This window comes from Ruegeria sp. BI12, assembly GCF_056537985.1.
On record NZ_JBQFSL010000001.1, the window covers coordinates 335868 to 445359 of the forward strand.

At 56.3% G+C, this 109492-nt stretch carries 128 protein-coding genes and 1 tRNA gene (2 of these 129 only partly in view); 69 read left to right on the forward strand and 60 right to left on the reverse strand.

The genetic code is table 11. From position 1 onward, the window contains the following. The 16 genes from ACR0AK_RS01735 to ACR0AK_RS01810 all read left to right on the forward strand — a co-directional run. On the forward strand, window positions 1-135 hold the 3' end of the coding sequence (locus ACR0AK_RS01735) for an ABC transporter substrate-binding protein (RefSeq protein ID WP_170561324.1). 1077 nt of this gene lie to the left of the window's left edge; 135 of the gene's 1212 nt are visible here — the last part of the coding sequence; the start codon falls outside the window, past its left edge; it ends in the stop codon at window positions 133-135. 66 nt (window positions 136-201) lie between these two features. Then, on the forward strand, window positions 202-1224 hold the full coding sequence (locus tag ACR0AK_RS01740; protein WP_480792162.1) for a carbohydrate ABC transporter permease: 1023 nt from the start codon (window positions 202-204) through the stop codon (window positions 1222-1224). 1 nt (window position 1225) lies between these two features. Beyond that, window positions 1226-2380 carry a carbohydrate ABC transporter permease gene (locus tag ACR0AK_RS01745; RefSeq protein ID WP_170561322.1) on the forward strand — a complete coding sequence of 385 codons (1155 nt, stop codon included), beginning with the start codon at window positions 1226-1228 and terminating at the stop codon, window positions 2378-2380. A 127-nt stretch (window positions 2381-2507) separates the two neighbouring features. Continuing rightward, window positions 2508-3038, forward strand: coding sequence for an ester cyclase (locus ACR0AK_RS01750; RefSeq protein ID WP_170561321.1), 531 nt, complete (start codon window positions 2508-2510; stop codon window positions 3036-3038). A gap of 11 nt (window positions 3039-3049) precedes the next feature. Continuing rightward, window positions 3050-4381: a histidinol dehydrogenase gene (gene hisD / locus ACR0AK_RS01755; RefSeq protein ID WP_170561320.1), complete on the forward strand. Its 1332-nt coding sequence runs from the start codon at window positions 3050-3052 to the stop codon at window positions 4379-4381. Further along, window positions 4378-5430: an ester cyclase gene (locus ACR0AK_RS01760; protein ID WP_480792163.1), complete on the forward strand. Its 1053-nt coding sequence runs from the start codon at window positions 4378-4380 to the stop codon at window positions 5428-5430. The genes hisD and ACR0AK_RS01760 overlap by 4 nt, the downstream gene beginning before the upstream one ends. Beyond that, a complete protein-coding gene (locus ACR0AK_RS01765) occupies window positions 5430-6194 on the forward strand; it encodes an SDR family NAD(P)-dependent oxidoreductase (protein ID WP_480792164.1) in 765 nt (254 codons plus the stop codon). Before ACR0AK_RS01760 ends, ACR0AK_RS01765 begins: the two co-directional genes overlap by 1 nt. After that, window positions 6194-7237, forward strand: coding sequence for a LacI family DNA-binding transcriptional regulator (locus ACR0AK_RS01770; RefSeq protein ID WP_480792165.1), 1044 nt, complete (start codon window positions 6194-6196; stop codon window positions 7235-7237). Before ACR0AK_RS01765 ends, ACR0AK_RS01770 begins: the two co-directional genes overlap by 1 nt. Continuing rightward, entirely contained in the window at window positions 7234-8223 is a 990-nt protein-coding gene (locus tag ACR0AK_RS01775; protein WP_480792166.1) for a nuclear transport factor 2 family protein, read from the forward strand. Before ACR0AK_RS01770 ends, ACR0AK_RS01775 begins: the two co-directional genes overlap by 4 nt. Continuing rightward, a complete protein-coding gene (locus ACR0AK_RS01780) occupies window positions 8223-8351 on the forward strand; it encodes a hypothetical protein (protein ID WP_480792167.1) in 129 nt (42 codons plus the stop codon). Before ACR0AK_RS01775 ends, ACR0AK_RS01780 begins: the two co-directional genes overlap by 1 nt. A 63-nt stretch (window positions 8352-8414) precedes the next feature. Then, window positions 8415-9380: a cupin domain-containing protein gene (locus ACR0AK_RS01785; protein WP_480792168.1), complete on the forward strand. Its 966-nt coding sequence runs from the start codon at window positions 8415-8417 to the stop codon at window positions 9378-9380. Next, on the forward strand, window positions 9377-9979 hold the full coding sequence (locus ACR0AK_RS01790) for a class I SAM-dependent DNA methyltransferase (protein ID WP_480792169.1): 603 nt from the start codon (window positions 9377-9379) through the stop codon (window positions 9977-9979). Before ACR0AK_RS01785 ends, ACR0AK_RS01790 begins: the two co-directional genes overlap by 4 nt. 10 nt (window positions 9980-9989) lie before the next feature. Further along, window positions 9990-11114, forward strand: a complete 1125-nt coding sequence (locus tag ACR0AK_RS01795) for a cobalamin-independent methionine synthase II family protein (protein ID WP_480792170.1) — start codon at window positions 9990-9992, stop codon at window positions 11112-11114. Next, window positions 11111-11806 (forward strand): alpha/beta fold hydrolase, encoded by a 696-nt coding sequence (locus ACR0AK_RS01800; protein ID WP_480792171.1) that lies wholly within the window; start codon window positions 11111-11113, stop codon window positions 11804-11806. Before ACR0AK_RS01795 ends, ACR0AK_RS01800 begins: the two co-directional genes overlap by 4 nt. Next, entirely contained in the window at window positions 11803-12498 is a 696-nt protein-coding gene (locus ACR0AK_RS01805; RefSeq protein ID WP_480792172.1) for an RraA family protein, read from the forward strand. Before ACR0AK_RS01800 ends, ACR0AK_RS01805 begins: the two co-directional genes overlap by 4 nt. A gap of 90 nt (window positions 12499-12588) precedes the next feature. Then, window positions 12589-12786: a hypothetical protein gene (locus ACR0AK_RS01810; RefSeq protein WP_480792173.1), complete on the forward strand. Its 198-nt coding sequence runs from the start codon at window positions 12589-12591 to the stop codon at window positions 12784-12786. A 7-nt stretch (window positions 12787-12793) separates the two neighbouring features. Here the strand turns inward: ACR0AK_RS01810 and ACR0AK_RS01815 are convergent, their stop codons facing one another. The 3 genes from ACR0AK_RS01815 to ACR0AK_RS01825 all read right to left on the reverse strand — a co-directional run bounded on the left by ACR0AK_RS01815 (window position 12794) and on the right by ACR0AK_RS01825 (window position 15506). Further along, window positions 12794-13966, reverse strand: a complete 1173-nt coding sequence (locus tag ACR0AK_RS01815; RefSeq protein ID WP_480792174.1) for an adenylate/guanylate cyclase domain-containing protein — start codon at window positions 13964-13966, stop codon at window positions 12794-12796. A 304-nt stretch (window positions 13967-14270) separates the two neighbouring features. Next, a complete protein-coding gene (locus ACR0AK_RS01820) occupies window positions 14271-14537 on the reverse strand; it encodes a hypothetical protein (RefSeq protein ID WP_480792175.1) in 267 nt (88 codons plus the stop codon). A gap of 99 nt (window positions 14538-14636) precedes the next feature. Then, window positions 14637-15506: a LysR family transcriptional regulator gene (locus ACR0AK_RS01825; protein WP_480792176.1), complete on the reverse strand. Its 870-nt coding sequence runs from the start codon at window positions 15504-15506 to the stop codon at window positions 14637-14639. Between the two features lie 118 nt (window positions 15507-15624). Between ACR0AK_RS01825 and ACR0AK_RS01830 the strand changes: the two genes are divergently transcribed. The 4 genes from ACR0AK_RS01830 to ACR0AK_RS01845 are packed head-to-tail and all read left to right on the forward strand — an operon-like array spanning window position 15625 to window position 17743. Beyond that, window positions 15625-16491: a HalD/BesD family halogenase gene (locus ACR0AK_RS01830; RefSeq protein ID WP_480792177.1), complete on the forward strand. Its 867-nt coding sequence runs from the start codon at window positions 15625-15627 to the stop codon at window positions 16489-16491. Window positions 16492-16502: 11 nt separating this feature from the next. Next, window positions 16503-17051: an isochorismatase family protein gene (locus tag ACR0AK_RS01835; RefSeq protein ID WP_480792178.1), complete on the forward strand. Its 549-nt coding sequence runs from the start codon at window positions 16503-16505 to the stop codon at window positions 17049-17051. Window positions 17052-17081: 30 nt separating this feature from the next. Further along, window positions 17082-17279 carry an NAD(P)-binding domain-containing protein gene (locus tag ACR0AK_RS01840; protein WP_480792179.1) on the forward strand — a complete coding sequence of 66 codons (198 nt, stop codon included), beginning with the start codon at window positions 17082-17084 and terminating at the stop codon, window positions 17277-17279. A 38-nt stretch (window positions 17280-17317) separates the two neighbouring features. Further along, a complete protein-coding gene (locus ACR0AK_RS01845; protein WP_480793627.1) occupies window positions 17318-17743 on the forward strand; it encodes an NAD(P)-binding domain-containing protein in 426 nt (141 codons plus the stop codon). Here ACR0AK_RS01845 and ACR0AK_RS01850 read toward each other — a convergent pair. Continuing rightward, entirely contained in the window at window positions 17646-18104 is a 459-nt protein-coding gene (locus tag ACR0AK_RS01850; protein ID WP_480792180.1) for an Lrp/AsnC family transcriptional regulator, read from the reverse strand. The genes ACR0AK_RS01845 and ACR0AK_RS01850 overlap by 98 nt on opposite strands. Window positions 18105-18190: 86 nt before the next feature. Between ACR0AK_RS01850 and ACR0AK_RS01855 the strand changes: the two genes are divergently transcribed. From ACR0AK_RS01855 to ACR0AK_RS01870, 4 genes are all read left to right on the forward strand, one after another. Continuing rightward, entirely contained in the window at window positions 18191-19201 is a 1011-nt protein-coding gene (locus ACR0AK_RS01855; RefSeq protein WP_480792181.1) for a pyridoxal-phosphate dependent enzyme, read from the forward strand. Continuing rightward, window positions 19194-20318, forward strand: a complete 1125-nt coding sequence (locus ACR0AK_RS01860; protein ID WP_480792182.1) for a M20 aminoacylase family protein — start codon at window positions 19194-19196, stop codon at window positions 20316-20318. Before ACR0AK_RS01855 ends, ACR0AK_RS01860 begins: the two co-directional genes overlap by 8 nt. Before the next feature lie 386 nt (window positions 20319-20704). Then, a complete protein-coding gene (locus tag ACR0AK_RS01865; RefSeq protein ID WP_170561301.1) occupies window positions 20705-21181 on the forward strand; it encodes a hypothetical protein in 477 nt (158 codons plus the stop codon). Then, window positions 21178-22113, forward strand: a complete 936-nt coding sequence (locus ACR0AK_RS01870) for a polyprenyl synthetase family protein (protein ID WP_480792183.1) — start codon at window positions 21178-21180, stop codon at window positions 22111-22113. Before ACR0AK_RS01865 ends, ACR0AK_RS01870 begins: the two co-directional genes overlap by 4 nt. On the opposite strand, the gene ACR0AK_RS01875 is transcribed toward ACR0AK_RS01870, so the two are convergent. The 3 genes from ACR0AK_RS01875 to ACR0AK_RS01885 form a co-directional block, all read right to left on the reverse strand. Next, window positions 22114-25395 (reverse strand): adenylate/guanylate cyclase domain-containing protein, encoded by a 3282-nt coding sequence (locus ACR0AK_RS01875; protein ID WP_480792184.1) that lies wholly within the window; start codon window positions 25393-25395, stop codon window positions 22114-22116. 34 nt (window positions 25396-25429) lie between these two features. Then, window positions 25430-27217: an FAD-dependent oxidoreductase gene (locus tag ACR0AK_RS01880; protein WP_480792185.1), complete on the reverse strand. Its 1788-nt coding sequence runs from the start codon at window positions 27215-27217 to the stop codon at window positions 25430-25432. A 984-nt stretch (window positions 27218-28201) separates the two neighbouring features. Next, complete coding sequence (locus tag ACR0AK_RS01885) at window positions 28202-28594, reverse strand: hypothetical protein (protein ID WP_480792186.1); 393 nt, start codon at window positions 28592-28594, stop codon at window positions 28202-28204. A gap of 321 nt (window positions 28595-28915) precedes the next feature. On the opposite strand from ACR0AK_RS01885, the gene ACR0AK_RS01890 reads away from it, so the two are divergent. Continuing rightward, entirely contained in the window at window positions 28916-29971 is a 1056-nt protein-coding gene (locus ACR0AK_RS01890) for a tetratricopeptide repeat protein (protein ID WP_480792187.1), read from the forward strand. Window positions 29972-29979: 8 nt separating this feature from the next. Next, the gene (locus ACR0AK_RS01895; RefSeq protein WP_480575083.1) at window positions 29980-30429 is read left to right on the forward strand and encodes a hypothetical protein; all 450 of its coding nucleotides are present in this window, start codon (window positions 29980-29982) and stop codon (window positions 30427-30429) included. A gap of 192 nt (window positions 30430-30621) precedes the next feature. Here the strand turns inward: ACR0AK_RS01895 and ACR0AK_RS01900 are convergent, their stop codons facing one another. Genes ACR0AK_RS01900 through ACR0AK_RS01910 form a run of 3 tightly spaced genes read right to left on the reverse strand, consistent with a single transcriptional unit; the run spans window position 30622 to window position 33100 of the window. Next, entirely contained in the window at window positions 30622-31017 is a 396-nt protein-coding gene (locus ACR0AK_RS01900; RefSeq protein WP_170647186.1) for a thermonuclease family protein, read from the reverse strand. 23 nt (window positions 31018-31040) lie between these two features. Then, on the reverse strand, window positions 31041-31820 hold the full coding sequence (locus ACR0AK_RS01905) for a COG3904 family protein (RefSeq protein ID WP_480575080.1): 780 nt from the start codon (window positions 31818-31820) through the stop codon (window positions 31041-31043). Beyond that, on the reverse strand, window positions 31820-33100 hold the full coding sequence (locus tag ACR0AK_RS01910) for a hypothetical protein (RefSeq protein ID WP_152457318.1): 1281 nt from the start codon (window positions 33098-33100) through the stop codon (window positions 31820-31822). The genes ACR0AK_RS01905 and ACR0AK_RS01910 overlap by 1 nt, the downstream gene beginning before the upstream one ends. Window positions 33101-33615: 515 nt before the next feature. On the opposite strand from ACR0AK_RS01910, the gene ACR0AK_RS01915 reads away from it, so the two are divergent. Further along, window positions 33616-34113, forward strand: a complete 498-nt coding sequence (locus ACR0AK_RS01915) for a thermonuclease family protein (RefSeq protein ID WP_480575077.1) — start codon at window positions 33616-33618, stop codon at window positions 34111-34113. 105 nt (window positions 34114-34218) lie between these two features. Here the strand turns inward: ACR0AK_RS01915 and ACR0AK_RS01920 are convergent, their stop codons facing one another. Beyond that, a complete protein-coding gene (locus ACR0AK_RS01920) occupies window positions 34219-34500 on the reverse strand; it encodes a hypothetical protein (protein WP_353391544.1) in 282 nt (93 codons plus the stop codon). A 29-nt stretch (window positions 34501-34529) separates the two neighbouring features. Next, window positions 34530-34943 carry a hypothetical protein gene (locus ACR0AK_RS01925; RefSeq protein ID WP_353391546.1) on the reverse strand — a complete coding sequence of 138 codons (414 nt, stop codon included), beginning with the start codon at window positions 34941-34943 and terminating at the stop codon, window positions 34530-34532. A gap of 149 nt (window positions 34944-35092) precedes the next feature. On the opposite strand from ACR0AK_RS01925, the gene ACR0AK_RS01930 reads away from it, so the two are divergent. Next, window positions 35093-35536 carry a hypothetical protein gene (locus tag ACR0AK_RS01930; RefSeq protein ID WP_480792188.1) on the forward strand — a complete coding sequence of 148 codons (444 nt, stop codon included), beginning with the start codon at window positions 35093-35095 and terminating at the stop codon, window positions 35534-35536. On the opposite strand, the gene ACR0AK_RS01935 is transcribed toward ACR0AK_RS01930, so the two are convergent. The 5 genes from ACR0AK_RS01935 to ACR0AK_RS01955 all read right to left on the reverse strand — a co-directional run bounded on the left by ACR0AK_RS01935 (window position 35505) and on the right by ACR0AK_RS01955 (window position 39766). Next, the gene (locus ACR0AK_RS01935; RefSeq protein WP_353391549.1) at window positions 35505-35819 is read right to left on the reverse strand and encodes a hypothetical protein; all 315 of its coding nucleotides are present in this window, start codon (window positions 35817-35819) and stop codon (window positions 35505-35507) included. The genes ACR0AK_RS01930 and ACR0AK_RS01935 overlap by 32 nt on opposite strands. Before the next feature lie 29 nt (window positions 35820-35848). Next, window positions 35849-36613, reverse strand: coding sequence for a hypothetical protein (locus ACR0AK_RS01940; protein ID WP_353391551.1), 765 nt, complete (start codon window positions 36611-36613; stop codon window positions 35849-35851). A gap of 28 nt (window positions 36614-36641) precedes the next feature. Further along, on the reverse strand, window positions 36642-37274 hold the full coding sequence (locus ACR0AK_RS01945; protein WP_480578980.1) for a hypothetical protein: 633 nt from the start codon (window positions 37272-37274) through the stop codon (window positions 36642-36644). Window positions 37275-37334: 60 nt separating this feature from the next. Then, window positions 37335-38138 carry a hypothetical protein gene (locus tag ACR0AK_RS01950; protein ID WP_353391554.1) on the reverse strand — a complete coding sequence of 268 codons (804 nt, stop codon included), beginning with the start codon at window positions 38136-38138 and terminating at the stop codon, window positions 37335-37337. Between the two features lie 962 nt (window positions 38139-39100). Next, window positions 39101-39766 (reverse strand): recombinase family protein, encoded by a 666-nt coding sequence (locus tag ACR0AK_RS01955; RefSeq protein ID WP_480575069.1) that lies wholly within the window; start codon window positions 39764-39766, stop codon window positions 39101-39103. Between the two features lie 371 nt (window positions 39767-40137). Here ACR0AK_RS01955 and ACR0AK_RS01960 point away from each other — a divergent pair, with 371 nt between their 5' ends. Beyond that, window positions 40138-41409 (forward strand): hypothetical protein, encoded by a 1272-nt coding sequence (locus ACR0AK_RS01960; RefSeq protein WP_480792189.1) that lies wholly within the window; start codon window positions 40138-40140, stop codon window positions 41407-41409. A 43-nt stretch (window positions 41410-41452) separates the two neighbouring features. Here the strand turns inward: ACR0AK_RS01960 and ACR0AK_RS01965 are convergent, their stop codons facing one another. The 3 genes from ACR0AK_RS01965 to ACR0AK_RS01975 all read right to left on the reverse strand — a co-directional run bounded on the left by ACR0AK_RS01965 (window position 41453) and on the right by ACR0AK_RS01975 (window position 43840). Further along, entirely contained in the window at window positions 41453-43195 is a 1743-nt protein-coding gene (locus ACR0AK_RS01965; RefSeq protein WP_480575063.1) for a DUF6538 domain-containing protein, read from the reverse strand. Window positions 43196-43295: 100 nt separating this feature from the next. Further along, window positions 43296-43371 (reverse strand) — tRNA-Ala (locus ACR0AK_RS01970). 142 nt (window positions 43372-43513) lie between these two features. Beyond that, the gene (locus ACR0AK_RS01975) at window positions 43514-43840 is read right to left on the reverse strand and encodes a TIGR02300 family protein (protein WP_170561297.1); all 327 of its coding nucleotides are present in this window, start codon (window positions 43838-43840) and stop codon (window positions 43514-43516) included. A gap of 100 nt (window positions 43841-43940) precedes the next feature. Between ACR0AK_RS01975 and ACR0AK_RS01980 the strand changes: the two genes are divergently transcribed. The 3 genes from ACR0AK_RS01980 (at window position 43941) to ACR0AK_RS01990 (ending at window position 46553) form a co-directional block, all read left to right on the forward strand. After that, complete coding sequence (locus tag ACR0AK_RS01980) at window positions 43941-44636, forward strand: M48 family metallopeptidase (RefSeq protein WP_480792190.1); 696 nt, start codon at window positions 43941-43943, stop codon at window positions 44634-44636. A gap of 30 nt (window positions 44637-44666) precedes the next feature. Further along, entirely contained in the window at window positions 44667-45314 is a 648-nt protein-coding gene (locus tag ACR0AK_RS01985; RefSeq protein WP_058279022.1) for a GntR family transcriptional regulator, read from the forward strand. Window positions 45315-45425: 111 nt separating this feature from the next. Further along, window positions 45426-46553, forward strand: a complete 1128-nt coding sequence (locus ACR0AK_RS01990; protein WP_480792191.1) for a lytic murein transglycosylase — start codon at window positions 45426-45428, stop codon at window positions 46551-46553. A 4-nt stretch (window positions 46554-46557) separates the two neighbouring features. On the opposite strand, the gene ACR0AK_RS01995 is transcribed toward ACR0AK_RS01990, so the two are convergent. Both ACR0AK_RS01995 and ACR0AK_RS02000 read right to left on the reverse strand, forming a co-directional pair. Then, window positions 46558-47520, reverse strand: a complete 963-nt coding sequence (locus ACR0AK_RS01995; RefSeq protein WP_170561294.1) for an acetyl-CoA carboxylase carboxyltransferase subunit alpha — start codon at window positions 47518-47520, stop codon at window positions 46558-46560. 101 nt (window positions 47521-47621) lie between these two features. Further along, window positions 47622-48305 carry a hypothetical protein gene (locus ACR0AK_RS02000; protein ID WP_480792192.1) on the reverse strand — a complete coding sequence of 228 codons (684 nt, stop codon included), beginning with the start codon at window positions 48303-48305 and terminating at the stop codon, window positions 47622-47624. Window positions 48306-48458: 153 nt separating this feature from the next. Between ACR0AK_RS02000 and ACR0AK_RS02005 the strand changes: the two genes are divergently transcribed. Beyond that, on the forward strand, window positions 48459-49292 hold the full coding sequence (locus tag ACR0AK_RS02005; protein ID WP_480792193.1) for an AraC family transcriptional regulator: 834 nt from the start codon (window positions 48459-48461) through the stop codon (window positions 49290-49292). A 1-nt stretch (window position 49293) separates the two neighbouring features. Here the strand turns inward: ACR0AK_RS02005 and ACR0AK_RS02010 are convergent, their stop codons facing one another. Further along, window positions 49294-49890: a LysE family translocator gene (locus tag ACR0AK_RS02010; protein WP_480792194.1), complete on the reverse strand. Its 597-nt coding sequence runs from the start codon at window positions 49888-49890 to the stop codon at window positions 49294-49296. Between the two features lie 73 nt (window positions 49891-49963). Between ACR0AK_RS02010 and ACR0AK_RS02015 the strand changes: the two genes are divergently transcribed. Together ACR0AK_RS02015 and ACR0AK_RS02020 are read left to right on the forward strand one after the other, a co-directional pair. Continuing rightward, the gene (locus ACR0AK_RS02015) at window positions 49964-50416 is read left to right on the forward strand and encodes an Lrp/AsnC family transcriptional regulator (protein WP_170561291.1); all 453 of its coding nucleotides are present in this window, start codon (window positions 49964-49966) and stop codon (window positions 50414-50416) included. Between the two features lie 115 nt (window positions 50417-50531). Then, complete coding sequence (locus ACR0AK_RS02020) at window positions 50532-51107, forward strand: PA14 domain-containing protein (RefSeq protein WP_170561290.1); 576 nt, start codon at window positions 50532-50534, stop codon at window positions 51105-51107. A gap of 43 nt (window positions 51108-51150) precedes the next feature. Here ACR0AK_RS02020 and ACR0AK_RS02025 read toward each other — a convergent pair whose 3' ends face one another. Beyond that, complete coding sequence (locus ACR0AK_RS02025; RefSeq protein ID WP_480792195.1) at window positions 51151-52110, reverse strand: L-malyl-CoA/beta-methylmalyl-CoA lyase; 960 nt, start codon at window positions 52108-52110, stop codon at window positions 51151-51153. 295 nt (window positions 52111-52405) lie between these two features. Between ACR0AK_RS02025 and dgcN the strand changes: the two genes are divergently transcribed. The 3 genes from dgcN (at window position 52406) to ACR0AK_RS02040 (ending at window position 55319) form a co-directional block, all read left to right on the forward strand. Then, window positions 52406-53407, forward strand: a complete 1002-nt coding sequence (gene dgcN / locus ACR0AK_RS02030) for an N-acetyltransferase DgcN (RefSeq protein WP_170561288.1) — start codon at window positions 52406-52408, stop codon at window positions 53405-53407. A 74-nt stretch (window positions 53408-53481) separates the two neighbouring features. Continuing rightward, the gene (gene dgcA / locus ACR0AK_RS02035; RefSeq protein WP_480792196.1) at window positions 53482-54447 is read left to right on the forward strand and encodes an N-acetyl-D-Glu racemase DgcA; all 966 of its coding nucleotides are present in this window, start codon (window positions 53482-53484) and stop codon (window positions 54445-54447) included. A gap of 11 nt (window positions 54448-54458) precedes the next feature. Then, on the forward strand, window positions 54459-55319 hold the full coding sequence (locus ACR0AK_RS02040) for a D-amino-acid transaminase (RefSeq protein ID WP_480792197.1): 861 nt from the start codon (window positions 54459-54461) through the stop codon (window positions 55317-55319). A 43-nt stretch (window positions 55320-55362) separates the two neighbouring features. On the opposite strand, the gene ACR0AK_RS02045 is transcribed toward ACR0AK_RS02040, so the two are convergent. The 3 genes from ACR0AK_RS02045 to ACR0AK_RS02055 all read right to left on the reverse strand — a co-directional run bounded on the left by ACR0AK_RS02045 (window position 55363) and on the right by ACR0AK_RS02055 (window position 56798). Beyond that, entirely contained in the window at window positions 55363-55677 is a 315-nt protein-coding gene (locus ACR0AK_RS02045; protein WP_170561285.1) for a DUF1244 domain-containing protein, read from the reverse strand. Window positions 55678-55754: 77 nt separating this feature from the next. Next, complete coding sequence (locus tag ACR0AK_RS02050; RefSeq protein WP_108861343.1) at window positions 55755-55994, reverse strand: DUF6868 family protein; 240 nt, start codon at window positions 55992-55994, stop codon at window positions 55755-55757. Window positions 55995-56060: 66 nt separating this feature from the next. Continuing rightward, on the reverse strand, window positions 56061-56798 hold the full coding sequence (locus ACR0AK_RS02055) for an N-formylglutamate amidohydrolase (RefSeq protein WP_480792198.1): 738 nt from the start codon (window positions 56796-56798) through the stop codon (window positions 56061-56063). Window positions 56799-56930: 132 nt separating this feature from the next. Here ACR0AK_RS02055 and pyk point away from each other — a divergent pair, with 132 nt between their 5' ends. The 5 genes from pyk (at window position 56931) to rplT (ending at window position 61385) form a co-directional block, all read left to right on the forward strand. Next, window positions 56931-58376 (forward strand): pyruvate kinase, encoded by a 1446-nt coding sequence (pyk, locus tag ACR0AK_RS02060; RefSeq protein WP_480792199.1) that lies wholly within the window; start codon window positions 56931-56933, stop codon window positions 58374-58376. Between the two features lie 244 nt (window positions 58377-58620). After that, entirely contained in the window at window positions 58621-59058 is a 438-nt protein-coding gene (locus ACR0AK_RS02065; RefSeq protein ID WP_170419137.1) for a universal stress protein, read from the forward strand. A gap of 14 nt (window positions 59059-59072) precedes the next feature. Continuing rightward, entirely contained in the window at window positions 59073-60623 is a 1551-nt protein-coding gene (locus ACR0AK_RS02070; RefSeq protein WP_480792200.1) for an alanine/glycine:cation symporter family protein, read from the forward strand. A 181-nt stretch (window positions 60624-60804) separates the two neighbouring features. Beyond that, window positions 60805-61005, forward strand: a complete 201-nt coding sequence (gene rpmI, locus ACR0AK_RS02075; protein WP_010443552.1) for a 50S ribosomal protein L35 — start codon at window positions 60805-60807, stop codon at window positions 61003-61005. A gap of 14 nt (window positions 61006-61019) precedes the next feature. Then, window positions 61020-61385 carry a 50S ribosomal protein L20 gene (gene rplT / locus ACR0AK_RS02080; RefSeq protein ID WP_170561280.1) on the forward strand — a complete coding sequence of 122 codons (366 nt, stop codon included), beginning with the start codon at window positions 61020-61022 and terminating at the stop codon, window positions 61383-61385. A gap of 116 nt (window positions 61386-61501) precedes the next feature. Here the strand turns inward: rplT and ACR0AK_RS02085 are convergent, their stop codons facing one another. From ACR0AK_RS02085 to ACR0AK_RS02095, 3 genes are all read right to left on the reverse strand, one after another. Then, window positions 61502-62320 (reverse strand): DUF2189 domain-containing protein, encoded by an 819-nt coding sequence (locus ACR0AK_RS02085; protein ID WP_480792201.1) that lies wholly within the window; start codon window positions 62318-62320, stop codon window positions 61502-61504. Between the two features lie 174 nt (window positions 62321-62494). Then, complete coding sequence (locus ACR0AK_RS02090) at window positions 62495-62956, reverse strand: hypothetical protein (RefSeq protein WP_480792202.1); 462 nt, start codon at window positions 62954-62956, stop codon at window positions 62495-62497. Between the two features lie 160 nt (window positions 62957-63116). Next, the gene (locus ACR0AK_RS02095) at window positions 63117-64514 is read right to left on the reverse strand and encodes an aminotransferase family protein (protein WP_480792203.1); all 1398 of its coding nucleotides are present in this window, start codon (window positions 64512-64514) and stop codon (window positions 63117-63119) included. A gap of 3 nt (window positions 64515-64517) precedes the next feature. Here ACR0AK_RS02095 and ACR0AK_RS02100 point away from each other — a divergent pair, with 3 nt between their 5' ends. Both ACR0AK_RS02100 and ACR0AK_RS02105 read left to right on the forward strand, forming a co-directional pair. After that, entirely contained in the window at window positions 64518-64640 is a 123-nt protein-coding gene (locus ACR0AK_RS02100; RefSeq protein ID WP_267885466.1) for a hypothetical protein, read from the forward strand. Between the two features lie 92 nt (window positions 64641-64732). Then, entirely contained in the window at window positions 64733-66361 is a 1629-nt protein-coding gene (locus tag ACR0AK_RS02105) for an acyl-CoA synthetase (protein WP_480792204.1), read from the forward strand. Here the strand turns inward: ACR0AK_RS02105 and ACR0AK_RS02110 are convergent. From ACR0AK_RS02110 to hmgA, 7 genes are all read right to left on the reverse strand, one after another. After that, window positions 66358-66699 (reverse strand): DOPA 4,5-dioxygenase family protein, encoded by a 342-nt coding sequence (locus tag ACR0AK_RS02110; RefSeq protein WP_480792205.1) that lies wholly within the window; start codon window positions 66697-66699, stop codon window positions 66358-66360. The genes ACR0AK_RS02105 and ACR0AK_RS02110 overlap by 4 nt on opposite strands. An 87-nt stretch (window positions 66700-66786) precedes the next feature. Beyond that, entirely contained in the window at window positions 66787-67425 is a 639-nt protein-coding gene (maiA, locus tag ACR0AK_RS02115; protein WP_480792206.1) for a maleylacetoacetate isomerase, read from the reverse strand. 18 nt (window positions 67426-67443) lie between these two features. Next, window positions 67444-67641, reverse strand: a complete 198-nt coding sequence (locus tag ACR0AK_RS02120; RefSeq protein ID WP_480792207.1) for a DUF2783 domain-containing protein — start codon at window positions 67639-67641, stop codon at window positions 67444-67446. A 5-nt stretch (window positions 67642-67646) separates the two neighbouring features. Next, window positions 67647-69257, reverse strand: a complete 1611-nt coding sequence (locus ACR0AK_RS02125; protein ID WP_480792208.1) for an FAD-dependent oxidoreductase — start codon at window positions 69255-69257, stop codon at window positions 67647-67649. A gap of 137 nt (window positions 69258-69394) precedes the next feature. Then, on the reverse strand, window positions 69395-70345 hold the full coding sequence (locus ACR0AK_RS02130; protein WP_480792209.1) for an MBL fold metallo-hydrolase: 951 nt from the start codon (window positions 70343-70345) through the stop codon (window positions 69395-69397). A 10-nt stretch (window positions 70346-70355) separates the two neighbouring features. Further along, window positions 70356-71612: a fumarylacetoacetase gene (fahA, locus tag ACR0AK_RS02135; RefSeq protein WP_480792210.1), complete on the reverse strand. Its 1257-nt coding sequence runs from the start codon at window positions 71610-71612 to the stop codon at window positions 70356-70358. Window positions 71613-71634: 22 nt separating this feature from the next. Then, window positions 71635-72990, reverse strand: coding sequence for a homogentisate 1,2-dioxygenase (gene hmgA / locus ACR0AK_RS02140; RefSeq protein ID WP_480792211.1), 1356 nt, complete (start codon window positions 72988-72990; stop codon window positions 71635-71637). 57 nt (window positions 72991-73047) lie between these two features. Here hmgA and ACR0AK_RS02145 point away from each other — a divergent pair, with 57 nt between their 5' ends. The 3 genes from ACR0AK_RS02145 (at window position 73048) to ACR0AK_RS02155 (ending at window position 75735) form a co-directional block, all read left to right on the forward strand. Beyond that, on the forward strand, window positions 73048-73500 hold the full coding sequence (locus ACR0AK_RS02145; protein WP_480792212.1) for a MarR family winged helix-turn-helix transcriptional regulator: 453 nt from the start codon (window positions 73048-73050) through the stop codon (window positions 73498-73500). A gap of 60 nt (window positions 73501-73560) precedes the next feature. Then, window positions 73561-74820: an adenylate/guanylate cyclase domain-containing protein gene (locus ACR0AK_RS02150; protein WP_480792213.1), complete on the forward strand. Its 1260-nt coding sequence runs from the start codon at window positions 73561-73563 to the stop codon at window positions 74818-74820. Window positions 74821-74883: 63 nt separating this feature from the next. Next, window positions 74884-75735 (forward strand): M15 family metallopeptidase, encoded by an 852-nt coding sequence (locus ACR0AK_RS02155; protein ID WP_480792214.1) that lies wholly within the window; start codon window positions 74884-74886, stop codon window positions 75733-75735. A gap of 92 nt (window positions 75736-75827) precedes the next feature. Here the strand turns inward: ACR0AK_RS02155 and ACR0AK_RS02160 are convergent, their stop codons facing one another. After that, complete coding sequence (locus ACR0AK_RS02160) at window positions 75828-76637, reverse strand: division plane positioning ATPase MipZ (RefSeq protein ID WP_170561265.1); 810 nt, start codon at window positions 76635-76637, stop codon at window positions 75828-75830. 217 nt (window positions 76638-76854) lie between these two features. Here ACR0AK_RS02160 and ACR0AK_RS02165 point away from each other — a divergent pair, with 217 nt between their 5' ends. The 3 genes from ACR0AK_RS02165 (at window position 76855) to ACR0AK_RS02175 (ending at window position 79953) form a co-directional block, all read left to right on the forward strand. Beyond that, window positions 76855-77742, forward strand: coding sequence for an AEC family transporter (locus ACR0AK_RS02165; protein WP_480792215.1), 888 nt, complete (start codon window positions 76855-76857; stop codon window positions 77740-77742). A gap of 80 nt (window positions 77743-77822) precedes the next feature. Further along, entirely contained in the window at window positions 77823-79418 is a 1596-nt protein-coding gene (locus ACR0AK_RS02170) for an MFS transporter (protein WP_480792216.1), read from the forward strand. A 70-nt stretch (window positions 79419-79488) separates the two neighbouring features. Next, entirely contained in the window at window positions 79489-79953 is a 465-nt protein-coding gene (locus ACR0AK_RS02175; protein ID WP_480792217.1) for a GNAT family N-acetyltransferase, read from the forward strand. A gap of 78 nt (window positions 79954-80031) precedes the next feature. Here ACR0AK_RS02175 and rpmE read toward each other — a convergent pair whose 3' ends face one another. Both rpmE and rplS read right to left on the reverse strand, forming a co-directional pair. Then, a complete protein-coding gene (rpmE, locus tag ACR0AK_RS02180) occupies window positions 80032-80253 on the reverse strand; it encodes a 50S ribosomal protein L31 (RefSeq protein WP_010437577.1) in 222 nt (73 codons plus the stop codon). A gap of 11 nt (window positions 80254-80264) precedes the next feature. After that, window positions 80265-80648 (reverse strand): 50S ribosomal protein L19, encoded by a 384-nt coding sequence (gene rplS / locus ACR0AK_RS02185; protein WP_142639138.1) that lies wholly within the window; start codon window positions 80646-80648, stop codon window positions 80265-80267. Between the two features lie 378 nt (window positions 80649-81026). Here rplS and ACR0AK_RS02190 point away from each other — a divergent pair, with 378 nt between their 5' ends. Beyond that, window positions 81027-81830, forward strand: a complete 804-nt coding sequence (locus tag ACR0AK_RS02190) for a glycoside hydrolase family 25 protein (RefSeq protein WP_480792218.1) — start codon at window positions 81027-81029, stop codon at window positions 81828-81830. Here ACR0AK_RS02190 and ACR0AK_RS02195 read toward each other — a convergent pair. The 13 genes from ACR0AK_RS02195 to ACR0AK_RS02255 form a co-directional block, all read right to left on the reverse strand. Continuing rightward, window positions 81827-82189 carry a hypothetical protein gene (locus ACR0AK_RS02195; protein WP_480792219.1) on the reverse strand — a complete coding sequence of 121 codons (363 nt, stop codon included), beginning with the start codon at window positions 82187-82189 and terminating at the stop codon, window positions 81827-81829. The genes ACR0AK_RS02190 and ACR0AK_RS02195 overlap by 4 nt on opposite strands. 197 nt (window positions 82190-82386) lie before the next feature. Next, window positions 82387-83196: a tRNA (guanosine(37)-N1)-methyltransferase TrmD gene (gene trmD, locus ACR0AK_RS02200; RefSeq protein ID WP_480792220.1), complete on the reverse strand. Its 810-nt coding sequence runs from the start codon at window positions 83194-83196 to the stop codon at window positions 82387-82389. Then, the gene (locus ACR0AK_RS02205) at window positions 83193-84008 is read right to left on the reverse strand and encodes a hypothetical protein (protein WP_480792221.1); all 816 of its coding nucleotides are present in this window, start codon (window positions 84006-84008) and stop codon (window positions 83193-83195) included. The genes trmD and ACR0AK_RS02205 overlap by 4 nt, the downstream gene beginning before the upstream one ends. Then, window positions 84008-84511 carry a ribosome maturation factor RimM gene (rimM, locus tag ACR0AK_RS02210; RefSeq protein WP_170561257.1) on the reverse strand — a complete coding sequence of 168 codons (504 nt, stop codon included), beginning with the start codon at window positions 84509-84511 and terminating at the stop codon, window positions 84008-84010. The genes ACR0AK_RS02205 and rimM overlap by 1 nt, the downstream gene beginning before the upstream one ends. Continuing rightward, the gene (locus ACR0AK_RS02215; protein ID WP_170561256.1) at window positions 84504-84653 is read right to left on the reverse strand and encodes a hypothetical protein; all 150 of its coding nucleotides are present in this window, start codon (window positions 84651-84653) and stop codon (window positions 84504-84506) included. The genes rimM and ACR0AK_RS02215 overlap by 8 nt, the downstream gene beginning before the upstream one ends. 6 nt (window positions 84654-84659) lie before the next feature. Continuing rightward, on the reverse strand, window positions 84660-85295 hold the full coding sequence (bluB, locus tag ACR0AK_RS02220; protein ID WP_170561255.1) for a 5,6-dimethylbenzimidazole synthase: 636 nt from the start codon (window positions 85293-85295) through the stop codon (window positions 84660-84662). 12 nt (window positions 85296-85307) lie between these two features. Further along, a complete protein-coding gene (gene rpsP / locus ACR0AK_RS02225) occupies window positions 85308-85697 on the reverse strand; it encodes a 30S ribosomal protein S16 (protein WP_170561254.1) in 390 nt (129 codons plus the stop codon). Between the two features lie 42 nt (window positions 85698-85739). Continuing rightward, window positions 85740-86036: a chorismate mutase gene (locus tag ACR0AK_RS02230; RefSeq protein WP_170561253.1), complete on the reverse strand. Its 297-nt coding sequence runs from the start codon at window positions 86034-86036 to the stop codon at window positions 85740-85742. Next, complete coding sequence (locus ACR0AK_RS02235; protein ID WP_480792222.1) at window positions 86033-86584, reverse strand: GNAT family N-acetyltransferase; 552 nt, start codon at window positions 86582-86584, stop codon at window positions 86033-86035. Before ACR0AK_RS02235 ends, ACR0AK_RS02230 begins: the two co-directional genes overlap by 4 nt. Further along, window positions 86581-87132, reverse strand: coding sequence for a GNAT family N-acetyltransferase (locus ACR0AK_RS02240; RefSeq protein ID WP_480792223.1), 552 nt, complete (start codon window positions 87130-87132; stop codon window positions 86581-86583). Before ACR0AK_RS02240 ends, ACR0AK_RS02235 begins: the two co-directional genes overlap by 4 nt. Then, window positions 87129-87686 carry a GNAT family N-acetyltransferase gene (locus tag ACR0AK_RS02245; protein WP_480792224.1) on the reverse strand — a complete coding sequence of 186 codons (558 nt, stop codon included), beginning with the start codon at window positions 87684-87686 and terminating at the stop codon, window positions 87129-87131. The genes ACR0AK_RS02240 and ACR0AK_RS02245 overlap by 4 nt, the downstream gene beginning before the upstream one ends. Further along, complete coding sequence (gene ffh, locus ACR0AK_RS02250) at window positions 87683-89188, reverse strand: signal recognition particle protein (protein WP_480792225.1); 1506 nt, start codon at window positions 89186-89188, stop codon at window positions 87683-87685. The genes ACR0AK_RS02245 and ffh overlap by 4 nt, the downstream gene beginning before the upstream one ends. 161 nt (window positions 89189-89349) lie before the next feature. Continuing rightward, on the reverse strand, window positions 89350-89868 hold the full coding sequence (locus ACR0AK_RS02255) for a hypothetical protein (protein ID WP_480792226.1): 519 nt from the start codon (window positions 89866-89868) through the stop codon (window positions 89350-89352). 88 nt (window positions 89869-89956) lie between these two features. Between ACR0AK_RS02255 and ACR0AK_RS02260 the strand changes: the two genes are divergently transcribed. Next, window positions 89957-90487 carry a prolyl-tRNA synthetase associated domain-containing protein gene (locus ACR0AK_RS02260; RefSeq protein WP_480792227.1) on the forward strand — a complete coding sequence of 177 codons (531 nt, stop codon included), beginning with the start codon at window positions 89957-89959 and terminating at the stop codon, window positions 90485-90487. On the opposite strand, the gene ACR0AK_RS02265 is transcribed toward ACR0AK_RS02260, so the two are convergent. Together ACR0AK_RS02265 and ACR0AK_RS02270 are read right to left on the reverse strand one after the other, a co-directional pair. Then, entirely contained in the window at window positions 90488-91228 is a 741-nt protein-coding gene (locus ACR0AK_RS02265; protein WP_480792228.1) for an aspartate/glutamate racemase family protein, read from the reverse strand. A 72-nt stretch (window positions 91229-91300) separates the two neighbouring features. Further along, on the reverse strand, window positions 91301-91882 hold the full coding sequence (locus tag ACR0AK_RS02270) for an FMN-dependent NADH-azoreductase (RefSeq protein WP_170561245.1): 582 nt from the start codon (window positions 91880-91882) through the stop codon (window positions 91301-91303). A 119-nt stretch (window positions 91883-92001) separates the two neighbouring features. Between ACR0AK_RS02270 and ACR0AK_RS02275 the strand changes: the two genes are divergently transcribed. The 4 genes from ACR0AK_RS02275 (at window position 92002) to ACR0AK_RS02290 (ending at window position 94635) form a co-directional block, all read left to right on the forward strand. Further along, window positions 92002-92880: a LysR family transcriptional regulator gene (locus tag ACR0AK_RS02275; RefSeq protein WP_170561244.1), complete on the forward strand. Its 879-nt coding sequence runs from the start codon at window positions 92002-92004 to the stop codon at window positions 92878-92880. Beyond that, a complete protein-coding gene (locus ACR0AK_RS02280) occupies window positions 92877-93791 on the forward strand; it encodes a DMT family transporter (protein ID WP_480792229.1) in 915 nt (304 codons plus the stop codon). Before ACR0AK_RS02275 ends, ACR0AK_RS02280 begins: the two co-directional genes overlap by 4 nt. 63 nt (window positions 93792-93854) lie before the next feature. Continuing rightward, a complete protein-coding gene (locus ACR0AK_RS02285; RefSeq protein WP_170561242.1) occupies window positions 93855-94133 on the forward strand; it encodes a hypothetical protein in 279 nt (92 codons plus the stop codon). 88 nt (window positions 94134-94221) lie between these two features. After that, window positions 94222-94635 (forward strand): universal stress protein, encoded by a 414-nt coding sequence (locus tag ACR0AK_RS02290; protein ID WP_170561241.1) that lies wholly within the window; start codon window positions 94222-94224, stop codon window positions 94633-94635. Window positions 94636-94638: 3 nt separating this feature from the next. On the opposite strand, the gene ACR0AK_RS02295 is transcribed toward ACR0AK_RS02290, so the two are convergent. Together ACR0AK_RS02295 and ACR0AK_RS02300 are read right to left on the reverse strand one after the other, a co-directional pair. Beyond that, a complete protein-coding gene (locus ACR0AK_RS02295; RefSeq protein ID WP_480792230.1) occupies window positions 94639-94974 on the reverse strand; it encodes an ArsR/SmtB family transcription factor in 336 nt (111 codons plus the stop codon). A gap of 10 nt (window positions 94975-94984) precedes the next feature. Next, entirely contained in the window at window positions 94985-95635 is a 651-nt protein-coding gene (locus ACR0AK_RS02300) for a hypothetical protein (protein ID WP_480792231.1), read from the reverse strand. Window positions 95636-95996: 361 nt separating this feature from the next. On the opposite strand from ACR0AK_RS02300, the gene ACR0AK_RS02305 reads away from it, so the two are divergent. The 7 genes from ACR0AK_RS02305 to ACR0AK_RS02335 all read left to right on the forward strand — a co-directional run bounded on the left by ACR0AK_RS02305 (window position 95997) and on the right by ACR0AK_RS02335 (window position 100481). After that, complete coding sequence (locus ACR0AK_RS02305; protein WP_170561238.1) at window positions 95997-96329, forward strand: AtpZ/AtpI family protein; 333 nt, start codon at window positions 95997-95999, stop codon at window positions 96327-96329. A 2-nt stretch (window positions 96330-96331) separates the two neighbouring features. Continuing rightward, entirely contained in the window at window positions 96332-97090 is a 759-nt protein-coding gene (locus tag ACR0AK_RS02310; RefSeq protein WP_480792232.1) for a F0F1 ATP synthase subunit A, read from the forward strand. A 48-nt stretch (window positions 97091-97138) separates the two neighbouring features. Then, window positions 97139-97363, forward strand: a complete 225-nt coding sequence (locus ACR0AK_RS02315) for a F0F1 ATP synthase subunit C (RefSeq protein ID WP_005981269.1) — start codon at window positions 97139-97141, stop codon at window positions 97361-97363. Between the two features lie 86 nt (window positions 97364-97449). Next, a complete protein-coding gene (locus ACR0AK_RS02320; RefSeq protein WP_170561236.1) occupies window positions 97450-98001 on the forward strand; it encodes a F0F1 ATP synthase subunit B' in 552 nt (183 codons plus the stop codon). 5 nt (window positions 98002-98006) lie between these two features. Beyond that, window positions 98007-98567 carry a F0F1 ATP synthase subunit B gene (locus ACR0AK_RS02325; RefSeq protein WP_170561235.1) on the forward strand — a complete coding sequence of 187 codons (561 nt, stop codon included), beginning with the start codon at window positions 98007-98009 and terminating at the stop codon, window positions 98565-98567. A gap of 261 nt (window positions 98568-98828) precedes the next feature. After that, on the forward strand, window positions 98829-99695 hold the full coding sequence (locus ACR0AK_RS02330) for a hypothetical protein (RefSeq protein WP_480792233.1): 867 nt from the start codon (window positions 98829-98831) through the stop codon (window positions 99693-99695). 36 nt (window positions 99696-99731) lie between these two features. Continuing rightward, complete coding sequence (locus tag ACR0AK_RS02335; protein ID WP_480792234.1) at window positions 99732-100481, forward strand: class I SAM-dependent methyltransferase; 750 nt, start codon at window positions 99732-99734, stop codon at window positions 100479-100481. A 3-nt stretch (window positions 100482-100484) separates the two neighbouring features. On the opposite strand, the gene ACR0AK_RS02340 is transcribed toward ACR0AK_RS02335, so the two are convergent. After that, on the reverse strand, window positions 100485-101255 hold the full coding sequence (locus ACR0AK_RS02340; RefSeq protein ID WP_170561549.1) for an FCD domain-containing protein: 771 nt from the start codon (window positions 101253-101255) through the stop codon (window positions 100485-100487). A gap of 153 nt (window positions 101256-101408) precedes the next feature. Between ACR0AK_RS02340 and ACR0AK_RS02345 the strand changes: the two genes are divergently transcribed. From ACR0AK_RS02345 to ACR0AK_RS02365, 5 genes are all read left to right on the forward strand, one after another. Next, window positions 101409-102608, forward strand: coding sequence for an aminotransferase-like domain-containing protein (locus tag ACR0AK_RS02345; RefSeq protein ID WP_480792235.1), 1200 nt, complete (start codon window positions 101409-101411; stop codon window positions 102606-102608). Window positions 102609-102653: 45 nt separating this feature from the next. After that, window positions 102654-103049: a hypothetical protein gene (locus tag ACR0AK_RS02350; RefSeq protein WP_480792236.1), complete on the forward strand. Its 396-nt coding sequence runs from the start codon at window positions 102654-102656 to the stop codon at window positions 103047-103049. A gap of 139 nt (window positions 103050-103188) precedes the next feature. Further along, window positions 103189-106644, forward strand: coding sequence for a chromosome segregation SMC family protein (locus ACR0AK_RS02355; protein WP_480792237.1), 3456 nt, complete (start codon window positions 103189-103191; stop codon window positions 106642-106644). A gap of 57 nt (window positions 106645-106701) precedes the next feature. Continuing rightward, window positions 106702-107049, forward strand: a complete 348-nt coding sequence (locus ACR0AK_RS02360; protein WP_480792238.1) for a hypothetical protein — start codon at window positions 106702-106704, stop codon at window positions 107047-107049. A 134-nt stretch (window positions 107050-107183) separates the two neighbouring features. After that, window positions 107184-107981 (forward strand): class II glutamine amidotransferase, encoded by a 798-nt coding sequence (locus tag ACR0AK_RS02365; protein ID WP_480792239.1) that lies wholly within the window; start codon window positions 107184-107186, stop codon window positions 107979-107981. A gap of 12 nt (window positions 107982-107993) precedes the next feature. Here ACR0AK_RS02365 and ACR0AK_RS02370 read toward each other — a convergent pair whose 3' ends face one another. Together ACR0AK_RS02370 and cbiB are read right to left on the reverse strand one after the other, a co-directional pair. Further along, window positions 107994-109157, reverse strand: coding sequence for a lytic murein transglycosylase (locus ACR0AK_RS02370; RefSeq protein ID WP_480792240.1), 1164 nt, complete (start codon window positions 109155-109157; stop codon window positions 107994-107996). Between the two features lie 11 nt (window positions 109158-109168). Next, window positions 109169-109492, reverse strand: the 3' end of a protein-coding gene (gene cbiB, locus ACR0AK_RS02375; protein ID WP_480792241.1) for an adenosylcobinamide-phosphate synthase CbiB. 597 nt of this gene lie beyond the right edge of the window; the window shows 324 of its 921 coding nt (coding positions 598-921); its start codon lies off the right edge, out of view — the gene reads right to left on this strand; it ends in the stop codon at window positions 109169-109171.

A 109492-nucleotide genomic window follows, 5' to 3' on the forward strand; every position in this document is an offset into this window, starting at 1 on the left:
GGCATCATGCACACCTCTTTGGGTAACGGACTGGCCGACTACCTGACCGGTGCCAAAGACGCGCAGACGACTCTGGCCGATATCGAGGCAGACTACGTCACTGCCGCGAAAGAAGCGGGTCTGATCAGCAACTGATCCTCCCTTGGGAGGGCTATGGCCCTCCCGTCCCTTTACCTCGAGAACCATTAGAAAGGCAGAGCCATGAATTTCCGGACATTTGCCGCTTTTGTCGGTCCCTCTGTCTTTATGATGCTTCTCTTCATCGCGTTCCCGCTGGTCAGCGTGTTCAAGCAGAGCTTCTATGTCACCCAGCCGATCTATGAGACGGTTGAAAAAGAAACCTGCACCCCCGGTTTTCTGACCCAGACCTGTGTGACCGAAAACGTGTCGCAACCAAAGCTGGATGAGCATGGTGAGATCATTACGCAAACCCAGTACGTGGGGTTGCAAAGTTATCGCAATGTTCTGGAACCTGACCGCGCATGGCGCGCCATAAGTGACGGCAGCTGGCATGTGCTGTCGACGATCAATTTCTGGAAGGCCCTGCGGTTCACGCTGACGTTTACTTTGATCACTCTGCCGCTGGTGGTCGGTTGCGGGCTTGGGATTGCCATTCTGATAAACAATGCCGCGCGTTCTATCCGCGGCCCGGTGATATTCGTCTCTCTGCTGCCTTTTATCATCACTCCGGTGATCGGAGTTCTGTCAATCAATTGGCTGTTCCGTGGAGACGGTATCCTGACCGCGATGATGGAGTGGTGGCTAAACCGCGATATCGCTCTGTTTGCCCAGGCCTGGACTATCGAAATTCTGATGATGATCTACCGTGTCTGGCATGTGGCTCCGTTCGCGGCCATAATCTTTTACGCCGGTCTGCAAACGGTTAATCAAGACAGTTTGGAAAGCGCGGTTATTGACGGCGCGACCCGCTGGCAGCGGCTGAAATACATCGTCATTCCGCATTTGATGCCGCTTATCATATTTGTATCGATGATCCACCTGATGGACAGCTACCGCGTGTTCGAAGAAATCGTTGGCTTCTCAAGCCAAGGCTATGTGATCTCGCTACAGTGGTTGACGTTTGACTACCTGACGCCGGATCAGGCGGGTAACCGGTCGATCAGCCGTGCCTCGGCCAACTCGATGCTGACCATGATTGGCGTTGTCATCCTTCTTATCCTTCCGCTGCGCCGCACATGGCGCGACCATAAAGGAGGTCACTGATATGTCCTCGCGTGCGCTTCGCCAGCCTTTTGGCCTGCGGCTGACTTCAAACATCTTCCTTGCGCTGTGGTGCCTGATCGCGGCCTTCCCGATCTTCTGGATCGTGGTGATGAGCTTCAAGTCGCCAGTAGATGCCTTCGATAGCAACGCGTTGAACGTGATCTTCGGTCCGGCCACTCTTGGCGTTGGCAAGGGTCTGTCGCTGCTGGATATCATTCTGGGAATCGCGGTGATTTGGGCGACGATTGTGATTTCCACAAAAACACTCCCGTCGATGGTGAAGTCTTACACGAAGCCCGAGCAAGAATGGTTTGGCTGGGTGATCGGTGTGCTGGTTGTTCTTGTTGGCTTTCTGCTTGCGTTCTTTGTCGTCCTGCCTGCCGTTCTAAACGTGCTGAACCCGTGGTTCGGGCCCTTGGGTCGGGACGTACTTGGTCTGACCACCGAACACTACAAGACCGTCTGGATTGACCGGGGCTTTTCAAACAACTTCAAGAACTCCCTGATCGTGACAACTGGTGTGGTGACCGTGTCGCTGACCGTCGGAACGTTGGCGGGATATGGTCTGGCGCGGTCTGGGTCGACTTTGGCTTTCTGGATCCTGATCGTCGCTTTGGTGTTCCGGGCCCTGCCGCATTCGGTGCTGGTTGCCGGTTATTTGCCGGTGTTCATCAACTCGGCCGAATGGCTAGCCCCGATCCTGGGTGAAAATGCACCGACACTTTACGGCAAGCCATTTGCGGTGATTGCTGTTCTTGTTGCGATTAATCAGCCATTCACGATCTGGATGCTGCGTTCGTTCTTTCAGAATATCCCGGCAGAGCTGGATGAGGCCGCCCGCGTTGATGGTTGCAGCCATTTTCAGGCCTTCCGCCGTGTGATCATGCCGGTAATGTGGCCTGGGGTGATCACCACAGGTCTGTTCAGCTTCCTGCTGGCTTATAACGACTTTCTAGTCACTGCACTGCTGCTGGATGCGCAGAACCAGACCATGGTTCCCGCCATTGTCGGCATGTTCAATCGTGAAACGACTACAACCGACCAAGTGGTCGCGGTTGCCGCCGCCGTGTCAATCACTGCGCCGCTGATCTTCCTTGTTCTGATCTTCCAGCGCCAGATCGTCAGCGGTCTGACAGCCGGAGCGGTCAAAGGCTGATGAGCAGCAACTCGCGCCATAACGCCATGTCGCGCCATCCGGCGCTGAACAGGATGCCAAGGGACTTTCTGAGCATTGGGGCTGCACCCACCAAGCTCTCCCTCTGGCAACCTGAAAGGATAAAGACATGAAAGGCTCCCGTCCCGAACAAGCGGTTCTGACCCGCGATACGGACCTTAGCAAAACTGATGACACGCGCCGCGTGATCGAAACCATGGTGGATGGTCTGAACGACCACCGCATTGATGATATCGGAGAGTTCTTCACTGAAGGCTTCCGCTGGATGGGCAATCAAGGCTGCGGAACCAAGACTGGCCTGAAAGAGTTTCAGGACAATTGGCAGCGCCCGTTTCAAGCGGCGTTTTCGGATAAGACCTGCATCGATGAGGCCCGCCTTTACATGGGCGAGTGGGCGGCAGCCTTTGGCCGTCAGGAAGCCACGCATTCCGGTGAGTTTCTGGGCATCGCCCCCACCGGCAAGCGCGTCGAAATCCGCTACATGGACTTCTGGAAAGTGGTCGACGGTAAGATTGTCGATAACTGGGTGAATGTCGATTTTGCCCACGTTGCGGCCCAACTGGGCGTGGACCTGTTCAACGGCGAAGGCTGGGAAGCATTTGACCGGGGTGACAAACTTCCGCCCCGACCCGAAAATTGAGGATTGGAAACATGGCAATCGAGTATCTTAAACGCGGCAAATCCGATGCGGACCGGGCAGAAGATGATGCCAAGACCCGCGCCGTTGTTGAGGCGACGCTGAAAGACATCGAAACCCGTGGTGATGCCGCTGTTCGTGAGTTGAGCGAGAAGTTCGACAACTACTCTCCAGCCTCGTTCCGCCTAAGCCAACAGGAAATCGATGAATTGATCGGGCAATTGTCTGATCGCGAATTGGCCGACATAAAATTCGCACAGGAACAGGTGCGCAATTTTGCGCAAGCTCAGCGGGATTCAATGCTGGACATTGAGGTCGAAACGCTGCCGGGCGTTATCCTTGGCCATAAGAATATTCCTGTGCAATCGGTCGGATGCTACGTCCCCGGTGGCAAGTTCCCAATGGTGGCTTCGGCCCACATGTCCGTGGCCACGGCTTCGGTCGCGGGTGTACCTCGGATCATTGCCTGCACGCCTCCGTTCAAAGGCAAGCCGAACCCAGCAGTGATTGCGGCCATGCATTTGGGTGGCGCGCATGAGATCTACGTTATGGGTGGCATACAGGCCATTGGTGCGATGGCTTTGGGGACCGAGACGATTGATCCCGTCCACATGCTGGTTGGCCCCGGCAACGCCTTTGTTGCCGAAGCCAAGCGCCAGTTGTTCGGGCGCGTCGGCATTGATCTGTTTGCAGGTCCCACCGAAACCATGGTGATCGCGGACGAGACCGCGGCAGATGCCGAGCTATGCGCAACCGATCTGCTGGGACAGGCCGAACACGGATATAACAGCCCCTGCGTGTTGCTGACGAACTCCGAAAAGCTTGCCAATGAGACGCTGTCCGAGGTGGACCGCCTGTTGGGCATCCTGCCGACCGCCGACACTGCGAAAGTGTCCTGGGAGGAATATGGCGAGGTGATTGTCTGCGACACGTATGACGAGATGCTGCAGGTTGCCGATGATATCGCCTCGGAACATGTGCAGGTGATGACGGATCGTGACGACTGGTTCCTTGAGAATATGACCTGCTATGGCGCGTTGTTCCTTGGTCCGCGCACCAACGTGTCAAACGGGGACAAGGTGATTGGTACGAACCACACGCTGCCAACGAAGAAGGCGGGGCGCTATACCGGTGGGCTTTGGGTTGGGAAATACCTGAAAACGCACAGTTATCAGAAAGTTCTGACCAACGAGGCGGCGACACTAATTGGCGAATACGGCTCGCGTCTGTGCATGTTGGAAGGTTTTGTAGGCCACGCAGAACAGTGCAACGTCCGCGTGCGTCGCTATGGCGGCATCAATGTGCCCTATGGCGAACCCGCGCCTTATCGGGATGCCGCTGAATGAGTGATAGACATACTCAGCATAAGGCCCTGATCGCTCCGCTCAGGGCCGCGATGTATGATTTTTCCGAGGACAGTGTTCGCACGGCACTGGCGGATGTATCGGCCACGGACGCCGTTTTCCACCTGTGTCATCCCCTTGGTGATAGCATCGGTAGCAACGCCTTTTTTGACTGTGCCTACAAGGATCTGTTGGCGGCTTGGCCCGATCTGGAACGCCGCGACTACATTGTCATGGCCGGCCCGGATGAACATGGTTCGGACTGGGTCGGGTGCGGCGGCTACTACACGGGCACATTCACCGGTCCATGGCTGGACATCCCACCGACTGGTCATCAGGTTACTATGCGGTTCCACGAATTTTACCGTTTCGAAAACGGCAAAATCGCGGAAATACAGGCCCTTTGGGATATCCCCGAGGTGATGATGCAGGCAAATGCCTGGCCGATGGCACCCAGCCTTGGACGCGAATGGCATGTGCCGGGCCCGGCCACGCAGGACGGGTTCGTTCCCGGTCCGTATGATGAGGCAAAGGGCAAAGAGACCTGTCAGCACATCATCGATATGTTGGAGCATCTTAAAAAACACCCCAAACAGGGTGGCCCCGACGTGATGGAGATGGAACGGTTCTGGCATCCGCGCATGAACTGGTATGGGCCGTCGGGCATTGGCACCGGGCGTGGCTATGCGGGCTTTCGCAATTGGCACCAAATTCCGTTCCTGAGCGGAATGCCGGATCGTGGGCAGTTCGTGGACGACATCACCTACCACTTCTTCGGCGATGGCGAATACGCGGCCGTGACCGGCTGGCCCAATATGATCCAGACTGTCACCCATGATGGATGGTTGGGCATCGCGCCCTCGGGCAGGAAGATCACCATGCGCAGCCTCGATTTCTGGCGGCTTGAGAACGGGCGTATTCGTGAAAACTGGGTATTGGTCGATCTTCTGGATGCGTATCGCCAACTAGGCGTTGACGTCTTCGCCCGTCTACGGGAATTCAACAAAGCCCGAAACATAGGGCGCATTGAAATACCGGATGGAATGAGCTGATGACTGAACTGCCACGCACCCCTTCGTTTTCCCTGAGCGGAAAAACCGCTCTTGTGACCGGAGCCTCTTCGGGCATCGGGCAGGGTTGTGCCGTGGCTTTGGCCGAAGCAGGCGCGCACGTCGTCTGCGCCGCCAGAGGCGAGGACCGGTTGAATGATACGGTGGCTGCTCTGCAAGGGCAGGGCTGGTCAGCTGAAGCGCTTGTGCTGGACCAGGGCGATCTGGGAAAGCTGAAACAGCTTTTCGAAACGCGAAACTTCGAGGCCGTGGTGAATTCGGCCGGGATCGCACGTCATAGCCCCGCAATTGAAACGACACCCGAAGACTTCGATGTCGTTACCGGCATCAACTTGCGTTCCGCCTACTTCCTTTCCGCCTACGCTGCGCGTGCCTTGATGGATGCTGGCAAGTCAGGGTCCATAATTCATATCTCCAGTCAAATGGGCCATGTGGGCGGCGTCGACAGGGCGCTTTACTGTGCAACCAAGCATGGGCTCGAAGGTATGGTCAAATCCATGGCCATCGAATGGGGTAAACAGGGCATTCGGATCAACACGGTCTGCCCGACCTTCATTCGAACGCCGTTGACCCAGTCCACATTCGACAACCCCGAACGCTCTGCGTGGATCATGGAGAAGATCAAGTTGGATCGCGTAGGTGAGGTCGAGGACATCATGGGTGCGGTACGCTATCTCGCTTCGGACGCCGCTGCTCTGGTCACGGGCACCGCGATGTTGATTGATGGAGGTTGGACGGCGGATTGATGGCCGAGAAAGTAACATCACTCCAGGTCGCGCAACTTGCTGGTGTCAGCCAATCCGCGGTCAGTCGCGTCTTCACGCCCGGTGCATCGGTCAGCAAGAAAACGGAAGAGAAAGTACGCAAGGCCGCAACCGAGCTTGGCTATCGCCCCAATGTGTTGGCGCGCGCGATGGTATCGGGCAAAAGCCGTATCATCGGTTTGGTGGTCGGCTATCTAGACAACTATTTCTATCCCGAAGCGCTGGAAAAACTGTCTAACGCGCTGCAGGAACAAGGCTATCACGTGCTGATCTTCATGGCGTCCCGTTCGGCCGGGAACATTGACGATGTGATGGATGAAATTCTTGATTATCAAGTGGATGGGGTCATCCTAGCATCTGTCCCGATGTCATCAGATATCGCGATGCGCTGTCAGCAGGCCGGTGTACCGGTGGTACTATTTAACCGCAGTCAGGATATCGAAGGCATTACGACGGTCACATCTGACAACTATGTGGGCGGTCGCAAGGTCGCTGAGTTTCTGGTCGCTGGCGGGCATGAGCGGATTGCTTATATTGCAGGCTGGCAAGGCGCATCGACCCAACGCGACCGAGAGGCTGGATTCAGGGCTGCACTAGGCGAATCCGGGCAAACGTTGTTTGGCTACGAAGTCGGGCAATTTCACACCGAAGATGCGCGCGCCGCCGCGCGCCGGATGTTCGATGTCGCACCAGAAGACCGACCCGACGCGGTCTTTGTTGCCAATGATCACATGGCGTTCGCTGTTATGGATGTGGTCCGCTTTGAACTTGGTCTGCGCATACCCGAAGATATCTCGGTCGTTGGGTACGACGACGTACCGCCCGCAGGATGGCCCGCCTATAATCTGACGACGATCCGGCAACGAGCCAACCTTATGGTGGCCGAAACAGTTGCCGCACTTTTTGAACATATCGACACCCCAAACTCCGCTGCGCCTCGTAAGGTAGCGATTGATGGACCACTTATAGTGCGTACATCTGCAAGGTTACCCAAAGGGTGGAAGCCGCAAAGGACAAATACATGAAAGGTTTTGATCCCAAATTCAGGGATTTCCCCGACTATATCATCGGTATCACCAAAGAGATTTGGGAAGACCGGGGCATCGCGACGCTGCACGACTATTACAGCGAAGACATCGTCGTTCGCTCACCCGGTTCGGTGGTTCTGGGAAATCAGAATGTGATCGGTGCGACTATGGCGACACTGGCCGAGTTTCCGGATCGGCAATTGCTGGGCGAGGATGTGATCTGGTCTGGTACACCGGAAGAGGGCATGCTCAGCTCTCACCGCATCCTGTCTACTGCCACGCATCTGGCCGAAGGCGTTTACGGCAAGCCGACCGGCAAAAAACTGTGCTATCGGATTTTGGCCGACTGTCACGCCATTGATAACCAAATCAACGACGAATGGCTCATTCGAGATCAAGGTGCCATCGTGCGACAGATGGGGTGGGATCCAAAGGAATATGCCGCCGATCTGATTGCGCGGGAAGGTGGAAAGGAAAATTGCGTCAAACCTCTGACCCCCGAGATTGATCAGCCCGGCCCCTACAAGGGTCGTGGCAACGACAATGAATGGGGACAGCGATACGCTGACATCCTTACCCGGATTATGAACGCCGATATGGGCGCAATCGAGGCGGAGTATGACCGTGCGGTGCAGTCGGAATACGTGGGCGGCGTGACCGGCCATGGTTGGGACCCGGTTGATCGCTTCTGGATGGGGTTACGTGCAAGTTTTCCGAATGCTGAATTCAAGGTTGAGCACCAGATCGGGCGCGACGACCCGGCGATGCCTCCGCGTGCGGCAATTCGCTGGAGCCTTTGGGGCAAACATGACGGGTGGGGTGCGTTCGGGGCACCAACTGGCGCGCAGGTCTATGTCATTGGGATCAGCCACGCGGAGTTTGGCGCATTGGTCACAGGCCAACCGCAATTGCGTCGCGAATATACTCTGTTCGACGAAACCTCGGTCTGGAAACAAATCTTGTTGCAGGATGGAGAGGTATAGTGGCACGCCCGGTCGCATATCGCATCCTTTCGGGTGGTCTGCATGAGACCGGAGCCAGTCGGCGTTTTCACATGTTCCGGCAAAGCCTGCGTGCGCAGCGTTTGAACCTGCGCCCGCCCGGGAAATGACTGGGTGTGCCGTTCTGGCACACGAACTTTCATTTCTGAAAACACAAAAACGGAACATATGTCATGACCAAATCAGCCATCACTGCCCGCATTGTCCGCTACGGTGAGCTTCAACCCTGCAAAACCGCCTTTATCGACGCTCACACACCGGGCAGCGATCAGAAAGAAAACTTCACAATCATCGGCGGTGGCGTCTCGGAATCCCCGGACCAGCACGTGCACATCACGGATAAGATCGGCTTCAACATCGGTGCTGCCGGTCAGCCGCCGAAATGTCGGAACTCATTGCACAGCCACACAACGGCAGAGGTCTTCTTCGTTGCCAAAGGTCGCTGGCGCTTTTTCTGGGGGCGTTACGGCACGGCGGGTGAGTTCATTGCCGAGGAGGGTGATATCTTCAACATCCCGACCGGTATCTTCCGCGGTTTCGAAAATGTCGGTCAGGACTACGGCATGATCATGTCGATCCTGGGCGGTGACGATGCAGGCGGTGGCGTGACCTGGGCTCCACAAGTGATCGAAGATGCGCAGGCGCATGGTCTGATGTTGGGCGACAATGGCGTTCTTTATGACAGCAAGAAGGGCCAGGAACTGCCCCACAATGTCCACCCGATGCCCTTGCTGACTGAAGAGCAGTTGAAGGATTATCCGGAAGTTCCGGTTGAAGATGTGGTCGGAAAATACGTCGCGCGCTATTGGGATCTGATGGCTTTATCGGCCAACAAACCTGCAGTGGTGATCGGTGAGAATGGCTTGATTAAGGATAGACCCGGCTTCGAGGTCGATTTTCTTGGACGAGGGTCCGCTGTGACCAAGCCAGTCGTGGCAGAAAAACCTGTAGTTCTGATGCCGGCCAGTGGTCATTGGCATATTTCGATCGACGATCATGCAGCCACTTTGTCCAACGGCGACACGGCTCTGGTGCTGCCCGGCGAATCCTATAGCGTCGTGCCATCTATGACCGGACAGGCAGGCCTGTACCGGATCACTGCAACTGATGACCCGGCAGGAGCGACCTGGACAGGATGAACGTAGACCCAAACGACACTCAAGCCGTTTATGAGCGGCAGGCGACGGAATACGATAAGCGCCGCTCAAAGGCTCTGTTCGAAGCGCGCTGGTTGGCGCGCTTCACGGCCAGCCTAAAGCCGGGTGATCATGTGCTGGACTTGGGATGTGGTACAGGCGATCCCATCGCGCGCTGGTTCATGGCCGAAGGGTTTGATGTCACCGGTGTTGATTTTTCCGAGGCCATGCTAGCCATCGCCTTGGAACGCTGGCCCGACGGGGATTGGCGGCACGCCGATATGCGTGATTTTGAGCTGGACCGGACATTTAATGGTATCATTGCCTGGAACAGCTTTTTCCACCTGACGGCGGATGAGCAAAAGGCCTGTATCACCCGCATGGCACGCCATTTAAACACCGGCGGAATGCTGATGTTGACCGTAGGTCCCGGCGCCGGTGAGGTCAGCGGAACCGTGGGATCAGAGCTTGTCTATCACGCCTCATTGTCCCCGGCCGACTATGCCGTTTGCCTTGAAAAAAACGGGCTGCAACTGACTGGGTTTCTGGCCGAAGACCCCGAAACGCAAAGCCATACAGTGCTGATGGCACGAAAACTGTAAGGAGGCGCTTATGACCGTCAAAACCTCACATGTTGGGTCTCTGCCCCGAACGCAGGACGTTGTGGATTTCATATTCGCCCGAGAAAACGGTGAGCCTTACGAAGCGGATGCGTTTGATGCCTGCATGGCTGATGCGGTGTCTGAAACTGTGCGCAAGCAGGTCGAAGCCGGGGTTGATATTGTCAGCGATGGCGAGACGTCCAAGATCTCGTACGCTACATACGTCAAGGATCGATACACCGGTTTTTCCGGCGACAGTCCGCGCAATGCACCTGCAGATCTGAAGATGTTTCCAAGTTTTCTGCAACGCCTGGCGAATGATGGTGGCACGCCCCAATACGCACGACCGATGTGTACCGGCGAAGTGCGCTCAAAAGGGCAGGGGGAATTGGAAAAGGATATCGCCAACCTCAAGGCGGCTATGGCGAAGCATGGTGCCGAACGCGGCTTTATGAATGCTGCCTCGCCGGGTGTGATTTCTCTGTTTTTGCAAAACGATTACTACCCTAAGCGCGAGGCATATCTGGCGGCGCTGGCCGACGCCATGAAAGAGGAATACGAAACCATCGTGGCGGCTGGCTTGGATCTGCAACTGGATTGCCCCGATCTGGCCTTGTCGCGCCATATGCTGTTCACCGACCTCTCGGATGACGAGTTCGTCAAGATTGCCAACATGCATGTCGAAGCCCTGAACCATGCACTTCAAAATGTTCCACAGGATCGCGTGCGGGTGCACATCTGCTGGGGCAACTACGAAGGTCCGCATTGTTGCGATATCGCTATGGACAAGGTGTTCAGCACCCTGATGGCAACCAAGTCGCGCTATGTCTTGTTCGAGACGTCTAACCCGCGCCATGCCCATGAATGGACCGTGTTCCGCGACCGCAAACCTGAGATCCCCGATGATAAGGTGTTGGTCCCCGGCGTAGTCGATACAACCACCAATTTCGTCGAGCATCCCGAACTCGTGGCCCAAAGGATCGAGCGTTTTACAGGGATTGTCGGCGCGGACCGGGTGATCGCGGGCAGCGATTGCGGCTTTGGCACCTTTGCGGGCTTTGGGGCGGTTGATCCTCAGATCGCCTATGCCAAGTTGGCGGCGCTGTCCGAAGGGGCAAAGCTGGCCTCGGAATGACACCCTTGATCTTGTTACCGGGCATGATGTGCGATGCCCGCCTCTTTGGCCCGCAGATTAACGCACTGTCAGGTCGGTTGCCGGTGATGACTTTCCCGTTGTCCCAACATGACAGCGTGCAAGCCATGGCGGATGACATTCTGCAGAATGCGCCGCCTGAATTCGCCCTGGCCGGGTTGTCGATGGGGGGTATCGTGGCGATGGAAGTATTGCGACGGGACCCTGAACGCGTCTCGCGTCTGGCTTTGATCGACACAAACCCACTGGCTGAAAAGCCAGAGGTTAAAGCCCGTCGTATACCCCAGATGGCTGCCGTTCGCGACGGCAGGTTGAGGTCGGTGATGCGGGACGAGATGAAGCCCAGCTATCTGGCAGACGGGCCTAATCAAGGGGCTATCCTGGATCTGTGCATGGCAATGGCCACCGATTTGGGCCCAGATGTTTTCTTGCGCCAATCGCAGGCGCTGATGGACCGTCCAGACCAGACCATGACCCTGAAAGCATATACCGGAAAGGCTCTGGTTCTGTGTGGGCAAGAAGACAGGCTGTGCCCCGTGGAACGTCACCAGATGATGCATGAACTACTGTCGTACAGCGCGCTTGAGATCGTAGAGGGCGCTGGGCATCTGCCCACATTGGAACAACCCCGGAAAACCACAGCGGCGTTGACCCGCTGGTTGGAGGACACATGACGCCATCCCTCTTAGCCTTGCTTCGCAAGGTCGACACCCCAACCGTCTGCAATGCCATCGAAGTGGCGCAGGGCAAGCGCGGGTTTGACGAATTTACGCGCGGCACCATGATGTGTTCCGCGCCGGAAGAACCCGCTATCGTCGGTTACGCCCGCACGGCAAAGATCGCGGCAGTCAACCCACCGACCGAACCGCCCGACGTCATCAAAACCCGGCGTATGGCCTATTACAAATATATGGCCGAAGCGCCCAATCCTTGCGTCGCAGTGATCGAGGATGTGGACTATCCTGATTGCATCGGAGCCTATTGGGGAGAGATCAATACCTCGGTCCACAAGGGGTTCGGCATTTCCGGTGTCGTAACCAATGGTGTGATGCGCGATCTCGGGGACTTACCCGAAGGGTTCCCGGTTGTTGCGGGATCCGTCGGGCCAAGCCACGGTTTTGTCCATGTCCGCGAGATTGATACACCGGTTTCAGTTTTTGGCCTGACGGTCAATCCAGGCGAATTGGTTCACGCCGACCGCCATGGTGCGCTGGTCGTGCCGGGGGATGTCGTCAGCCAGTTGGAATCCGCGATCCAAAAGCTTTTGGTGACAGAGCGCATCGTCCTAGATGCCGCCCGCCAGCCAGAATTTGATTTTCAAGCTTTCGAAACCGCTTGGGCGGCTTTTGAAAAAGCCAGGGTCTGACAATAGGGGGCAGACGTTCCGCATACCGGTTGGGCAGGCAAAAAACTCTTAAACCATTGCTGGTTTCTGCTGAGAAGTAGTCCGGTTTTCTTGCCGCGCACTAATTCGCCCGGTTGCCAACTCATCTCGGAAGAAGGCGAGCGTCAGCATGGCGACACCCTGACCGGCTATCGCGGCGTTGGCTTCCAGAACCTGAGGGCCGAAATGCTGCCGGGTTTCACCTGTCTGGTCGACCAATTGTGTTTGTTCAAACGTGTTCAGACCGATGCGTTCAAAGTGCTGGTTTGACTGCGCCTCATGCCGACTGCTCGACAAGAGAGAACAGCTCAATTGGATGGGCAATGCCACGAACTTCGTAGTTCCCGCAAGGAGAGAACAGATCAGCTGAAGCGCCAGCAACGGCCGACGTCGCCAGCACCCTGCGGCCAATCGATTTGGTCAGACCCTCAATGCGGCTAGCGACGTTCACCGCGCCACCGAGAACAGTGAAATCCAGCCTGCCGGGGCTGCCGATGTTGCCATAGCTTACTTGCCCCACGTTAATTCCGATGCCAACATCCAGAGCTGGCTTCTGGGCGTCTTCGCGACGTTGGTTTAGTGCCGACAGACCGGTCATAACACTTTGCGCGGCATACGCAGCTTTCCGACACCGATCGTCGCGATCCGCCTGAGTGGGGATGGTGAAGATCGATAGAATACCGTCTCCCATGAATTTTAGAACATCACCTCCGTTTTCTTCCACTGACTGAACAACGAGATCGAAATATCCACTCAGCGCGTCAAAAACGTCCTCTTCCGGTGCGCTGTCTGACAACGCCGTAAAGCCACGCAAATCCGAGAACATAACCACGGCCTCAAGGGTGGTGCGTTCCCCTCGTTTGATGCGCCCATTCCAAACAGCGTCCGAGGGTCCGTCACCAAGGTACGTCCGCAGAAGGCCTTTCGACGATTTGCGCATCGTGACAGGTTCCAAAGCCGAAGACAGAGCGGGCAGAGCACGCTCGATCAATTCCAGATGCTTAGGCGAGAAACCTTCTGGCGTTTGCGTAACAAAGGTGCAACCGTGCAGTGAACCGTCACCGTAGTAAAGCAGAGTGGCATAATAGTCGGTACCGCCCAATTCGGCGAACTCCAGGTATGAAGAATGTTCCGTCTTTGGGTTTAGTTGCTGAAGACTTTTGTGAAGCGGCCTTCTGTGTTCCAGAATATACTCAAATGAGCTTCCGACGTAGCCGTCGGTCAACATCGTCTCATGTGTGACGTCGTAGCTTTCGGTTCCGTCTGGTGTCCAAACCACACCCCAGGCGATGAGTAGTGGATTGGCAAAACGCTGACCGATATTGACCCTCCAAAGCGGGACGCCGGCTTCAATCAAAGACGAGCAGAAATGTGACACCGTTTTCACTGGATCACCTGATCGGCGGCCTTCGGTAATCAACCAGTTTGTCAGTTCGGCTATGGAATCCATCGCTTTAAACTAGTCGCTTAGACGCGTAGGGCAAAGGGCCTTGCGTTTGTATTGAGCCAAGTTGAATCGATCGCCCGCCTGCTCGAATTTAGCGAGAGTTGTATCGGCACAAGAAGTCCGGCATCCAAGCGGGCGAAGAAGATTAAATGCCTGCAAAACTTGCATTCGCACTGCCCGGAGAATCCGGGCCGTTGTAGCGGAGCTGCCACCTTGATGGCTCTGCCGTTGGGGTTTGCTGTACCGTTCCGAAGGAATTGGCTGACGGAACATGGAACATGCTAGCGTCGGCTGTCCGTCCTGATCATCAGCGCAAACGGGGGGGACTGAATTGGTGCTGGCCGCAGTGCAGTACCTTGAAGGCAAAGATCAGCGGATACTGACCGTTGATATATCTGTTACGGATGGCTTTGTGCTGACGCGGAAGTTTTGCGTCCAAAACGGTAATGACGAAGAGGGGCAGATCCCCGGCTTCTGGGCCGCTCGGGATGCCAATGTGATCTTCCGCAAGGCTCTTTAGCGGACGCAGGCCCTTCATCATATGCGTGGCGAGTGGGCCTTTGACGATATTCATTCAAAACGAAAAAAAGATCGCTTCCAAGTGCGAATGATCAAACTCCTAAATGACCGCGTCGCACTTATTGCCCGCTTTCTTGGGACTGTAAGGCGGCCTTCAAAACCGGGTTTGCAGCCACTCACAAAAGGCGGTTGAGACATAGGACCCTGCCGGTCCCGTTTTGTGTTGCATGACATAGTGGGCTTGGCCTGTATCGACCGGGGTGCCAACAATTCTAATCTGGCGGCCGGTCTCAATGGCCTGCTGGGCGAAACGGTTGATCATGATCGCGCAGCCGCTTTCTGCAGCCACCAATTCGCAAGCGGCAACCGAGGTGTCGACGACAAGGTGTGGGGATATGTCGCCGTAGGGCAGATCATGGGCTGACAGATATCTTGCCCAATGGTCGTCGAACCCAAGGACGTGGATGGCCGCACGGGTTGTCAGATCAGCAGGTGTATTGACCTCAGACGCGGTGCGCGCACCACAAACCGGAACGATGAATTCGTCGGCAAGCTTGACCATGCGCGCGTCGGATTGGGCTTGCGGCGCCAGCAGGATGTCAACATCTACAGGATGCCCCTCCCGACCGCTTTGCCACAGCGAGGTGACAAGTTTGATCCCGATACCGGTATGGGTCTTTTGAAAGGACGCCACTTGCGGTGCCAACCATATGATCATAGCCGCCGATGCCCGCACAACGATCGTCGAATCTAATGCGGGTCCAAATAGCCCGTTGGTGGAGAAAGCGATGTGTTCCAATGAATCCCGAACCGAAATCAAATAGGCTCGACCGATTTCCGTCAGTTGCAGGCTCTTGGCCCGGCGAATGAACAGTTTCTGCCCCAGCTGACCTTCCAGCGCCTTCATGTGCTGGCTGACAGCTGTTTGCGTCAGCCCCAGCTCTCGGCTGGCGGCAGTAAAGCTTAAATGGCGTGCGGCAGCCTCGAAGGAGCGAAGCCAGTTCAGGTTGAGATTGCTCTTCATTGCCTATCCATAAATTTTTTATGTGCATGAAAGCAAATTCTTTCATTTTTCTTCGTTTCAGAGGGCCGCTAGACAGATTCAGGTCACGATAAAAACGACCAGAAAAAAAGGAGCGCCCATGCCCGAGATCAATCGAGATGCAGCCACCGATATGGTTTTGAGCCTTGTGGATCTGGAGCGCTTTCCGATCGCAGATCTGGAAGCTGCCGAAGGTGCTGCCTTTCTAAAGGACTGCCAGGACCAGATGGAGGAACACGGCTGGTGCAATCTGGATGGGTTTATCCGCCCCGAAGGGCTGGCGGCTCTGGCCGATGAATCCAACGCCTTGTTGCCTACCGCAGACGTGCTGACCATCAGACGCAACATCTACCAGGGCGCAATTGACCCTTCGCTGCCCGAAGATGATCCGCGTCGCAAGGAATACACGCATGTGGCAACGCAATTGGCCGACGACCAATTGCCGAATGAAACGCTACTTCAACGGCTATATCAATCTCCGCTGCTGACGGATTTTGTGCGCCGCGTTCAAAAGAAAGACGTGCTGTACCGGTGCGCCGATGAGTTTCAGGCGCTGAACGTCGTTGCCCTGCATCCGGGCAGTTGGCACGCCTGGCACTATGATACGACCGAATGCACGGTAACACTGTTGTTACAAGCCGCTGAAACCGGTGGTGATTTTGCCTTCCTGCCGAACTCGCGCACCGACGAGGCCGAAGATCGCGAGGCGGTGGATCGTTTGCTTGCCGGCGATCTGTCCCACGCCCGGACGTTCGACCGCGGCGCCGGTACGTTTACGCTATTTCGGGGCGGCTATTCTTTGCACGGGGTGACAGAGGTCGAAGGCTCGATCCCCCGTGTCACTGCGATCATGACCTATGACGAACAGGAAGGCCGTGTGATCAGCGACGACATCAACATTCGGATATACGGTGATCGCGTCAAAAAAATCCTCGCGGACCGCGCAGCCTCCAGTATCAACGCATAAAGGAACAAGCCATGAAAACTGCTCTACTCGTCATTGATGTGCAAATGGCGTTGGCCCATGAGGATGCCGCCGGCGCCGCGCGGTCGTGCCCTGAGGCTGGCGACAATATCCGCAGGCTGCTCAGCCAGTTCCGCGAGCGCGGTTACAAGATCGTCCATGTGCATCACCACGGGCTTGACCCGGATGATCCGTTCCACGCGGATGCGCCCGGTGCTGCCGTTCAACCCTTTGCAGCACCGCAAGGGGACGAGCCGGTGATCATCAAAAACGTCTCCAGCGCCTTTGCCGGAACCTCGCTTGAGGCTGATCTGCGTGCAGAAAACATTGAACGCGTGGTCATCTGCGGGGCAACGGCAAATCACTGCGCCGAGTCCGCCGCGCGCTCGGCAAGCAGCCTGGGGTTTGATATGGTCTATGCCTCAGATGCCGTCTGGGCCTATGACGCAACCGGGCCGGACGGCGTGACCCACAGCGCCGAGCAGGTACATTCGGTCACGCTCGCCAACCTGCAGGGCGAGTTCGGTGAGGTGCGTTCGACTGATGCCATCCTGAACGCGTAAACAGGAAAACTAACCCTGAGGGCGGCGAACATGCGAATTGGCTTTATCGGACTTGGCGCCATGGGCGGACCGGCGGCCTTGAATCGGGTAAAAGGTGGGCACGATCTTTCTGTCTGCGATCTTGATAAGACGCGGGCAGAGGAGCATCTGGCGCTGGGCGTGACTTGGGCAGAGACCCCTGCGGCAGCCGCGCAAGCGGCGGATATCGTGTTCACGATGGTATTTTGACCAAAGCAAATTGAGCAAATGGTAGGGGTGACGATGGACTGCGGTCAGTCCAGACCGCCGGGCAGGTTTGGGTGGATATGATGACCAACAAACCTGCCTATGTGCGAGAGCTTGCTGCCATTTTCGCTGAGATTGGAGTGCAGTTAATTGATGCGCCAGTCACGGGTGCCGTCGATGGTGCACGTACCTGCAATATGCCTCAATTCGCAGGCGGGGATGGGGCAACGGTCGCGCGATTTCGCCCCGCGATGGAACTGATGGGGTCGTTTCAGGGCAATTCGCGCGTGAACAGTACAAACCATGGTGCAGTTAGCGCGACGAACAACTTTGTTGGGCGTCTCATTTGTCGATCCAGGGCCCAAAGCCCTACACAGGAACGCCCAAGCCGACTTTCTTTCTGCCCATTACAACAGATGTACGAAAGCGTCGGACATTTGAGTTGTCAAAGAACAGTCGTTTCGTGAGTTCCTGAAAATCGTCCATGTCTTTTGCCGTGCAAACGAGGCAGAAATCCGCGTCCCCAGTGATGTAATAGCACTGCTGCACCATGGGCTCAGATTGCGCCTGACGTGAGAATGCATCGATCTGATCCTGTCGCTCGCGCTCCAATTCGACCATCACAATGAAGCTCATCGCAACACCCAGCTTTTTCGGATCGACGATGGCGACTTCCGAAACGATGGCGCCCGAGGTTCTGAGCGCCTTCAACCGGCGCTGAACTGATGCCGCGGACAAGCCCGTCTCGGATGCGAGAGCTTCGAGGCCCATCTTCGCATCAGCTTGCATCAAGTGAAGAAGACTTCGGTCGAACTGATCGAATTTCATGTGAATTCCATCTTAAGTGAGAAAAATTCCCAATATTGGGAGGAAATTGATGATAATACCTCACTGATCGCGTGTACAACTTTTGTATGAAAAATCCAACCATACTCGATGTTGCAAAGCCACTGTCACTGCTGGCGGCCTGCCCAACCTATAAGCCAAGTCCATTGGAAACGTGTAGTTTTCAGGGCCGTTCCATACTGATCAAAGACGAAACAAACAGGATGGGCCTGGGTGCGTTCAAGGCGCTCGGGGGTGTTTACGCCGTTGCCAAGTTGATTGAGGAGCGCGTTGGTTATCCTCTGGAGGCAGGCACTTTTCTGGAAGATTCCGTGAAGGCGATTGCGCAGAAGATGACTTTTGTCTGTGCCAGCGCAGGCAACCATGGCATGGCCGTGGCCGCTGGTGCGCGGCTCTTTGGTGCCAAAGCCCGCATTCACCTTGCCGAAACGGTGCCCGAGGACTTTGCAATTCGCCTGCAGGACAAAGGCGCAGAGGTTGTTCGGTCCGGTGACGATTACGAGGCGAGTGTCGCGGCAGCCATAGCCGATGCAGAGGCAACCGGCGCAATTCACCTCGCCGACGGATCCTGGCCCGGATACACCGAACCACCGCGGTTGGTGATGGAGGGCTACACTGTCATTGCCGAAGAAATGCGCATGGAACTAGAGCGTTCCGGGAACTGGCCCAGCCACGTTTACTTGCAGGCTGGCGTTGGTGGGCTGGCTGCGGGGATCGCTTACATGATCCGATCCAATTGGGCGGTTCAACCAAAGATAATCGTGGTTGAACCGGATGCGGCCCCTTGCCTTGCGGAAAGCGCCCGCGCGGGCCAGATCCTGACAGTCGAAGGACCCGTTTCCAACATGGGGCGTCTGGACTGTAAAACGCCTTCTATGTTGGCTTTGGGCATTCTGGAACGATGCGCCGACGATTGGGTTTTGATTAGTGACCCACAGGCTTTAGGAGCTGTAGAGCATGCGCTCGATATGGGCTTCTCTACTACGCCCTCTGGCGCCGCCGGGCTTGCCGCCTCGTTGCTGGACAAAGCCGAATTGCCGTTAGTCGTTCTGTCCGAGGGGAGCGTTCCCGATGCTTGATCTCGTTGCATTTCGTCACGATTTGCACGCGCACCCCGAAACTGGCTTTGATCTTGGCCGGACCTCAGGTCTAATTGCGGCTGAGTTGGAGCGAGCTGGGCTTGAAGTCACCCGTGGAGTGGGACGCACAGGCATTGTGGCCACCTTGCGCCGTGGCCCAGACGAAACCGCAATCGGCTTTCGCGCCGATATGGATGCTTTGCCAATACACGAGACCACCAACTTGCCGTATCGCTCGCAAACGGAAGGCAAGTTTCATGGGTGTGGGCATGACGGCCACAGCGCCATGCTGCTGGGGACCGCGCTGGAGCTTGCGGCGGATCCGTCTTTAAACCGCACCATCCACTTTATCTTTCAGCCGGACGAAGAAAACGGAAACGGGGCAGCCGCGATGATCGCGGATGGACTGTTTGAACGCTTTCCAATGGATGCAATCTTTGGCCTTCACAACATGCCGGGCATGGAACTTGGCCACTTTGCCACGCAAGTGGGATCATTCTGCGCATTTGAGGATAATTTCGAGATACGTGTTCGCGGCCAGGGCGGGCACGCGTCCATGCCGGAAAAAGGCATTGATCCGATTGTGACCGGGGCGGCAATAGTGCAGCAGTTACAGACGATTGTCTCTCGCTCGCTTTCACCAAGCAAACATGGCGTCGTTTCCATCACTGAATTCGTAACGGATGGTGCGCGAAACATCTTACCCAGCAATGTAACCCTGCGCGGGGATTGCCGGGGTTTTTCCGGGGATGTGTCCGAAAGTATCGAGCAAAGAATGCGCGCCATTGTCGCGGGCGTTTGTGCGGCACAAGGAGCTGAGGCGGAGGTAGATTACTCGACTTCATTCCGGCCTTTGGTGAACGATGTCAGAGCTACTAACATGATTGCCGGCGCTGCCCGCGATGTCGGCAGCCTGGATGCGGATTACGGGCGCGTGGGTTTTTCGGAAGACTTTGCTGAGTTTCTTGCGCATCGTCCCGGGGCCTTTATCCTGATGGGCAACGGGGTCGAGGGGAACCACGCCATGCCGCTTCATAACCCGTCATATGATTTCAACGACGAAGCGATCAGGCATGGTATTGCCTTCTGGACCAGCCTTGCACGGCAAGAGTTTTGAGGGCTGACGAGCGCTGGATTAAACTTCAGTATCGGGCAGCATTGTTAGCTACGCTGTCCTATTCTGTTCTTCGGCCAACCCGCTGCGGCGACTGTCTCCCGTGCTGAATCGCGTCATCTGGTGACGGCGCAGCAGAAATCATCAGCAACGCCGTACTTAAACACCAATGCATCGCGTGGAAGGCGTCATTTTCGCCAGTCTGTGGCCGTTGCCTAACGTTATTAGATAGTTGATATATCTCGGTACTTGATTGGGCGGCGATCTTCTTGTTTTACTAAAAGTCAAATCAACCCATGCCCCAGCGCGGTGTGAATAAACAGTGAAAATCAGTGCCAAAATTCTGAATCCACAGAACTTTATGACTAAGGGGGCAATGGAGTAGCAAGATGGATCAAGACGACGGATCATCACGCAATGAGTTTGGGAACCCCGGCTCGATCGACGACATGGTAGCAATGTATCTGGAGGCGCTGGAAGGAGTTCTCGGCTCGTTACGCGAGCACGGAGAAAAGGGTGCACGGTTTGAACCGGACGTGATGTTTTTGCTTGCACAGGCACAGGCCCGGTGGCTCAGCTCAGCTTTACGGTACTGGCGGCAGATTGCGACCATCGTCTCAACACAAGGAACGGACGCGATCGAGGCAAGCATGCCTAGCGCGGATGGACCTTCACTAGAAGCCAGACAGCTGATCGTGCTGGACAAGGCGCGGGCTGTGCTGCGCGAGATATCGGATCTGTCACTGAGTGAGGCAAAACTGTTGCAACGTGATCTCATGGAAATCGAGGCAGAGCTTCGCAAATCGGTCGGCCCTGTGGATGACGACCTGGAAGGTCCTCATCGCTATGCAAAATCCAAACCATGAATAACGAAGGTGCCCGCGCCGACTGGGTAATACCGGAACTGGGATTTGAATCTGAGACGGAACGGCTTCGCACAGCCATCGGCACGTGGGTTGAATCCACGCCGGAAGAGATGCGGCCGCAACTGGAAGAACAATTTCTGGCCGGCTCAAAGTACTTTCGCCCCTTGACCATTTTTGCCTGCCAGACAGCTGTCGGCAGCGAAGAAATCACGGATGAGACCATTCAGGCGGCCGTAACGCTTGAGCTGTTTCACAATATGACGCTGGTGGTAGACGACATTCTGGATCAGTCGGACGAACGGCGCGGCAAACCGACCATGCATACAGCCTTTGGGCAACTTGCGGCGTTGATGACGTCCGGATTTATGGTTGCGGAAGGTTATCGGATTATGGCGAACGAACCGCAGGTGGTCGGGCTATTGTCCGAGCTGATGTCGCGGCTTGGCGCAGCCGAGATCGCACAGTGGAACAGTCGCACAATGCCGCGCGGGGTCGAAGATTGGCGCAAGCTGGCGCAGGAAGATACCGGTTCAATGTTCGAGGTTGCTGCTTGTCTCGGAGACCGCAGCGAGGGGCTGCGCCATTTCGGCGGCTTGCTGGGTACCCTGTATCACGCCTGCGATGACGTGTCGGACGTGCGCGGAACCGAAGCTTTGGGCGGAGGTGGTGAAGAGGATATTCGTGACGGCATCCTGACCCTGCCTGCCGCAATTGCAGTGCGCGAACCCGCGGTTGCCGCTATGTTCCGTGATCCGAACCCGGACAATTACGACGCGCTGGCCGAGGCCTTTCGCGCCGCTTTGCCCGAAGCCGAGGCCGAGTTGGACCGGATCGCCGCCAGCGCTATAGCTGAGGCCAATCGATTTGCCCGGAACCCGAAGAAGTTGATCACGCTTGTGGATCGCACAAGGGCTTTGGGCGAAGCGCGCTGATCACAAATAGGCGCGCGCAGCCTTCAGATACTGGCTGTCGAACCCTTCCTCGAACTGCGCCATCAGCGGTTCTATAAGCGCGCGTTGTGCGTCTTTTGTGGGCAGCAAAGACGCCAACCCAAGCGCGGCGCGCAGTTGCCATGCTAAAGCTGACCGGTTTCCGGCAGCGTCGTAAGCAGCGCGATAGTGCTGCTCGGCGCTGCTGGTATCGCCACGCTTCTGTGCCAATTCCCCTTTGACTAGGCTCAGGTCCAGTACGTGGTTCAATTCGCCCCCAACCTGCAGTGGTCGGTCAAGATCGTCCAGAACCCGGGCGGCATCCTCGATCCGGTCCTGTGCCAACAGCAGGCGTGCGTGATTGGCTTCAAAACAGACGCGGTGGTAATGAACGCCGGCATTCTTGCAGGCGGCAACGGCCGTGGCCGTGATCTTTTCGGCCTCATCCAGTTGACCGAGTTGCGCCATTGCCCGGGCGCGCCAGAAGGAAGCCCAGACACCCAAGAACCTGTACCCGTACTCTCCGGCAACCGCGCTGCATTCTTCGGTCAAGTCCATGACCTGTTCCCAGTCACCGTTCCAGTCATGGATGCGGATCACCCCGTTCGACAGAGCATAGACTAGCGAATAGGGGTCAGGCAGTGACCGGGTGTAATTCAGGATGTCGTTCCCGACCTTCACCGCCTGATCCGGTCGACCCAGGGACCAGAGCGCTGCCGCCCGGAAGCACTCTGAAATTACCTTGGGTTCTGCGGCCGACAGGCGTGGCCCGGGCTGGTCCCAGATGCCGTCATCGTAGAGCTGAAGAACCCGTTCGCCGTAACGCACTGACTCGGCGTAATCGCCGCGGTTGAAATGCGACCACGTCTGCATCGAGGCGGAATAGACTTCATAGCGGGTATTGCCGCTGCGCGTTGCCTCGTCAGCAAGCGCCGCAAATGTATCATGCCCTGAGCTTACGTCGCCACGCATGGTTTCAAACGCCCCGATCCCGTATAGAACCGCGACGCGCAGGTCTGGATCGTCAACATCCACAAATAGCTCGCGTGCGCGTTCAAAAGCGGTTTGCGCCTGCGGCGAGGCGTAGCTGGTCGCCGCAAAATGCACTACGCCAATTGTCGACTGCAGTTGCAGCTCCAGCTTCGCGCGATCCGTCAGGTCATCGACCTCTCCAACGTATTCCAAACCATTGCTGAGTTGAGCGAGCGCTTCTTTCATCGAAGCCCGGCCCCAAGCGGATTTACCTGCCGTCAGCCAGTAGGGGACCGACCGGTCACCAAGTCCGGCGGCAACAAAGTGGTTGGCCACCTGTTCCGGACCGGACTTGCAACGTTCAGGGAATTTTTCTTCCAGCGTTTCGGCAATCTTTCCATGTAATTGCTGTCGCCGCCTTCGCAATATGGACCGGTATGCCGCTTCCTGAATCAACGCGTGGCGGAACATTAGGCTGTGACCGGTTTGGTCAGGGTATGCCAGGTCGGCGTCACCCAGTTGCGACAGCGAGTCCGAAAGCTCTGGCAACGGAGTTCCGGTCACCTGAGACAGCAGGTCGACATCGAATTCCCGGCCGATCACGGCCCCGATCTGAGCGTATTCGCGAACCGCCCCCAACTTGTCGAGGCGCGCCATCAAACTGTCTTGCAGGGTCTCTGGCACCAGATCCGCGCTGTTTCTGGATTCTATCGCAGAGCGGGTCAGTTCTTCGGCGAAAAGCGGTACGCCATCCGATCGTTCCAGCAATTGCTGGCGCTGTTCGGCCGAAAAAGCATCCGAGCCTGTCATACTGTCCAACAGCTCTTCGACTTCTGCTGGCTTGAGGCGCGCCAGTTCGCAGGTTTCCAGGTGATCCACCTGCCAGTCATGCGTAAATTCCGGCCTGCAGGTCACAAGCAGCAGGATCTGGCAATCAGCGAGTTTGGCGGCAAATTTGGTCAACAAATCCAGTGATGTAGGGTCGATCCAGTGCAAGTCTTCAAAATGCACCAACAATGGTGCCCGCTTGGACAGAACGATGACCTGTTCGATCAGCATGTCGATCGTGCGCGTCTTTTGAAGCTCGGGCGAAAGGTTCAGCGGCGGATACCTGTCACAGGGCAGCGAAAACAAAGATGCCATCAGCGCGCGGGCTTCGTTCAGATCGTCTTCGGCGACGACAAGTTTTTCCAGCTTGTCCAGCCGAGCTTCGCTGTCATCGTCTTCCTTGAACCCGAGCACGGTTTCGATCTGACGGCGGATAGGGTACAGGGCCGTGTTCTCAAAATAAGGTGCGGATTGCAGGTGAAGAACGGTGGCACCTTCGCCTTTGGCCTGATCCACCACCTCATATGTGAGGCGGCTTTTGCCGATGCCAGCCTCACCTGAGACAAGGCAAACATTCCCCTTCTTGGATTTGGCATCTTCCCAGGCCGACATCAGGCGCGTCCGTTCCGGCGTACGACCGACCAGAGGCGTAAGTTGCCGCCGTGCCGAGGTGACGGCGAACCGGTCCTGGCGCTGTGCCGTGGATATGACACGCCAAGCCACCTGGCCGGGCTCAAACCCCTTCAGATGGATGTTCTCCAGCTCCTCATAGACGAACATATCCCCCAACAGAGACTGCGTTCTCTTGCCAATGACAATTTGTCCCGGCTTTGCCAGCCCCTGCAACCTGGCCGCAAGGTTGGGCGTATCGCCAGCCACTGCTGAGGTCGAGTTTACGCCGTTCTGGTCAAGGTCACCGGCCACAACCAACCCCGTTGCAATGCCAATGCGCACCTGCAGGCGTTCACCGGCTGCAGTATCCAACGCGGCGACGGCCTCGACAATTTCCAAGGCAGCGCGGCACGCGCGTTCTGCCGCGTCCTCCTGCGCAACCGGGTAGCCAAAATAAACCACAACGCCATCGCCAAGGTATTGGGCCACGTGCCCTCTGGCCTCTTTGACCAATAGCGAGACGGTATCCTGATACAACGCCATGAGGTCGCGATAGTCTTCGGGATCAAGCCGCGCCGACAGGGCGGTCGAGCCGACCAGATCGCAAAACATGATGGTGAGGTGTCGCCGTTCCGCGCTTTCCTCGCCCGTCATTGCACCGCTGGGTCTGGGCTGTGCCGCATCCGGTTTCAGCGCGGTGATTGCCTTACTGATCTTGAGCCGATGACCCAGCACCGTGACACCCATTTCTCTGAGATGGTCGCCGGTCACATCTTCAAGAATGTCCAGGTCGATGCCGTTCTCATCAAACAGTTCGGTGTATTGTGGCAGGCCAATTTCATTCAGCCATGCCGCAATCGATTTAGTAGTCATCAGTCGTCTCTTGTTCGTACCAGGTATTTCTTAGTTACTTTTTACGGGGCTTGCCGTCTTCTGTATAGTTCCAGAACATTGGGCCCAGGCCCATAGTCTGTTCATTCCACTTACTTGCAGGCAGCCAGTCCGTAAACAGGGAGCCAAGGTTCTCTGGGCTTGGCGTGAATTTCGACTTCGGGAACTTGAAGTCTTTTGGTGGCCATAGCTTGTTGATCCCCAGGGCTTTGTCCGCAAGCGTCCATGCTTTTGCACTGGCGGCATAAGGCGCCCAGGCAATCTTAAGCGTTTGAAACATCTGGCTGGGATAGAATTCGGGTGTGATCACCTCTACCGGTTTACCTGCGTCGCCTTTATCCGGTTCTCTCTGCGCGGCCTGGCGTACGCCTTCAGCTGCGATCAGCCCAGTTGCACAAGCGCCTTCGACAGTCGAGACATCCGCGAAATTCCTGACATAAGTCCCGGCAAGAAACAGGTTCTCGAACTTGGTGTTGACCTCGGGGCGATGTTCCCAGCTGCCGGTGAGATTGGCGAAAAGCTCTTCGCCAGTATTTGTATCGACCGAAGTCTGGAACAGATCGATATCCGCCTCGGTTATCTCTAACTTGGCAGTGATTTCTCGCAGAATATAGTCGATCGCGGTTTTGGGGTTTTTGAGATCCAGAATGAGGTTCTGGTTTTCGTCCCGGCATTCGGGTTTTACAGACAGCAGCGATTTGAAATCCGAAACTGTCACATAAAGGAAGGTGTTTTTGAGGCCCCACGTCGCCGAATAGTTGAGGAACGTCATCTCATAGGGTGTATCCATGAACACGACCACATCTGACGGGATGCCGGGCAGTTTCCGCTTGAGATAAAGCTCGACCGACGCCATCGGCTCGGCCTCCAGGTATCTCAGCTGCCCAAGATCCGGATCGGCGTTGTAGAGATCATCAGTTACCATTGAGGCCATCGCACCGGGGGTGATGCTGATGATCACGTTCTCATCGCTGACATCCACTTCGATGTCTTTCTTTGCGATCCCCCATTTGGGGTTAACTGATGGCGATTTGGTTACCTTGTCAAACACCAGCCGTTCGATCCGAGTGCCGTCTGCGTTGGGATGCACCTCGCGAATTCGGTGGCGGTACTTGAGCTCAAACCGGTCTCCGAACTGATCGAGCTTTTTGTGGAAGGGATCAATCAGAGTTTCTTTCTTGGACCCATCAAACAGCCAAAGCTGCGGAACCGGAACGCGGTTGCCGTACTTCAGGAAGGTCTTGTAGCTGCGCGCCGAAGCTTGCCAGCTGTCAATAGCCCACACGGTTTGCCAGATCTTCTCATGAAGCTTCGCCACAACATCGGTGCAATAGGGCCGCCCGCGCAGCCAGCCGTTGAACGACATCCGGTCAAGCTTGTCATCTTCACTGTCCGGGATCGAAAGCAGATCGACCATCGAATACATGAACAGGAATAATTCAGCAGGCGGCGCTGCGCCACCGGTGAGGTTGCGGTAAAAATCCTGAATGCCGCCCGGGTTCACCATTTCGGGCATGTTGTCGAGATCGCCGTCATAGAGAAACTTGAAGGCTTCGCGTGGTGTGAAGTTATCTTCGATCCCAAGGTCTTTGGCGACCGACCAGAAGTTGTAATACCAATTGCACAGCATGTGATAACTGTGCTCGCGCGGGTAATCACCGTGGTCGTGCTCCTTATGGGACCGCAACATTCCACCAATGAAGTTGTCCTGCTCATACAGCGTTACGTGGTATCCCCGTTCCAACAGACGAAGAGCCGCGGTTAGCCCGGCTATCCCGGCCCCGACGATAGTTACCTTATGCATGCTCACTCCCTCGGATTTCGGTGTCACAAGCCCGCGAATGCGGTCCGGCGCCGACAAAACTCAGCTAAGGTTACGCTGCTTGGTGCATCAAAGGAAACTATTTCAGAGTGTTGCGGGAAAATGATCAGCGCCATGGTAGGTGCAAGGGGAGGGTTCACTGCGCTGAAGCAAAGGTTTTTTGAGACTAAGATGGGGTCCTGCAACGTTCCCTTTTGTTGGGCTGCTCTGGTGAAATCGAAACAGCGGTTACCAGTCGAGCAATCCGGTCGACGTCCGCAATGGTGGCGATCAAAAAGATGGCTGATTTCGCAGCCTTGATTTGTCCGTCAGTTTGGTCATCTTGCATACTTTCTCACTGGTGAATCCCACAAAAGGGGATACTGGCAGAGCCCAAGTTTCCTTGGGTGTTGGAAAGACTGGCACGTCAAAGGCCTAATTTACAAAGCCCTGTGCCTGGGAGTGAATTCGAACTGTGGAGGAATATGGTGGAGCCTAGGGGATGCGATCCTGAGGTGATAGGTTTCAATAAAATCAGTGGTTTAAATGTAAGAGAGTTCCTGCGCTGTAACAACCCACTGTAACACTTTTTCAGTTGTTGGCAGAGACGCAAGGCGCGATTTGCATCCTAAGGAAATCCGCAGTTGGTTACTCTACCACGCAGGTAGATGGCCGCAGAGCGGACGCTAGATGTAATGCATTCTACGACCGCTTTGCGGACGAAGCTGACATCGGTTCGAAACCAAGAACAACACTTCAATAGCTGCCGTAGTAACGAAGCATCCTGCTTATCGGGGCACACAGTTGCATTCACCAATGGTCGTTAGGCGAACTGCGCAATTCCCGAGGTCGCACATTGAACGCCTCTGGGCTGCCTTTGGCGTTTAGCCTGGCAACACTAGCAAAGTCGAAATGAAGACTGATGAGGTTTCTGATCTTCTGCGCATTTCAGGCAAAAGTAGTAATCAAAATTCAGAAGGTGGATTTTTATCCGACAGGTGACCAGCTGAGATCGTTAGCTCTGTTTGGAGCTACCATGAACATCATGACCCTCGAAACTTGTTCCTCACTGCGACCAGCATCGCGTACCAAGTTAAGAATTGCATATTCAAGATTAGCCGCATCGTCTTCGCGTTTGTCGATCATCGCTGATATAAATTCATGGGCCAAGTTCTTTGGTTCGATATAGGCTTCTGCGCGCGTCAGACTCAACTCGCTGAGCATAAATTCCAGCAAGAAAGCGACTTCGTTCTGCCGCTCGGGTGAACTTTCAGCGAACGACAGTTCCAAAAGTCTTCCGTGTGTTTCTGTCAGAATAACGTTCAACGACAACGGTTCTTTGGCATCAGACTTCCGTGGCTTTGCCAGGAACGCTTTCAATCGATCAAGGACGATCGGAACTTCCTTCCTTCATGTTATTGAGGCACAAGCGGTGCGACATTGAGGTCTCGCAAAATACCAGCATTTTCACCAGCACGGTGTATTACTTTCTCGGTCCTGAAACTGCGCCCGCCAACAGTTCTCGTGAATGGCAGTAGAAGCTTATTTCGCGAGCCTGCATGGAGCAAAAAATATGAACAAGTGTGTCTTTTCAATAACTTTAGAAGCAGTCTCACTCAAGAAATAGAATTTGTTGTTGGGTGAGCTGTTATGGTCACTAAAGATGATCGCAACTCAGATTAGCTTTCAAAAGGCCCAAGAATGCGAAGAACGATCCTTTCCTCTATCCTTGTTATGCTTGCCGGTATTGCGCATGCACAAACACCCGAGTGCGACAGACTCTGCTCCCGAGACTTTATGTTCAGTCTCGACTCCGGGCTTGATGTCATGCCTCTTGTCGCAGATGGCGAGCATGCCAACGGGCATATGGAAGACGGAAGAACGCCATTGATTTGGGCCGCGCTGGATCCGGACGATGAGGATGCAATCATCTTCACATCCACACTCCTTTTTGCCGGCGGCGACGTTTTCGCGCAGGATAGTAAGCGTGGAATGACTCCATTGCATTGGCACTTTTTTCGAGTTGGTGGTCCAATGAAGGAAGTGGTCGCCATGTATCTTGGTGAAGGCGCCAGTGTGATCAGCAAGGATAATTTCGGATATTCTGTGCTCGATATTGTTAATGGTGTGGCGACTGCTGAATTATACGAGGTGTACGAGCTGCCCTATGTGAATGATGAGGTTGCTGACATGATCCGCGGCTGGGCGGAGCTTGAAGAGAGATGGAAAGACGCCTTTGGAATGCATCTGGGTGGGGACCCTACTTCAGTACGCTATTTCGAAGTCTTGGCGGAAGAGGGCTACATTCCGGCAATGTATGCTTATGCCTCTGTACTCGAGAAACCCAGAATTGAAGGCTTTACTCCTGATATTGAACAGGCCCTTTATTGGTATGAAGAGGCTGCCAGCGTCGGCGAGGTTAATTCAATTTTCCACGTTGGGTCCAGTGCATATAGCGGAACGGACACAATTGAGCAAAACGATGCTATGGCGCATGAGTGGCTCTCTCTTGGTGCGCGACATGGGGATACGAACTCTCAGTCACTTCTTGGTTTGATGTATGCCAACGGGAAGGGAGTTGAGAGAGATATTCAAAAAGGTTTGATGTGGATGATCATCTCTCTTCGGTTTGGTGAAGACACACCTGACCGAGTGAGACTAATTGATGAGATGTCATCTGCCTTGTCATATCAAGAGGTTAAAGAAGCCGAGCAAATGGCTAAAGACTGCATCATAAATTTCTTTGAGCACTGCTGAGGAAAAAGATGAAAAGTATTGTGAGGTTGTGCGCCCTGATCTGTTCAATTGGCGCTTCTGCTCAGGCTGAAGCGGCTTGGCCTCCAGAGCCCTTCATTCGAGACCGAGAGCCTCATGTTCTGAGGATCGACGCTGATACTGTGCTCTGTGAGGTCCAGTGGGATGGTCATAGAGAGAATGGAGAAATTCTGGATATTGCGCCCGAGGCCGACTTCTATATCGAGAGTGTCGTCATACCCCTGTCGGGTGAGTATGTGTTCATCAGTTCCGACCCGGTTCAGGTGTTCGGGCCAACGCAGCATTTTGTATACATCGAAGATGGCGTAGAAGTAGAGCTTACGCTTTTCGGACATGTGTCAGATACTGGGGATAGGCTCCTTGAGCTCAGCGAAGTAAGACATTTGTCCTTTGAGGACAAAGACAGAAACGATTTCTGGGGTCGTCTTTTCTGCCCTTAAAGGACTTGCAACGATCTTTAAAGGGCCTCTGTTTGTCGGATTTTTTCAAGCATGGCCCTTTTCCTTTTGGCAATGACGCGAATGAACCGTTGCTCAATGAAACAGGAAACTCGCTTTTTTCTTCCGCTTCGGGCTCTAAGCGGACTTTCAGCGTTTTCGCCTGAATGGCCGCTTTCCAGCCAGCGATTGTACCTACCGGCAGTACCCGGCGCGTCTCAACCGAGATTTGGCCGCGGATGTCTCCAAATGCCTATAGCGTCCCCCCGAGTACCTCGCGCAATCCAGAGCATGCCCCGCAGCAATCACAGCAGCACCAATGTCTTGTCCGTCCGCGTAGCAAACACCGACCCACCGATCATGGGTGCGTTCGCCATTAAGACTGCACTCGATGTTCTTGCCGCGAAGATAGTTCACCATCCAGCGTTTAGCATCCTGACCAGAACGAGTGCCAAGCTCCGGCGCATCCACGCCGTTCAAACGGACAGGAGTGCCATCGACAACGATCGTGTCCGCGTCGCGCACTTGGAGGCCACCGGCGGCTGCGGTAGTGGCGAAAAATGCGAAGGCAATGGTTAGCTTCTTGAACAAGGCGAAGTCCTCAGTGTCTCGTGTTAATCGACTATTTGGGTCGCTATGCGGGTATCTATTAGTTCTTCCTCGATAAGCGCATAGATTTCCTCGGGTGGGGTGTTCAGTGAGAACAGCATCAGTGACGGGTCCACACCCAGGTCAATCAGATGCTGCATCGTCTCTCCTTGTCCCTTCTGGATGCCTTCTACTGCGAAAACGACAGGTATTAATCGAGGCTGGTCGTAGTAGTGCTGATGCATACCTACAATGCCGCGAAGAGAGACGATGCGTTCCTCACCGCCTGCAAGAACGTAAGGACATGACGATACACACATCGAGCCAGCTAGAACTGCTGTAGCAAGCTCAGCACCTCTCACCTGCTTACCAATGGACAGTGCCTCAGAAACCACTCCTCCCGGGCTGTGGAGAGCCACAAGGTCGGGCTTTTCCTGCATGTCAGACAGGTACGAAGCGAAGCGGGCCGAGTCGTCCACCTCTATCTGGCCGCTAAGAAGAAGAATTCTCCCCAGCCCTTCGACTTCCTGAACTGAGAAGTCCAATCGGTTTGGAAAAGCCTCTGGCACGGGTACGTCCAGAGGTCCATCCTGCGGCAAAAGCGACGGATCGCTACGATCAGTGCGATACTCTCGACGTTGATCGCCGGGGGTTATCGGACCAGTCGGGAGTTGAACACGCTCCTTGAACGGGCTTGGTATTACACCAAGAACGTCCGACGCTATCAGAACGCCTGCAATAGCGAGCTGTAGGATGAGAACGTAGCGTAGCCCTGAACGAGGATCGAGACGGCTTAACAGGCTCATCACGTTTCATCTTTTTGTGGAGTGGCGCGGTTGAGGATAGCTGCGTCTGCCACGCCCATAGTCGCCTCAACGTCCTTCATGGCATTCATTGCGGCTCTAAGGTCAGAAAGAGTCAGAGTATCCTCAATGCTCATGCCGTCCTTACCACTGCGGATTGCGGCTTGTGTGATAGCCAGCACAAACACCAACACGGCGGGTAACAAGTCGATGGCTATAGCTCCAGCCCAAGAAGGTACGAAGTTGTGGGCGTACTTGATCACCGCATCGGCGCTGGAAATCGGGTTATATGCCGTCTCGATGGGCGGCTCCATGTCCAACACCTCGTCAGCAGCGTTCTTGAGTGTCTTGCTGCGTTGGTCCAGCGCGTTCAAAACGGAGTTGATTGTGGACGATTGCGCGTCTCGTACGTCGGAACTGCGCCCATCAAGCTCTGGTAGTACGACCGAGGATGGCAGGTCCTCAGCAGCGCGAGCAACAAGTGGTGCCACGCTGTACTGGTTGAGGCGCGAGATAACACCCGCCAGCTTCACGCTTTCCTCGGAGAACTGAACCGAACGGCGATCCACGGGACCAGGAGCAACGGTAAGCTCGCGCATCTTTGCGAGGATTTCGTTGCCTTGTTGGAAGGCTTCCTCGATAGGTTCTTGCTGCGCCGCGATCTGCTCTTCAAGGTTTCGCAACTCCTCAGCTTTTTGTGTCAGCACACGAAACACGGCACCCCGACCGGCGGTTCCTGAGAGGTCTCCGGACTGCTCGAGTTCAGCCAGTTCTTCAAAACTCTGGCGGGCGCGTTCCACCTCGCGACCCAACGCTTGGCCACTGAGGGCTATGTCGTGGGCTTGCTCGAGGGCAGCTTGGTAGTCACGGACAGTGTTTTCCAAGTGTTGTTCGACCGCTGCCGAGCCTGCGAGTGCAGCTGCGTTCAGCCAGCTAGACATAGCGATGATGGCGACAGAGCCAACAATTGTTGAGATCGTCAGACCAATGAATCCACTAGCCGTACGCATTGAAGGCAACAGACGGAGCATGTAGCTCCAAAAGACGAAGATGCCGACAGAGACAGCGATTGAGTATGCGACCGCGGCGAAGAACGAGACCGCGCCGTTATCTTCAAGCAGTGAGGACACGCCGAGATATGTGTAAATACCAGATGCGATGGCTAGGACACCCAAGGCTGCGGGAGTAAAAGTATCCAACCAAGCAAGATGACCTTCTAGTTCTTTTGCGGTCCGAAGTCCCTTAGCTTCCTCAGCCGTCAAGCGATCCTTGTTCTCCGTCATTCTACAACATGCTCCACACTCATCACGCGATAGTTCGTCACTTAATCATTTATTAAGACTTTTCACCCTGGGTTGCACATCTGGACGATACGAATTTATTGCTTTTGCGAAATTGCCATTCTTCTGCGATTTTCTGCCAAATTGCGCCGCCAGCTCTAGAAGACGGGAAAAACATCAACCAGTTGAAATTCCGATAGCTATTCTGGGAGTGGCCATGAACATGGATCACATGCCTCGTTGTCACACGCGTGAATTCGCTCAGCGGGGCAAATCAGTCACATCTCCCTGAGTGAATATGAGGTGTCCCTAGCGTATCAACCCGAACGTGTGCTTGGTTCGATCCTGATCCAGTGCGAAAAACTTGATTGACCTAACTCTTGGAGACCTAGCTCATGGAAATCTTGATAGTTTTGGGTTTGGTTTTGGCTGTTGTTGCGTATTTGGCAATTCGCAGTAACAGGCCAGTCGATACAACTACTCCGCCGAGTCAGTCAGGTAGGCATGAGAAACCTAGATTGACCACGAACCAACGGCAGCGCACATCGCAGCCAGAGCGTTTTGATCCAGACCATACAGTCCCGAAACCCGACGTCACGATACTATCGGGTTCAGCCTACGTTGTAGATGGCGATACACTGGTCATTAAGAAAACACAGGTTCGTCTGTTTGGTGTCGATGCTCCCGAGATGAACCATCCCTATGGAAAGAAGGCGAAATGGGCGCTCGTTTCGCTTTGCAAGGGTCAAAAAATTAGGGCCGAAGTGACCGAGCAAGACACCCACGGAAGGACTGTTGCAAAGTGCTACCTTGAGGATGGTCGTGATCTATCCGCTGAAATGGTCAAACTTGGTTTAGCGATAGACTGGCCAAAATTCTCCGGTGGACAGTACCGGTCTATGGAAATGCCCGACGCTCGAAGGAAGCTATGGCTGGCAAACGCGCGGCAAAACGGACACATGGGGCTGTGGAAGCAATACGACGCGAAGCAGGCCGCTCGGAAAATGAACAACTGACAGTACATCCAAAGCCGTAGCTGATGTGGCGCAAGTAGGAGCGGCCAAGGAGTTAACCCTGAGCCGCTTGAAACCTTTGATTTGAGGTTTTGAATTTGTCCATCGTCACCTCAAACTCTCAGGCATGGCTAAGTTACGGCTACGCGCAATCGCGCGAACTTCGGCGCTCATGACCATGTGGGCGTTGTTAAGGGCGCTTACTAAATCGGCCCGTTCCCAATGTCCGGGTTTAATCCACTGATCAGGATAAGCTGCTTCGATCTGGCGAGCTTCTGCGCGTACCTCACTGGCAACCTGCTTGATACCTGCGAGAATAGACAGAGTGCGCTGCCAGACCTCAGCGTCATCGGTAAGCGGTCCCGGGGTGGGCTTGGTTTTGGATGTCATGGTTTCATGGTCCTTTGATCTGAACGGCCTCATTGAGCCGCTGGGTTGAACAATGAGTGCTGCTGGAAGATCGACCGGGCATCTCGATAGAAATCCATCTTTGGCAAGGTCGTTCCCTTCGAGCGGCGCAGCATGTCCCGCCAGATCGGTAGTTGCGTATGGGGATCGAGTGGATCATCTGTCAGATGCTCGAGGGCGATCACTGCGGATTGATCGTAGCGATGCCGGGTAAGACGGCCTTGAAGACGCGTGAGCATATCGTCGATCTTCCGGTCGATTACCTCGTCGCGGCGTTTAACGATCAGGTTTTCGGCCTTGGGCATCGGGGTGGATGCCTTCGCGATTGCGTCGAGGTCTGCCTTGTGCTGGCGGGTTCTGCCGTGCAGCGGAGTGTGTTTTTGGTAGTGACGTTTAGCGTCACCTATTGTGATGGCGTTGGCCATTTGGAGGAGTCCTTTGTGGAAGCCTCAAAACCCCTAAAACAACACTTACCTACCGACCCCTGCGGAGGGTCGATTTTGGCATTGGAAAAGCCAATAAAATCAATGGATCACGGGAGGTGTTTTCGGGGGTCGAGGGTCGTTATTGGTGGGTGTCAGAGTGTGCCGACTGTCAGTGCCTCGGTTCGGTCGAGGCGATCTTCGAGTTCAGCCTCTGCAGCTTCATCTTGTTCGTGTTGTTTGTGGGTGTATTTCTCGAGGCTCTCGTCGATCTCGAGGGGGACACCGAGTGTATCCGCGAGTTTCTGATAGAGAGCCTCAAGGGCGCCACGCTGGGCAGTCGTGAGAGTCTCAGAGAACTTGCCGGTCTCCCGGTCTCGGCCCCCCACTACGCCGATCTGGATATGGCTTCGGGTGAAATTGTCGCGACCGACTGCGCCACGCGTCAGGGGGTGTCTACAGAGTTCGAGCGTGCCATCGAACTGTACCAAGTAGTGCCAGCCAATCCCGAGGCGACCGGTCTTGGCGTGTTCGATATCAATGATTGCCGCGTCGATGCGTGGATCAGGTGGATGATGGGTGTACCTTACAACTAAGCCGGCGGTCTTCTCGCGGGGCAACGTAGCGAACATCGCTGTCCTCAGGTAGGTGTCGGCTCTCTTGATCCTGAGCATCGGCCTTGGTTCCTTTATTCACACGTTCTGCCCATGCTTCGAGTTCACTGAGCGTCAACCGCCCCGCCCCTGTTGGTGAACGACCGTCTTCAATCAGGTCGACGGTTGCATAGAAGTAATCCGGGTCGGCACAGGTGCGGGGCTGGATACGGTTCAGGACCAGAGTGATATCTACGTCCCAAACCATGTCTGATAGATTGGTCATGCTCTTGTCATTCGTCCCGAGACAGAAGATCAGTGACCAAGCTGCTCACGGATGTGCTGCGCGAACTCGGTCCAGGTGATGCCGTCCGCGCGACCCGCTGCCCGATCCACGGCAAACTGGCGAACGCAACGATCAACACCGGGATGCGTGTCTGATGCCTGTTTCAGGAAATCGAAGCCATCTTGTCCAAGTTCCTGCATTGCGCTCTGTGTTGCTGCGTCGGTAATTGTGCTTTGGACATTCGCGAACATGGCGCGAGTGCTACCATCCACGTCTAGCTCCGATACCGAACCCTCAGCCAAACCGCGCATGGTTTCAGTAACCTCATCGACGGACATACCGGACATAGCAATCTGACCGAACGCTGTTTCATACGTCTGGGCTTCTTCCATCGTCATGATGCTGTCATCAAGCGAGGTGTTCAGCCCGTCGATGACATTGTCAAACTCTGCATGACCCGTGTCGCTGCCTGTGGGTTCCTCTGGCGTCTCGTCTACTGCCGCCGCCTGTTCCTGCGCTGCCCTTTGAGCCGCGCCAATCGACAGACCTTCGTCAAAGACGGTGTTGAGCAATCCAAGTTCTTTGGCCTGCGCGACCTTCATCGACATGCCCTGTACGTTGATCACGTCGCTGTCTCTGAGATCGCCCTGTGAGTGAACATCGCGCTGCGTGTTCTTGGTGTCGCGGACGGTTACGCCCCCGCTTACGTAGTCTGCGCTTGAAGCATATGATTTGGAGGATGGCATCGATTGTGCGGTGGCATCGCCGCCACCGAGGGTTACTCTTTCAACCATGTTTCTTGTGTCCTTTGGAATGGGTTGGTTATCGAAGACCGAGTTCGATCTCGGCTAACTCTTGCGGTGTTGGTGGGTTTTTGACAAAGGGCAGGCCGTCGATTGCTTTGCCTTCATCAAGGCTCATCAGGTGTACCGGGCAGAGCTTCGAGATTGCCTCGACCGAGTATCCGCGAAGTCGAATGCGGGAATACGCAAGGATGAGACGCAGCTTCGTGTCATCGTCCAAGTCTCTTTCGTGTATCTGCGAAAGCGCGGAGACTTGTCCGTCCCTTGCGCATAGTTCTAGGAAGGCCACGCCGACGGCGCTTTCCTTTACTTTGTTGCTCATCTTGCGTGTCCCTCGGGGTTTTGCGTTGCTGCGTTCATCGAGTTCTCCCTCGAGTATCTCGACCTTGTTCTTCCATCGAGCGAGCGTCTCTTCGGCCTTGATAGTCTCGCGTTGTTTAGGGGTGAGTTCGGCCTGCCCAATCCCATGAGCTTCGGCACAGGAAGGACAGTTGTATTCATCGCCGAACGGAGCCGGGAACTTCACACCGCACGAGATGCAGGACTTGTAGTTGATCCTGCGGTTCTTAGAGATGCACCGGTCGCACCTCGATGCTTTTGGCTTGTGGGTTTCAAACTCGACACCACACGCGTTGCAGGTCTTGAGGTACATCTGCCGGGGTGGCTTCTTGGTTTTCGCTCTACGCTGTGGTGGGGGCATGTTGGGTGTTCCTTACGTGTCAAACAACCAGCTTGGGTCTGGCATCCGGGGTGCTTTCAGCACTGCGTTGGATTTTGGCAGGGGTGACGGTCGGGGTGTCAGATCGGACACGGGGTCGATGCCCTCGGGCCATTCACCGGAGATCAGACCAGAGGAACGACGGATTGCCTTGTGGTATCTCAGGGGTATCGCCGAGGACCTCGGCAAGACGTGATCGAACAGGCTATCTCCGAGGAAGTCGGTACGCATTGAGCGCAGTGGTACGGAGACCGGTGGATGTGCATCACCAGAGGCTAGGAGACGAACGTACGCGGTCACGATGGATGCGGTTAGGTCTCGGTCAGATCGACGCAGGCCGAGCTTCTCAGCGGCGCGTAGGGCGTGTGTGCCGACAATGGCGAAGTCAGCGTAGCTCAGGCGGTATTTCGAGTATCGAACATCACTGGTAGATACCGCATCCTTTTGGCCAGGAGGGACGCAAAGACCTTGGCGACCCATGAACGTGCCACCAGCAAGGAAGACATTGTAACGATGACCAGTATCGAGGAACTCCCGAGCGAGCGTGTAGTGGACGAAAGCCCTACCGATCACCGACGGGTTAGGTTCATACCGTCTACCGACCAATAGATGCGGCAACCTTGCCCTTGCTCGACCGTATTTCAGCGGAGCCATTCTGTACGTTGGGCGATCATCCCATTCACCGACCCGATGGCGTGTGCCTCGGGCAAACCGAACGGCCTCGGCGATCTCTGAGGGTGTCGGCTTGATGTTCTTTAAGACCGACCGAGCAACTGTGTTGATCGCACCACCGGACATATAGCCACCGAGAGGAACACCTCGGTTACTGACGACCGATTGGCAGCGAGAACACAGGCCCCATTGCCGAGGTAAGCGCTGTCTGAACTCGTAGGCTGGTAGTGGCTTGTCGCATGTAGCTAAGGCACAGGTGATCATTGTGGCCTCGCTAAGTTGTACGTTGGGATAATTCGGGGGTCTCTGCGATACAGTCACCAAGGAACAGAGACCCCCATCGGCCCGTCCATGTGTCAAGCTCACAAAGACAACACGAACTGAGTGAAACGGTAATAGGTCTCACTACATCGACCCGTCAGGCAAGACAGGGGTGCGTGTGAGACCTGAACCAGCATCGACCAAGGACCGAGATCGATGCGGTATAGGGATTAGGATTGATGGTTGCCGGTGATGGACATTCACCGGACGTACACTGACAGAGAACTGTGAAGCCTAGAGAGGAACCTGATCGTGTAACTAGAGGTAAATCTCTTGGTATCTGTTATTCATAAGGGGGCAGTAATTCCAACCCATTGATTTAAAACGAGGTGTACCTTGAGAACTACTTACCGGTGATGATCATCATCGATCATCAGCACAGAGGAAATACTGGGGGTGAACCTGAGGTAGTGCTTGGGATGAAACAAAGCGAAATAACTCCTGGTTCTTCTCTTACTTCATTGGGGAGGGAGAATTGGTTTGAGCAACAATGAATGCTGAGGTTATGCCGCCCGTTGAGCCGATGGTGATACCTAGAGGTATAACTTACGTTTCTTCTGTTTCATGAGGGAGCTGTAATTCAGAACCCTTGTTTCATAGGGCCTTCGGGTAGTCCGGTCCCGGCCAGCAGATCTCCAGTCGAGACGTTCCGAGTGTTTACTCAGTGGGGAGGAATTAGCCCACAGACCTGTGGCTTCTTGCCCTTAGTTTACGGATACAAAACGCTGCACTGAAAGGACAAGAACACACGCAATGCGAGAAGAGAACTAAGTGTTCACCTCCAATCTGTCGATAATCCGTTTCACCTGAGCGGCACTCCAAGCACCGCCCCGAGCAGTCGCCACGCCAGCCTTATCAAGCTCCGAAGCGATCTCCCGCAGTGACCTCCCTGCGTCTCTCAGAGGCAACACAAGGCCCCGCACCTTCTCAGCCCTTGCGGCAGCGTTGGCCCTCACAACTTCGTTCCGCTTCATCGTAGCATCACGCATACCGCCGAGCTTCTGACCTCGGGCCTTTGCGGCCTCTAGCGCCGCCTTGGTGCGTTTGGATATGAATTCGCGTTCCTGTTCCGCTAAAGCCGCATAGACGTGTAGCTGGAACTTGTCGGCATGGGGCATCGAAGCAACACGCAAAGACAGCTTCTTGTCGTCCATCAGCGTTGCAATGAAGGATACCTTGCGCGACAGGCGGTCCAACTTGGCGACCAGCAACTCGGCCCCTGTCTGCTTCGCTAAGGTGATCGCGTTGGTTAGCTCCGGGCGCTCATTGTCTGCCCCGCTCAGTACGTCTGTGAACTGTCCTATGACCTCGAAGGGTTCGTCTGAGTAGTTAGCCAGGAACAAGTCTATGTCCCGTGTCTGCGCCTCTAGGCCAAGCCCAGAGCGCCCCTGTTCGGTTGTGGATACACGTCGATAGGTGACGTACTGCTTCATTGATTGGCCTTCCTCTGATGGCTCAATTCAAGCAGATAGGCGGCTATGTTGCAATCGTCAAGGAAGGTTGTGGATGTTACAATCGAGGTAGGCTTGCAGTACGGGCCGGTCTTGATGAACTCTTGGGGTAATCGCAGTGGGGCTATGGGGGGAGATAGGAAAGGTCAGGTGATGTCAAACAGACTTAGATTTTTCTTCTAAAAACGATTTGGTGTGTTGACGGCGTTCTGAACAGGCAAATGCACCACTGGATGGGAATCCGCCCAAATAGCCTGAGGTTACCTGGACAGACGGTCGTTTCGATATTGAAACCTATCGGATTTTTTAGGTAAGTCAAAGGTCGAGGATTTCGAAAAACGAGCAATGATTTCATGAGCATACGTGACTACCTTGAAAGGCAATCAGAGTATCAGTGTCAAATCCAGATGCCTGATAGCTACGATCTGGAACTCCTGAGACCGATGCGCTCCGGCTCGTGTTTCCTTACTTCAAACAAAAGCGTTCTGCGAGGCGATGGCGAGTTCGTGTACGTGCATACTGCGGACTTTTCCGAGAACATAATCGACGGAAAAAACTGCTTCTTGTGTGGATGCTATCCTGACGGGGTTGAGTTCAACAATGAGCATGTAATTCCCGATTGGCTGCTCAGATACACCGGCATTTCGAATATGAGCATTACTCTCCCCAACGGGCGAGACTTGCGATATTCAAAATACAAGGTTCGCAGTTGTGTGCATTGTAATTCGTACCTCTCCAACAATGTCGAAGATCAGATCAGCCCCATAGTCAAACGTGGATTTGAGGCATTTCGGGATTTCGCCGATGATAACCCGAAGCTGTTATTTCAATGGCTCTGCCTCATCTACTACAAAGTCCATTTCAGAGACTTTTCGCTTAGATACAATGTGGATCGACGTGAACATGACGCCCCTATTGGTGCTTTGTATGCTTGGCCAAACTTCCATCATATCTTCTGCGTTGCCCGTTCAGTGCTTTTCAACACAGCTTTCTCGGATGATGTAATTGGGTCAATGAAGATTTATCGTCTCGAAGATTGGGAAAGCCACGGTTCGTATGATTATCGAGACCACTGGACCACGGACACTATGTTCATTCGGATAAAGGACATTTGTATCTACGTTTCCTTTACGGACGTTGCAGCCGTGAACCACATGACGCAGAGAAAGTTCGAGCGAGTGCCGAGCAGCCTGAATTTCATTCAATCAATCGAGATATTCGGCGATTTTGTGGCGGCTAAATTGCACTTCAACCAGCAGCACAATTTTCGCTCAATCTATTTTCCCGAAAAGGACTGCCTACTGATAAAAGCTGAAATAGCCAACGATTTTGATTGGCACGATTTGGACCCGGGCATTCGTGGTTCCGCTCAGGTGTTCGCCTTCACTCCTGACTTCGGTAAGTTCACCATATCTGGTCTTGATCATGAAGCGACGTTTAATGAAATTGCATCTGGCGAGAGGACATTCTTCCCGGAGGGCGAAAATGGAGGACTCTCGTTAGTCGAGCAAACTCCACCAGTTGACCCCGACTACGCAAAAAGGTTGTCGGACGAGGCAGCGGACCGCGCCGGGGTGCAAGACGCATTTAGACGAATGACCAAGGGCTTCTTTGAAGGCGAGTAGCCGGTTTCGTTTGTCCTGCAAAGCAACGGAAAATGAACTTTCATTAGATCTGACTAACATCCAACTCTGCAAATTGGATGTTGTCTATGGCGTCCTTTAAGAGACCCAAGCGATAAACTCCATCGCCATACCGCCCTGCCATGCCTAGCTCAGCGTGACCTTGTATTGCGTTCATAATGTGCGGAAGAACGCCGCCATTGCGGCATGCATCCTCAAAATTGTGCCGAAACGAGTGGAATGATGTCTTCTCTGTTTTCACACCGATACGCTCGAGGTATCGACTAAAGAACTTCGAGAACTCCCCTGAGTGATAACCGGAGGCATCTATCTTGAGTTCAGAGAAGAGTTGCCGTTCACCGCTATCCCGCCGTTCTTCTACGAACTCAAGGAACCCAAGCTCAACAAGTTGCCGGTGAACTGGTATGCGCCGCCTTCCGCTCGCTGACTTGACCTTCTGATCCTCTGCTTCGTCCGTGATATCTAGGAACACGATCCCGTCCTCTTCGCGTACATCACTTACTTTCAACTGGCAGAGTTCGTTGAGCCTTGCCCCTGTGAACAACCCGAGGAGCGGCAACCAGTACCGCGCGGTTCCACGCATGGAGTGATCCCCCGGTTCCGCGCAGAAACGCTCAGACCGGCATCCAGTGTACAGAGGGCTATTGAATAATTTGGACAACTGTTCCGTGCTGAACGGGTCGCGTTGCTCACGCGCGTTGACCGTCTCCTTGATCGTCAATCCTTTGAACAACCCGGTTCTGATACCGTCATGGTGCGCCTCAGCCCAATTCCAGAAGGCACCGACCCTTCGTAACGCTTTGTTCAGTGTAGCACTGCTCATCGGTGGCATGCCTGTCGCAGCGGCCTTATCGGCGGCCTCTAGGATCGAAAGGTTTCTGACCTCGGGTTTCTTCTTCCAGTTCGCTGGGAGCTTGAGCAGGACTGCCTTGAAACGTCGAGCATCGTCCTTGTTGTACTGAGAGAGGGCTTTATCGCCTGCGATCTCCTTGAAGGCGGATATCCAAGCCAAATGATCATCGCGTACCTTGGGTGACCATGCGCCTCGTGACTTCTCCGCTTCCCAACTCGTTACCGCCTCAGACAGGAGAAAACCCTCCGAGTCACCGTCAGTTCCGCGAGGGGTAACCTCGGGGTAGGGCGGGGTAGAAACTGGGTTGCCAAGGTCTCTATCCTTCGTCGCCTCATGGGCTTCCACAGATGCCTCTTGGAGCGCCCTGATCAGCCTTGGCCAACTTGGGGAACCCTCGGCCAATTTCAGGTCAATGCCTTCCCACGTAAGAATCTCCTCGGCCTCTGATCGGAAGAACTTATCGCGTTTGCCTCGAGCGAGGTTGGTTCGGTTGACCTCGTTCATGTCTTGGTTGACCTGTTGCCATTCCTCAAAGGTTGGGCGTGGTTCATAGGCGATGAGTTCGTCTGGATCGTCTGGGTCCTCGAAGCCTTCCAACCGAGCCTCTTCGTCCTCATCCAAGAGGTGATGCAGGTAGGCTTGCTTTGCTCGAGCTATCTGGATGAGGGTCAGTTCGTCCAGAGGCGCTTCCGCATCCTTCTCCTGTTGCCTGCTCAGCGCTCTCCGGTGTTCCTCAAACAGGCGGTCAATGCGGGCTGCTTCGATACGGACCCTAACGAGAGCCTCAGCCCTGTTTTTGGTGCGTAGAGAGAAGGTTTCTTCGACTTTGCCGTACGAGTCAGCAATGTCCTTCGGGACGGCTGCACGGTGATAATAGGTTGATCCACGGCGATACAGGCGGGGGTGTCCAGGCATCTTCTCAAGAGTCCTCACTGTAACACCTCAATGTAACAGACCCTCGGGAAAACCATTGAAAACCATGAAGTTATTGAGTTCAAAGCATATCATGGAGATTTGGTGGAGCCTAGGGGAGTCGAACCCCTGACCTCTTGCATGCCATGCAAGCGCTCTCCCAACTGAGCTAAGGCCCCATCATGGTACCGCGTCTGCGGTGGACGGACGTTTATGAGACGGCGACTGCGAGTGCAAGTCCAAAAATGGATTTTGCGGAAAAGTTTCTGCCTCACGTCCGAGGGTAGCCTGAGGCGGCGCAAGGGCCGCCCCGAGCCGGGTTTAGCTGTCGTCTTCCGACGGCATGTCGGTGATCTCTTCCAGCGAAACGTCGTCGTTGCTGTCGTCATCATCGTCCAACAGATCATCGTCCAGTTCGACGTCGACGTTTTCGTCATCGTCCAGAACCAGATCTTCATCCGACGCATTTTCGCGTGCTTTTGCCGATGCGGCATCTTCCGCATCTGCGGCGATCATCCGGCTCTTGCCGGTTTCAAGCTCCACGATCTCGCCAGTGTAGGGGCTGATGATCGGGTCCTTGTTCAGGTCGTAAAAGCGCTTTCCGGTGGTCGGGCAAACACGCTTTACGCCCCATTCTTCCTTGGGCATGTCAAATCCCCTTGATATCAGGTGAGTCGTAATAATGATTCAGGTCACGTGCCACATGCAGCGGGCACTGTCAAAGCCTTTGAGCAGGAGAAACAGGTACATGGGGGACCACGCATTGCCCGGACAACCGCCGGTGCCGCTGACATTGCGCAAATCGGCCAGAGCGCGTCGTATCAGTTTGCGGATTTCTCAACTGGATGGGAGGGTTACACTGACCTATCCCAAAGGCGTGGCAGAGTCCGAAGCACTGAATTTCGCGAGGGTCAAGGAAGACTGGATTCGTCAACATCTTGAGGACCGGCCCAGCCCTTCAGCAGTAGAATTCGGTCAGGCCATCCCTGTGGAAGGTAAAGACAGGCGAATCGTGCCAGCCGAAGGTCGACGCGTTCTGTTGCGAGACGCAGAGGTTGCAGTCCCTGAAGGCGCCGAAGCCCGACGATTGGCGCGGTTCCTCAAGGAACTGGCAAGGGATCGCCTCACTGAGGCCTGCGATGATTATGCTGCAATGCTGGGCCGAACTTATTCCAGCCTGACCTTGCGTGATACGCGATCCCGCTGGGGTTCGTGCAGTTCGACCGGTGGCCTGATGTTTTCGTGGCGTCTGATCCTCGCCCCATCGGAAATCCTGCATTACGTCGCCGCCCATGAGGTCGCACACCTGGTCGAGATGAACCACTCACGTGCGTTCTGGGCGCAAGTCGAACGGCTGTTTGGTGACTGCAAAGCCCAAAGGCGCTGGCTGCGCGACAACGGGGCGCAGCTTCATCAGTACAGATTTGATGCCACGACGAGTTGACCACACGGCGATTTGTGATCACATGGGTTTATGTTAAGCGCGCGCCCAACCGACACCCAACCTGCAGCTCATGATCTTGTTTATCGGGCCTTGCGCTCGCGCATCATGCACGGAGACATAGCGCCCGGGCAGGCGTTGACCCTTCGCGGGATCGGTAAGGAGTTCGATGTCTCGATGACACCTGCGCGTGAAGCGGTCCGGCGATTGGTGGCCGAAGGGGCGTTGTTTTTGTCTTCGTCGGGCCGTGTGTCCACGCCCGAGCTAACCAATGATCGTATCGAAGAACTGGCAGCGCTGCGTGCATTGCTGGAGGTCGAATTGGCCAGCCGTGCATTGCCCCGCGCGCATATGGCGCTGATTGATCGGTTGCAGAGCATCAACATGACTGTCGCGGAAATGGTCACCAAACGGGATGCTGTCGGTTACATCAGGTCGAACCTCGAATTTCATCGAACGCTCTATCTACGTGCACAGGCTCCGGCGATGCTGGCCATTGTGGAAACGGTATGGCTACAACTTGGGCCGACGATGCGCGCACTTTATGGGCGATTGCGGCGGACAGAGCCGCCGCATTACCACAAGCTGATCATCGCCGCGTTGAAGGCGGGGGATGAGCCCGGATTACGGCTGGCAGTGCGTTCAGATGTGACGCAGGGATTGCGCATGCTGGTCAGTTGAGCGGCTTGTCGCCGAAGTGATCGTGTTGCCTTTTCCAGACGCCGCGGAACTAGCTTGCGCACTTGGTCTGCGGTACTCTTACCCAAATCACAACAAGAGCAGATTTCAGACATGATCAATCGACGCCTTTTCTCAATTGGACTTGGGTCAACCTTTCTGGCCGCCTGTTCGGGTGGGACGCCAAGCAGCGCTCCTGCCACACGGATGCGGGCCGTTCCCAACGCAGGGTGGGACGCCTGGGTTGCCGGGTTCAAGTCGCGCGCGGCCTCGCAGGGCATTTCTCAGACCACCATCAACCGTGCCTTTCAGGGGGCCGGCTACCTGCCGGACGTGATCGAACGGGACCGCAATCAGGTCGAATTCAAGCGGTCACTCGAAGACTACCTCGCGATTGCTGCGTCGGATGAACGGATCGCAACCGGCAAACAGATGCTGGTACGCCATGCCGGAACTCTGTCAGCGATCGAGGCAAAATACGGCGTCGACAAAGAGGTTGTCGTGGCTGTCTGGGGCTTGGAAAGCCGATATGGGGCCCGCCGTGGGGATGTGCCAGTAGTATCAGCGGTGTCAACCTTGGCCTATGACGGGCGTCGCGGTGCGTTTTTTGAAAAGCAATTGATAGCTGCCCTGAAGATCATTCAAGAGGGCGATACGACACCTTCAAACATGACCGGCAGTTGGGCCGGGGCGATGGGGCACACGCAATTCATCCCGACCTCTTATTTGGCCTACGCGGTGGATTTTACCGGTGATGGTCGTCGGGATATCTGGTCCGAGGACCCAACAGATTCCTTGGCGTCGACCGCCGCCTATCTGGCGCGCGCTGGCTGGGTGCGTGGACAGCCTTGGGGTGGCGAAGCAGGCACGGTATCCGGGTCGCCTGTCGCGGTGTTACAGCCGCAAAAGCCCGGGCCGCGCATTGCTGTGTTCCGTAATTTCCAGGTGATCAAGCGCTACAACAATTCGGACAGTTACGCGATCGGCGTCGGGCATTTGTCGGACCGGATTGCCGGTGGCGCGCCTTTTCAGGCTTCATTCGGTCCAGATGCGACCGGGTTGACGCTTGAGGATCGTAAAGAGTTGCAGCGCCGACTGACATCCGCGGGGTACGACACGCAAGGCGCAGATGGGGTCATCGGCAACAACACGAAATCCGCCATCAGCGCGTATCAACGCGCCAGTGGTTTGGCCGTAACCGGCGAACCTTCTGCGGCATTGTTGCGCCAGTTGGGCGGCTGACGGTTTAAGCCGCCAGCCCTTTTGAGCCGATATCCAGGAATTTTTGGCGGCGGTCCTTGATCAGGGCTGCCGCATCCTTGCCATCCAGCTCTTTCAGCATGGCGGCAATGGCGTTCCGCACTGAATCGACAGCTGCGGCACGGTCGCGATGCGCGCCGCCTTTGGGTTCGGTGATGATGTGATCACACACGCCCAGCTTTTTCAGGTCTTGAGCTGTCAGCCGCAGTGCTTCGGCGGCCTCTCGCATCTTTTCTGAATCCTTCCACAAGATCGACGCACAGCCCTCGGGCGAGATCACCGAATAGACCGAATGTTCCAGCATCGCGACACGGTTTGCTGTGGCAAACGCCACCGCACCGCCTGAACCACCTTCGCCAATGATCACGGACACCAGCGGAACGCCGATCTTCAAGCACATTTCGGTCGACCGCGCGATGGCCTCGGACTGGCCGCGTTCCTCGGCACCTTTGCCCGGATATGCGCCAGCCGTGTCGATCAGGGTGATGACGGGCAGACCGAAACGTCCGGCCATTTCCATCAGTCGCACAGCCTTGCGATACCCCTCGGGGCGGGCCATGCCGAAATTCCGTTCAATCCGCGATTTGGTATCGGAGCCCTTTTCGTGCCCGATCACCATGACAGGCTGATCATCGAAACGCGCCAGACCGCCGATCACAGCCAGATCGTCGGCAAAGTTGCGATCACCTGCCAGCGGCGTGAACTCGGTAAACAGCTCGGCCACATAATCCTGGCAATGGGGGCGTTCGGGGTGACGCGCAACCTGACATTTCCGCCATGGGGTCAGATCGCCATAAAGCTCATCCAACAGCTTGGCGGCCTTGGCATCCAGCGCGGCGGCTTCTTCGGCCACGTCCATCTCTTCGTTGGCGCGGGCCAGCGCGCGCAATTCCTCGGCCTTGCCTTCAATCTCGGCCAGGGGTTTTTCGAAATCCAGATACTGGGTCATGACGCCTCTCAACGCGGAAGTTCATTGCTATATGAACTTGCTGCCAGAGGAATGCAACACAAGGTAAAGCGGGGCGCAGTTCTGGGCCGCGCCGGTTTAGGTCACTGGACGGGTACATAGCTGGACGGCAGACCGTCATCGTCTGTGTTCACCATGTAGTACTGATTTTCACCGCCGTCCCAGACCAGAAAAGCGTCCGCGCCTTCCGGTTTGGTCTGTTCGCCCCATGGCGCTTGTATAGTCAGGGCTTCACCGGTTGCGTAACCCAGATCAGACAGGCGCAGCATATCCACGGGAGTCGTCTTGAGCGCGCCGACTATGCCCGGAGTTCGGTCTTCGAACATCGCTTTGACTTCGGGGGCCATATCCAGCCGCTCGATCAGGCCTGTGTTTCTGGCTGCGACATCGTCCAACGAAACAAGCTCGTAGGCGGCGTCAAAAGTGCTCTTGCCAATGATGTAGAAGTCCGGGCCATCCTTGCGAAACTGTAATGCAATGATCGAACCGGTATTCTCAGTCAGATAGGCCTGATCGTAACTAGTGCCATCGACGGAACCCAGGTTTTTGCGGATTGCTTCGGGGATGGCACCGAAGTCATCGCTGGTCAGTTGCCAACCAAGGATTGGTCGATCTTTTATATAGGCCTCGGTTGCCGGGTTATGTTGGCTGATACGTTCGGCGATCATGGTTTGTGTCTGAATGTCATCGGCTTGCGCAACAACCGGCATTGCGGTGACAAGGGCGGCCAGCATGATGTTGCGAAAAGGGCGGGCTGGATTGATCATTTCGGTTCTCCATTTGGGAGTTGAATAATCTAAGTCCATGTGGGTTACGCGCTTAGTGTAACATTTTTCGGTCTGTCTTCCGATGTGAATTCAGCAAGATTTGTGGATGCGGGATGTGCATCCTTTGGCGGGCAAAGAGAGGGAAGGACGTCGATGGCAGCCAGTTATGAAGACCGCGTTCTGCGTGTACTGGCCTACATCCATGACTACCCGGATGGTGACCTGTCGCTGGATGCTCTGTCCGAAGTCGCGGCCATGTCGCGGTTTCATTGGCACCGCGTTTTTCGTGCTATCACCGGGGAAACCTGTGCGCAGGCTGTGCGCCGTATTCGGCTGCATCGGGCCGCAAGCTGGCTTGTGATGACTGAAAAACCAGTGGCGCAAATCGCAACTGACGTTGGCTACCCTAACCTGAAATCCTTTGTGCGGGCCTTTTCAAAGGCCTACGGCAACAGCCCCGCCACTTTTCGAAAAACGGGGCTATTTCTGCCGGCCAACCCACGTTTCAGAACCGGAGATTATCCCATGCACCCCGTTGTTACACGTACCGAACCCGCCCGCCGCGTGATTGCCCTGCCGCATAAGGGGGACTATGCCCAGATCGGCAAGAGTTTCGAGGCGTTCGGCGCCCTTTGTGAGTCCCGGCAGTTGTGGCCGCAGATCGGGCCGGTACTGGGCGTCTATCTGGACAGCCCGGATGACACGCCTGAGGATCAGTTGCGCAGCTATGCCGGAGCCGTGTTTTGCGGTGACACAACGCCCGAGGGAATGCAGAGCCTTGAGCTCACTGGGGGTAAAACCGCGGTATTGACCTACAGAGGCCCGTATTCAGGTATTCGTGCCGCCTATCACAGCCTGTTTGGCAACTGGCTGCCCGCATCAGGCGAGGAACCTGCGGATCAGCCCTGTTATGAGGTTTACCTCAACAATCCACGCGACACGGCGCCCGAAGACTTGCTGACAGAAATCTGTCTGCCACTGAAATAACTTAGTTCGGGTACAGGACCGGGTAGAGTGAGCCCACGAGCAACGCGGCCATGAACCAGTTGAACATCGTCAATCGGCGCGGATTCGTCAGGATGCGCGCCATTTGCTGTCCCAAAACGGTCCACGTACTGACCGAGGGCAGGTTGACCGCTCCGAACACAAGGGCCACGACAATGATGGCTTGCAGCGTCTGATCCGGCGTGTAGGCCGTGGTAGCGGTCAGAGCCATGGCCCAGGCTTTGGGGTTGACCCACTGAAACGCGGCTGCTTGCAGAAACGTCATTGGGGTGCCTGTGTGGTCATGCCCTTTTGCCGGGGCGGCGTGGGCGATTTTCCATGCGAGGAACAGCAGATATGCGACCGAGGCGCCTTTTAATACGGTATAGCTGACTGGGTATTTGTCGAACAATTGTACCAGGCCGGCGCCGACCAAAAGGACCATGAAGGTGAACCCAAGCCCGATCCCCAACATGTGGGGGATGCTTTTGCGAAACCCAAAATTCGCCCCTGACGCCATCAACATCAGGTTGTTTGGTCCGGGTGTGATGGACGAGACAAAAGCAAAGGCGATCAGGGCCAGAAGGATATCATAGGTCATGGCGTGGATAATTGCTGCAAACACTGCAAATGAAATTGCGTTTTAATGCTTTGTTGGGCTAACGTCGCAATCAATGGCGAAAATTGACCACATAAACCAGCAAATATTGCGAGAGCTGTTGCAGGACGGTCGTATCAGCAATCTGGATCTGGCAGACCGGGTTGGGCTGTCACCTTCTGCCTGCCTGCGTCGCGTTCAAGAATTGGAGCGTTCGGGCGTCATCGCGGGTTACCGCGCAGTTTTGAACCCGTCGGCGCTAGGCGTTGGATTTGTTGCCTATATAGGTGTCGGGCTGGGTGAGCATACCAAAGCCGCACAGGAAGGGTTCGAACGCGCCCTGCAGCGCTCGCCCGAAGTGGTGGAATGCCACAATATCACTGGGACCATCGAATACCTGCTGCGCGTGGAATGCGCGGACTTGCCTTCGTACAAGACATTCCACACCGAAGTATTGGGAACGCTGCCGCATGTGACATCGATTACGTCCTATGTGGTGATGGATTCCCCCAAGGATATGCGCGCCTGACGTTGGAATTGTGAACTTGAACCGGCTTGCCGGGCGAATTTTCACAGCCTAGTGTCTTCTCAAAGGCCTGACTAAAGGGAAGCAATCCCAACAGGCCACACACAGGGAGAAGAAAATGAAACTCGTTCGTATTGGAGCGCTGATAACAGCTGCGGCGTTTGTCGCCGGTTCGGCCGTTGCCGCGCCGCTCAAATTGCAACCCGCCAATCCGCAGCCAAGCCCAAAGGCGGGATTGAATGTAAGCTATGTCGGAACCGGCACTCAACGCAAAATACGGGACCTTAATCAGGCTAAAAATCTGTTGTCCAAGGCTAAGCCGGGACAGCCGCTGCGCGGCTTGGACTATGCCGATACAAACGAGCGTGAAAATGTTCTGACCTTTGATCACCACTACAATGTGGCCGCTGAAATTACCGGCTACATGCGCTTCGACTCGGCGGGGGTTTACGAGTTGGAGACATGGTCGAATGATGGGATCGATGCTTGGGTTGGTGGCCAGCAGATCGGCAAAGTCAACGGCATTCAGGGGTGTGAGGCCAACCAACGAACGGAAGTCGAAGTGCCAAAGGCCGGATGGTATCCGTTGAAGATAATATATTTCCAAAAGCTTGGCACATCTTGCTTGATGATGAAGTCAGGAAAAAAAGGCGAGAAGTTTACTTGGACGCCCAATAATGCCTTTGGCCGGTAAGTTACAAAAAAAGGCGCCCATAAGGGCGCCTTTTTCGATTTGATCAGTTTGCAGCGATCAGTTCGGCCTGTGCCACGATCACCTCGGCTTGCTTGATCGAGGCGATGTCGACCAGACGGCCTTTGTAAACGGTTGCGCCTTCGCCATTGGCTTTGGCTTGCTCCATCGCAGCCAGAATCTCGCGCGCTTCGGTTACGGCTTCGTCTGTTGGGGTAAAGACCTGATTGGCCAACGAGATCTGTTTGGGGTGGATCGCCCATTTCCCAACCATGCCCAGTGTAGCCGAGCGCTTGGCTTGCGCGATATAGCCTTCGTCATCTGAGAAATCACCAAACGGACCGTCCACGGGCAGAATACCGTGTGTCCGGCAAGCGGCTACGATCGCGGCTTGCGCCCAGTGCCACGGATCGGACCAGTGCTTTTCGCCTTCGCGCAGCATGTAGTAGTTTTCTTGGGTGCCGCCAATGCCCGTAGTTTGCATACCCATCGAGGCCGCAAAATCTGCCGCCCCCAAGCTCATCGCCTGCATACGTGGGGACGAGGCAGCGATCTCTTCGACATGGGCTATACCGGCGGCGGATTCGATGATGACCTCGAAACTGACGGGTTTAGTGCGTCCCTTAGCGCGCTCAATGGCCGTGACCAGCGCGTCCACGGCGTAGACATCTTCGGCGCAACCAACCTTGGGGATCATGATCTGGTCAAGGCGGTCGCCGGCCTGTTCCATCAGGTCGACCACATCGCGGTACCAATAGGGTGTGTCCAGCCCATTGATACGCACGGACATGTATTTGTTGCCCCAATCAACGGTGTTCAGCGCTTCGATTACATTTGCGCGCGCGACATCCTTGTCCGACGGCGCAACCGAATCCTCAAGGTCGAGGTTGATCACATCTGCGGCCGACGCGGCCATTTTAGGGAACAACTTGGTGTTTGATCCCGGCCCGAACAATTGACAACGGTTGGGGCGCGCGGGGGCGGCGGGTTGGATGCGAAAGCTCATCTGGACCTCGTGCGGGAAAGGAAATTACGATTTTCTCGCTTTATGAGGTATTAAATTGCGCAAGCCATAGCAAGCGTCTTTGTGCAACTGCGGCAATGCAATCGCAGCAATCGCCGCAATGCAGGGCTAAATCAGCGATTAAAGTTTAATCGCTTTGAAAACTTGAAAGATTAGCGCGCATTTTTGGAAAAGTGCGCAAAAATTTCCCGCACGACGGGGCGTTGCCAGACGAAAACGCGAAACACTCGTTGAAATCGTCCCCTAGGCTGCGTCGGAATCAAAGGAGTGAACCGCAATGATCGAGACACCGTACCTGCTGTTTTTGGGCGATGCGCCCGACCAATTGGCGGCCAAAGTGGCAGTTGGCATCAAGGACTGGCGTCCTGAAAATGCCGTCGGCCAGTATCGTATGGACGGATGCAAGGCCGATCTGGGCCTGACCGACATGTCCCTGACCGAAGCGAAAGAGGCCGGTGCCAAGACGCTGGTTATCGGCGTTGCCAACCGCGGCGGCGTTATCAGCCAGGAATGGAAAAAGGTTCTGGTCATGGCGCTGGAGGAAGGATTTGACCTCGCTTCGGGCCTGCACAACCTGTTGTGTGACGAACCCGATCTGGTTGCAGTCGCGGAAGCCACCGGCCGCAAGCTACACGATGTTCGTGTGCCATCGGTCGAATATCCGATTGCAAATGGTATCAAGCGCAAAGGCAAGCGCTGCCTGGCCGTTGGCACCGATTGCTCGGTCGGCAAGATGTATACGGCGATGGCAATGGATGCCGAAATGCGCGAGCGCGGCATGAAGTCGACCTTCCGCGCAACCGGTCAGACCGGTATACTGATCACCGGGGACGGTGTGCCGCTGGACGCGGTCATTGCCGATTTCATGGCCGGTTCGGTCGAGTGGCTGACGCCTGACAATGATGAAGATCACTGGGATCTGATCGAAGGGCAGGGGTCGTTGTTTCACGTGTCTTACTCTGGTGTGACCATGGCGCTGATTCACGGTGGCCAACCCGATGCGCTGATCCTGAGCCACGAGCCGACCCGTGAGCATATGCGTGGGCTGCCGACCTATCAGTTGCCGACACTGGAAGCGTTGCGCGACACGGCGCTGGCACTGGCAAAGGTCGCGAATCCGGCGTGTGAGGTTGTTGGGGTTTCGGTTAACACCCAGCATATGTCCGAAGAGGACGCCACCGCATATCTGGCCAAGGTTGAGGCCGATATGGGCCTGCCTGCGACTGACCCGTTCCGCTTTGGTTCGGGCAAGCTGGTGGATGCGCTGGCCGCAATGTGATCTAAGCGGCGCGTCGGAGGCGGGGTTGTCCGCCTTCGGCGAGAGTATTTTGAATAAGATGAAGGAGCGGGCGCGTGCAGGTAGATGTCTCTCGTGACGTGTTTCGGCTGGCGCAGGTCTTTACGATCTCGCGCGGGTCTCGGACCGAGGCCAAGGTGCTTACGGTTCGGGTTTCCGACGGAACCCATCAAGGATGGGGCGAATGCGTACCCTATGCGCGATACGATGAAACGTTGGATTCGGTCGAGGCCGAGATCGCAGCTTTGCCTGCTGAATTTACCCGCGACAGCCTGATGGACCTATTGCCTGCAGGCGCGGCGCGGAATGCGGTGGACTGCGCCCTTTGGGATCTGGAGGCCAAGCGCGCCGGAAAGCGCGCCTGGGAATTGGCGGGGCTGCCGGTTCCGGGGCCAGAGATCACCGCATATACACTGTCGCTTGATACGCCGGAAAAGATGCAGGCGCAGGCTGCCGCCAACGCGCATCGGCCCTTGCTGAAGATCAAGCTGGGAACGCCGGATGACATGCCCCGACTGGAAGCTGTGCGCGCAGGTGCGCCAGATGCCAAGATCATAGTGGATGCAAACGAAGGCTGGTCAGCTGCGGTTTACGCGGAGCTGGCGCCGCATCTGGTACGTCTGGGTGTTGCCTTGGTCGAGCAGCCGTTGCCCGCCGGTGAGGATGACGCCCTGATCGGAATGGAGCGCCCAGTGCCGGTATGTGCGGACGAGTCCTGCCATGACCGCTCCAGCCTGCCTGCTCTTAAGGGTAAGTATGACGTCGTCAACATCAAGCTGGACAAGACGGGCGGCCTGACCGAGGCGCTGGCGTTGCGCGATGCGGCGCTGGCCGAAGGCTATCGCGTGATGGTCGGATGTATGGTGGGCAGCTCGCTTGCTATGGCACCTGCGACACTGTTGGCGCAGGGTGCGATGGTAACGGACCTTGACGGCCCGCTTCTGCTGGCTGAAGACCGCGATAACCCGCTGATTTTTGATGATGCCGGAGTGCACCCGCCCAAAGCGGACCTCTGGGGCTGAGGAGACAAGACATGACCCGAACCGTTTACGTAAATGGCGAATACCTGCCCGAGACCGAGGCCAAAGTGTCCATCTTTGACCGCGGTTTTCTGTTCGCAGACGCCGTTTACGAAGTCACCAGCGTTCTGGATGGTAAGTTGATCGATTTTGAAGGCCACGCCGTGCGCCTGAAACGGTCGCTGGACGAGCTTGAGATGGCCGAGCCTTGCACCAAGGACGAGCTGCTGGAGATTCATCGCAAACTGGTAGAGCTGAACGGCATCGAGGAAGGCCTGATCTATCTGCAGGTCAGCCGTGGCTCGGATGGCGACCGGGATTTTGTATTCCCGTCTGCTGACACCAAACCCAGCCTCGTATTGTTCACTCAGAACAAACCGGGTCTGGCTGACAGCCCCGCAGCAAAGAAAGGTGCCAAGATCATCTCGATCGAGGATATCCGTTGGGGTCGCCGAGATATTAAAACCGTTCAGCTGCTGTATCCGTCGATGGGCAAGATGATGGCCAAGAAGGCTGGTTGCGATGATGCGTGGCTGGTCGAAGACGGTTACGTGACCGAGGGCACCAGCAACAACGCCTATTACGTCAAGGATGGCAAGATTGTTACGCGCCCGCTGTCGAACGACATTCTGCACGGCATCACCCGCAAAGCCGTCCTGCGCATGGCCGCTGAGGCGCAGATGGAAGTGGAAGAACGTCTGTTCACGATCGACGAAGCCAAAGAAGCCGACGAAGCTTTCACCACCTCGGCCAGTGCTTTTGTGATGCCGGTAGTTGAAATCGACGGCGTGACATTGGGTGACGGAACACCCGGCCCAATCGCCAAGCGCCTCCGCGAGATTTATCTAGACGAAAGCCGCAAGGCCGCGATTTAAAGAAAAGGCCCGCCGATTTGGCGGGCCTAATTCGTTTCGGGCATCAGCCCTTTTTCGTTACATTCTCTTCGAACGCGACCTTGAACGCGGCCTGCTTTTCTGGGCTGGCGTCAGTCTGATAGTTGGCTTTCCACTCGTCCATGGTCATGCCGTAGAAAACCTCGCGGGCCTCTTCCTTGCCCATTTCGATGCCCTTTTCATTGGCGGCTTCCTGATACCAGCGCGACAGGCAGTTGCGGCAGAACCCGGCCAGATTCATCATGTCGATGTTCTGAACGTCGGTGCGATCTTCCATCAGGTGTTTTTGCAATCGGCGGAATGCGGCGGCCTGAAGTTCGATTTCGGTTTGCTTGTCCATGGTCTGGCTCCGGATGACAGAAATACGTGCTGTAAATGACCTAGCGGCCCAAGGGCGATGTTTCAACGATCAGCGTATCAGGCCAGTTTCAATGCCAGCCAAGGCGTGATGCAGAAGATCAGCGTCAAAATCTTGTAGTTGGCCAGATACCGGAAGTATGCCCGTTTCACTGCGGGGCGCTCCATCTGAAACATCTTGCCATGAATGCCTGCGATCCAGTCCTGCAGCAACAAGATCATTACTGTGGTGAACAGCAGAACCGCGATGTTAAGCACAGCCATCCACCCAAAGACGGAAGTCAGAAACTCCTGAGTCATGGTGGCCTCCTTTCCCCTATAATATGGGGTCCGGCGACGATGCTCACAATGACGTGAGGGCTTTTGTCACAAGTCACTTTCGTCCAGCGCGTCCGTAAGCACGGGGGCCAGCCGTTCGGCCCACTCCCGCTGTCCGGCGTTGTCGGCGATCAGGTCATTGCGCAGTTCGATCAGCACATTGGGACGGCCAAAGCTGGTGCAGTGTTTGTCGATCGCATCGCCGGGCAGCACACCGGTATAAGGCTGATTGACGCCCACACAAAGGTCGCCTTCGGCTTCAAGCCGGTTGATCAGAGGGCGCGAAAAACGGTCGTCCGGAGTATGTAGAACCCCGATATGCCAGGGGCGCGGATCGCGGCCTCGCAATTGGCGGGTGAACGAATGCATCGAGATAATCACCGCATGCGGCAACGCGGCCATCTGCGCCAGCGCGTTGTGATAGGGGCGATAGCACATGTTCAATCGCCGCTCGCGTTCTGCCGAGTCTGCGTGGCGATTGCCGGGGATGATCGAGCCGTCGTAGAGCTTCATCAACAAGGTCGGGTCATCTTCGCCGCGGTTCGGGTCTATAACCAGGCGGGAAAAATTGGCCGCGATTACGGGTGCATTCAAAAGCTCGCCCAGATGTTTGGACACCTCATAGGCACCCACGTCATACGCAATATGGCGCTCCATATCCTCGCGCGGCAGGCCCAGATCGCCCCCATTGATTTCTGGCGGCACCGTGTTGGTTGCGTGGTCGCATGTAATCAGCCAGCGCGAGGGCCGATCCGCGCCGTGGATAAAAAACGGGGAATACGTCATAAGCCTGTCATCTAGTTTGTCGCAGGTGTAGGGCAGTTGCTTTGAAAAGGGAATTGCGCAATAAGCTGACAAAGTAATGTTTGCGGTAACATTGATGCGGACTCAAGAGAAGACGTTAGGAGAGCAAGACCAATGCGACGCCTGAGAAATGTAAAAATCGTGGCGACGCTGGGACCGGCGTCGAATGACTATGACATGATCCGTGCCCTGCATGAGGCTGGCGCAGATGTTTTCCGCCTGAACATGAGCCACGGCAGCCACGATGAGATCCGCGAACGCCACCGGATCATCCGGCAGGTGGAAAAAGATCTCGATAGTCCAATCGCCATTCTGGCCGATCTTCAGGGCCCCAAGCTACGTGTCGGGGTGTTCGCCAACGAAGCTGAGGAACTTGAAGAAGGTGCCGCGTTCCGTTTGGATCTGGACCCCGCGCCGGGTGACATAAATCGCGTTTGCCTGCCGCATCCCGAGATTTTTGCAGCATTAGAGCAGGGTGCACGACTGCTGGTTAACGATGGCAAAATCCGTCTCACCGTGCAGGAGTGCGGTCAGGATTTTGCCAATTGCACTGTTGAGGTCGGCGGTACGATCTCGAACCGGAAAGGTGTGAATGTTCCTGACGTGGTGCTGCCATTGGCAGCCCTGTCGGCCAAGGATCGCGACGACCTGGAATTTGTCTGCCAGCTGGGTGTGGATTGGCTGGCGCTGAGCTTTGTGCAGCGTGCCAAGGACGTGTTTGAAGCGCGCGCGCTGGCTGATGGTCGCGCCTCGATCCTGTCCAAGATCGAAAAGCCTGCAGCGGTCGAGGCATTTGATGATATTCTCGATGCCTCTGATGGGATTATGGTCGCGCGCGGCGATCTGGGGGTCGAGCTTCCGGTCTCGGCTGTGCCGCCTATTCAAAAGCGCCTTGTTCGCAAGTGTCGTGGGGCAGCCAAGCCGGTCATCGTGGCCACCCAGATGCTGGAAAGCATGATCGAAAGCCCGATGCCCACCCGGGCCGAAGTTTCGGACGTGGCAACGGCAATTTACGAAGGCACGGATGCAATCATGCTCAGCGCGGAGTCGGCGGCCGGTTCCTATCCGATCGAGGCTGTGCAGACCATGAATAAGGTTGCCATCGAGGTCGAGGCTGACCCGACCTATACGCAGATCATAGCGGCGTCCCGGACTGCGAAGGGAACGACGATTGCGGACGGTATTGTGGCCGCCGCGCGCGAGATTGCAGAAAAAACGGATATCAAGGCAATCTGCTGTTTTACCCAAAGTGGCACCACCGCTCTGCTGACTGCGCGGGAACGTCCCGGTGTCCCGATCATTGCGATGACACCCGCTACAGGAACCGCGCGACGCCTGTGCCTGAGCTGGGGATGTCATTGCGTGATGACGCCCGAGTTGGAGCGGTTCAAAGGTGCTGTCGTCAACGCGGCCCGTGCGGCCCGTGCCGGAGGTTTCGCATCCGAAGCCGATCAGATCGTAGTTACCGCCGGTGTGCCTTTCAACGTCCCGGGAACGACCAATATTTTGCGTATCGCACCTTGCGATGAACGGCTGATCTACAACACTGATCCCGGGTAACAGTTGCGATGCCGGGCGTTGAAAGGCTGGTATCAAACCGATACGCCTAAATTTTAGGCAAAAAAAGTATATTAATTTCAATGACATGCCGAAATAACGGTTGTATTCGGAAGATAACTCTCTGTTTTTGAGGGTTTTTCCGGGATACTCGGGCGCATGGGCGGTCCACTTAATAAGTTCCAGGTTCCGGCTGCCCTGCCGGGGGCACGGGTCCCGGCATAACCAAAATTATTGGAGGAACGTTATGACAACGAAAATTGTCATTGGGCTGGACGGGACAGAAACTGGAGAACGCGCCATTGCCTTCGCCAAAGATTTGGCGAGCAGAATTGGCACGTGTGAACTTCTGGTTGTTTATGTCATCGAATGGTCCCCATTCACTTTTCAAACCCCTGAGGAGAACGCGTTGCGGCACAAGCGGCGTGAAGAAGAAGTCGAGCTTGCAACCAACCGGATTGTTACCCCGGCCGTCGAGGCACTGACCGCAGATGGCTACACGGTGCACGGAATCGTGCGTCATGGCGACGTGGCCGAAACCTTGAACGCGATTACAGTCGAAAATGGCGGCACGCAGATCATCGTCGGGCGCGCCTCGGCCGATGGATTCAAGAAACGCTTGTTTGGCAGCTCGACCCAGAATCTGGTCATGCACGCCGATGTGCCAGTCACTGTTGTGAACTGAGGGGAGGGATGAGAATGACTATGTTTAAACATCTCTGGCTGGCGACAATAGCCGCCTTGATCGCCGCGCCAGCAATGGCGCAAGAGGCGCCCGGGCTGGACGACAAGATCAATCAGGCATTCGCCGATTTCACAGGGCCATTTGTCAGCTTTATCTTTGCGCCATTCCCGGGAACCGGGTTCCCGTGGATCGTGGGCTGGCTGGTCGTCGCGGCGACCGTTTTCACGCTGTATTTTGCCTTTGTACAGCTTCGGTTCTTTGGCCACGCAATCAGCCTTGTAAAGGGTGACTATTCGGATCCAAACGATGCCGGTGAGGTCAGCCACTTTCAGGCTCTGGCCACGGCTTTGTCGGGAACGGTCGGTCTTGGCAACATCGCCGGTGTCGCGGTGGCTGTCGGTATCGGCGGACCGGGCGCAACGTTCTGGATGATCGTCGCGGGCCTGCTGGGCATGGCGTCGAAATTCACCGAATGTACGCTGGGCGTGAAATACCGCAACGAATACGACGATGGCACCGTTTCTGGTGGCCCGATGTACTATATGTCCAAGGGCTTTGACGAGCTTGGACTGCCAGGCGGCAAGATCCTTGCGGTCCTGTTTTCGATTTTCTGTATTCTCGGCGCGCTGGGCGGGGGCAATATGTTCCAAGCCAATCAAGCGCATCAGCAGATCGCGGGTATCACCGGAGACTATCCCGGCTGGATCACCGGGCTGGTGTTTGCAGGCATCGTGTTCGCAGTGATCGTGGGCGGTTTGAAGTCCATCGCGCGGGTGACAGAAAAAGTCGTTCCGTTCATGGGTATCATGTATGTCGCTGCGGCGCTGGTGATAATCATCATGAACGCAGATCAAATCGGCTGGGCCTTCGGTCAAATCTTCGCAGGTGCCTTCACTGGCCTTGGTGTCGCGGGCGGTATGGTCGGTGCGTTGATCCAGGGCTTCCGTCGTGCTGCATTCTCGAATGAAGCAGGCGTTGGTTCTGCGGCGATTGCGCACTCGGCAGTTCGGACCAAAGAGCCGATCACCGAAGGGTTCGTCTCGCTGCTCGAGCCGTTCATCGACACGGTCGTGATCTGTACGATGACAGCGCTTGTGATCATCATCACCCAGCAGCTGATCGTTGACCCGGAAACTGGTAATTACATGCTGAACGAAGCAGGTAACGCCATTGCAACCGTCGACGGTAACTCGGGCGTCAGCCTGACCTCGGCGGCCTTTGGTAGTGCCTTCAGCTGGTTCCCATATGTGCTGGCGATTGCTGTGGTCTTGTTTGCCTTCTCAACCATGATCAGCTGGTCCTACTACGGCCTCAAGGCCTGGACCTATCTGTTCGGTGAAGGGCACACCAAGGAACTGGTGTTCAAGGTCATCTTCTGCATCTTCGTTGTCATCGGGGCCGCGGCCAATCTTGGTCCGGTCATCGACTTCTCTGATGCGGCGATCTTTGCGATGGCTGTCGTGAACGTCTTTGCGCTGTACTTCCTGATGAAGGTGGTGCGCGAAGAACTGGCGTCCTACGCATCACGACTTAAGAGCGGCGAAATCCGCAAATTCGAACATTAAACCAATGCACCGGGGCGGCGATGTCGCCCCGGTGCGTGATCAGCCAGCAAAAAGCGCAGATTCTACTCCAAACCCCCTTGCCAGTATGACCGAACTTGCGTAAACGGCGCTTCTGATCGCGTGACCGGCCGAGATGGCATGCCGAGTCGCGTCTGAAACCGAACCCCGAAAGGAGACGGAAATGCCTAAGATGAAGACAAAGTCGAGCGCCAAAAAGCGCTTTAAGGTGACTGCAACCGGTAAGGTCCTTGCTGGCCAGGCCGGCAAACGGCACGGCATGATCAAGCGGACCAAGAAATTCATCCGCGACGCCCGTGGCAACACCACCCTGTCCGCCCCCGACGCCAAGATCGTCAAGGGCTACATGCCCTACGACCGCTAAGAGGAGATTAAGAGATGTCCCGCGTTAAAGGTGGAACCGTAACTCACGCCCGTCACAAGAAGGTTATCAAGGCCGCCAAAGGTTACTATGGCCGCCGCAAGAGCACCTTCAAGGTTGCCCGTCAGGCCGTCGACAAGGCCAACCAGTATGCAACCCGCGACCGTAAGAACCGCAAGCGCAACTTCCGCGCGCTGTGGATCCAGCGTATCAACGCTGCTGTGCGTTCGCATGACGAAGCACTGACATATTCCCGCTTCATCAACGGCCTGAACCTGGCCGGTATCGAAGTGGACCGCAAAGTTCTGGCCGACCTGGCCGTGCACGAACCGGAAGCGTTCGGCACGATCGTGGCCAAAGCTCAGGCCGCTCTGGCTGCCTGAACCTCTTTTTGAGAGACAGTGAATTAAAGGCCGTCCCTTATGGGGCGGCCTTTTTCGTTGGTGACCCGAATAGTGCCTTGGCAAGTGGGGGGCGTGCGCCCTGATCTTCGGCAGAGTCACTCAGCCGATGGCGGCACGGCTCTCTGATAAAGATGCCATGTGGTGTGACCAAGGATCGGCAGAGTAAAGATCAGGCCCAGAAATGCCGGGACCAACGACAACAGCATGGTGACTGAGATGATCGCGGCCCAAGTGAGCATGACCCCGGGGCTTTCCGCGACCACACGAAGGGAAGTTAGCATGGCGGAAACGAAATTGGTTTCGCGGTCCAGCAACATGGGCATGGCAACAACAGTCACCGAGAACAGTACCGCGGATAGAAATGCGCCCACGCCGGTACCAATCGCCAGGAATGCCCAACCTTGCGGCGTGAAGAATACGGTGTTCAGGAACCCGTCAAAATCCGAGAAGGATGCATTCTGTAGCGTAATCGCCAGCCAAAGCCGAACTTGGTAAATCCAAACCCAGAATATGAACAGAGTGACAAAGGCCATCCAGCCCATCTCGCGCTTGCGCTGGTTGGCCATGACAGTGAGGATTTCAGACCACCCGAAACTCTCTCCATTTTGCAGCCGTCGGGACATTTCGTACAGTCCTGCCGCGGCGAATGGCGCGACCAGTGGAAAGCCTACAATGGCGGGAATGATCATCCAGATCTTGCCGAGCCAGACCAGGCTCCACACCATTAGGATTCCGAAGACTGCATAGAACAAGCCAAAAAAGCCGCTCATTAAGGGCCGCGCCAGAAAATCGGAAAACCCGGCCTTCAGCGACGCGGTGATATCATCTCTGGTTACCGTATTGACTTGGGGTATGGCCGATGGCTGCGGCGTTAGATTGTCTGGTGGCGTTGACCCTGTGGTCTTGGAGGCCATGACACACTCCTCTCAAAGAATGGTGTCGCGCTGGGTTGTCTGCCAACTGCCCAAGCAGTGAAGCAGACATTCTTCCCACTCAAAGTTTGCATCAGCGGAGTCATGAGAGCAAGAGGTAGTATGGCAACGGAATTTAGGTCGCCGGTCATTCCTTACTGGAACGGAAACACAAACCTATTTGCTTGGGTCTTTCTTCACCAACTGCGCCGCAAATGCCACGCCTGTGCCCGGACCGGCATAGGTGACCATGATTACGTCATCCAGATATACACCGTTGAAAATTCCGGACGACACATCGTCACCGGAAATCCCAGCCTCGGCCAGAACAAAGCGGGTGGGATCGTCCAGGCTGAAAGTGCCCATTGCCTCTTCGACGATCCAATCTTTGTCGCCTATGCGCCTCCAGCGATTGGTTGCGGTGATCAGGTTGCCGTCCAGTTTGGTGATCTCCAACTCCATCTCAGTCTTCAACAGGCCTTTGTCGTGGTTGGGGTTCGATTTGGCAAAGGCTACCAGATAGGTGCCATGCCAGGTGCCAACTATCTGAGGAAAGCCGCTGCCGTCGTCTGCGCTGGATGGCGTGGCGACTGCAATAAGGGCAATGGCGGCGAGGCTTCTGATGAGATTGAGTACCATTGGACACGTCTCCTGTAAGGGGTGTGGTAACCACAGGGTACTCGAGTTGGCGATTTTCACAAACCCGTGTCAGAAAACAAAAAAACCGGCGCGTTGGGCGCGCCGGTTTGATTTCATCTGCCAGAATTGCGTGAGTGGCGGCAGATGTTTTCAGTTACGTTCAGCCGAATACACGACCCAGTGCGCCGTCGACCGCGTCAGTGATCTGGTCGATGTCGTCTGCGGTTGCAATCAGCGCGGGCGAGAAGCACAGCGTGTTGTTGCGGCTTGGGATCGAGCGGTTGGTGGCCCCGATGATGACGCCCTGCGCCATACAGTCGGCAACGACCGCCTGAACCCTTTTCTCATCCATTGGCTCTTTAGTGGCCCGGTCGGAAACCAGTTCGGCACCCAGGAACAGGCCCTTGCCGCGTACGTCGCCGATGACTTGATGCTTTTCCATCAGCGCCTGCAGGTTGCCCAGCATCCGGTTGCCCATGTCGGTGCAATTCTGCAGCAGGTTCTCGTCTTCGATGATGCGCATGTTCTCGATCGCAGCGGCCGGACCGGCGGTGCAGCCACCAAAGGTTGAGATGTCGCGGAAATAGCTCAGCGGGTCCGACATGTCGTCTTTGAACATGTCAAAGACTTCTTCGGTGGTGACCATTACGGCAATCGCCGCATAGCCCGAGGCAACGCCCTTAGCCATCGTCACGAAGTCCGGCTTGATGCCGTACTGCTGGTACCCGAACCAGGTGCCGGTACGACCAACGCCGCAGACAACTTCGTCGATGTGCAGCAGGATGTCGTACTTCTTGCAGATTTCCTGCACACGTTCCCAGTAACCTTCGGGCGCTTCGATGACGCCACCACCGGCGGTCACAGGCTCAAGGCACAGGGCGCCAACGGTTTCGGGGCCTTCGCGCAGTATCACTTCTTCGATGGCGTCTGCCGCGGCTTTGCCGAATGCCTCGCCGGACAATTCTTCCAAGCCCAGCTCGTGCTTGCGGTATTCCATGCAATGCGGAACGCGGACAAAGTCGGGTGCGAACGGACCGTACTGCGCCGTACGCTCGTCCTGACCGCCAGCCGACATGGTTGCCAGGGTCGAGCCGTGGTAGTCGCGGTCACGGTACAGGATCTTGGTTTTCTTGCCGCCATAGCGCTTGTGCGCGATCTGGCGAACCATCTTGAACGCCTTCTCGTTCGCTTCGGAACCGGAGTTGGTGTAATAAACGCGGCTCATGCCTGGCATTTTGCTGATCAGCTTTTCAGCAAAGATCGAACCGGGGATAGACCCTGCGGTATTGGCGAAATAGCACAGCTTCATCAGCTGGTCGTGAACCGCCTTACAGATCGATTCGCGGCCATAGCCGACGTTAACGGTCCAGACGCCACCGGACACGGCATCCAGATGCTCTTTGCCGTTCTGGTCCCAGACACGCATGCCTTTGCCTTCGACAATGATCTTCGGATCGTTGCTTTCCAATGGTTTATGCTGCAGCAGGTGGTGCCAGATATGGGCGCGGTCGGCTTCGACCACGTGCGAAAGATCGTTTTCGTTGAACGTGCCGTCCATGACATGTCCTTTCAGAATGGCTGGGGCGCGGGCGGCGAAAAGGGCCGTCCCGGCTTTGTGTTTTCGATGGCTCAGATCACCGCGAAAGCTCTGTCGGAGATAGGGCCAGATTGCACCATCCCGTAATTCCAGTCCATGGCCACGCCGTATTTTTACGGGTTTGTCAGAGGAACGACTTTGTGCTCAATTCGCCGGAACCGCAGAGGGAGGGTCAGCAAATGACACAAGCCAGCATCTATGAGCGTCATTTGGACAAACGCCGGGCAAACTACACGCCGTTGTCGCCGCTGAGTTTTATCGAGCGGACAGCGCACATTTACCCGGATTATCCTTCCGTGGTTTACGGCGCGCGTCGCTATACATGGGCTGAAACATATGCCCGCTGCCGCCGGCTGGCAGGCGCATTGTCCGCACGTGGAATCAGCGCGGGCGACACGGTTTCAATCATCGCGGCCAACATTCCGGAAATGTATGAGGCGCATTTTGGAGTGCCGATGGCAGGTGCTGTTCTGAATGCCATCAACACCCGATTGGACGCACCGATCATTGCCTTCATTCTGAATCATGCGGAATCCAAAGTCCTTCTGGTCGATCCCGAGTTCTCAGGTGTGGTCAAAGAGGCGCTGGAACAGGTAGATCACGATGTACTGATCGTCGATGTCGAGGACCCGAGCTTTGACGGTGGTGAGAAACTGGGCGGCGTGACCTATGACGCCTTGCTGGCCGAGGGCGACCCTGAATTCAACTGGTCGCTTCCCAAGGATGAGTGGGACGCGATTACACTCAACTACACGTCTGGTACGACCGGCAATCCGAAGGGCGTAGTGTACCACCACAGAGGCGCCGCGCTGAACGCGCAGTCAGACCTGCTGGACTGGAATATGCCAAAGCACTCGGTCTATCTGTGGACCCTGCCAATGTTTCACTGCAACGGCTGGTGTTTTCCTTGGGCGATGGCCGCGAATGCGGGTGTTTCGGTCTGTCTGCGGGCCGTTCGAGACGAGCCGATTTATGCGGCGTTTCGGGATGAGAAGGTGACCCACTTCTGTGGCGCGCCGATCGTGCTGAATATGCTGGCCAATGCGCCCGATCACCTCAAGGACTTCGACCACGAGATCAAGGTGATGACCGCTGGCGCACCACCGCCTGCCGCAGTTATCGAAAGTATGGAAAACATGGGTGTCGAGGTCACTCACGTATATGGTTTGACCGAGACTTATGGTCCCTCCGTTGTCTGCGCTTGGAAGGATGAATGGAACGGTAGAGAGGCCAAGGAACGCGCCGCTCTTAAGGTCCGTCAGGGCGTCCGCTACTCCGCCCTGTCGGGGCTTATGGTTGCCGACCCGGACACGCTGGAACCTGTGCCCGCAGATGGCGAGACGATGGGCGAGATTTTCATGCAAGGCAACGTCGTTATGAAAGGCTATCTGAAGAACGCCGACGCCACGGACAAAGCGTTCCGAGGCGGATGGTTTGCCTCGGGCGATCTTGGGGTGATGCATCCGGATGGCTACATCGCGCTTAAGGACCGGTCCAAAGACATCATCATTTCAGGTGGCGAGAATATCTCGTCGGTCGAGGTCGAGGATATCCTTTACAAACACCCGGCCGTTATGGAGGCCGCCGTGGTCGCGCGCCCGGACGACAAGTGGGGTGAAACACCCTGTGCTTTCGTTGAACTAAAGCCTAGCGCACAGGCGAGCGACGCGGATATCATCGGCTTCTGTCGGGAAAACATGGCCCATTTCAAGGCCCCCAAAACGGTGGTGTTTGGGCCTTTGCCCAAGACCTCGACTGGCAAAATCCAAAAGTTCAAATTGCGGGATCAGGCAAAGGCGCTGACTTAAGCGCCCACCTTGTCAAAGATCGACAGATCAAGGTCCAGCATTTCACCCATCCAGATGGCTCGGTCTCGATGATCCGCGAGATGGTCGCCGGTTTCGGGGTGGGTGAAAATGGTCAGGCCCTGTCGGTTCAGCATCAGCCAGGGGATTACTTGATCAAAAGCGTCGGGGCCAAAGCCCAGCTGGCAACTCCACCGTGGATGCGGACCGACATTTTTGGTGTGCATGCGCCCCATTTTTACGGGAAACAGGCGGGTGGCCTGCTCGCAAACCTGTAGGGCAATGCCTTGTGTGTCGGCCTCGAAATAGACATGGGCATGATACCCGGTGATCTCTGGCATGAGAGCCTCCTGCAACCGTTTCACAGAAAGTAGGAGTAATCGTGGGGGTTGGCCATTTGCAGACGCACACAGTTACTGTGCGCAGGGTCATGTCAGTGCATCAGCATCCGGGTGCGCCGCGGCAAAGGCGGGGTGATTGGTACATGCAGCCTCGACGCTTAGAACGCGAGGCAATTCGGATAAATCCACGTCCCAGCGGCGCGCGTTGTACATCTGAGGCACCAGACAAACATCGGCCAACCCAGGCTGGGTCCCTGTGCAAAAGGGCGCTTGTTCAAAACCCTTCAGGAGGGCCTCGAAAGCCAGCAGGCCGGGGCGGATGAAATGGCGCATCCAGTCGCCGGGCATGCCCTCGGCATCATCACTGAGTGTGGTGGCATATTGCGCAACCGACAAGTTGCAGACCGGATGCACATCTACAGCGATGGACTGCGCCAGTGCCAGCGCGTGCGCCCGCACCGCCGGTTCCGCAGGCAGCAACCCAAGGCCTCGCGTTTGGTCAAGGTAGTCGATTATAGACAGTGATTGTGTCAATCGTAGCCCGTCAATTTCGAGCACCGGCACCAGTCCCTGCGGGTTACGGGTCAAATGACTGTCCGACCTTTGTTCGCCCATACTCAGATCAATTGGCACGGGGCGATAGTTGATCCCGGCCAGATTCAGCGCGATCCGCACCCGGTAGCTGGCCGAAGACCGCGAGTAATCGTACAATACCACGCCGCTCATCTTCACCTCCTCCGTTCGTCAGGTGTCTTTCAGCGTGGCGGCATTCAAGGCGGTAGACAACACTTTTGCATTTCCGATGTGATTGGCCAGAACCAGAACCAGACGTGCGTTCAGGGCGTCGCTGTCGGCTTTATCCAGCCCGTCATGGGCGGCCACCAGATCGGCATAAAAATCGTCTGCATTGTCCAGATTTGGGGTGAGGATCAGGTCGGTCATGTCGCTTATTCCTTGCCGGTTGCCCGGCGGATCGCCTGCCGGAATGCGTTTTCTTCGAACGTGTCGCGGCGCGCGGCGACGTGTTGGTCAGGTCGGATCAGATAAACCGCACCCGGGGCATCGCCCAGATACCTGCGCTTCAGCTCCAAAGTCAGGTCATCCTTGACAGAGAGGGCCAGTCGCGTGGCCGTAACGCCGCTTTCTTCTAGTCTGTCAGGAGCGTCCGCATCTATCGTCAATAAAGTGAATTTCCCGGCCAACTTGGGCAGCAAAAATTCATCACCCAAAGGCGCGTCCGGGCAGGCGGAACCAGGGCGTGTAATCTCTGGCCCGGTCAGAGCATCCGCAGAACTCAGCGATGATCCGGAATATGCGCATGGTGTGCTCAACCGGCCGGAATTGACCAGCGGGCGCGCAAACGCGTAGTGCTCGCTGAGGTCCAAAACCGCATCCCGCAAAAGGCGCGACATATCGGATTTGGGCGTGATAAATTCCGTCGATAGGGTGGACATGCGGATGTTCTCATCCGCTGCTTCGACCCGTTCGCGGTTGTAGCTGTCCAGCAAAAGCTCGGGCGCTTCGCCGTCTATAACCATCTTTAGTTTCCAGCACAGGTTGTCTGTGTCCTGCAGACCAGAGTTGGCCCCGCGCGCGCCAAAGGGGCTGACCTGATGGGCGCTGTCGCCTGCAAACAAAACGCGACCATGGCGGAACCGCTCCATTCGACGGCATTGGAACGTGTAGATAGAGACCCATTCAAGTTCGAAATTGATCTCTTCGCCCAGCATCTCCTTTAGGCGAGGGATCACGTTTTCAGGCTGTTTTTCCTGCTCCGGGTCGATGTCCCTGCCCAGTTGCAGGTCGATCCGCCACACGTTGTCGGGTTGCTTGTGTAGCAGGGCAGACTGTCCGCGATTGAACGGCGGATCGAACCAGAACCAGCGTTCGGTCGGGAAGTCCGCCTGCATCACTACGTCAGCGATCAGAAAGTTGTCTTCGAATACGCGGCCTTCGAAATCCAGGCCGAGCATGCGGCGGGTAGGCGAGTTTGCACCGTCACAGGCAATCAGCCAATCCGCCTCAACGTTATAAGGGCCTTCGGGCGTTTCGACTTCAAGCTTGACGTGATCGTTGTGGGTGCCGACGGCTTCGACCTTGTTCTGCCCGCGAATTTCAATCGGCGCGCCCTTGGCCTGCAATTCCCGTACCCGTTCAACTAGCGCTTTTTCAAAATAGTATTGTTGCAGGTTGATGAAGGCCGGATGCGCATAGCCCGCGTCGGGTTGCAGGTGAAACTCATAGACCTGGCGGTTGTCAAAAAAGACTTTGCCGGCATCCCACAGCACGCCTTTATCGACCAACTTACCCCCGGCGCCCAGACGGTCGGCGATTTCCAGAGACCGCTGTGAAAAGCAGATCGCGCGGCTGCCAAAACTAACCTTGTCATTGTCGTCCAGTACGACGACAGGGACCCCTTTCTGGGCCAGATCAATGGCTGCGGCCAACCCAACCGGGCCGGCGCCAACCACGATAACCTTGTGTCGTACCGAGCTTGCCGTGTCCTGATCCGGGCTGCGTTGGTAGGCATAGAGTGGAACTTCGAAAATCTTGTTCATGGGCTCTCCCCCAATACTCAGGCGCCGTGGGCGCACTAAATCCCGCCCTCTGGCACATGTGCGCCAGAAGGTCTTGCCCTATGATTCCACCTATTTCCCCTGAGCAAAACGATCTGGATCAAGTTTGCCCGTCTTCTTCAGCCCTGCAGGGCCTCCCACATCTCCAAGTCGCGCTGGGCGGTCCAGATCCGGGGCGTGTCGATACCGCGGGCTTCGTCATAGGCGCGGGCAACGTTGAAGGGCAGGCAGTGTTCATAGATCGCGTAATCTGCGAATTTCGGATCGCATTCGGCGCGCACCGCGTCCCATGCCTCTTTCAGAGACCCGCCACGGGCTGCAACCTTTGCGGCGGGCCGATAGGTGCTTTCGACGAAGTCGCGTGTGTTTTCGATGGCGGCGTTCACCATGTCTCTGCCGACCAAAGCGTCACCACGCCCGGGCGCGATGGCGTCGACGTCGAACCACCGGATCTCGTCCAGCGTGTCGCCCCAATCGCTGAAATGCCCGTCACCGCAATAACAGGCCGAGTGGTATTCGACGATGTCACCGGTGAACATGACATTCTGGTCGGGTACGTGAATGACGATATCACCTGCGGTGTGGGCGCGGCCCAAATGCATAAGATCGACCCGACGATTACCCAGGTAAACCGTCATCGTGTCACTGAATGTGGTGGTAGGCCAGGTCAGGCCAGGGATGCTTTCATGGCCTTCAAACAGGCGGGGGAAACGCTGAAACTCGCTGTCCCAGTCCTCTTGCCCGCGTTCAACGACCATGGCGCGCGCCATGTCCGACATCAGGATCTGTTGCGCACCAAACGCACTGGCACCCAGTACGCGAACCGCGTGATAGTGGGTCAGCGCAACGTGGGTGATCGGTTTGTCGGTGACGGACCGCACGCATTCGATCACCTTGTTGGCCAGGCGCGGGGTCGCCTGCGCTTCGACGATCATCACGCTGTCATCGCCGATGATGACGCCGGAATTCGGGTCACCCTCAGCGGTGAAGGCATAAAGGCCCTCGCCGACCTCGGTGAATGAGATCTTCTTTTCCGATATATCCCCCTGGGACGCGAATGCCTTGGCCATGGTAAGCTCCTTATCGGGTGTACGGGTCTTTTAGGGCGGGCAGCACGGTCCCGACGCAGTCGCCAAATCCAATGGTGTAACCGTCGCCCTTAGCGGCACCTTTCAAGGTCAGCGTGTCGCCATCCTCGATAAATGTACGGGTTTCGCCGGTATCCAGGGTCAGCGGCTCTTTCCCGCCCCAGCTGAGTTCAAGAAGCGAGCCCCGCTCTGGCTTGGTGGGTCCGGAAATCGTGCCAGACCCCAACAGATCGCCGGTGTTCATCGGGCAGCCCGAAGTTGAATGGTGCGCCAATTGCTGTGCTGCCGAATAATACATTTCCTTGTAATTCGTCCGCGCAATCGTTGAAGCGTCCTTGCCGTCAGGTGCCATCGTAACTTCAAGATCAATGTCATACAGCATCGGGCCACAATCTTTCAGGTGATCCAGAAGCTCGAATTCGCGCGCAGGCGTGTCGCATCGAAAGGGCTCCAATGCAGCTTTGGTCACTATCCACGGGCTGATCGACGTGGCAGTGGCTTTGGCCTGAAACGGCCCCAGCGGTTGATACTCCCATGCCTGAATATCGCGTGCGGACCAATCGTTCAGCAAAACGTAACCAAAGATGTTGTCGTCAGCCTCCTGAACGGAAATGGGTCCGTCCGAGGGTGTCCCGACAATCGCACCCATCTCAAGCTCGATGTCAAAACGACGGCTAGGCAGAAAAGCGGGCATGTCATGATCGGGTGACTTGAGCTGGCCCCAGGGCCGGCGAATATCGGTGCCCGACACGACAACCGAAGATGCACGGCCGTTATAGCCGATAGGAATGTGTAACCAGTTCGGGGGCAGGGCGTTTTCCGGCCCGCGGAACATGGTGCCCACGTTTTGCGCATGGTGGCGCCCGGCATAGAAGTCTGTGTATTCGCTGACAGCAAATGGCAGATGCATTTCTGCTTCGCTTTGGGCGACAAGCAGCGGCTCAACCTGCTCCTGTTCTTCGGCCCCTTCAGCCAACAACGTGGTCAAACGGTTGCGCAATGCGGCCCAAACCGCGGGACCTTCCTCCATCAAAGGGTTCCAGAAGGGCAGGTCAAAGAGCGGCTCGTCGGCCAGTTCTATTAGACCATTGGTCTCAGCGGCGGTGACATCCAGGATCATGTCACCAATCGCGACGCCACAGCGCGGATCGCCGCCTTCGGTCGAGAAAACACCGTAAGGCAGGTTGTTCAGGGGAAACGGGTGATCGGCCTCGTTGGCCGAAGCTACCCAGGATTTCATCAATGGCATTTATTCAGACCTCTTTTGGGTGTCACTTCTTGCCCGGTGTGCCGTCGAATTTTTTTTCAAGCGACGTCCAGCAGTCGATGTAGTCATCCTGCAACGGGGCTTCGTTGGCTGCAAATGGTGTCAGGTGCTGCGGGAAGCGGGTTTCGAACATAAAGGACATCGTGTTGTCCAATTTATCCGGCCCCAAGTTGGAGTTTGAGGCTTTCTCAAACGCTTCCCGATCCGGCCCGTGCGGCAGCATCATGTTGTGAAGGCTCATCCCGCCGGGAACAAAGCCCTGCGGTTTGGCGTCGTACTGGCCGTAAATGTTGCCCATCAACTCGGACATGATGTTCTTGTGGTACCAGGGCGGGCGGAAAGTATCCTCGGCTACCATCCAGCGTTCGCGGAACAGGACAAAGTCGATATTGGCTGTCCCCGGCTGGCCTGAAGGAGCGGTGAGCACGGTAAAAATAGATGGATCGGGGTGGTCGAACAAGATCGCGCCGACCGGGCAATAGGTGCGCAGATCATATTTGTAGGGCGCGTAATTGCCGTGCCATGCGACCACGTCCAGCGGGCTTTGGCCGATCTTGGTGGTGTGGAACTGCCCGCACCATTTGACAGTAACAGTCGATGGTGCCTCACGATCTTCAAACGCAGCGACCGGAGCCTTGAAATCGCGTGGATTAGCCATGCAGTTCGCCCCGATAGGGCCGCGTCCCGGCAATTCAAACTTTTGCCCGTAGTTCTCGCAGACAAACCCGCGTGCAGGGCCTTCCAGCACTTCGACGCGATAGACCAGACCGCGGGGAAGAATGGCGATTTCCTTAGGTTCAAGATCAATGATGCCCAGTTCTGTCGAAAACCGCAGACGGCCTTCCTGCGGCACCACCAACATCTCGGAATCGGCCGAAAAGAAGTAGTCATCCACCATCGATTCGGTGACCAGATAGATGTGGCTGGCCATACCAACCTGGGTGTTCACATCGCCTGCGGTGGTCATCGTGCGCATACCGGTCAGCCATGTCAGCCCCTCATCGGAATGAGGCACCGCGTCCCAACGGTACTGCCCAAGGCTGATCACATCGGGGTCGACACAAGGCGCTGATCTCCAGTGCGGCAGGTCGATTTTTTCGTAACGGTGCGAATGCTTTACCGATGGGCGGATGCGATAGCACCACGTACGCTCAGGTGGGTTGGCTGTAAATGCGGTGCCGCTAAGCTGTTCACCGTAAAGACCATAGTTGCAGCGCTGCGGGCTGTTCATCCCCTGCGGCAGCGCGCCGGGCAGGGCTTGAGTCTCAAAATCATTTCCAAAGCCGGGCATATAGCCCGCTTGCGTGCCAACGGGCGTGCTGGCTTGGGTCATTTCATGCGGATCCGTCGGATGGTTCATTCCGTGTTCCTCCGTTTGCTGCTTGTCGGATAATAGTTGATTTTGTAACTAACAAGCATGACAAAGAGTAATACAGCCAAAAATGATGACTTTGATCCGCAGGATTTCTTGCCTTACCTGCTGAATCGAGCCGCCGAGGAGAGTTCGCTGGAGTTTCAGCAACTCTATAAGGACCGCTATGGAATGTTGCGAACAGAATGGCGGGTCCTGTTTCATCTTGGAAACTACGGTGAGATGACGGCCAAAGAGATCGGTTTGCGCGCTAGAATCCACAAAACCAAGGTCAGCCGCGCCGTATCGAAACTGGAGCAGCGTCGATACTTGACCCGCATGCGCGACACATCCGACCGCCGGGTCGAACGGTTGACGCTGACACCCACGGGGCGGACGGCTTATACGGACCTGCGCCAGGTGGCCGAGACATATAATGCAAAGCTTGCCGGCCTGTTTTCTCGTCATGAGGCGGCTTTGTTGCGCAAAATGCTTCGGCGCCTGGCTCATATGGATTGAGCACTGGTAATTCACCGTCGTCGTTCCCAGATGGGACCCAGAACAAAAATGGGACAAAACATGACGACCTCAGATGCCGATGCGGCAAAATCAAGCGATCTTATCAACTGGCTGGTGACGCGCGGGCTTGAGGGTGTCGAGAAAGAAGAATTGCTGGAAGAGTACTGCAATCGTCTGGTCGACCTGGGCGTTCCTCTGATGCGATTTCATGCGGCCCAGTCGACCCTTCATCCGGTTTATGGCGGCACCGGCTATAGCTGGTATCACGGCAAAGGCGGCGAGTATCAGAAGTTTGAATACTCGGAACAGCCCAGCGAGCAATGGCGAGCCAGCCCTCTCTTTGCTGTTCTGAATGAAGGCCTGAGCGTCGTTCACGAACGGTTGGTAGATCAGAACCAACCCAGCCGTTTTCCTTTGCTGAATGAACTGCGCGAACATGGTGCCACCGAGTACTACGCGACGGGCGTGTCGTTTAACGTTCCGACGCACAATCAGCCGAAAGACGCCGAAGAGGCAGTAAGCGGTGTATTGCTGTCGTGGACGTCTAATGCGCCCGAGGGGTTCAAGGACAGCGATTTGGCCCTGATCAATACGGCCCTGCCGCACCTTGGACTGGCTTTGAAATCGGCCAACAACGAGCGTATTTCGAAGGACCTGATGCGCGTCTATTTGGGCCGTGATGCCGGCCGTCGTGTTTTGTCCGGCGAAATCAGGCGTGGTTCGCTTCAGCAGATCGACGCAGTAATCTGGAATTTTGACCTTGAGGGGTTCACTAGCCTGTCCGAAAATCTGCCGGGTAATGCGCTGATCGAGATGCTGAACGAGTATCTGGCGGCTGTGATTGACGTGGTCCATCAATGCGGTGGAAGTATTCTCAAGTTCATGGGGGACGGGCTGATGGCCATGTTCGATGTGGGCGAGATCGATGCGGACGCGCGGGCGGCAATGATGGCCGTCGCTGAATTACAGAAAAGAATGGCGGACCTGAACACGCAACGCACTGCTGATGGTCTGCCGGTGTCGAATTATACACTGGCGTTGCACGCTGGCGAGATTCTGTATGGCAATATCGGATCCGAGAACCGGTTGGACTTCACAGTCATCGGCCCGACCGTCAACCAAACCGCGCGGATTGCCGGCATGCATCGGTCGCTGGGGCAACGTATCTTGATTTCGGATGACGTGGCCCGCGCGGCGCAACCCTGCGCCTCAGAGCTTGTCTCAGTCGGTCGCTATATGTTGCGCGGCGTAGCTGAACCGAAGGAACTTTTTACCGTTTACAGGTCAGGGGAACAATGCGGATTCAAAGATCCGAATTGAGCCTGCTTGCAGTCTGGATGGGCTGCTCTGATTGCCCGGCTTCTGTGTGCGCTCCAAGTTGACATGAAGGCTTCGCGCCTCTTTCTTGGGGTGGCATTCAGAACAAGAGGCGTTGAAATCGTGGATAGAATCGAGTTTCCACCCATCCCGATCTGGAATGATGAGCTCGATACGCGGGGCTATCATGGCATCGAATTTGATGACACAGATCCCCGCGGATCAGAACCGCTTGTTGATGTTGGGTCGCATGGAATAGCGGTTGTGCCTTATTATCATCTCTCGGATGGGTCAAACCCACCCTATGGCAGGCAAATCAAGGGCAGCTTGGCCAGAACATGGTGTAGGGCTGGTATTGTACCGATGTTGCAAGCCGCGAATGCCGCCTTGGCGGAAAATGGGTGCGAGCTTGTCGTTTACGATGCTTATCGTTCTATTTCCACGCAGCGGGATTTGTGGTCATGGGCAGTAGGGAAAGCGGCCCAGGATTATCCGGAGCTTTCTCAGCCCGAGTTGGAAGCCCGCACACGGCAATATTGCTCAGATCCTCGTCATTTCGATCCGGAGAACGAAACGACTTGGCCAACCCATTCAACAGGGGCTTCAGTCGATGTTGTTTTGCGGAGCCTTCAAACTGGCGAAGGGCTGGATATGGGCGCGGCCTTCGACGACCTGAGTGCAATTTCCCATACTGACTATCTTGAACGCGAACAGCGTGCCGGGCGGATCGAGCCTGACAACACCGCGCTATTGAATCGTCGTTTGTTGTATTGGGTGATGCGGAAGGTCGGTTTCACCAACTACGCATCGGAGTACTGGCACTTTGACTACGGAAATCAGATGTACATGTTCAACAAGCAGTTAGAATCCGGAACACAATGCTTCGCTTGGTACGGCTATCACGCCGTTCCGCAGTGACCTTTGAAGGTTGCCGGAAAGACGGTTCAAGCTTGACTTGAGGCGTTAATGAACCGGTTGACGCACTTACAGATCAGTCGAACGCCGGTTCGTCAGAAGTCGATCTCAACGCCCGGAAGGTTCAACTCTTTCATCATGTCGCGCAGCTCTTGCCGCGCGGCGATGTTCGAAATGTTCAGTTGTTTGACCCCGATATCCTTGAGATCCAGCAGGGTAAGGCCGCGCGGGAACAGTTCGCGGAAGATAACCCGTTCGGAAAAGCCGGAGGCGACGCGGAATCCGATGCGCTGGGACAGCATCTCAATTGCGCGCTGCATCTTTTCCTTGTTGACCATGCGTTGGGTACCGACCCGGTTGCGGACGACCACCCAATCGATGGGCTTTAGTCCTGCTTGCGCGCGCAGTTGGCGGGCGTTCCAGACCATTTCGGAATAGACTGACGGGCCAAGAATTTTCTCACCCTTTGAGTCAATACGCGCCAGAAGGTCAAAGTCGATGAAGCTGTCGTTGAGTGGCGTGATCAGAGTATCAGCCAAAGAATGCGCCACTTGGCTAAGGCGGGTATGTGATCCGGGGCAGTCGATCAGGATGAAATCGCTATCGCTTTCCAGCTCGGCCACGGCAGCAGACAGGCGGTGGTCATAGATATTCTCGCCAGGCTTCAGCTTGGACGCGTCGATCTCGGGCAGATCGTGGTGCCGCGGGCTGGGCAGGGTCAGGTCTGAATTTTTTAGAAAATTCTCGCGGTTCTCGAAGTACCGGCCAAGGCTGCGCTGCCGAAGATCAAGGTCCAGTGTGCTGACCTTGTGACCCAAACGCGCCAGCGCGGTGGCCACATGCATCGACACGGTCGATTTGCCTGCGCCACCCTTCTCGTTCCCCACTACGATGATATGTGCCATGCTTGTATTCCCACGTCCCGCCGTGCTTAACCACACGTTGTTGTCGACCACTATATGTTGTGGAGGCCGGGAATGGAAGAACCCCAAGCGCCCTAGCGAGGCAATATCAGGCTCTAATTTGGAAAACTCAATCGGGTGTGTCGGTTAGGACGCGCGCTTGCCAAAGCGGATCGGCTGTTTCACTGTTCAAATCAGGGTTTTGCAGCAGGAGAACTGGTTGGACCATCTGTTTTTGAACGTCCTGAACGTGGTTCTGCCGGTATTGATCTGCGCCGGAATCGGGTACGCCCTTGCTGTGCTCAAAGCACCGTTCGACAACAAGGTTATTGGCGGGATCGTCTCGCGGGTTGGGTACCCGACGCTGATCATTTCGCACCTGTCCGCCACCAAAATAACGGTCGGCACATTTCTGGACGTCATGACAGCCGCAGCGCTCGCGATTGCAGGGTTTGGGGTTTTGGGGTTTCTTGCGCTCAAGGTCATGCGCCTCCCGGTACGGGCCTTTTTAACACCGCTGATGCACGGGAATGTTGGCAATATCGGGCTGCCGATTACGCTGCTCGCGCTGGGCGATGCGGGAATGGCCTACACTATGGGCTTTGTGGTGGTTGTGCTGATCAGCATTTTTACCGTCGGCATGTGGATACCGGCGGGTGAGTTTTCGCCAAAGAAAATTGCCACGTCCCCAATAATCTATGCGGTGATCTTGTCGCTGATCCTTATGGCGACCGGATCAAGTCTGCCCCAGCCGATCGAAAAGTCCTTTGATATTCTCGGAGGGTTGTCGATCCCGCTGATGCTACTGACGCTGGGCCATACGCTGGCGACGTTGCAGATCAAAAGCCTGGGCCGGGCAGTATTGTTGACGGTTCTGCATTTGGTCATGGCGATCGCAATCGCCAGCTCGCTGGTCTGGGTTTTCGGTTTCACCGGGGCCGAGCGCGGGGCGGTGATCCTGTGTTGCCTGATGCCGTCCTCGGTGGCGACTTACCTGTTCATCGACCAACACGTACCGGAATACGGGCCGGATGTTGCGGGTTTTATCCTTGTGTCGACACTAGCCACGATTGTCGTCCTGCCGCTCGCGCTGTCTTACTGGATCTAAAGCCGCCCCTATGCGTGTTGGCAAAATTTGCTAAACTGCTGATTAATTGCATTTAAGAACAATGAGTTTGGGGTGGATATATGACTGACGAGACACTTTCTGACCCAACCCACGAGGGGGGGTCCCGCGTTGTGCTGGCAATGACGGCCATTTGCATGATGGTTGTCGGTTTCAATACAACGGCGGTGGCGACCATTCTGCCCAACCTCAAGGCCGAGTTCGATCTGACCCCATCAGGCCTGCAATGGGTGATGGCGACCTATACGGTGGCCAGCGCCACTCTGGTCACGATTGTCAGCCGGTTGGGGGATATTACCGGCAAGATGGGCGTGTTTTTCTTTGGCATGATTGTTTTTGCTATCGGCTCTGCTTCGGTTCTGTTTGCGCAGGACGGAGCAATGCTGTTGTTCGGGCGCGGTGCGCAAGGCGCGGGTGCCGCCGCATTGTTCGGAACGTCGCTTTCTCTGTTGACCGCCGCAACCCCCGAAGAGAAGCGTGCAGGTGCCACTGGCGCATGGGGGGCAATCGTCGGTCTGGCCATCGGCGTCGGGCCGATCGTTGGCGGTGCCTTTGCCCACTACATCAGCTGGCGGGCTGTGTTCGCGACCGATCTGGTGTTGCTTGTATTAGCCTTCCTGATTGGGTTGCATGTCAGCCGACGAGGGTACGTTCCGGACACGCGTCAGGCCGGGGCCAGATTTGATTATCCAGGCGCCTTTGCGTTGTTGTTGTTTCTTGGGCCGCTTTCTTTCGCGCTCAGCAACGGCGAAAGCAGTGGGTGGGCAACGCCGATGACGTTGGTTCCACTGGGTGTCGCGGCGGTAGCGACAATCATCCTTGTCATCGTGTCCCGCCGCAGTGCGGATCCGTTGATCGAGCTTAGATACTTCAAGCATCCGCGCTACTTCATGGCCGCGGTGGGCATGTTCTTCACCGGCTTCACACTGTTTTGTTTCTTTGTCTATTTCAACACGTTCGTACAATCCCCGGACGCCTTCGGGTATTCGCCCATCGGGGCTGGATTGGCGATCATGCCGCTCAGCCTAAGCATGTTTGTGATCTCGGTCACTGCACCCCGTTTCCTTGCGCCCTACAGCTTTCAGTGGCCTATCGCGATTGGATTGGGGGCGATGGCCTGCGGATTTCTGTTGTTGATGAGCACCACAAATACCACGCAATACGCCGAGATCTGGTGGAAGCTGATGATCGTCGGAATCGGGTTGGGCATCTGTTTTTCACTCTTACCCCGGCTTGGTCTGCGTGTACTACCGGAAGAGCACGTGGGGCAGGGGTCAGGTGTTATCAATGCCTGCCTTTATTTCGGAGCGACCCTTGGCGCTGTAGTTGGTGGTCTGGCCGAGGCGATAACGAAGCGTAGAGGTCTATCTGAGGTCATAAATGCCTTGCCTACCGGGTCCGCCCAGAGAGAGGATCTTGCCCATGCCATTACCCATGGTACGCCCAGCCAGATCCAGCAATTGATTGCGAAAATGGACCCGGAAACCAGCAATGCCCTGGCCAAAGCGCTGCGGGATTTGCAGGATAACGCCTTTGATAGCGCGATGCTGGTCGCTGCTGCTGCGGCTTTGGTCGGGATGGCTTTGGCGCTGATGCTACTGCGAGGGCCGGTACCACCTGTTCATAGCGCGGCCGAGTTGACGCGCGAGAAGGACTGAGTACTGACCGAGCCTGTTCCAGCAGTCCGAAACTCTCCCACTGGGCATCCCGCTGTGATAGGGGGTTTCCATGGTTGAATTTATACTACTTTCCCAAAAAACCCTGCGCCCGTTAGCGGCTCTGACCGTACGTGATGATCAGGCAGGATTTGTCGCGACAAATCTGATGACAATGGCGCAGTCGATTTTTGAGTCCGGATCGGACATTTACGGCATTTGGAACGGTGATGAACCGGTCGGGCTGCTTGCCACTATCGACATGGCGCATCCTGACGCGGACTTGGATGACGGAGATGACCCGGACGGGGTCTACATCTGGCGGCTGATGGTCGATAAATCCCAACAGGGGCGCGGTTATGGGAAGGCAGCGCTGGAATTCGCAAAATCGGTTGCTTTGAAGAAGGGGCGCTCCAACCTTGTGATCAGCGTTGTCGACGAACCCGGCAGCGCGCTGCCACTTTATCAAGCGTTTGGCTTTGTCCCGACCGGCAGACTTGTCGACGGCGAAGTCGAGTTGATCATGCGGCTTTACTAGCAGCGAAGAATTCACGTCTACGATGCAAAAAAGGCCGCCCCGGATGGAGCGGCCTTTCGCATCTCAATAGGTTCCGGCTTAGAAGCCCAGACCTTCGTATTTTTTCTTGAACTTCGACACACGGCCGCCGGCGTCCAACAGGCGCGACGAACCACCGGTCCATGCAGGATGCACAGAGGGGTCGATTTCCAGAGCCAGCTGATCGCCTTCGGCGCCCCAGGTGGATTTCATCTGAACCACGGTGCCATCGGTCATTTTGACGTCGATGACGTGATAATCGGGATGGATGTCTTTTTTCATCTTTCCGTTCCTTACGCTTCGGCGCCAGCTTTGGGCTTGTAGTTGGTGACTTCTGCGATACGCGCGGATTTACCACGGCGGGTGCGCAGGTAGTACAGTTTGGCGCGACGGACGCGGCCACGGCGTACAACGGTGATGCTGTCGATGTTGGTCGAATACAGCGGGAACACACGTTCTACGCCTTCGCCAAACGAAATCTTACGAACGGTGAACGCACCGGCGATGGTGTTTCCGCCTTTGCGGGCGATGCAGACGCCTTCGTAGTTCTGCACACGGGTGCGCGACCCTTCGGTCACTTTAAAGCCGACACGGATGGTGTCACCGGCTTTGAAATCGGGGATGTCTTTCCCCAGGGCGGCAATCTGTTCCGCCTCAAGCTGTGCGATCAGGTCCATCGCATTTCTCCTATCTGCTCGTGGTTGATCCACGAAGTTAAGCACGGCCTGAGAGCTCTTGGTCTTCACCGGGTCCTGCGAACAGCCCGCCAGAGGTCAGATCGAATGTTCCTTATGCCTGGTCTGCCCTGCCGCGCCGTGGCCGAAGAAAGCCGGGCGTCACGCCATGATTCAAACCAAAACACCGGAGTCGCATGACGCGGCACCGGATTGCGCTGCTTTAAGGCCTTTGCGCGCAGGGATCAAGCCTGAATCGCTATAAAGATCGGGGCCGAATGGTAGGTTTTCGCCGCTCGTCAACAACACCGTTGCCTTGTCAGGCAGATCGGGCATTCTAGAGGGAATTATAAGAGCAGAAATTTGGAACAGGAACATACCATGCGTACAGCATTGATGCTGGTTGTTATGGCCTTCGCGACCCTGTCCTGCGGTCGCAGCAGCCCGCCGCCCCAACAGGTCGAACCAAAGGCATTTTTGAGCACCACGTCGCCGTCGGTCATTTTCCCAAGCTTTGGGGATGCCAAGCCGCACGAGTGGGAAGGACGGCATCCGGGTCATTACCCGGTTCATGGGCTCGATGTTTCGCGATGGCAAGGCCCGATTGACTGGCGAAAGGCCAAGTCATCTGGCGTCAGTTTCGTGTTCATCAAAGCCACCGAAGGGGGTGACGTCGCCGACCCCTTGTTTGAAGATCACCGTCGCGGTGCGCAAGCAGCAGGCGTGCCGTGGGGCGCGTATCACTACTATTACTTCTGTCGACCTGCCCATGAGCAGGCGAAGTGGTTCATCGAGAATGTGCCTAAAGGTGCAGACCTGCCGCATGTGCTGGACATGGAATGGACGCCACATTCCAAGACCTGCACCATACGACCTGATGGCGCGACAGTTCGGTCCGAGGCGAAGCGGTTCCTTGATATCCTGGAACGACACTATGGCCGTCGCCCGATCGTCTATACGACCGTGGATTTCTATGGTGACACCGATATCGCCCGCCTGCCCAAGACGGAATTCTGGCTGCGGTCGGTCGCCGGGCACCCGCGCAACGTTTACCCCAAGGCCGCGTGGCGGTTTTGGCAGTATACGGGCACGGGTTTGGTTCCTGGCGTTCAGGGGAAAGTGGACATCAACACATTCAACGGCCCGCCTGAGATATGGGCCAGATGGAAGGCGGGGGGCGCTTAGCCGCTTGGTGACCCATAAGTTTCAATGGTTCCTCCGGCCACAAGGTGATCCAGGCGGCGTATCCGTTCTTCGCCAGATGTGTGATGCAACCAGAACCGCTCTCCATCAGTTAGTTCGCGTCGCTCGAAGCCAAGTTCGGTCATGCAGCGGTTTACCTGGTCAATTTCACCCTGTGAGCGAAGCTTATCGTCGAAGGGCGCCGTGACGATGGGGCCCAGGATCACGCCCCACAGCAGGATATTCGTGGCGTATCCACCAATCACCGCGCTGTTGCCCCCAATATCTTCCTCGGCGGCGCATGATTGCACGGCGACCTTTGCGGAGTGTAGGTTATGGCCCGCCTGAGTGGGCACTGCCATCTCAAGAGGCTTGGTTGTGCAAGCTGAAAGGGCAAGCACAGCTAAGCATATGATTTTTTTCATTTAGCAGCCTGTTATGCGTTGAATTGAAATCGCATTTTGCAATATCTTAAAGATGAGTATTTTTTCAGAACATCAGCTTCAAGTGGTGTTCGCTAAATACAGGAACGTGCTGCATACAAGCCACACTCGGGGTATCAGTCCTGTGTCTCGTCCCCGGAATCCACATAGCGTTCCCAAAGATCGGGGCGTCGCTTGCGGGTGATCTCTTCGGACATCTGGTGACGCCATTCGGCGATGCGCCCATGATGGCCAGACATCAGTATGTCAGGGATTGAGCGGTCTTTCCAATCTGCGGGTCGGGTATATTGCGGATGTTCTAAAAGACCTGAGGAAAAGCTTTCCTCTTCGGCCGAGGCCTGATTGCCCAAGACGCCTGGAATCAAACGTACCGTTGCATCGATCAGCGCCTGGGCTGCGATCTCGCCGCCGGTCATCACGAAATCCCCAAGACTGACTTCCTGAATACCGTAATGTTCCAACACCCGTTCATCAACGCCTTCGAACCGACCGCAGAGCAGGGTCATGCCATCACAACGTGCAAGATTCTGCATCATGCGCTGGTCCATCCGGCGACCGCGCGGGCTGAGGTAGATCAACGGCCAGTTGCCTTGCACACCTGACATTGTGTGCTCAATCGCTTCGCCCAGAACGTCTGCACGCAACACCATACCCGCGCCGCCGCCAGCGGGTGTGTCGTCGACATTGCGATGTTTGCCAATTCCGAACTGGCGCAGATCCACCGTCTCTAACTGCCACAGCCCTTCTTGCAGGGCTTTTCCCGTCAGGCTTTCGCCGAGAACGCCGGGAAAGGCCGACGGGAAAAGGGTGATGATTTTCGCCTTCCATACCCCGTGCAGATCAGGTGTTGGGGTCATCAACTCACGCGGCTTCAGCGTGGGACGGATCGCCCTGCGTCCGTGGGATTTACTTGGCTTTTCTGTCATATCGTGCTGACCATCGCGTTTTTCGCCCGCTCTACGACCAGCGCCTTTTGGCGGATCAGTTCTGCTTCGCCCAGATGGGATCGGTTCAGCGTCAGCAACTCGGCCAACACGTTTTCTGGCAGCCTGCTATTGGATTTTGTGGGTGGCACCAATAGCTGCGCTTTTTCCCGCGGTAAGTCCAGGAATTCGGCAAAGGGCGTACCGGGACCAAAGCGTCGCAATTGCATCTCTTCCAGCCACTCTTCCACCACTGTGACCGAAGGCAGTTTCTTGCGGATATCAGTGACCGTTTCTTCGAGCGGGGGCAGGTGATCCATATTCGCGCGGAAGGTTTCGAAATCCTGAACCTCGCGGGTTCTCTGAAGATCATGTGCCCAAAGGCTGCGCAACCACGATCCACGCTGGCGCAGGGACAGGTAGATCGTGATCTCGACCTCCTGATCCGCGAACCGGTCGTGGACTGCGTCCACTAGACCCGCAGCCAGATCCGGCGCGGCGGCATATCCCTGTTCGATATTGCGACTGGGCCGCAGACCACTGAAATTCTCTTCGCTAACGATCAGGCTGCGTTTGGTGCCGAAATTCCGCGTGGCTAAGTATTCTCGGGTCAGCGTGCTGAACTCGGACAGTGTGCCAACGGTCCCATAGATGGAATGCCGGGTTGCTGCACCTGACAGTCCAAATTTGCGCGTCTTGTAAGGCAGCAGCAGCGCAAAATGTGGCCAGATCAACTCGCGGTTTTCATACAAAAACGACTGTGCCGCAGTGGTTCCGGTCTTATGCAGCCCCAGATGCAGCAGAACACGCCGCATCAGATCAGCCCTTCGGGTGGATCTACGATGATGCGGCCTTTGTCCAGATCCACGGTCGGAACAACCTCAAGCGTGAAGGGCAGCAAAACTGTGCTTTTTAGCCCCGGTCCATGCAATTCCAACAGATCGGCAGCACCGTGGTTTTGTACCGACTTCACACGACCCAGCAACGTCCCGCCGGTATCATAGACCTCAAGGCCAATTAGGTCAGTGTGATAGAATTCATCATCAGGCAAGGACGGTAGTTGATCGCGCCGTGCAAACAGGCGCAAGCCGTTGATGGCGTCAGCCTGTTCCTTGGTCTCAATCCCCCCCAGGCGGGCGGCAAAACCGTTCTTGATCGGACGGGTCAGGACCAGCGGATACCGTTCCTTGCCGTCTTCGTCGGTCAGGGGGGAATAGGCCTCGATATCCTCGGGGATTGCGCAAAAACTTTTCAGCCGCACTTCGCCGCGCACGCCGTAAGACCCCGCAATGCTGCCTACGCAGATCAGATCACTCATTTGGCCCTTCCGTCGTTACACATAGCCCGTCCTGCCAGTCGCCCAGCGGGGCACATGCCTCGCGTTGATTGTTGCGCTCAAAGAACACACCCACAATAAAGGCGATCAGCAGCAGGATGGGAAGTCGTATCAGTCCGAACATCTGGCTTTATCGGGTTTCGATATGCAACCGGGCGCTGCGCTGTTCCCAGCCGGCGCGCTCAAGTTCGGGTCTTTCTGACATTTCTTCGGGCCATCCCACGCAGTAGTAGCCCACCAATGACCAATCGTCCGGCACACTCAGATCGCGTTTCATCCGTTCGGGATCAAGGATCGAAACCCAGCCCAGCCCCAGCCCCTCGGCCCGCAAAGCAAGCCAGAACAGGGTGATCGCGGCAACGACGGAATAGCGGCGCATCTCGGGCATCGTGCCCGCGCCCAGCCCAAGTCCTTTGTTGGTCGTCTCGTCTGAGAAAACGGCCAGTTGAACTGGCGCTTCCTGCATGCCGGACAGCTTGAGGCGGCTATATTTCAGCGCCTTGTCACCCGAGTATCCCGCAAGGGCCGTTTCGTTGGCGTTTTGGAAATTCTCCAGCGCTGCGGCACGCGCCGCTTCGCTTTCGACGCGAATGACGCGCCAGGGTTCGCTCAGCCCCACGGAAGGGGCCAGTCGAAATGTGTCGAGGCAGCGTGTCAGCACCGCCTCGTCCACGGGATCGGTGCGGAACCGGCGCACGTCGCGCCGGAGCCGCATCAACAGTTCGAACTGCGTGCGAAAATCGTCGGTGAAGTCCTGATCCTGCACGCGCCGACCTGCTTACTCTTCTGCTGCTGCTTCTTCAGCCGGCGCAGCAGCCGCTTCGGCAGCTTCAGCAGCCTTTGCAGCTTTTTCTTCTGCGCGTTCCTGAGCTTTCTTGCCCGGGGTGCCCTTGTTGGGGTTGTTGCGCTCGGCCTTGTCGCGGGTGCCGGCAGCTTCCAGCATACGTGCGATACGGTCGGTGGGCTGTGCGCCCTGGTCCAGCCAGTACTGAACGCGCTCCATGTTCATTTTCACGCGCTCTTCGCTGTCTTTGGGCAGCAGCGGGTTGTAGGTGCCCAGCTTTTCGATGAAGCGACCATCGCGGGGCATACGGCTGTCAGCCGCTACGATGCGATAGAAAGGACGCTTTTTCGAGCCGCCGCGGGCGAGACGAATTTTCATTGCCATGGTGGTATCTCCTTTGAATGGCGTATCCGGTGGTTCACCGGTTTAGTTCTGGTGTTTCTTGTGGTGTCGGATGACTTCCTGAATGATGAAATTCAGAAAAGCCTTGGCGAAATCGGGGTCCAGATCGGCCTCTTTCGCCAGTTCTTCTAACCGTGCGATCTGCGCGGCTTCGCGCGAAGGATCGGACGGGGGAAGTTCGTGTTCGGCCTTGAGCTTGCCAACGGCCTGGGTGTGCTTGAACCGCTCGCCCAACGTATAGACAAGGATCGCGTCCAGCCGATCAATGCTTTCGCGATGCTCTTTCAGCAACGTCGCAGCCCGTGTCACAGGGTTGTTCATTGGCCGGTCCTCTCAGCGTTCAAAGCGGTGTCAGTAGTATCGAGTTTCGGGTGCCGCCAAACCTGACAGCGTTCGCCCACAACCTCGCCTTCGCGCTCATAAGTGGCACCAAGACGTTCGGCCAACGCGCGCGAGCGGTCATTCGCGTGGGCGATGTATGAGATCGGGCCGTTCACCCCCTGGTGATGGGCGGCATAGGCGCGGGCAGCCATCGCAGCTTCGTATGCAATGCCCTTGCCTTCGAAGCCGTCGAAAACGACCCAACCCAATTCCGGCTCATCCCAGCCCGGGGCGTTGATGATCCCGGTCCAGCCTGCAAACGCGCCGCTTGCCTTTTCAACGATGTGCCAACCGCCGTAACCCATGATGGCCCAGTGCCCGAACCGGCCCAAAAGCGACCGCCATGCCTCCAGCGGCGTTTTTGGTCCACCGACCATACGGCTGCGTTCCGACGCGAAGAAAGCCGTCATTGCGGGCAGATCACCTTCTTGTGGTGCCCGCAGGATCAGGTTTTCTGTTTCAACGGTGGGGATGGTGTATGACGTCATGCGTAGGCCTCGATCCCGCCATTCACCAGATCGGCCGGGGCAGGGTGCCGCCAGACCTGCATTGTACCGAAACCCGGGTGTTCGTAGGTATAATCAAACTGCGCGCCCAGCCTTTCGGCCACGGCCTTGCTGCCCAGATTGTCCGGGTCGATCAGAGAAATTGCCGTTTCCCACCCCAGCACATCATAGGCATGCGCTCGCGCGGCGAGAGCGGCCTCGGTCGCGTAACCTTTGCCGGTGGCGTTATTCATCAACGTCCAGCCGATTTCGGGCTCGGGCCAACTGTGTGGGAACCACAGGCCCACATGGCCGACATAGGTGCCGGTGGTCTTTTCCTCGACGCCCCAGAATCCATAGCCGCGCATGGCCCAATGGCCCAGCAGCATCGCCATTGCGCGCCATGTTTCGTCCGGGCGTTTTGGGCCGCCGACGAATTTTGAAGCGTCGCTGACAAAGAACTCGGCCTCGGCCGCGAAGTCAGTCTCGCGGGGCGCACGCATGATCAGGCGTTCGGTTTCCAGCGTCGGGATCGCCATGGAAAGTGTCATGCCTGCACCTCGCCATGGCGCCAGACATGCTGGTCTGCGTCAAAGGCGCTCTCGGCCGTGGCGTCACGGGACGCACCAAGGCGTTGAGCCAGCGCATTCGAGCGGGCGTTGGATGCCGACACATAGCTTACGAACTGGCCGGACCCGAGCAGGTCAAAACCGAAGTCGCGAACGGCAGTGCAGGCCTCAGTAGCGTAGCTTTGCTTGCGGTATTCGGCGCTGAAAACATAGCCAAGCTCGGGTTCTTGATCGTCCCATTCCAAGCCCAGAATGACAAAGCCAATGACCTGACCGCCGTCTTTTAAAGTGACTGAGAACAGTCCATGACCATGCAGAAGCCAACCGGAGGTATAGTAGGAAAACTCGGTCCAGGCTTCTTGCTCAGTGTCGCCAAAGCTTTCTGCACAGACTGACGTCCACACCGGCAGGTCGTCCAAAGTGGGCGCACGCAGGACCAGCCGCCGGGTCTGAATGACCGGCAGGGCCGCGCGATATTGCGCTGCTGCCATCGCCGCCTTTCCGGACGGGGGCTGGGTGCAGCGTGCTGGCGTCACTTTTTCTTTCCAAATCCGCTCAGACCCGGAGGCAGAGCCATGCCGCCGCCCAAGCCAGGCATACCGGGCATCTTGCCACCCATTGCCTTGGCCGCCTGTTCCAGCGCTTTGGGATCCATACCCGCGGCCATTTCCTCGGGCGATGGGCCACCTTTGCCGAACATGCCTTTCATGGCCTGTTTCAGCATCTTGCCTTTGCCCATCTTGCCCATTTTCTTCATCATATCCGACATCTGCCGGTGCATCTTGAGCAGCTTATTGAGGTCGCTGACCTCCATGCCCGAACCGGCGGCGATGCGTTTCTTGCGGCTCGCTTGAAGCAGTTGCGGGTTGGCCCGTTCGCGTTTGGTCATGGACTGGATCATGGCGATCTGGCGCTTGAGCACCTTGTCATCCATACCCGCTTCTTCGACCTGTTTGGCCATTTTACCCATGCCCGGCATCATGCCCATCATGCCCTGCATGCCGCCCATCTGGATCATCTGTTCCAGCTGCATTTTCAGGTCGTTCATGTTGAACTGACCTTTGACCATGCGCTTCATCATGCGCTCGGTCTGTTCCATCTCCATCGTTTCCTGGGCTTTTTCAACCAGGGCTACGATGTCGCCCATGCCCAGAATCCGGCCGGCAATCCGATCCGGCTCGAAGGTTTCGAGCGCGTCCATCTTTTCGCCCAGACCGACAAAGCGGATGGGTTTGCCGGTGACCGCACGCATTGACAGCGCCGCACCGCCGCGCCCGTCACCGTCCATCCGGGTCAGGACCACGCCCGAAATGCCGACCTTGCCGTCAAACTCTTCAGCGACCTCAACGGCGACCTGTCCGGTCAGGCCGTCGACGACCAACAGGGTCTCGCGTGGATCGACCGCGTTTCGGACCTGCTCGACCTCGTCCATCAGGACTTCGTCGATATGCAGACGGCCCGCGGTGTCGAGCATATAGACGTCATAGCCGCCCAGCGTCGCCTGCTGCTTGGCACGCTTGGCGATATCGACAGGTTTCTGACCGGGCACGATCGGCAGAGTGTCCACGCCAACCTGCGTGCCCAGAACGGCCAGCTGATCCATCGCCGCCGGGCGATAGACGTCCAGCGAGGCCATCAGGACCTTTTTGCCCTCTTTCTCTTTCAGGCGTTTGGCCAGTTTACCAGTAGTGGTCGTCTTACCTGAACCTTGCAGACCGACCATCAGGATCGGGGCAGGCGGGTTGTCGACTTTCAGTGCGCCGGGGTCTTCCTCGCCGCGCAGGGTATCGACCAGCGCGTCATGTACAATCTTGACGACTTGCTGGCCCGGAGTGATCGACTTGGTGACCGCCTGACCGGTGGCTTGTTCCTGAACTTTCTTAACGAATTCGCGCGCAACCGGCAGAGAGACGTCAGCCTCAAGCAGGGCAACCCGAACCTCGCGCAGGGCGGTCTTGACGTCTTCCTCGGACAGGGCACCCTGTTTGGTCAGCCGGTCAAAGACGCCAGAAAGGCGTTCGGATAGATTTTCAAACATGCCTTCGGCCTCCTTAGCCGGTTATCTGATGGCTCTTCCTAGGTAGGAAGCGCCGGTTAAATGCACAATTGCCCCCACGGGCGTGACACGCTGGTGGGGGGCGATCCCTGAACGACTCAAGGGACCGGAAGATCAGACGCTTCCGGATGTTTGACGGCGACTTAGGCCGATTGGCTGTCCGAGTCAACCTCTCGCGCGGGTAGCCAGCTGTTGACCGCATCAACCATCCGCTGTGCACCGCGCCCGCTGACATAGGCTTCGACGATCGGGTGACGACCAGCACTCATGCCTTTTTCAAGGATCAGAACGGGGCGATGCATCTTGGACGTGGTCGTGTCGCGGGTCGAGGTGGTCGTTTCCACTTCAGCATGGGACAGGTTCGACAACTCATGTTCTACTGCGTCATATCCAAAGATCGATTGGCGACGGATCAAGATGCTATTGCTGCTGCGGTCAAATATGACCTGTACGCGGCGCACAAACACGCAGAATGCGCCAAAGCCCAACCCGCCACCGAACAGTGCAAAGAAGATGCCGAACAATATGCCCTCGCCTCCGTCGCTGACCATGAATAAACCAGCTCCAACAAAACAGAGGATAAAGAGCACCAGCGTGATGCCGATGAACCATGGCGTGTTGGTCAGGATCAGTTGGTTCGGGGTGTTTCGCGTCACTTTCATGGCGGCACGCTAACACTGAATTTTGGCACTGTCGTGGCTTGAATTCATCCTCGTGTTGCGCGATGAGCGCATCCAAAAGGAGGTTCCCATGGACGCATCATCCGCTTTTCAGGACACTTTGCCGCTCAGCTCTGACGCGTTGTTGGGGCAGTTGGATGACTGGGGCCTTAGCTATCGTCTGCATTCGCATATCCCTCTGCGCACGGTTGAAGATGCGAAAGGGGTTGAAGAGGAGTTTTTGGTTCCGGGTGAAAACACTCTCCGGCTCAAAAACCTGTACCTTCGCGACAAGAAAAAGCGGAATTATCTTGTGACGCTGGAGCAAAGTCGCGAGATCGATCTGAAGGCACTTGGAGCAGAACTTGGGATCGGCAACCTGTCCTTCGGATCGGCGGACCGGCTGTTTCAGAACCTTGGCATCCGCCCTGGAGCAGTGAGCCCGTTGGCTATGATAAACGGTGTAGAACACAATGTTCGTTTCTTTATGGACAACGCCGCGAACCAGGCAGATGTGATCAATATGCACCCGCTCGTCAATGATCGGACCGTGGCGATGTCCCGTTTTGATTTGATGGCGTTCTTTGACCGCATCGGGTGCGACGTAAACTGGTTGCCCTGATCAGTCGCCCAATGCCTCAGTCAATGCGGCGGTAACATGGGCTGCGGATGGGTTGATGAAAAGGTGCCCGTCCGCCTCAAACACCGGATCGTCCAGATGATCCGGGAAAGCCAGAGGCAGCTCGGTACAGGCCAGCAGGATCGCCGTTCCGGGTTTCGCGTGCCTGTCACAGAAAGCCAGGAGTCTTCCTCGCGCTGTGTCCGACGCTCCACCATAAAAGTCGCTGTCGATCATGGCCTGCATCTCGGCGATTTCTGTTTCGGGCAGACGGTCATTTGCAATAATCCCCTCGGCCGCCAATCGGTCTGAATAATTGGTGGCTTGCATTGTCACGGTCGTTCCCAGAACCAGGGCTGTGGATGCCCCGGTTGAGGCCGCGGCGTCAGCGGTCGCATCGAAAATGCTGAGAATGGGCATAGTGATGCCCTGCCGGATCGCATGAAGCCGGGCGTGCGGAGTATTCGATGCAATGATGCCAAAGTCGCAGCGCGCGTTTTCAAGCGTAAGCAGGGCCTCGTGAAACACCGCATCGAAATCAGCCCAGCTGGCTTCGTCACCGGCGGTGCCGCGCAAGGCTCGGGTTTTGGCCTGCGTAACGGATTCGATTGTCATCGGTGGGATTGGCAGGGGCGAGCCGTGTCCACGTTCCGCGAAGTGGCGGCTGGCCCCCTCTGCAATGGCTCGGTAGTAGTCTACGGTAGAGGCCCAGCCCACGCCGCCCAGAATGCCGATTTTCTTCATATTGAATGCCCAGTCTGCAAATCTTGATCCGATGCAGACTGGACGCTCCACAAGATAAAGGCCAGAGTTTGATCAGGCCGCCAGCTGAGTTACCGCTTTTTGGGCATTCGCTAGCGTAGTTTCTGCATCCAGCGCCATCTTGTCTGCGGCGATGACTTCGACTTCATGGATGCCGATGAATCCAAGAACGTGTTTGGCATAGTTGGTGGCAAAGTCGATCTCGGACCCAACTTCGGTGCCGCCAGAGGCGATAGCCAGAACCGCGCGCTTACCGTCCAGCAAGCCTTTGGGACCGCTTTCTGTATAGGCAAAGGTCAGACCCACACGGGCGACCAGGTCGATCCAGGCTTTGAAGGCCGCAGGCACCGAAAAGTTGTAGATCGGTAGCCCGATCACGATGGTGTCGGCGTTTTGCAACTCATTGACCAATTCGTCCGACAGGGCCAGCAGGTCGCGCTGAAGCTCATCGCGTTGATCTGCAGGGGTGAAGTTGGCGTTGATCCAGTCTTCTGTCAGTAACGGCAGCGGGCTTGCCAGATCGCGGCGGATAATGCGATCAGCCCCAAGGTGCCGGATAATCTGGCTGGAAAGGTCACGGGTGGCGGACCCGGTGCGGCGGGCTGAGGCGTCGATATGCAGGATGGTCTTGGTCATGTCAGGGTTTCCTTTTTGGCGGGGAATCTGCTTCCGGTCCCAATATGAGTGTTGCGTCAGCGAACGAAACGCAGATATACCAACATGCATTGTTGGAATTTGCACAATGGGCCTAGTCGATGGATAATTGGGACGAAGTCAAAACCGCCTATCAGGTTGCCCGGATGGGCACCGTCAGCGGCGCGGCCGAGATATTGGGCGTGCACCACGCCACCGTGATCCGTCATATTGACGCGATCGAGGCGCGATTGGGCGTCAAACTGTTCCAGCGCCACGCACGGGGTTACACGCCCACCGACGCTGGCGAGGACCTTTTGCGTGTGGCGCAGGCCACCGAGGATCAGTTCAACCAGTTGGTGGGCCGAATGAAAGGGCGCGGCGATGACGTCTCGGGCGAATTGGTAGTTACTTCTCTGGCCTCGTTAGCGCCATTAGTCGTTCCGGCCCTGTCCAAGTTTCAATCAATGCATCCGGGTCTGATCGTGCGATACCTGACCGGTGACCGCCTGTTCCGTTTGGAATACGGCGAGGCGCATGTAGCCATCCGGGCGGGTGCTGCCCCGGACCAACCCGACAACGTCGTGCAGCCCTTTATTGAACAGGAAGTGGGGCTTTTCGCCAGCAAGTCTTACATCGAACGCCGGGGAAAACCAGCGAACCTTGATGAATTCGCAGACCACCTGTTTGTCGGTACGGATGATGAAAACAGCCGAGCACCGTTTTCCAAATGGTTGCGCGCGACAGTCCCTGCCGAAGCCATTGCGTTCCGCTGCACCAACAATTTCTGCATGCGTGAGGCCGTTCTGGCCGGGGCTGGGATTGGTTTCATGGCCCGGTGGGAGGCGTCGCGCGATCCGGATCTTGTCGAAGTTATTGAGCCATTGCCCGAATGGTTCGGTAAATTGTGGCTGGTGACCCATGTCGATCTGCACCGAACAACCAAAGTGCAGGCATTTCTGTCATTCCTTAAGGAAGAATCCAAAGGCTGGCTTTCGTGACACCGCAGCGGCGTGGTCATTTGGCAATGATCACATTCACCCTTCTGGTGGCGGGCAGTTTCTCGCTGGGGTCAATTGTTGCCAATGAAATCGCGCCGTTGGCGATTACTGCCGGGCGGTTTTTGATCGCAGCCGTCATAATTGGCATCGCGGCGTTGGCGACCACCGGATTGCCCCGCAGCGCGGCGCAGGCACCGTGGCGCTATGCGATTTTGGGCGGGCTGTTCGCCACTTACTTTGTTTTAATGTTCTACGGCCTGAAAACCGCCGACCCGGTCAGCACTTCCGCGGTGTTTACCCTGACGCCGGTTATGTCTGCCATTGCGGGATGGGTCCTGCTGCGCCAGATCACCACGCCGCGCATGGCTCTTGCCCTGACCGTTGGGGCCACCGGAGCCTTGTGGGTGATCTTTCGCGCGGATTGGCAAGCTTTTCGCGCGTTTGAAATCGGTGGCGGAGAGATCATCTTTTTCTGGGGCTGCATGGCGCATGCGATTTACACGCCGATGGTGCGCAAACTGAACCGTGGTGAGCCCGCCGTGGTTTTTACCTTTGGAACACTGGTCGCTGGCTGCGTAATCCTAACGGTGTTCGGCTGGCCGGACATCAGGGCAACGGATTGGGCAAACCTGCCGCTTATCGTCTGGGTCAGCCTCCTGTACCTTTCAGTCTTCGCTACGGCGGCCAGCTTTGTGCTGGTCCAGTTCGCGGCCCTGCGTCTGCCTTCGGCCAAAGTCATGGCCTACACTTATCTGATCCCCAGTTGGGTGATCCTGTGGGAAATCGCGCTTGGTCGGCCCGCGCCACCGATCATGGTTCTGATTGGTGTTTTCTTGACCGCGCTCGCCCTGATTTTGCTGCTAAAAAGCGAGGAGCAGCCTGCGAACGGGCCTGTGCCACTGTCTGATTGACCCTTGCCCTTTGATCGCAATACGAACAACTTTCGTGGTTGAAGAGCCATCCTGGAGGGAATGATGAAGCGAGTTGTTCTTTTTGTCGCCGTCGCGACCTTATCTGCCTGTACCCAAGGGGGAGGGCAGGGACCGTCCGAGACCGCCCTGAATGCCAGTTGTGAGGCACTTGTGTCGGCTGAAACGGGTGTTCGGGCAGACGATGTAAACGCGACCTCAACCGAATCCGGGCCGACCGGAACCACTACGACTGTCGAAGTCGCGGGCGCGCAGGCGCCGTGGTTGTGTTTTGCGGATGTAACAGGTGTGGTGATTGGTGTGGAATACAGCCAAGAAGGATAACTGCATCGCGTCGGGCATTTCAATGCGTCAGATCAAGGCGTCTCTTCACCAGGCCAGTTAGAATTGGCAACTGGAGAAGGAGGAAGCCATGTTCAGTCACATCATGATCCCGGTTGATATTCACCTGCCGCCGGAAATTCGCAAAGCCTTGGATGTCGCAGCACAGATGGCGAATTGGCAAAATGCACGGATCACAATCGTCAGCGTGACCGGCACCCAACCGGGTGACGTTACGCAATCGGATGCCGCGATCAGTGCCGAACTAAAGGCAATCGTGGATCAGCTTACCGAACAAAGTGGTTCCGAAGTCGCAGCCCGCAATATTCACTCGGTTGATGTAGCGGCAGAGGTCGACGGTGACCTGACGCGCGCTGCGGAAGAGATTGGTGCTGACCTGATTGTCGTCGGGACCCACGCACCGCGAATAACGGACCATATCTTTTCCAGCCACGCCGGATATTTGGCCAAGCACGCCAAGGTATCGGTGTTTGTTGTCAGATAGATTTTAGGTTTCGTCTGTTGCGGGTAACTCGACTTCCAGAAATCTTTCGAAGGCGTCCAGATTGACCGGCTCGAACTGACCAAAGCCCTGCATCCAGACGGATGCCGCCCGCAGCGCGTCGGGCTCCAGCTTGCACCACTTCACGCGGCCGCGTTTTTCCTGAGAGATCAGCCCGGCCCGTGTGAGAATGACCAGATGTTTCGAGATCGCGGCCAGCGACATCTCGAACGGTTCGGCGACGTCGGTGACGGCCATATCATCCTCAAGCAGCATCGCAAGAATGGCGCGGCGGGTCGGGTCAGCAAGGGCTGCGAAGACGGTATCAAGGTCGTTTGACATGGTTTTAGTCCTAAATCACTTTGCAGCGTAACAGATCCCAGTGCTTGGCAACCTTCGCAGACTTTAGGGCCATAGCTAGGCGGTCACTCAGGACTGGAGCGAATAAAATCGCGGGATCAAACCATATGTCCGGACCAGCCAAGACACTTTTAGAGAATACCAAATCCCCATCTTTTACATGATCATTGTTGTTGACCATAAAGAGGTCATCGTCCGCTCCTATCGGTATTACACCTTCAGAAACCTTACCTTCGAAGCAACGCTTGCCATCACCCAAAACGAGATAGAACCAGTCGTGGTCTAATTTGGTTTTCTGATCTGGTTGAAGGAGGTCAACTGGCACCAATCTGGATGCTCCCATTTCGTGGGCGCGCAAGACTTCAGCAGAAGTAGACGATACGACCAACAACCCGCCAGCACTGAAGATATGGCGTTTGGGTTGTTTGTGATGAGCCCATCTCTTTACAGCATAGAGCTGTCTTGGCAGTTCATGATTTTCGACGGGCAAGTGCTTTTCTTGTCGCTCTATCACGGCGCTGAATGAGATGCCAATTTCATTGTCGCGCGGCGGGTTAACTACGTCCGGATACCCAACCGGCCTATACCCGCGCTCTCCATTTGGGTTTCGGTGCACATTGCTGAGCCAAACCACGTCTCTCATTCTCTGCCCTCATTTTTTCAGGCATGTCTTTGTCCAAAAGTGCCCCCTTTGGGAGCGCAGAAGCAATGCCATATTTTTGTCGGTGGCCTGAGTTCGGCAGAGCCACCCAAGGCGAATTTATCGTCAGCGCTCTGCGCAAGCTACTGATGGGCGTACAAAGATCAACCAAAAGGTTGAATATGCGGAATCCTTACCTTTGGGTGGAATGAGCGCCGGGCTCGGAATAATGATCGGGTAAGGAACGCAATTAAATTATTTAAAAACATTAATTTAGACTGCGGCAAATCGAACACTCAACGCCGTTGACTCTGAGCGCCATGCCCCTTAGCACCCTACCCAAGACTGTGCGAGGGAAATGCCCGTGACCGATGATGACCAAAAGCAGCGTATGGCGCAGCTGGAGGCCAAGATCGACGCGGCGAAAAAGGCCAAAGCGCCGAAACCTCGTGCGGACGCTGACGTGTCCGGGGGCGAGCTTGCCTGGAGGATGGTCATCGAAATGGTATCCGGTCTGGGGATCGGATTTGGCATCGGATACGGGCTGGACAGCCTGCTCGGGACAATCCCGATCTTTCTGGTGCTGTTCACATTGCTGGGCCTTGTCGCGGGCGTGAAGGTTATGCTCCGCAGCGCGAAAGAGGTTCAAGAGAAACAAGCGGCGGCGACGGCTGCCGAGAAGGACGAGAGGGACTGAACGTGGCAACTGAGACCACCGCAGCAGAAGGCAGCAGCCTGGTTTTCCACCCGATGGACCAGTTCATCGTTAAGCCGTTGTTCGGCGACGGTGCGGTTGGCATGTTCACGATCACCAACGTGACGCTGTGGCTGTTCCTAGCAATCGTGGCGATTGTCCTGTTGCTGATCGTTCCGACCTCGAAGCGCGCGATTGTTCCGACCCGGATGCAGTCGGTCGCCGAACTGGCCTATGGCTTCATCTACAAGATGCTGGAAGACATCTGCGGCAAGGAAGGCGTCAAGTACTTCCCCTATGTCATGACCCTGTTCATGTTCATCGTCTGCGCGAACTTCCTGGGCATGATCCCCATGTCCTTCACCACTACATCGCATTTCGCCGTGACCATCCCGCTGGCTCTGGCCGTGTTCCTGACCGTGACCGTTCTGGGTTTCGTCAAGAACGGTACAAGCTTCCTGGGCCTGTTTTGGGTTTCCAGCGCACCGCTGGCACTGCGTCCTGTTCTGGCGATCATCGAGCTGATTTCGTACTTCGTGCGCCCCGTCAGCCACTCCATTCGTCTTGCCGGTAACGTCATGGCAGGCCACGCGGTGATCAAGGTGTTCGCAGGCTTTGCTGCGATTGCCGTGATCTCGCCCGTGTCCGTTCTGGCGATCACCGCAATGTACGGCCTTGAGGTCCTCGTGTCCTTCATTCAGGCGTACGTATTCACCATTCTGACCTGTGTTTACCTGAAAGATGCGCTGCATCCTTCGCACTAAGGTCTGATACCCCAACATCGAAACTTCCAATTCGTAAGGAGATACATCATGGAAGGCGATCTCGCACACATCGGCGCAGGCCTGGCAGCAATCGGTTCCGGCGCAGCCGCAATCGGGGTGGGCAACGTTGCAGGCAACTTCCTGGCCGGCGCCCTGCGCAACCCTTCGGCGGCTGCTTCGCAGACCGCAACCCTGTTCATCGGTATCGCGTTCGCAGAAGCCCTGGGGATCTTTGCATTCCTGGTCTCGCTGCTGCTGATGTTCGCCGTATAATCTGCGGAACCTGATCCTTACGCGCAGGTGGGTCCAAGCCATAGCGACCCACCTGTTGTAAAGACAAGTTTCCGACGGAGGATATCATGGCGACTGAACCCCTTACAGAAGAGGTAGCTGGCTCGTGCGTCGACTCCTATGGCTCTGCCATCGGGATGCCACAGCTCTGCTTCGATTGGTTCCCCAACCAGATTTTCTGGCTGGTCATCACGCTGGTCGTCATCTTTCTGGTCCTGTCTCGCGTGGCTCTGCCCCGCATCGCGGCAATCCTGGCTGAACGTCAGGGGACCATTACAAATGACCTGGCTGCGGCCGAAGATCTGAAGGCCAAGGCGGTCGAGGCCGAAGAGGCCTATAACAAGGCGCTGGCTGATGCCCGTGCCGAAGCGCAGCGTATTGCTGCCGAAGCACGTGCCGAAATCCAGTCTGGACTGGATGACGCGATCGCAACGGCAGACTTGGAAATCGCTGCAAAGGCGGCTGAATCGGAAAAGGCAATTGCCGAGATCCGTGCCGGTGCGCTGGAAAGCATTCAAGTGGTTGCCAAGGACACGGCAGCTGAACTGGTCACAGCACTGGGTGGCGAGGCGGATGCCAAAGCCATCGACAATGCAATTGACGCGCAGATGAAAGGATAAGTGACATGCGGAACACTCTTGCCCTTATCCTGACTGTTGGCGCTGCCAGCCCTGCGCTGGCCGCAAGCGGCCCGTTCTTCTCGCTTGGCAACACAGACTTTGTCGTCCTTTTGGGCTTCATCGTTTTCATCGCGGTCCTGTTCTATTTCAAGGTTCCGGGCATGATCGGTGGCGCGCTGGACAACCGTGCCGAAGGCATCAAGTCCGAACTGGACGAAGCCCGCGCTCTGCACGAAGAAGCGCGCAGCCTGCTGGCCTCGTACGAGCGCAAGCAGCGTGAAGTGCAGACTCAGGCAGATGCCATCGTGGCTGCCGCCAAAGAAGATGCCGTGCTGGCAGCTGAGCAGGCAAAGTCCGATCTGGAAAAATCCATCGCCCGCCGCCTGGCTGCCGCTCAGGATCAGATCGCTTCGGCCGAAGCTTCGGCTGTTAAGGAAGTCCGTGATCAGGCCATCACCGTTGCAGTTTCGGCTGCTAATGCGGTTCTGGCCAAACAGATGACGGCGGCACAGGCGAACAAACTGATCGACGCTGCAATTGCGGATGTTGGTGACAAACTGCACTGAATCTGACGTGCAGAAAACAAGTTACAGACGTGACCCGGAAGCCGTACGCTTTCGGGTCATTTGTTTTTAACAGAGGCGAAGCGCGATCTTCGTCTAATTCCTTGTGCAGCGGATCCAAATTGTGATTTGACGGACGCGAAGGTGTTGTTTGAGCGTTTACGAAAGTGCCATCGCGCGTCTGCCTTCCTTTTCGGAGGCTCAAGGATTACGCAGAACAACGTCGGATAAGGTAGAAAGCTGAAATCCGGAATCAGGAAAAGAGTGACCGTGCCCGCCACAGACAACGAAATTTCCATGAACATTGTCGGCGCGGTACGCAACGGTGGTTCGGCTTTGAAAGAAACGATCCATCGGATCGAAGACCTGTCGAAACGGTTGGGGCAACACTCGGTCATCATTGCAACCAACGACAATACCGATGACACCGATCAGATACTGTCCGAGTACAAGGAACGATGTGCTGAAGTTCAGGTCATTCGGCTGGATGGTATGATCTCGGGTATTTCTGAACGTGTCGAACGAATTACCGCTGCACGAAATTCAATACTGGAAACCCTCGAGAAGAGTAGTTGTGACAACACCCTGACTTTGATGCTGGATTTGGACGGGCCAAACGTCAGGCTGAATCCTGAAGCTGTTTTGGCAGCGGCCAAGCGTTCGGAATTTTCGTGGGACGCGGTATTTGCGAACTCAACGCCTGCCTACTATGACTTGTATGCCTTACGTTGCCAGGGGTGGTGCGAAGAGGATGTCTGGCAACAGATACACAACGCGCGTAAACCTTTGTTCGGAAAACGAAAATGGCGCCGAAATCTTCTGAAGACAATGATCCATGACCGACAGTTTCATATTCCAGCAGATTGCGGGCTAATACCTGTCGACAGCGCTTTTGCAGGCGCAGGCCTTTACAAAACTCAGGCGTTGCATGGCCTAAGATATAAATGCCGAGATGAAGAGAACCGGCTGGTATGTGAACATGTCCTGTTTCATCAGGAAATGCGTTCACGACGTGCCAGGCTCTATATCGATCCGGCACTAACAACTACCGCGCCGCAAGAGCATCTTGGTGAAGGCAGCGGGGCGCCCTTTCCATCTAACATACAAACCCTTTCAAGCGGAGCGACGTGATCAATGCCCATTTCTCCAATCTCCGGGCAACCTGGTATGCTGCTCTTTGAAAGCGAAGTGATCGGACGTCACCCGGCAAAATACTTTTTGGATGAAAGCTGTGGATATATCTGGGTGGATAACCCGACATGGCTGGAAGAAGCGTACAGCGACGCTATCGCCTTGACGGATACAGGGATCGTCGCCCGAAACCTGTCGAATTTGCGTCGTGTTTCAACAGCCATGCGGGCAAATGGTCTTGCAGGAGCCCGTGGGATCGACATTGGTGGTGGCTATGGGTTGTTTGTTCGAGGCCTTAGGGACATTGGACTGAATTTTCACTGGTCAGACCCCTATGCAGATAACCTTTTGGCGCGCGGGTTCGAGGCGGATGATGGAACTTATGCAGTCGCGACAGCCTTTGAAGTTCTTGAACATTTGCCCGACCCGCTGTCGCACATTAAGGAGGCGCGCGCAAAATTTGGATTCGAGACGCTCTTCTTCTCGGCAACTTGCTTCGACCCAAAAAATCTGCCGCCGCGCGACTGGTGGTACTGGGCATTTGAGACGGGCCAGCATATCAGTTTTTTCTCGGAGCAATGCCTGGATTATATGGCAGAGCAGCTAGGGATGCGGAAAGTTCACTTACGCGGCGACCTTTATGCCTTCACAGCGCTGGACAGCCTTACGTGGCCCAGCAAGTGGCAACAATGGAGAATCCGGAAAACGTTCCGCCGTGCCAGCCTGACGCAACAGGATTACGAAGACATGAAGCAACGCGTTAAGGCGACCCAGTTCAAGCCTTGACGATCACAGTGCGTCGGTCTCGTGTTTAAGGCGTTGTCGCGCGATTTCTTCGTTTCTTTCCGCTTTCTGCTGATCGGCCATGCAGCGTTCAACAAAGCTTAGATGGTCCTGAACCGCTTGCCGGGCCGCAACTGGGTCGCGCGCCTGAAGCGCGGTGTTGATGGCGCGGTGCTGGTCCAGAATGGCCTCCCGCGTTGTGCGCTGCTGGAACATCATCTTGCGGTTATAGAACACGCCCTGCCGCAACAAATCGAACATTGACCGCATCATGTGCAGCATTACCACGTTGTGGCTGGCCTCGATGATTGCCATGTGAAATTGCGCGTCCAGTTGCGCCTCGTCTTCGGTTGCGTTGCGCGCATGTGCGGCCTCCATCTTGTCAAAGATTGTCTGAACCACCTTCAGATCACTGTCCGAGCCCAGCCGCGCAGCGCGCTCTGCCGCCAATCCTTCCATGTCCCGCCGGAATGAAAGGTAATCGAACACCGCCTCGTCATGGCTACCGAACAGCCGCGTTAGGGCGGGGGAAAAGGCAGAGCCCAGAACCTCGGCCACATAAATTCCGGACCCGGCTTTGGCTGTCAGCAACCCCTGGCTCTGCAGGTCTGCGATTGCATCGCGCAAGGATGGGCGGGATACGCCCAGTCGTTCGGCTAATTCGCGCTCGGCGGGAAGGCGTTCACCGGGCCGCAAGATGCCGCGCAGGATCAGCAGTTCAATCTGGCGAACCACCGCGATCGAAAGCTTTTCGGTCTGAACTTTTTGAAAAGGCATGCGGGCATCGTTTTGGAAATTGGTCAAATCATATGACCACGTATAGCAGGCAGGTTCAAGAAAGCGGTTCATTGGCGGTAATTATTAGGTCAGTATTGTTGACTTTATAATCCTCCTCTCTACGCTGACCCTGACTGAGAGCGGAGGAGACTCATGTCTACGCACGAATTGTTCGCCACGCGGGCATCCCGAATGAAGGCGTCCGAGATACGCGAATTGCTCAAGCTGCTGGATCAGCCCGGAATCATCTCGTTTGCCGGCGGCATCCCCGATCCTGTTCTTTTTCCAGCCGAAGGGTTTTCGGACGCCTTTCAGGCTGCTTTGGGGCCGGAACAACAGGCTCAGGCGCTGCAATATTCCGTCAGTGAAGGTTACGTCCCGCTACGCGAATGGCTTGTCGATCACATGCGTTCAATCGGAGTGGAGTGTGGGCTGGGGAATATTCTGATTACATCAGGGTCGCAGCAAGCGCTGGACTATTTGGGTAAACTCTATCTGTCCCCGGGTGATACCGCGTTGGTTGGCTGGCCGACTTATTTGGGGGCGTTGGCCGCGTTCAATGCTTACGAACCGCGATTTGACCGACTCACCATCAATAGCAACCGGGGCGCCGAGGGATACGCGGCAGCGGCGGGTGAAGGCGCGGTCAAATTCGCCTATCTCTCGCCCGATTTTGCCAACCCGACGGGTGAAACCGTGGATTTGCAAGGGCGGGAGGCCCTGCTGGATCTGGCAGATGAGTTGAACTGTGCGGTCATCGAAGACGGAGCCTATCAGGCACTGCGATACAACGGTGACGCCATCCCTCCGGTTCTGGCTCTGGAACAGGCGCGCAAAGGGTCGATCGAGGATTGCCGCACGATCTATTGCGGCAGTTTTTCGAAAACCTTGTCTCCGGGATTGAGGGTTGGATGGGTTGTTGCGGCAACTCCGGTGATTTCGCAGTTGGTCCTTTTGAAGCAGGCCGCTGATCTGCATTCAGCGACCATCAACCAGATGGCCATTAATCAAGTGGCGCGAGCCTGTTTTGGCACACATATCCCGATGCTGCGCAGGGTGTATGGTGCCCGACGGGATGCCATGTTGCAGGCGTTGCAGGACTATATGCCGACCGGGGTTCAATGGACCAAGCCCGAAGGTGGCATGTTCATCTGGCTGACTTTGCCGGTTGGTACAAACGGGGCCGACCTGCTGGCCCGGGCGCTTGAGACGGTCAAAGTCGCTTTTGTCCCAGGTGGGGCCTTCTTTCCGGACGGCAGCGGGACAAACACCATCCGGCTGAGTTTCTCGAACTCGGATGAGGAAACGATCCGCGAAGGTATTCGTCGATTGGGCGAGGTTCTGCGCGCCTAAGCATTGGAAAGGTTTTGTTAACCTTGATGGTACAATGCTGAGGGCATGATCCGGTATCTGTCCCTCCTAGTGCTGGCCGCTTGTTCGGCCGGCACGCCCCACTTTCGCGATGTGCCTGCGACCCGCGTAGCGGTGAATGGCAGCGTTTTTGACGTTCGGGTCCGCGGTCAATTGGCCGAGGCTGTACGCATCAATGCCCAATATGCTCCGCGCCTTGGTCCAATTCGCGACCGGGCCGCACTGGCGATGGCACAGGTGTCGGATTGTCCGCTGTTGGACGTTCTGGGCGATGCCGCGGTCACCGTAGGCGTTCTGGGGTGTGACCGGGAATTGGGGGAAAAGTTGATTTTCGGCAGCCTTCTCCGTCGTCCCTACGAATGCACCGACTATGGCTTCTACGAAGACTATGGCTATCAGGTTTTTGAGTGCACCCCTTACTGAGATACGCGCTTTTTTGCGTATTTCGGCAAGATATTGTGGATAACTTGGTGTGAAATCCCATATCCTGCGTTACTCCGTTGACTCACCCCCAATCGGTTGCGCAGACTTCCAGATATAGGAATCATGGGACAAGCGGCCTTTGCGCTTCAGCAAACTCAAACTCACCGGCTTCAAAAGCTTTGTTGATCCGACCGATCTGATCATCGCGGATGGGTTGACCGGTGTGGTGGGTCCAAATGGCTGCGGCAAGTCCAACCTTCTGGAAGCTTTGCGCTGGGTAATGGGTGAAAACCGCCCCAAATCCATGCGTGGCGGTGCGATGGAGGATGTGATCTTTGCCGGGGCCGCAACGCGACCGGCGCGAAACTTTGCCGAAGTCGTCCTGACCATGGATAACTCGGAACGTTTGGCACCTTCAGGGTTCAATGAGAGCGATCAGCTGGAAATCGTACGCCGTATCACGCGCGATGTCGGAAGCGCTTATAAGACAAATGGTAAGGATGTTCGGGCGCGCGACGTGCAGATGCTGTTTGCCGATGCCTCGACCGGCGCGCATTCGCCGGCTCTTGTAGGGCAGAACCGCATTGCCGAACTGATCAACGCCAAGCCCCGTGCACGCCGCCGTATCTTGGAAGAGGCAGCTGGCATCTCGGGTCTTTATCAGCGACGCCACGAGGCAGAGCTGAAGCTGAAGGGCACTGAATCCAATCTGACCCGTGTCGATGACGTATTGGAACAGCTGGGTACACAGCTGGCCCAGCTTGCGCGTCAGGCGCGTCAGGCCGCACGGTACCGCGAAATTGGCGAGCAACTGCGTCAGGCCGAAGGAATGCTGCTCTATCGACGCTGGAAAGAGGCTGACATGGCCCGCCAGCAGGCCGAGGATGTGTTGCGTGAGCGGATCACCGAAGCTTCGCGCGCCGAAGCGGAAGCGCGCGCCGCCAGTGCAAAGCGGTCGGAAATTGAGGAAACTCTACCTCCTCTGCGTGAAGAAGAGGCTATTGCCGCCGCAGTTCTGCAACGGCAGCAGGTGCAACGCGACCAACTGGTTGATCAGGAAACCCGCGCGCGTCAGACGATCGAGACGCTGACCAACCGCATTCAGCAGTTGGCCAACGATATCGAGCGCGAAACCGGGTTGAACCGGGACGCGGGTCAGATGATTGAGCGTCTGGAATGGGAAGCGCGCGAACTGGCAAAAGCCGCCGAGGGGCATGACGACAAAGTGGCCGAGGCCGCTGAGATCGCGCGCGAAGCTGCGTCTGTGCTGCAGGATCGCGAAGACCACCTGTCTCAGGAGACCGAAGACATGGCGCGTCTTGTGGCGCGTCACCAGTCAGCTCATCGTTTGGTCGAAGACAGCCGGAAAACGCTGGCCCGTTCCGAGGGTGAGGAAGAGAAAGCCCGCGCGGCGGTAGACGAGGCTCGTGATGCTTTGACCCGTGCCAGCGAAGCGCACGAACAAGCGCAGGAAGGCGAGGAGGAAGCGCGCGAGGCTGCAGAGGCCGCCGAAGAAGCGCTGGCTGCGGCAGATGAATTGCGCAACGAAACGCAGGCGCGCGAGGCCGAGGCGCGCGCTCAGCGGTCCGAGGCCGAGGGTGAACTGGGCGCAATCCGCGCTGAGACATCGGCCCTCGCCAAACTGGTCGAACGGGATACGGCCGAAGGCGGGCAGGTTCTGGATCTGCTCCGAGTCGAGCCCGGCTATGAAAAGGCTCTGGGGGCGGCGCTGGCAGACGATCTGCGCGCACCATTGGTCGAAGGCGACGGCCCGTCCGGTTGGGTGCAGGTCTCGGGCTATGACGCAGATCAGCCTCTGCCCGATGGCGTCGAACCGTTGGCGCTGCATGTTTCTGGTCCGGATCGCCTGAGCCGTCGGATCGCTCAGATTGGATTGGTTGATGCGGATCAGGGGGCCCGACTGCAGGCTTCCCTGAAGCCAGGGCAGCGTTTGGTGTCGCGTTCGGGCGATCTATGGCGCTGGGATGGATTCCGCGCCTGGGCCGAAGATGCACCAAGTGCGGCCGCGTTGCGGTTGGAGCAGCTTAACAAACTTGAGGCCTTGAAACAGGAGCTCGCCCGGACCGAGGCGCAGGCGGATGGTGCCCGGGCCGCGCATGAGGCGCTGTCGCAACAACTGGCAGACGTCACCGAAGCAGACCGCCGCGCGCGTGAAGCCCGCCGCGCCGCTGATCAGCGGATGGCGGAATCCGCGCGCCAGCTGAGCCGAGCCGAAGCCGACCGCAATCTAGCGCAGGGCAAGTTGGAAACGCTTACCCTTGCCGTTGACCGGCACAAGGAAGATGCCATGTCCGCCCGCGCGCAACTGCGCGAGGCCGAAGGGGCGCTGGCCGGTCTGGGTGATGTAAATAGCGCACGCGCACAGGTCGAGGATATCAAGCAAACGGTCGAGGCTGCGCGGATCACGATGCTGACCCATCGCTCGTCGCATGATGAGCTGCGCCGCGAAGCCGAGGCCCGGACCCGGCGTACTCAGGAAGTGACCAAAGACCTCAGTGGATGGCGGCACCGGTTGGATTCGGCTGAAAAGCGCATCTCGGAATTGGTCGAGCGGAAGGAAAGCTCGGAGGAAGAACTGTCCGAGGCGATGGCCGCCCCAGGAGAGATCGCGGAAGCCCGCGAGGAACTGAATGAGCTGATTGAAGCCGCCGAGGCTCGTCGGGCCGAGGCTGCCGACAAACTAGCTGAGGCCGAGACTCAGCAGCGCGAGGTCGTGCTGGCCGAGCGCGAGGCAGAACGTTTGGCATCCGAAGCCCGCGAAACCCGCGCGGCCGCCGAAGCGCGCTGTGACGCGGCCAAGGAAAGTGTTGTGGCGGCGGCTGAGCGTATTGCCGAAGATCAACAGCTGACCCCGAACCAGTTGCTGAATCAGCTGGATACGAACCCGGATCAAATGCCGGCCGCGGACGCGCTCGAGGCGGAGGTGAACCGGCACAAACGACAGCGTGACGCCATGGGTGCAGTAAACCTGCGCGCCGAGGAAGACGCCAAGGAAGTTCAAGAAGAGTTCGACACGCTGAATAGCGAAAAGGCTGATTTGGAGGAGGCAATCAAGGCCCTGCGCAGTGGGATTGCCAGCCTCAACCGGGAAGGCCGCGAGCGTCTTTTGACTGCGTTCGAGCAGGTGAACTCGAACTTTGCCATGCTGTTCAAGCACCTGTTCGGTGGTGGTGAGGCCAACCTGGTCATGGTCGAAAGCGACGATCCGCTGGATGCCGGGCTGGAAATCATGTGCCAGCCACCGGGCAAGAAGCTGTCCACCCTTAGCCTGCTTTCGGGCGGCGAGCAGACCTTGACGGCGACCGCGCTGATCTTTGGCGTCTTCCTTGCAAACCCCGCACCGATCTGCGTCTTGGACGAGGTCGACGCGCCGCTGGACGATGCCAACGTCACCCGTTTCTGCGACCTGCTGGACGAAATGTGCCGCCAGACCGACACACGCTTCCTGATCATCACCCACCACGCGGTGACTATGGCGCGGATGGACCGGCTGTTTGGCGTGACCATGCAAGAACAGGGCGTCAGCCAGTTGGTTTCGGTAGATCTGAAAAAGGCCGAGCAGATGGTCGCCTGATCGTTCACTGCAACGTTATGTCTCAATCGATGGGTGGCGGGTTAAGGTAGCCGCATGATGAGATACCTGATCCTTGCCCTGTTTGCTGCCAGCCCGGTTGTGGCTGCGGAATGGCCCACGAAGCCCGGAGATATTCCACTTTCACCCGAAGAGTTGGATGCCTTGGCGGGGCGGACGCTGACTTTTTATGACAACGGACAGTCTAAGTTTTCGGCTGGCGGGGCTTATTCCTTTACCTACGCCAGCGGCGAATCCGCATTCGGGACATATTCTATTGCTGACGACGGGAGCGTCTGCATCGCCTATCGAAACGGGTTCAGCCGCTGTGACCTTTATGTACGCAGCGGTGAGCGCTTGATCCTGATCGACGAAAAAGGGGATCGATATCCGGTACGTGGCGAGTAATTGATCTAATATCATGGTTTCTTTGGTTCATTTGATAGAATAAAATTTATGATCGCGCGGATACAGGCGAGAAAATCTGATGGACAAGGTGGTATTGTCCCGGAAAATCATCTTTGATGTGCGGGGATTGGAAAATGTGCCGGTTTTTGGCTTGGGTTGGTCAGCAACGATATTTGGACGAACTGGTCCTTGAACAGGAACAATCGCTTGTTATTCAAAGCCGAAACGCATTGATCGGGAAGACACCAATCAACGCCGATGGGTTCGGTCTGGCGTGGTACTCTGATCGCGAAACACCATGCTTTTACAAAGACACACACCCGGCCTGGTCTGATGCCAATCTGAAGCAATTGGCGCATCACACTAAATCAAGGCTGTTTCTGGCCCATGTTCGGGCTTCGACGGGTACTGCGACTTCACGAAATAACTGTCATCCCTTTGGCGTCGGCAGATGGAGTTTTATGCATAACGGTCAGGCTGGTGGTCACGACAGAATCCGGCAAGAGCTGGATGCAATGATCCCGGCGCATCTGTATCAGCATCGTATGGGCGCAACAGAGAGTGAGGCGATCTTTCTCATCGCCCATGGAGAGGGGCTGGACGCCGACCCAGTCGGTGCGATGGCTCGTGCGGTAGGACGGGTAGAAACCCTGTCCCGACATAGCGGGTCATTGCCCTACCTTAGGTTTGCTGCTTGCTGGTCAGACGGCAAACGTGTCTATGCGGCCCGTTATGCCTCTGATCAGTTTGCGCCCAGCCTGCATTACAGAGCCTGCAAAGACGGTATCATCATTTCGTCCGAGCCATTGGATGCCGACAATGAGGGTTGGACCGAGATACAGCCCAACACTGTGATCGAAACCGAAGGCTCCGTGGTGACGACCCATGCCTTTGTGCCTTATGTCCCGCAGGAAAAGGAACGGGTCGCCTAAGCGCGACCTTTCCTACAATTGGTTTAACAGTTCTGCGGTCGGCCACGCGTCGGCAGGCAGGCCAAGCCGTTCTTGTTCAGTTTGGACAGCTGCCCTAGTGCCAGCGCCCAGGATCCCGTCGATTTTACCCACGTCATGTCCACGCGCCTGCAGTTTGGTCTGCAATTGCTTCATCTGCGCGCCTGACAAGCCTTGCGGCGGATTCCCTGCGTCATAGATTTGGCCGCCTTCCAGGCGTGTGCCAAAATATGCGGCGGTCAGGACGTAGACAAAGCTCTGGTTCCATTCAAAATAGACGTCAAAGTTTGGATAGGCCAGGAATGCCGGGCCTTTGTGACCCTGTGGCAGGATCAGAGATGCGGGCAGGTTGGCCAGTGATCCGCTGCGCGCCTGAACACCCATCGCCTGCCATTCAGACACGGGTCGCGATTTGCCGGGGCCAGACAAGGACCAATCCATTTCGGTGGGAACATTTACCTCTTGCAGCCAGGGTTCACCCGGACGCCAGCCCAGATGCGACAGCATCTTGCCGCCCGACATCAGCGCATCCGGGGCCGAGGTTTTTAACGACACCTTGCCGTCGCCATCCCCGTCTACACCGTTTTCCAGAATGTCCCGGGGCAGCATCTGTACCATGCCGATCTCACCGGCCCAGGCACCGGTTGTGCGGTTAGGGTCGAAATCCCCTTGGCTATAGAGTTCGATGGCAGCGAAAACCTGTGGGCGGAACAGTTCAGGCCGACGACAGTCATGCGCCAGCGTAACTAGCGCGTTGCGGGTGTTAAAATCTCCCTGCACTGCGCCGTAGTCGGTCTCGAACGCCCAGAAAGCCAGCAAGACACCGCGCGAGACGCCGTATTCCCGCTCGATCCGGTCAAACACTGCGTCGTATTTGCGTGACATGGACGTACCGCGATCAATACGGTTCTGCGAGATCAGGCGGCGCGAGAAGTCGATGAACGGTTTCTGGAATACACCTTGCGCCCGGTCCGCCCGCAGAACGGCGCTGTCCTGCTGAACGCCATTGAAAAAGCCGTTCACGGTGGATTCGTCGAACCCTTGTTGAATGGCCTCGGCCTTCAGACCCTTCACGAAGGAATTGAACCCGCCGCCGCATTGGGCCAGTGCAGGTGCGGCAAACAGGGTGGCGGCAAGGATGCCCGAGAGTAAACGCATTTTAGGGTCCGTCAGAAAATGAAGCTGACCCCAACCCACACCGACACGAGGCCCAGCGCAAGCCCCCATACCCGCCAAAGCATGTCACATGCGCGGAAAATCTCTGACGCGCCGATGTTTCGCGGCGCATCACCGTTGACCCAGGCCAGATCGCGGACCTGTCCGTCATAGCTGCGCGGCCCGGCAAGGGCGACGTTTAAGGCGCGCGCCATCGCGGCCTCGGGCCAACCGGCATTGGGAGAAATATGGCGGTGTGCATCCGCGACCATTTCCGGCCAGCGCGTCCATTGACCAGAAAGCGCCACGATCATAACGCAGGTCAGACGGGCAGGGAT

Excerpts from the sequence above, each read along its gene's own strand:
- ACR0AK_RS01740 (WP_480792162.1), top strand. The coding sequence starts at position 202 with ATGAATTTCCGGACATTTGCCGCTTTTGTCGGTCCCTCTGTCTTTATG.
- ACR0AK_RS01745 (WP_170561322.1), top strand. The coding sequence starts at position 1,226 with ATGTCCTCGCGTGCGCTTCGCCAGCCTTTTGGCCTGCGGCTGACTTCA.
- ACR0AK_RS01750 (WP_170561321.1), top strand. The coding sequence starts at position 2,508 with ATGAAAGGCTCCCGTCCCGAACAAGCGGTTCTGACCCGCGATACGGAC.
- hisD (WP_170561320.1), top strand. The coding sequence starts at position 3,050 with ATGGCAATCGAGTATCTTAAACGCGGCAAATCCGATGCGGACCGGGCA.
- ACR0AK_RS01760 (WP_480792163.1), top strand. The coding sequence starts at position 4,378 with ATGAGTGATAGACATACTCAGCATAAGGCCCTGATCGCTCCGCTCAGG.
- ACR0AK_RS01765 (WP_480792164.1), top strand. The coding sequence starts at position 5,430 with ATGACTGAACTGCCACGCACCCCTTCGTTTTCCCTGAGCGGAAAAACC.
- ACR0AK_RS01770 (WP_480792165.1), top strand. The coding sequence starts at position 6,194 with ATGGCCGAGAAAGTAACATCACTCCAGGTCGCGCAACTTGCTGGTGTC.
- ACR0AK_RS01775 (WP_480792166.1), top strand. The coding sequence starts at position 7,234 with ATGAAAGGTTTTGATCCCAAATTCAGGGATTTCCCCGACTATATCATC.
- ACR0AK_RS01785 (WP_480792168.1), top strand. The coding sequence starts at position 8,415 with ATGACCAAATCAGCCATCACTGCCCGCATTGTCCGCTACGGTGAGCTT.
- ACR0AK_RS01790 (WP_480792169.1), top strand. The coding sequence starts at position 9,377 with ATGAACGTAGACCCAAACGACACTCAAGCCGTTTATGAGCGGCAGGCG.
- ACR0AK_RS01795 (WP_480792170.1), top strand. The coding sequence starts at position 9,990 with ATGACCGTCAAAACCTCACATGTTGGGTCTCTGCCCCGAACGCAGGAC.
- ACR0AK_RS01800 (WP_480792171.1), top strand. The coding sequence starts at position 11,111 with ATGACACCCTTGATCTTGTTACCGGGCATGATGTGCGATGCCCGCCTC.
- ACR0AK_RS01805 (WP_480792172.1), top strand. The coding sequence starts at position 11,803 with ATGACGCCATCCCTCTTAGCCTTGCTTCGCAAGGTCGACACCCCAACC.
- ACR0AK_RS01815 (WP_480792174.1), bottom strand. The coding sequence starts at position 13,966 with ATGGATTCCATAGCCGAACTGACAAACTGGTTGATTACCGAAGGCCGC.
- ACR0AK_RS01820 (WP_480792175.1), bottom strand. The coding sequence starts at position 14,537 with ATGAATATCGTCAAAGGCCCACTCGCCACGCATATGATGAAGGGCCTG.
- ACR0AK_RS01825 (WP_480792176.1), bottom strand. The coding sequence starts at position 15,506 with ATGAAGAGCAATCTCAACCTGAACTGGCTTCGCTCCTTCGAGGCTGCC.
- ACR0AK_RS01830 (WP_480792177.1), top strand. The coding sequence starts at position 15,625 with ATGCCCGAGATCAATCGAGATGCAGCCACCGATATGGTTTTGAGCCTT.
- ACR0AK_RS01835 (WP_480792178.1), top strand. The coding sequence starts at position 16,503 with ATGAAAACTGCTCTACTCGTCATTGATGTGCAAATGGCGTTGGCCCAT.
- ACR0AK_RS01840 (WP_480792179.1), top strand. The coding sequence starts at position 17,082 with ATGCGAATTGGCTTTATCGGACTTGGCGCCATGGGCGGACCGGCGGCC.
- ACR0AK_RS01850 (WP_480792180.1), bottom strand. The coding sequence starts at position 18,104 with ATGAAATTCGATCAGTTCGACCGAAGTCTTCTTCACTTGATGCAAGCT.
- ACR0AK_RS01855 (WP_480792181.1), top strand. The coding sequence starts at position 18,191 with ATGAAAAATCCAACCATACTCGATGTTGCAAAGCCACTGTCACTGCTG.
- ACR0AK_RS01860 (WP_480792182.1), top strand. The coding sequence starts at position 19,194 with ATGCTTGATCTCGTTGCATTTCGTCACGATTTGCACGCGCACCCCGAA.
- ACR0AK_RS01865 (WP_170561301.1), top strand. The coding sequence starts at position 20,705 with ATGGATCAAGACGACGGATCATCACGCAATGAGTTTGGGAACCCCGGC.
- ACR0AK_RS01870 (WP_480792183.1), top strand. The coding sequence starts at position 21,178 with ATGAATAACGAAGGTGCCCGCGCCGACTGGGTAATACCGGAACTGGGA.
- ACR0AK_RS01875 (WP_480792184.1), bottom strand. The coding sequence starts at position 25,395 with ATGACTACTAAATCGATTGCGGCATGGCTGAATGAAATTGGCCTGCCA.
- ACR0AK_RS01880 (WP_480792185.1), bottom strand. The coding sequence starts at position 27,217 with ATGCATAAGGTAACTATCGTCGGGGCCGGGATAGCCGGGCTAACCGCG.
- ACR0AK_RS01890 (WP_480792187.1), top strand. The coding sequence starts at position 28,916 with ATGCGAAGAACGATCCTTTCCTCTATCCTTGTTATGCTTGCCGGTATT.
- ACR0AK_RS01895 (WP_480575083.1), top strand. The coding sequence starts at position 29,980 with ATGAAAAGTATTGTGAGGTTGTGCGCCCTGATCTGTTCAATTGGCGCT.
- ACR0AK_RS01905 (WP_480575080.1), bottom strand. The coding sequence starts at position 31,820 with ATGAGCCTGTTAAGCCGTCTCGATCCTCGTTCAGGGCTACGCTACGTT.
- ACR0AK_RS01910 (WP_152457318.1), bottom strand. The coding sequence starts at position 33,100 with ATGACGGAGAACAAGGATCGCTTGACGGCTGAGGAAGCTAAGGGACTT.
- ACR0AK_RS01920 (WP_353391544.1), bottom strand. The coding sequence starts at position 34,500 with ATGACATCCAAAACCAAGCCCACCCCGGGACCGCTTACCGATGACGCT.
- ACR0AK_RS01925 (WP_353391546.1), bottom strand. The coding sequence starts at position 34,943 with ATGGCCAACGCCATCACAATAGGTGACGCTAAACGTCACTACCAAAAA.
- ACR0AK_RS01935 (WP_353391549.1), bottom strand. The coding sequence starts at position 35,819 with ATGACCAATCTATCAGACATGGTTTGGGACGTAGATATCACTCTGGTC.
- ACR0AK_RS01940 (WP_353391551.1), bottom strand. The coding sequence starts at position 36,613 with ATGGTTGAAAGAGTAACCCTCGGTGGCGGCGATGCCACCGCACAATCG.
- ACR0AK_RS01945 (WP_480578980.1), bottom strand. The coding sequence starts at position 37,274 with ATGTACCTCAAGACCTGCAACGCGTGTGGTGTCGAGTTTGAAACCCAC.
- ACR0AK_RS01950 (WP_353391554.1), bottom strand. The coding sequence starts at position 38,138 with ATGTCCGGTGGTGCGATCAACACAGTTGCTCGGTCGGTCTTAAAGAAC.
- ACR0AK_RS01955 (WP_480575069.1), bottom strand. The coding sequence starts at position 39,766 with ATGAAGCAGTACGTCACCTATCGACGTGTATCCACAACCGAACAGGGG.
- ACR0AK_RS01960 (WP_480792189.1), top strand. The coding sequence starts at position 40,138 with ATGAGCATACGTGACTACCTTGAAAGGCAATCAGAGTATCAGTGTCAA.
- ACR0AK_RS01965 (WP_480575063.1), bottom strand. The coding sequence starts at position 43,195 with ATGCCTGGACACCCCCGCCTGTATCGCCGTGGATCAACCTATTATCAC.
- ACR0AK_RS01975 (WP_170561297.1), bottom strand. The coding sequence starts at position 43,840 with ATGCCCAAGGAAGAATGGGGCGTAAAGCGTGTTTGCCCGACCACCGGA.
- ACR0AK_RS01980 (WP_480792190.1), top strand. The coding sequence starts at position 43,941 with ATGGGGGACCACGCATTGCCCGGACAACCGCCGGTGCCGCTGACATTG.
- ACR0AK_RS01985 (WP_058279022.1), top strand. The coding sequence starts at position 44,667 with ATGTTAAGCGCGCGCCCAACCGACACCCAACCTGCAGCTCATGATCTT.
- ACR0AK_RS01990 (WP_480792191.1), top strand. The coding sequence starts at position 45,426 with ATGATCAATCGACGCCTTTTCTCAATTGGACTTGGGTCAACCTTTCTG.
- ACR0AK_RS01995 (WP_170561294.1), bottom strand. The coding sequence starts at position 47,520 with ATGACCCAGTATCTGGATTTCGAAAAACCCCTGGCCGAGATTGAAGGC.
- ACR0AK_RS02000 (WP_480792192.1), bottom strand. The coding sequence starts at position 48,305 with ATGATCAATCCAGCCCGCCCTTTTCGCAACATCATGCTGGCCGCCCTT.
- ACR0AK_RS02005 (WP_480792193.1), top strand. The coding sequence starts at position 48,459 with ATGGCAGCCAGTTATGAAGACCGCGTTCTGCGTGTACTGGCCTACATC.
- ACR0AK_RS02010 (WP_480792194.1), bottom strand. The coding sequence starts at position 49,890 with ATGACCTATGATATCCTTCTGGCCCTGATCGCCTTTGCTTTTGTCTCG.
- ACR0AK_RS02015 (WP_170561291.1), top strand. The coding sequence starts at position 49,964 with ATGGCGAAAATTGACCACATAAACCAGCAAATATTGCGAGAGCTGTTG.
- ACR0AK_RS02020 (WP_170561290.1), top strand. The coding sequence starts at position 50,532 with ATGAAACTCGTTCGTATTGGAGCGCTGATAACAGCTGCGGCGTTTGTC.
- ACR0AK_RS02025 (WP_480792195.1), bottom strand. The coding sequence starts at position 52,110 with ATGAGCTTTCGCATCCAACCCGCCGCCCCCGCGCGCCCCAACCGTTGT.
- dgcN (WP_170561288.1), top strand. The coding sequence starts at position 52,406 with ATGATCGAGACACCGTACCTGCTGTTTTTGGGCGATGCGCCCGACCAA.
- ACR0AK_RS02040 (WP_480792197.1), top strand. The coding sequence starts at position 54,459 with ATGACCCGAACCGTTTACGTAAATGGCGAATACCTGCCCGAGACCGAG.
- ACR0AK_RS02045 (WP_170561285.1), bottom strand. The coding sequence starts at position 55,677 with ATGGACAAGCAAACCGAAATCGAACTTCAGGCCGCCGCATTCCGCCGA.
- ACR0AK_RS02050 (WP_108861343.1), bottom strand. The coding sequence starts at position 55,994 with ATGACTCAGGAGTTTCTGACTTCCGTCTTTGGGTGGATGGCTGTGCTT.
- ACR0AK_RS02055 (WP_480792198.1), bottom strand. The coding sequence starts at position 56,798 with ATGACGTATTCCCCGTTTTTTATCCACGGCGCGGATCGGCCCTCGCGC.
- pyk (WP_480792199.1), top strand. The coding sequence starts at position 56,931 with ATGCGACGCCTGAGAAATGTAAAAATCGTGGCGACGCTGGGACCGGCG.
- ACR0AK_RS02065 (WP_170419137.1), top strand. The coding sequence starts at position 58,621 with ATGACAACGAAAATTGTCATTGGGCTGGACGGGACAGAAACTGGAGAA.
- ACR0AK_RS02070 (WP_480792200.1), top strand. The coding sequence starts at position 59,073 with ATGACTATGTTTAAACATCTCTGGCTGGCGACAATAGCCGCCTTGATC.
- rpmI (WP_010443552.1), top strand. The coding sequence starts at position 60,805 with ATGCCTAAGATGAAGACAAAGTCGAGCGCCAAAAAGCGCTTTAAGGTG.
- rplT (WP_170561280.1), top strand. The coding sequence starts at position 61,020 with ATGTCCCGCGTTAAAGGTGGAACCGTAACTCACGCCCGTCACAAGAAG.
- ACR0AK_RS02085 (WP_480792201.1), bottom strand. The coding sequence starts at position 62,320 with ATGGCCTCCAAGACCACAGGGTCAACGCCACCAGACAATCTAACGCCG.
- ACR0AK_RS02090 (WP_480792202.1), bottom strand. The coding sequence starts at position 62,956 with ATGGTACTCAATCTCATCAGAAGCCTCGCCGCCATTGCCCTTATTGCA.
- ACR0AK_RS02095 (WP_480792203.1), bottom strand. The coding sequence starts at position 64,514 with ATGGACGGCACGTTCAACGAAAACGATCTTTCGCACGTGGTCGAAGCC.
- ACR0AK_RS02100 (WP_267885466.1), top strand. The coding sequence starts at position 64,518 with ATGTCCTTTCAGAATGGCTGGGGCGCGGGCGGCGAAAAGGGCCGTCCC.
- ACR0AK_RS02105 (WP_480792204.1), top strand. The coding sequence starts at position 64,733 with ATGACACAAGCCAGCATCTATGAGCGTCATTTGGACAAACGCCGGGCA.
- ACR0AK_RS02110 (WP_480792205.1), bottom strand. The coding sequence starts at position 66,699 with ATGCCAGAGATCACCGGGTATCATGCCCATGTCTATTTCGAGGCCGAC.
- maiA (WP_480792206.1), bottom strand. The coding sequence starts at position 67,425 with ATGAGCGGCGTGGTATTGTACGATTACTCGCGGTCTTCGGCCAGCTAC.
- ACR0AK_RS02120 (WP_480792207.1), bottom strand. The coding sequence starts at position 67,641 with ATGACCGACCTGATCCTCACCCCAAATCTGGACAATGCAGACGATTTT.
- ACR0AK_RS02125 (WP_480792208.1), bottom strand. The coding sequence starts at position 69,257 with ATGAACAAGATTTTCGAAGTTCCACTCTATGCCTACCAACGCAGCCCG.
- ACR0AK_RS02130 (WP_480792209.1), bottom strand. The coding sequence starts at position 70,345 with ATGGCCAAGGCATTCGCGTCCCAGGGGGATATATCGGAAAAGAAGATC.
- fahA (WP_480792210.1), bottom strand. The coding sequence starts at position 71,612 with ATGCCATTGATGAAATCCTGGGTAGCTTCGGCCAACGAGGCCGATCAC.
- hmgA (WP_480792211.1), bottom strand. The coding sequence starts at position 72,990 with ATGAACCATCCGACGGATCCGCATGAAATGACCCAAGCCAGCACGCCC.
- ACR0AK_RS02145 (WP_480792212.1), top strand. The coding sequence starts at position 73,048 with ATGACAAAGAGTAATACAGCCAAAAATGATGACTTTGATCCGCAGGAT.
- ACR0AK_RS02150 (WP_480792213.1), top strand. The coding sequence starts at position 73,561 with ATGACGACCTCAGATGCCGATGCGGCAAAATCAAGCGATCTTATCAAC.
- ACR0AK_RS02155 (WP_480792214.1), top strand. The coding sequence starts at position 74,884 with ATGAAGGCTTCGCGCCTCTTTCTTGGGGTGGCATTCAGAACAAGAGGC.
- ACR0AK_RS02160 (WP_170561265.1), bottom strand. The coding sequence starts at position 76,637 with ATGGCACATATCATCGTAGTGGGGAACGAGAAGGGTGGCGCAGGCAAA.
- ACR0AK_RS02170 (WP_480792216.1), top strand. The coding sequence starts at position 77,823 with ATGACTGACGAGACACTTTCTGACCCAACCCACGAGGGGGGGTCCCGC.
- ACR0AK_RS02175 (WP_480792217.1), top strand. The coding sequence starts at position 79,489 with ATGGTTGAATTTATACTACTTTCCCAAAAAACCCTGCGCCCGTTAGCG.
- rpmE (WP_010437577.1), bottom strand. The coding sequence starts at position 80,253 with ATGAAAAAAGACATCCATCCCGATTATCACGTCATCGACGTCAAAATG.
- rplS (WP_142639138.1), bottom strand. The coding sequence starts at position 80,648 with ATGGACCTGATCGCACAGCTTGAGGCGGAACAGATTGCCGCCCTGGGG.
- ACR0AK_RS02190 (WP_480792218.1), top strand. The coding sequence starts at position 81,027 with ATGCGTACAGCATTGATGCTGGTTGTTATGGCCTTCGCGACCCTGTCC.
- ACR0AK_RS02195 (WP_480792219.1), bottom strand. The coding sequence starts at position 82,189 with ATGGCAGTGCCCACTCAGGCGGGCCATAACCTACACTCCGCAAAGGTC.
- trmD (WP_480792220.1), bottom strand. The coding sequence starts at position 83,196 with ATGACAGAAAAGCCAAGTAAATCCCACGGACGCAGGGCGATCCGTCCC.
- ACR0AK_RS02205 (WP_480792221.1), bottom strand. The coding sequence starts at position 84,008 with ATGCGGCGTGTTCTGCTGCATCTGGGGCTGCATAAGACCGGAACCACT.
- rimM (WP_170561257.1), bottom strand. The coding sequence starts at position 84,511 with ATGAGTGATCTGATCTGCGTAGGCAGCATTGCGGGGTCTTACGGCGTG.
- ACR0AK_RS02215 (WP_170561256.1), bottom strand. The coding sequence starts at position 84,653 with ATGTTCGGACTGATACGACTTCCCATCCTGCTGCTGATCGCCTTTATT.
- rpsP (WP_170561254.1), bottom strand. The coding sequence starts at position 85,697 with ATGGCAATGAAAATTCGTCTCGCCCGCGGCGGCTCGAAAAAGCGTCCT.
- ACR0AK_RS02230 (WP_170561253.1), bottom strand. The coding sequence starts at position 86,036 with ATGAACAACCCTGTGACACGGGCTGCGACGTTGCTGAAAGAGCATCGC.
- ACR0AK_RS02235 (WP_480792222.1), bottom strand. The coding sequence starts at position 86,584 with ATGACGTCATACACCATCCCCACCGTTGAAACAGAAAACCTGATCCTG.
- ACR0AK_RS02240 (WP_480792223.1), bottom strand. The coding sequence starts at position 87,132 with ATGACACTTTCCATGGCGATCCCGACGCTGGAAACCGAACGCCTGATC.
- ffh (WP_480792225.1), bottom strand. The coding sequence starts at position 89,188 with ATGTTTGAAAATCTATCCGAACGCCTTTCTGGCGTCTTTGACCGGCTG.
- ACR0AK_RS02255 (WP_480792226.1), bottom strand. The coding sequence starts at position 89,868 with ATGAAAGTGACGCGAAACACCCCGAACCAACTGATCCTGACCAACACG.
- ACR0AK_RS02260 (WP_480792227.1), top strand. The coding sequence starts at position 89,957 with ATGGACGCATCATCCGCTTTTCAGGACACTTTGCCGCTCAGCTCTGAC.
- ACR0AK_RS02265 (WP_480792228.1), bottom strand. The coding sequence starts at position 91,228 with ATGAAGAAAATCGGCATTCTGGGCGGCGTGGGCTGGGCCTCTACCGTA.
- ACR0AK_RS02270 (WP_170561245.1), bottom strand. The coding sequence starts at position 91,882 with ATGACCAAGACCATCCTGCATATCGACGCCTCAGCCCGCCGCACCGGG.
- ACR0AK_RS02275 (WP_170561244.1), top strand. The coding sequence starts at position 92,002 with ATGGATAATTGGGACGAAGTCAAAACCGCCTATCAGGTTGCCCGGATG.
- ACR0AK_RS02285 (WP_170561242.1), top strand. The coding sequence starts at position 93,855 with ATGAAGCGAGTTGTTCTTTTTGTCGCCGTCGCGACCTTATCTGCCTGT.
- ACR0AK_RS02290 (WP_170561241.1), top strand. The coding sequence starts at position 94,222 with ATGTTCAGTCACATCATGATCCCGGTTGATATTCACCTGCCGCCGGAA.
- ACR0AK_RS02295 (WP_480792230.1), bottom strand. The coding sequence starts at position 94,974 with ATGTCAAACGACCTTGATACCGTCTTCGCAGCCCTTGCTGACCCGACC.
- ACR0AK_RS02300 (WP_480792231.1), bottom strand. The coding sequence starts at position 95,635 with ATGAGAGACGTGGTTTGGCTCAGCAATGTGCACCGAAACCCAAATGGA.
- ACR0AK_RS02315 (WP_005981269.1), top strand. The coding sequence starts at position 97,139 with ATGGAAGGCGATCTCGCACACATCGGCGCAGGCCTGGCAGCAATCGGT.
- ACR0AK_RS02320 (WP_170561236.1), top strand. The coding sequence starts at position 97,450 with ATGGCGACTGAACCCCTTACAGAAGAGGTAGCTGGCTCGTGCGTCGAC.
- ACR0AK_RS02325 (WP_170561235.1), top strand. The coding sequence starts at position 98,007 with ATGCGGAACACTCTTGCCCTTATCCTGACTGTTGGCGCTGCCAGCCCT.
- ACR0AK_RS02335 (WP_480792234.1), top strand. The coding sequence starts at position 99,732 with ATGCTGCTCTTTGAAAGCGAAGTGATCGGACGTCACCCGGCAAAATAC.
- ACR0AK_RS02340 (WP_170561549.1), bottom strand. The coding sequence starts at position 101,255 with ATGCCTTTTCAAAAAGTTCAGACCGAAAAGCTTTCGATCGCGGTGGTT.
- ACR0AK_RS02345 (WP_480792235.1), top strand. The coding sequence starts at position 101,409 with ATGTCTACGCACGAATTGTTCGCCACGCGGGCATCCCGAATGAAGGCG.
- ACR0AK_RS02350 (WP_480792236.1), top strand. The coding sequence starts at position 102,654 with ATGATCCGGTATCTGTCCCTCCTAGTGCTGGCCGCTTGTTCGGCCGGC.
- ACR0AK_RS02360 (WP_480792238.1), top strand. The coding sequence starts at position 106,702 with ATGAGATACCTGATCCTTGCCCTGTTTGCTGCCAGCCCGGTTGTGGCT.
- ACR0AK_RS02365 (WP_480792239.1), top strand. The coding sequence starts at position 107,184 with ATGTGCCGGTTTTTGGCTTGGGTTGGTCAGCAACGATATTTGGACGAA.
- ACR0AK_RS02370 (WP_480792240.1), bottom strand. The coding sequence starts at position 109,157 with ATGCGTTTACTCTCGGGCATCCTTGCCGCCACCCTGTTTGCCGCACCT.